The 115,343-nt window shown below is 40.9% G+C and carries 94 protein-coding genes and 1 pseudogene (1 of these 95 running past the window's edge); 51 read left to right on the top strand and 44 right to left on the bottom strand.

Annotation, left to right across the window (positions count from 1 at the left end):
- A protein-coding gene (locus QL229_RS03290) for a rhomboid family intramembrane serine protease (protein ID WP_138558847.1) crosses the window boundary here: on the top strand, positions 1–161 show its 3' portion. 430 nt of this gene lie to the left of the window's left edge; only the last 161 of its 591 coding nucleotides appear in the window; its start codon lies beyond the left edge, outside the window; its stop codon occupies positions 159–161.
- 11 nt (positions 162–172) lie between these two features.
- On the opposite strand, the gene QL229_RS03285 is transcribed toward QL229_RS03290, so the two are convergent.
- Positions 173–1,192: an endonuclease/exonuclease/phosphatase family protein gene (locus tag QL229_RS03285; RefSeq protein ID WP_138558846.1), complete on the bottom strand. Its 1,020-nt coding sequence runs from the start codon at positions 1,190–1,192 to the stop codon at positions 173–175.
- Complete coding sequence (locus QL229_RS03280; RefSeq protein WP_135925704.1) at positions 1,189–1,575, bottom strand: STAS/SEC14 domain-containing protein; 387 nt, start codon at positions 1,573–1,575, stop codon at positions 1,189–1,191. The genes QL229_RS03285 and QL229_RS03280 overlap by 4 nt, the downstream gene beginning before the upstream one ends.
- 147 nt (positions 1,576–1,722) lie before the next feature.
- Between QL229_RS03280 and yghU the strand changes: the two genes are divergently transcribed.
- Positions 1,723–2,562, top strand: a complete 840-nt coding sequence (gene yghU / locus QL229_RS03275) for a glutathione-dependent disulfide-bond oxidoreductase (RefSeq protein WP_135925705.1) — start codon at positions 1,723–1,725, stop codon at positions 2,560–2,562.
- Between the two features lie 35 nt (positions 2,563–2,597).
- Entirely contained in the window at positions 2,598–3,896 is a 1,299-nt protein-coding gene (locus QL229_RS03270; RefSeq protein ID WP_138558845.1) for an MFS transporter, read from the top strand.
- A 32-nt stretch (positions 3,897–3,928) separates the two neighbouring features.
- Here the strand turns inward: QL229_RS03270 and QL229_RS03265 are convergent, their stop codons facing one another.
- Entirely contained in the window at positions 3,929–5,851 is a 1,923-nt protein-coding gene (locus tag QL229_RS03265) for a S9 family peptidase (RefSeq protein ID WP_281546481.1), read from the bottom strand.
- Positions 5,852–6,039: 188 nt separating this feature from the next.
- On the opposite strand from QL229_RS03265, the gene QL229_RS03260 reads away from it, so the two are divergent.
- Positions 6,040–6,639 carry an NAD(P)H-dependent oxidoreductase gene (locus QL229_RS03260; RefSeq protein ID WP_135925708.1) on the top strand — a complete coding sequence of 200 codons (600 nt, stop codon included), beginning with the start codon at positions 6,040–6,042 and terminating at the stop codon, positions 6,637–6,639.
- Between the two features lie 43 nt (positions 6,640–6,682).
- Here the strand turns inward: QL229_RS03260 and QL229_RS03255 are convergent, their stop codons facing one another.
- Complete coding sequence (locus tag QL229_RS03255; protein ID WP_281546480.1) at positions 6,683–7,147, bottom strand: hypothetical protein; 465 nt, start codon at positions 7,145–7,147, stop codon at positions 6,683–6,685.
- The gene (locus QL229_RS03250) at positions 7,144–7,431 is read right to left on the bottom strand and encodes an EF-hand domain-containing protein (RefSeq protein ID WP_138558842.1); all 288 of its coding nucleotides are present in this window, start codon (positions 7,429–7,431) and stop codon (positions 7,144–7,146) included. The genes QL229_RS03255 and QL229_RS03250 overlap by 4 nt, the downstream gene beginning before the upstream one ends.
- Positions 7,432–7,600: 169 nt before the next feature.
- Here QL229_RS03250 and QL229_RS03245 point away from each other — a divergent pair, with 169 nt between their 5' ends.
- The 4 genes from QL229_RS03245 to QL229_RS03230 all read left to right on the top strand — a co-directional run bounded on the left by QL229_RS03245 (position 7,601) and on the right by QL229_RS03230 (position 10,678).
- Positions 7,601–9,097 carry a deoxyribodipyrimidine photo-lyase gene (locus QL229_RS03245; RefSeq protein ID WP_138558841.1) on the top strand — a complete coding sequence of 499 codons (1,497 nt, stop codon included), beginning with the start codon at positions 7,601–7,603 and terminating at the stop codon, positions 9,095–9,097.
- Positions 9,087–9,239, top strand: a complete 153-nt coding sequence (locus QL229_RS03240) for a DUF2256 domain-containing protein (protein WP_135925712.1) — start codon at positions 9,087–9,089, stop codon at positions 9,237–9,239. Before QL229_RS03245 ends, QL229_RS03240 begins: the two co-directional genes overlap by 11 nt.
- An 88-nt stretch (positions 9,240–9,327) precedes the next feature.
- Positions 9,328–9,756: an OsmC family protein gene (locus QL229_RS03235; protein WP_138558840.1), complete on the top strand. Its 429-nt coding sequence runs from the start codon at positions 9,328–9,330 to the stop codon at positions 9,754–9,756.
- 127 nt (positions 9,757–9,883) lie between these two features.
- A complete protein-coding gene (locus tag QL229_RS03230; protein WP_138558839.1) occupies positions 9,884–10,678 on the top strand; it encodes a putative porin in 795 nt (264 codons plus the stop codon).
- Between the two features lie 69 nt (positions 10,679–10,747).
- Here QL229_RS03230 and QL229_RS03225 read toward each other — a convergent pair whose 3' ends face one another.
- Positions 10,748–12,238: a dipeptidase gene (locus QL229_RS03225; protein ID WP_281546479.1), complete on the bottom strand. Its 1,491-nt coding sequence runs from the start codon at positions 12,236–12,238 to the stop codon at positions 10,748–10,750.
- 156 nt (positions 12,239–12,394) lie between these two features.
- Here QL229_RS03225 and QL229_RS03220 point away from each other — a divergent pair, with 156 nt between their 5' ends.
- On the top strand, positions 12,395–12,541 hold the full coding sequence (locus QL229_RS03220) for a DUF2986 domain-containing protein (protein WP_138558837.1): 147 nt from the start codon (positions 12,395–12,397) through the stop codon (positions 12,539–12,541).
- Between the two features lie 525 nt (positions 12,542–13,066).
- On the opposite strand, the gene QL229_RS03215 is transcribed toward QL229_RS03220, so the two are convergent.
- Positions 13,067–15,199: a TonB-dependent receptor gene (locus tag QL229_RS03215; RefSeq protein WP_138556582.1), complete on the bottom strand. Its 2,133-nt coding sequence runs from the start codon at positions 15,197–15,199 to the stop codon at positions 13,067–13,069.
- A gap of 104 nt (positions 15,200–15,303) precedes the next feature.
- Positions 15,304–16,155, bottom strand: a complete 852-nt coding sequence (locus tag QL229_RS03210; RefSeq protein WP_063527966.1) for a universal stress protein — start codon at positions 16,153–16,155, stop codon at positions 15,304–15,306.
- 267 nt (positions 16,156–16,422) lie between these two features.
- Between QL229_RS03210 and QL229_RS03205 the strand changes: the two genes are divergently transcribed.
- A complete protein-coding gene (locus tag QL229_RS03205) occupies positions 16,423–17,613 on the top strand; it encodes an MFS transporter (protein ID WP_138556583.1) in 1,191 nt (396 codons plus the stop codon).
- A 60-nt stretch (positions 17,614–17,673) separates the two neighbouring features.
- Here the strand turns inward: QL229_RS03205 and QL229_RS03200 are convergent, their stop codons facing one another.
- Both QL229_RS03200 and QL229_RS03195 read right to left on the bottom strand, forming a co-directional pair.
- The gene (locus tag QL229_RS03200; protein ID WP_138556584.1) at positions 17,674–17,865 is read right to left on the bottom strand and encodes a helix-turn-helix transcriptional regulator; all 192 of its coding nucleotides are present in this window, start codon (positions 17,863–17,865) and stop codon (positions 17,674–17,676) included.
- Positions 17,862–18,290 (bottom strand): hypothetical protein, encoded by a 429-nt coding sequence (locus tag QL229_RS03195; protein WP_171040375.1) that lies wholly within the window; start codon positions 18,288–18,290, stop codon positions 17,862–17,864. Before QL229_RS03195 ends, QL229_RS03200 begins: the two co-directional genes overlap by 4 nt.
- A gap of 238 nt (positions 18,291–18,528) precedes the next feature.
- Here QL229_RS03195 and QL229_RS03190 point away from each other — a divergent pair, with 238 nt between their 5' ends.
- From QL229_RS03190 to QL229_RS03170, 5 genes are all read left to right on the top strand, one after another.
- Entirely contained in the window at positions 18,529–21,777 is a 3,249-nt protein-coding gene (locus QL229_RS03190; protein WP_138556585.1) for a winged helix-turn-helix domain-containing protein, read from the top strand.
- Between the two features lie 23 nt (positions 21,778–21,800).
- Complete coding sequence (locus tag QL229_RS03185; protein ID WP_138556586.1) at positions 21,801–22,172, top strand: DP-EP family protein; 372 nt, start codon at positions 21,801–21,803, stop codon at positions 22,170–22,172.
- A gap of 156 nt (positions 22,173–22,328) precedes the next feature.
- Positions 22,329–23,312 carry a diguanylate cyclase gene (locus tag QL229_RS03180; RefSeq protein WP_138556587.1) on the top strand — a complete coding sequence of 328 codons (984 nt, stop codon included), beginning with the start codon at positions 22,329–22,331 and terminating at the stop codon, positions 23,310–23,312.
- Positions 23,313–23,446: 134 nt separating this feature from the next.
- A complete protein-coding gene (locus tag QL229_RS03175; protein WP_135925721.1) occupies positions 23,447–25,966 on the top strand; it encodes a TonB-dependent receptor in 2,520 nt (839 codons plus the stop codon).
- Positions 25,967–26,118: 152 nt separating this feature from the next.
- A complete protein-coding gene (locus QL229_RS03170; RefSeq protein ID WP_135925722.1) occupies positions 26,119–26,667 on the top strand; it encodes a hypothetical protein in 549 nt (182 codons plus the stop codon).
- Here QL229_RS03170 and QL229_RS03165 read toward each other — a convergent pair.
- From QL229_RS03165 to QL229_RS03145, 5 genes are all read right to left on the bottom strand, one after another.
- Entirely contained in the window at positions 26,664–27,164 is a 501-nt protein-coding gene (locus QL229_RS03165; protein ID WP_281546478.1) for a tetratricopeptide repeat protein, read from the bottom strand. The two genes, QL229_RS03170 and QL229_RS03165, sit on opposite strands and share 4 nt — an antisense overlap.
- A 4-nt stretch (positions 27,165–27,168) precedes the next feature.
- Complete coding sequence (locus QL229_RS03160) at positions 27,169–27,480, bottom strand: hypothetical protein (RefSeq protein ID WP_281546477.1); 312 nt, start codon at positions 27,478–27,480, stop codon at positions 27,169–27,171.
- Positions 27,481–27,688: 208 nt separating this feature from the next.
- Entirely contained in the window at positions 27,689–29,041 is a 1,353-nt protein-coding gene (locus QL229_RS03155; RefSeq protein WP_138556589.1) for a magnesium transporter, read from the bottom strand.
- Between the two features lie 155 nt (positions 29,042–29,196).
- Positions 29,197–30,195, bottom strand: coding sequence for an AraC family transcriptional regulator ligand-binding domain-containing protein (locus QL229_RS03150; protein WP_138556590.1), 999 nt, complete (start codon positions 30,193–30,195; stop codon positions 29,197–29,199).
- Positions 30,179–31,096, bottom strand: coding sequence for a sensor domain-containing diguanylate cyclase (locus QL229_RS03145; RefSeq protein WP_138556591.1), 918 nt, complete (start codon positions 31,094–31,096; stop codon positions 30,179–30,181). Before QL229_RS03145 ends, QL229_RS03150 begins: the two co-directional genes overlap by 17 nt.
- Before the next feature lie 284 nt (positions 31,097–31,380).
- Here QL229_RS03145 and QL229_RS03140 point away from each other — a divergent pair, with 284 nt between their 5' ends.
- Complete coding sequence (locus QL229_RS03140; RefSeq protein ID WP_281546476.1) at positions 31,381–33,681, top strand: TonB-dependent receptor; 2,301 nt, start codon at positions 31,381–31,383, stop codon at positions 33,679–33,681.
- 58 nt (positions 33,682–33,739) lie between these two features.
- Positions 33,740–35,680 carry a phytase gene (locus QL229_RS03135; RefSeq protein WP_281546475.1) on the top strand — a complete coding sequence of 647 codons (1,941 nt, stop codon included), beginning with the start codon at positions 33,740–33,742 and terminating at the stop codon, positions 35,678–35,680.
- A 58-nt stretch (positions 35,681–35,738) separates the two neighbouring features.
- Here QL229_RS03135 and QL229_RS03130 read toward each other — a convergent pair whose 3' ends face one another.
- The 3 genes from QL229_RS03130 to QL229_RS03120 all read right to left on the bottom strand — a co-directional run bounded on the left by QL229_RS03130 (position 35,739) and on the right by QL229_RS03120 (position 38,956).
- Positions 35,739–37,325, bottom strand: coding sequence for an L-lactate permease (locus tag QL229_RS03130; protein WP_281546474.1), 1,587 nt, complete (start codon positions 37,323–37,325; stop codon positions 35,739–35,741).
- A gap of 78 nt (positions 37,326–37,403) precedes the next feature.
- Positions 37,404–37,988, bottom strand: coding sequence for a VTT domain-containing protein (locus QL229_RS03125; protein WP_281546473.1), 585 nt, complete (start codon positions 37,986–37,988; stop codon positions 37,404–37,406).
- A 59-nt stretch (positions 37,989–38,047) separates the two neighbouring features.
- Positions 38,048–38,956 (bottom strand): GGDEF domain-containing protein, encoded by a 909-nt coding sequence (locus tag QL229_RS03120; protein WP_281546472.1) that lies wholly within the window; start codon positions 38,954–38,956, stop codon positions 38,048–38,050.
- A gap of 237 nt (positions 38,957–39,193) precedes the next feature.
- Between QL229_RS03120 and QL229_RS03115 the strand changes: the two genes are divergently transcribed.
- Together QL229_RS03115 and QL229_RS03110 are read left to right on the top strand one after the other, a co-directional pair.
- Complete coding sequence (locus QL229_RS03115; RefSeq protein ID WP_281546471.1) at positions 39,194–40,426, top strand: TMEM143 family protein; 1,233 nt, start codon at positions 39,194–39,196, stop codon at positions 40,424–40,426.
- 142 nt (positions 40,427–40,568) lie between these two features.
- Positions 40,569–42,608, top strand: a complete 2,040-nt coding sequence (locus QL229_RS03110; RefSeq protein ID WP_281546470.1) for a S9 family peptidase — start codon at positions 40,569–40,571, stop codon at positions 42,606–42,608.
- 33 nt (positions 42,609–42,641) lie between these two features.
- Here the strand turns inward: QL229_RS03110 and QL229_RS03105 are convergent, their stop codons facing one another.
- Positions 42,642–43,772, bottom strand: coding sequence for an ROK family transcriptional regulator (locus QL229_RS03105; RefSeq protein WP_281546469.1), 1,131 nt, complete (start codon positions 43,770–43,772; stop codon positions 42,642–42,644).
- A 154-nt stretch (positions 43,773–43,926) separates the two neighbouring features.
- On the opposite strand from QL229_RS03105, the gene fucP reads away from it, so the two are divergent.
- From fucP to QL229_RS03065, 8 genes are all read left to right on the top strand, one after another.
- Positions 43,927–45,216: an L-fucose:H+ symporter permease gene (fucP, locus tag QL229_RS03100; RefSeq protein WP_281546468.1), complete on the top strand. Its 1,290-nt coding sequence runs from the start codon at positions 43,927–43,929 to the stop codon at positions 45,214–45,216.
- Positions 45,217–45,296: 80 nt separating this feature from the next.
- Positions 45,297–45,647 carry a hypothetical protein gene (locus QL229_RS03095; protein ID WP_199526831.1) on the top strand — a complete coding sequence of 117 codons (351 nt, stop codon included), beginning with the start codon at positions 45,297–45,299 and terminating at the stop codon, positions 45,645–45,647.
- Positions 45,647–46,027, top strand: a complete 381-nt coding sequence (locus QL229_RS03090) for a hypothetical protein (protein WP_135925735.1) — start codon at positions 45,647–45,649, stop codon at positions 46,025–46,027. Before QL229_RS03095 ends, QL229_RS03090 begins: the two co-directional genes overlap by 1 nt.
- A gap of 84 nt (positions 46,028–46,111) precedes the next feature.
- A complete protein-coding gene (locus tag QL229_RS03085; protein WP_138556599.1) occupies positions 46,112–46,867 on the top strand; it encodes a transporter substrate-binding domain-containing protein in 756 nt (251 codons plus the stop codon).
- 3 nt (positions 46,868–46,870) lie between these two features.
- Positions 46,871–49,087, top strand: a complete 2,217-nt coding sequence (locus QL229_RS03080) for a tetratricopeptide repeat protein (protein ID WP_138556600.1) — start codon at positions 46,871–46,873, stop codon at positions 49,085–49,087.
- Positions 49,088–49,243: 156 nt separating this feature from the next.
- Entirely contained in the window at positions 49,244–51,127 is a 1,884-nt protein-coding gene (locus QL229_RS03075; protein WP_138556601.1) for an acetate--CoA ligase, read from the top strand.
- A gap of 113 nt (positions 51,128–51,240) precedes the next feature.
- A complete protein-coding gene (locus QL229_RS03070; RefSeq protein WP_171040376.1) occupies positions 51,241–52,908 on the top strand; it encodes an asparagine synthase-related protein in 1,668 nt (555 codons plus the stop codon).
- Between the two features lie 128 nt (positions 52,909–53,036).
- Positions 53,037–53,606: a DUF2799 domain-containing protein gene (locus tag QL229_RS03065; protein ID WP_281546467.1), complete on the top strand. Its 570-nt coding sequence runs from the start codon at positions 53,037–53,039 to the stop codon at positions 53,604–53,606.
- On the opposite strand, the gene QL229_RS03060 is transcribed toward QL229_RS03065, so the two are convergent.
- Together QL229_RS03060 and QL229_RS03055 are read right to left on the bottom strand one after the other, a co-directional pair.
- The gene (locus tag QL229_RS03060) at positions 53,592–55,274 is read right to left on the bottom strand and encodes a sensor domain-containing diguanylate cyclase (RefSeq protein WP_138556604.1); all 1,683 of its coding nucleotides are present in this window, start codon (positions 55,272–55,274) and stop codon (positions 53,592–53,594) included. The two genes, QL229_RS03065 and QL229_RS03060, sit on opposite strands and share 15 nt — an antisense overlap.
- A 110-nt stretch (positions 55,275–55,384) precedes the next feature.
- Positions 55,385–56,701 (bottom strand): DASH family cryptochrome, encoded by a 1,317-nt coding sequence (locus QL229_RS03055; protein ID WP_138556605.1) that lies wholly within the window; start codon positions 56,699–56,701, stop codon positions 55,385–55,387.
- Positions 56,702–56,937: 236 nt separating this feature from the next.
- Here QL229_RS03055 and QL229_RS03050 point away from each other — a divergent pair, with 236 nt between their 5' ends.
- Positions 56,938–58,575, top strand: a complete 1,638-nt coding sequence (locus tag QL229_RS03050; RefSeq protein ID WP_138556606.1) for a hypothetical protein — start codon at positions 56,938–56,940, stop codon at positions 58,573–58,575.
- On the opposite strand, the gene QL229_RS03045 is transcribed toward QL229_RS03050, so the two are convergent.
- Positions 58,572–59,045: a VOC family protein gene (locus tag QL229_RS03045; RefSeq protein WP_281546466.1), complete on the bottom strand. Its 474-nt coding sequence runs from the start codon at positions 59,043–59,045 to the stop codon at positions 58,572–58,574. The genes QL229_RS03050 and QL229_RS03045 overlap by 4 nt on opposite strands.
- Positions 59,046–59,113: 68 nt before the next feature.
- A complete protein-coding gene (locus QL229_RS03040) occupies positions 59,114–60,370 on the bottom strand; it encodes an MFS transporter (RefSeq protein WP_138556608.1) in 1,257 nt (418 codons plus the stop codon).
- A 250-nt stretch (positions 60,371–60,620) separates the two neighbouring features.
- On the opposite strand from QL229_RS03040, the gene QL229_RS03035 reads away from it, so the two are divergent.
- Both QL229_RS03035 and QL229_RS03030 read left to right on the top strand, forming a co-directional pair.
- The gene (locus QL229_RS03035) at positions 60,621–62,990 is read left to right on the top strand and encodes a TonB-dependent receptor (protein WP_138556609.1); all 2,370 of its coding nucleotides are present in this window, start codon (positions 60,621–60,623) and stop codon (positions 62,988–62,990) included.
- Positions 62,991–63,109: 119 nt separating this feature from the next.
- Positions 63,110–64,018, top strand: a complete 909-nt coding sequence (locus tag QL229_RS03030; protein WP_138556610.1) for an alpha/beta hydrolase — start codon at positions 63,110–63,112, stop codon at positions 64,016–64,018.
- Between the two features lie 76 nt (positions 64,019–64,094).
- On the opposite strand, the gene QL229_RS03025 is transcribed toward QL229_RS03030, so the two are convergent.
- Positions 64,095–65,462 carry an alkaline phosphatase PhoX gene (locus QL229_RS03025; RefSeq protein WP_138556611.1) on the bottom strand — a complete coding sequence of 456 codons (1,368 nt, stop codon included), beginning with the start codon at positions 65,460–65,462 and terminating at the stop codon, positions 64,095–64,097.
- Between the two features lie 310 nt (positions 65,463–65,772).
- The gene (locus QL229_RS03020) at positions 65,773–66,222 is read right to left on the bottom strand and encodes an Lrp/AsnC family transcriptional regulator (protein WP_138556612.1); all 450 of its coding nucleotides are present in this window, start codon (positions 66,220–66,222) and stop codon (positions 65,773–65,775) included.
- A 98-nt stretch (positions 66,223–66,320) separates the two neighbouring features.
- Here QL229_RS03020 and QL229_RS03015 point away from each other — a divergent pair, with 98 nt between their 5' ends.
- The 5 genes from QL229_RS03015 to dps all read left to right on the top strand — a co-directional run bounded on the left by QL229_RS03015 (position 66,321) and on the right by dps (position 70,542).
- Positions 66,321–66,911, top strand: a complete 591-nt coding sequence (locus QL229_RS03015) for a LysE family translocator (protein WP_138556613.1) — start codon at positions 66,321–66,323, stop codon at positions 66,909–66,911.
- 122 nt (positions 66,912–67,033) lie between these two features.
- Positions 67,034–68,170 carry a GGDEF domain-containing protein gene (locus tag QL229_RS03010; protein ID WP_138556614.1) on the top strand — a complete coding sequence of 379 codons (1,137 nt, stop codon included), beginning with the start codon at positions 67,034–67,036 and terminating at the stop codon, positions 68,168–68,170.
- A 119-nt stretch (positions 68,171–68,289) separates the two neighbouring features.
- Positions 68,290–69,300, top strand: coding sequence for a substrate-binding domain-containing protein (locus QL229_RS03005; protein WP_138556615.1), 1,011 nt, complete (start codon positions 68,290–68,292; stop codon positions 69,298–69,300).
- A gap of 79 nt (positions 69,301–69,379) precedes the next feature.
- Positions 69,380–69,799: a CBS domain-containing protein gene (locus QL229_RS03000; RefSeq protein ID WP_054551886.1), complete on the top strand. Its 420-nt coding sequence runs from the start codon at positions 69,380–69,382 to the stop codon at positions 69,797–69,799.
- 224 nt (positions 69,800–70,023) lie between these two features.
- Positions 70,024–70,542, top strand: a complete 519-nt coding sequence (gene dps, locus QL229_RS02995) for a DNA starvation/stationary phase protection protein Dps (RefSeq protein WP_135925754.1) — start codon at positions 70,024–70,026, stop codon at positions 70,540–70,542.
- A gap of 60 nt (positions 70,543–70,602) precedes the next feature.
- Here the strand turns inward: dps and corA are convergent, their stop codons facing one another.
- The 4 genes from corA to QL229_RS02975 all read right to left on the bottom strand — a co-directional run bounded on the left by corA (position 70,603) and on the right by QL229_RS02975 (position 73,795).
- Positions 70,603–71,559, bottom strand: a complete 957-nt coding sequence (corA, locus tag QL229_RS02990) for a magnesium/cobalt transporter CorA (protein ID WP_135925755.1) — start codon at positions 71,557–71,559, stop codon at positions 70,603–70,605.
- Between the two features lie 116 nt (positions 71,560–71,675).
- Positions 71,676–72,908 carry a serine hydrolase domain-containing protein gene (locus QL229_RS02985; RefSeq protein ID WP_281546465.1) on the bottom strand — a complete coding sequence of 411 codons (1,233 nt, stop codon included), beginning with the start codon at positions 72,906–72,908 and terminating at the stop codon, positions 71,676–71,678.
- A 28-nt stretch (positions 72,909–72,936) separates the two neighbouring features.
- Positions 72,937–73,551: a hypothetical protein gene (locus QL229_RS02980; RefSeq protein WP_138556617.1), complete on the bottom strand. Its 615-nt coding sequence runs from the start codon at positions 73,549–73,551 to the stop codon at positions 72,937–72,939.
- A gap of 31 nt (positions 73,552–73,582) precedes the next feature.
- Positions 73,583–73,795 carry a helix-turn-helix transcriptional regulator gene (locus QL229_RS02975; RefSeq protein ID WP_130050899.1) on the bottom strand — a complete coding sequence of 71 codons (213 nt, stop codon included), beginning with the start codon at positions 73,793–73,795 and terminating at the stop codon, positions 73,583–73,585.
- Positions 73,796–74,024: 229 nt separating this feature from the next.
- On the opposite strand from QL229_RS02975, the gene QL229_RS02970 reads away from it, so the two are divergent.
- Positions 74,025–74,675, top strand: a complete 651-nt coding sequence (locus QL229_RS02970) for a tellurite resistance TerB family protein (RefSeq protein ID WP_138556618.1) — start codon at positions 74,025–74,027, stop codon at positions 74,673–74,675.
- 45 nt (positions 74,676–74,720) lie between these two features.
- On the opposite strand, the gene QL229_RS02965 is transcribed toward QL229_RS02970, so the two are convergent.
- Positions 74,721–74,969 carry a hypothetical protein gene (locus tag QL229_RS02965; protein WP_135925759.1) on the bottom strand — a complete coding sequence of 83 codons (249 nt, stop codon included), beginning with the start codon at positions 74,967–74,969 and terminating at the stop codon, positions 74,721–74,723.
- Between the two features lie 159 nt (positions 74,970–75,128).
- Here QL229_RS02965 and QL229_RS02960 point away from each other — a divergent pair, with 159 nt between their 5' ends.
- The 3 genes from QL229_RS02960 to QL229_RS02950 all read left to right on the top strand — a co-directional run bounded on the left by QL229_RS02960 (position 75,129) and on the right by QL229_RS02950 (position 77,645).
- The gene (locus tag QL229_RS02960) at positions 75,129–75,575 is read left to right on the top strand and encodes a carboxymuconolactone decarboxylase family protein (protein WP_281546464.1); all 447 of its coding nucleotides are present in this window, start codon (positions 75,129–75,131) and stop codon (positions 75,573–75,575) included.
- A complete protein-coding gene (locus QL229_RS02955) occupies positions 75,568–76,338 on the top strand; it encodes an AraC family transcriptional regulator (RefSeq protein ID WP_138556620.1) in 771 nt (256 codons plus the stop codon). Before QL229_RS02960 ends, QL229_RS02955 begins: the two co-directional genes overlap by 8 nt.
- Before the next feature lie 158 nt (positions 76,339–76,496).
- Complete coding sequence (locus QL229_RS02950) at positions 76,497–77,645, top strand: hypothetical protein (protein ID WP_138556621.1); 1,149 nt, start codon at positions 76,497–76,499, stop codon at positions 77,643–77,645.
- A gap of 35 nt (positions 77,646–77,680) precedes the next feature.
- Here QL229_RS02950 and QL229_RS02945 read toward each other — a convergent pair whose 3' ends face one another.
- The gene (locus QL229_RS02945) at positions 77,681–79,285 is read right to left on the bottom strand and encodes a diguanylate cyclase (protein ID WP_138556622.1); all 1,605 of its coding nucleotides are present in this window, start codon (positions 79,283–79,285) and stop codon (positions 77,681–77,683) included.
- A gap of 188 nt (positions 79,286–79,473) precedes the next feature.
- Here QL229_RS02945 and QL229_RS02940 point away from each other — a divergent pair, with 188 nt between their 5' ends.
- Together QL229_RS02940 and QL229_RS02935 are read left to right on the top strand one after the other, a co-directional pair.
- Positions 79,474–80,013 (top strand): heme NO-binding domain-containing protein, encoded by a 540-nt coding sequence (locus tag QL229_RS02940; protein WP_138556623.1) that lies wholly within the window; start codon positions 79,474–79,476, stop codon positions 80,011–80,013.
- A 1-nt stretch (position 80,014) separates the two neighbouring features.
- Positions 80,015–81,742, top strand: a complete 1,728-nt coding sequence (locus tag QL229_RS02935; protein ID WP_138556624.1) for a response regulator — start codon at positions 80,015–80,017, stop codon at positions 81,740–81,742.
- Positions 81,743–81,745: 3 nt separating this feature from the next.
- Here the strand turns inward: QL229_RS02935 and QL229_RS02930 are convergent, their stop codons facing one another.
- The gene (locus QL229_RS02930; protein WP_249930180.1) at positions 81,746–82,882 is read right to left on the bottom strand and encodes a helix-turn-helix domain-containing protein; all 1,137 of its coding nucleotides are present in this window, start codon (positions 82,880–82,882) and stop codon (positions 81,746–81,748) included.
- A 227-nt stretch (positions 82,883–83,109) separates the two neighbouring features.
- On the opposite strand from QL229_RS02930, the gene QL229_RS02925 reads away from it, so the two are divergent.
- Positions 83,110–83,919 carry a DUF2306 domain-containing protein gene (locus QL229_RS02925; RefSeq protein ID WP_138556625.1) on the top strand — a complete coding sequence of 270 codons (810 nt, stop codon included), beginning with the start codon at positions 83,110–83,112 and terminating at the stop codon, positions 83,917–83,919.
- Between the two features lie 67 nt (positions 83,920–83,986).
- On the opposite strand, the gene QL229_RS02920 is transcribed toward QL229_RS02925, so the two are convergent.
- The 4 genes from QL229_RS02920 to QL229_RS02905 form a co-directional block, all read right to left on the bottom strand.
- Positions 83,987–84,988, bottom strand: a complete 1,002-nt coding sequence (locus QL229_RS02920; protein ID WP_138556626.1) for a family 43 glycosylhydrolase — start codon at positions 84,986–84,988, stop codon at positions 83,987–83,989.
- Between the two features lie 233 nt (positions 84,989–85,221).
- On the bottom strand, positions 85,222–86,718 hold the full coding sequence (locus QL229_RS02915) for a hypothetical protein (protein ID WP_281546463.1): 1,497 nt from the start codon (positions 86,716–86,718) through the stop codon (positions 85,222–85,224).
- 268 nt (positions 86,719–86,986) lie between these two features.
- Positions 86,987–88,762 (bottom strand): sodium:solute symporter family protein, encoded by a 1,776-nt coding sequence (locus tag QL229_RS02910; RefSeq protein WP_138556628.1) that lies wholly within the window; start codon positions 88,760–88,762, stop codon positions 86,987–86,989.
- An 18-nt stretch (positions 88,763–88,780) separates the two neighbouring features.
- Positions 88,781–89,923: a Gfo/Idh/MocA family oxidoreductase gene (locus QL229_RS02905; RefSeq protein ID WP_135925770.1), complete on the bottom strand. Its 1,143-nt coding sequence runs from the start codon at positions 89,921–89,923 to the stop codon at positions 88,781–88,783.
- A gap of 432 nt (positions 89,924–90,355) precedes the next feature.
- Between QL229_RS02905 and QL229_RS02900 the strand changes: the two genes are divergently transcribed.
- Complete coding sequence (locus QL229_RS02900) at positions 90,356–91,141, top strand: helix-turn-helix domain-containing protein (protein ID WP_135925771.1); 786 nt, start codon at positions 90,356–90,358, stop codon at positions 91,139–91,141.
- A 302-nt stretch (positions 91,142–91,443) separates the two neighbouring features.
- A complete protein-coding gene (locus tag QL229_RS02895) occupies positions 91,444–94,242 on the top strand; it encodes a TonB-dependent receptor (protein WP_168246743.1) in 2,799 nt (932 codons plus the stop codon).
- A gap of 155 nt (positions 94,243–94,397) precedes the next feature.
- Here QL229_RS02895 and QL229_RS02890 read toward each other — a convergent pair whose 3' ends face one another.
- The 3 genes from QL229_RS02890 to QL229_RS02880 all read right to left on the bottom strand — a co-directional run bounded on the left by QL229_RS02890 (position 94,398) and on the right by QL229_RS02880 (position 100,045).
- Positions 94,398–97,466, bottom strand: a complete 3,069-nt coding sequence (locus tag QL229_RS02890; RefSeq protein WP_138556629.1) for an Ig-like domain-containing protein — start codon at positions 97,464–97,466, stop codon at positions 94,398–94,400.
- 547 nt (positions 97,467–98,013) lie between these two features.
- Positions 98,014–99,168 carry an iron-containing alcohol dehydrogenase gene (locus QL229_RS02885; RefSeq protein WP_135925774.1) on the bottom strand — a complete coding sequence of 385 codons (1,155 nt, stop codon included), beginning with the start codon at positions 99,166–99,168 and terminating at the stop codon, positions 98,014–98,016.
- 43 nt (positions 99,169–99,211) lie between these two features.
- Positions 99,212–100,045: a type 1 glutamine amidotransferase domain-containing protein gene (locus QL229_RS02880; protein ID WP_135925775.1), complete on the bottom strand. Its 834-nt coding sequence runs from the start codon at positions 100,043–100,045 to the stop codon at positions 99,212–99,214.
- A gap of 106 nt (positions 100,046–100,151) precedes the next feature.
- Here QL229_RS02880 and QL229_RS02875 point away from each other — a divergent pair, with 106 nt between their 5' ends.
- Positions 100,152–101,051 carry a LysR family transcriptional regulator gene (locus tag QL229_RS02875; RefSeq protein ID WP_138556630.1) on the top strand — a complete coding sequence of 300 codons (900 nt, stop codon included), beginning with the start codon at positions 100,152–100,154 and terminating at the stop codon, positions 101,049–101,051.
- Here QL229_RS02875 and QL229_RS02870 read toward each other — a convergent pair.
- Entirely contained in the window at positions 101,032–101,568 is a 537-nt protein-coding gene (locus QL229_RS02870) for an isochorismatase family protein (RefSeq protein ID WP_138556631.1), read from the bottom strand. The genes QL229_RS02875 and QL229_RS02870 overlap by 20 nt on opposite strands.
- 119 nt (positions 101,569–101,687) lie before the next feature.
- On the opposite strand from QL229_RS02870, the gene QL229_RS02865 reads away from it, so the two are divergent.
- Positions 101,688–102,635, top strand: a complete 948-nt coding sequence (locus QL229_RS02865; protein WP_138556632.1) for a helix-turn-helix domain-containing protein — start codon at positions 101,688–101,690, stop codon at positions 102,633–102,635.
- 182 nt (positions 102,636–102,817) lie between these two features.
- Here QL229_RS02865 and QL229_RS02860 read toward each other — a convergent pair whose 3' ends face one another.
- Complete coding sequence (locus QL229_RS02860) at positions 102,818–105,322, bottom strand: S8 family serine peptidase (protein ID WP_138556633.1); 2,505 nt, start codon at positions 105,320–105,322, stop codon at positions 102,818–102,820.
- 670 nt (positions 105,323–105,992) lie between these two features.
- On the opposite strand from QL229_RS02860, the gene QL229_RS02855 reads away from it, so the two are divergent.
- From QL229_RS02855 to QL229_RS02840, 4 genes are read left to right on the top strand one after another with little or no spacing between them, the layout of a single operon-like run.
- Positions 105,993–107,501, top strand: coding sequence for a curlin (locus QL229_RS02855; protein WP_138556634.1), 1,509 nt, complete (start codon positions 105,993–105,995; stop codon positions 107,499–107,501).
- A gap of 40 nt (positions 107,502–107,541) precedes the next feature.
- Positions 107,542–107,934, top strand: a complete 393-nt coding sequence (locus tag QL229_RS02850) for a CsgE family curli-type amyloid fiber assembly protein (RefSeq protein WP_135925781.1) — start codon at positions 107,542–107,544, stop codon at positions 107,932–107,934.
- Positions 107,935–107,939: 5 nt separating this feature from the next.
- Positions 107,940–108,353, top strand: a complete 414-nt coding sequence (locus QL229_RS02845; protein WP_235382655.1) for a curli assembly protein CsgF — start codon at positions 107,940–107,942, stop codon at positions 108,351–108,353.
- Positions 108,353–109,132 (top strand): CsgG/HfaB family protein, encoded by a 780-nt coding sequence (locus tag QL229_RS02840; protein WP_138556635.1) that lies wholly within the window; start codon positions 108,353–108,355, stop codon positions 109,130–109,132. Before QL229_RS02845 ends, QL229_RS02840 begins: the two co-directional genes overlap by 1 nt.
- A gap of 13 nt (positions 109,133–109,145) precedes the next feature.
- Here the strand turns inward: QL229_RS02840 and QL229_RS02835 are convergent, their stop codons facing one another.
- Positions 109,146–109,823 carry a response regulator transcription factor gene (locus QL229_RS02835; protein WP_135925784.1) on the bottom strand — a complete coding sequence of 226 codons (678 nt, stop codon included), beginning with the start codon at positions 109,821–109,823 and terminating at the stop codon, positions 109,146–109,148.
- A 223-nt stretch (positions 109,824–110,046) separates the two neighbouring features.
- Here QL229_RS02835 and QL229_RS02830 point away from each other — a divergent pair, with 223 nt between their 5' ends.
- Complete coding sequence (locus tag QL229_RS02830; RefSeq protein ID WP_138556636.1) at positions 110,047–110,355, top strand: hypothetical protein; 309 nt, start codon at positions 110,047–110,049, stop codon at positions 110,353–110,355.
- Between the two features lie 58 nt (positions 110,356–110,413).
- Here the strand turns inward: QL229_RS02830 and QL229_RS02825 are convergent, their stop codons facing one another.
- Complete coding sequence (locus tag QL229_RS02825; RefSeq protein WP_138556637.1) at positions 110,414–112,522, bottom strand: TonB-dependent siderophore receptor; 2,109 nt, start codon at positions 112,520–112,522, stop codon at positions 110,414–110,416.
- 471 nt (positions 112,523–112,993) lie between these two features.
- Positions 112,994–114,533, bottom strand: a pseudogene (locus tag QL229_RS02820) (glutamate synthase-related protein).
- Positions 114,534–115,343: the final 810 nt, after the last annotated feature.

Genomic DNA, 115,343 nt, shown 5'->3' with positions numbered 1-115,343 from the left:
TCAGTATTGCGGTTGTTGTGCTATACAGCGGCCTAATTTGGGGTGTCTTTCCGCAGCGCATCCATATTTCATTCGAAAGCCATTTATTCGGCGCAATTAGCGGCGCATTCATCGGCTATATTATGGCAAAACGTGATAAACATAAGAATCTGAAGCTTTAAACTTAAAGCTTCTAGCTTCTCAGCTTCATTGTCACCATCACAACGCCATGGTCGGTGCTTTGATCATCATAGGCAAATTGCGGGTTGATCAAGTGCTGATCGTAGGTGTGATAATCCACCACTTCAAAAAAACTGCTCTGAAACCCGGCATCAAACTCTCGAGATAACAAAATATAATCAAACACTGAGCTGCTACTGCCAAAATAGTGGGTTGCTTCTCTATCATTTTCGATTACAACATGGCGCTGATACAGTTGCCAACTATCTTGTAGTTTAAACTCTGAACGAGATGGGCTATTTTGCCTATGACCGCTAAAGCGAAGATGATCAGCTATTAGGTGGTTAAGCACGCCATCGTGTAACTCATTATTAAAATCCCCCATTACAATCACCGGGTTATTGCTGTGCGCTCTGCGTTTAATGATTTCAACGAGTAACAATACGGCTTCACTGCCACGCTGTATGCTGGATGCCCAGCGCCCAAGAGCTTGTGATTTTAACTGCATAACTAAGTTTTGCTGTTCACTGTGGCTTTCATCATCCTGATGATGGAGCATGCTGCGCTTTGATTTAAAGTGCACCACATAGCAATCGACCTGCCCTAAGTGAGGTACTTCAAGTGTCGCGCGAATAATGCGGCGACTAAAGTTGAAATTAGCGCTTAAGCCCATGGCTAAAGCATCATCTTGCTCTGCCTCAACCTGACTTACATCGACAATTTTATAACGTGAGGCAATCGCGACAACTGGATCGCGATAAATAAAGTCATCAATAACAGTTGGCTCATCAACTACTGCAAAATAGGGGTAACCCTCTGCGTTAACTTGTTGTTTCAGTTCATTGATACTGAAGACTTCTTGAAAGCCAATAATGTCTGGCTGCTGATTTTTAAGGTAATCGGCCAACCAGCGCTGCTTTTTGGCCCATTGCTCAGCACTATAAATACGCTGAAAATCATAAAATGCGTCAGGTGGCGCTAAATAATTATATAAATTAAATGTTGCGACCTTTAATTGATTATAGTCTGTCACTTATGTCCTTGTTCATATAGCCATTCGCGAGCGATTGTTGCATCTTCAAAATACTTAACTTCGCCACTGGTAAACCAATTACCAACTTTACTAGCAACTTGTTGCCATTTTTTATTACCCAGTACCGCAATGCGACAAAACTCTTTGTTATGTTTTAAGCCAAATTTAAAATCATCCCACGCCGCTTGTAATTCCCATCCTTCAAGCTCTGTTATATCTACAAACACTCTCATTTTGACCCGAGGCACCGAAGCAAGTGCATTATCAACCAGTGGCGTTAAGGTCGAATAATCGTCGTGAGTCAATTTACCCACCACTTTTAAGGTAAGGTAAAAGGTAGTGCCTGTTCGCTCTAAACCAATAGCTAAGCCATGCTTTTTCATAACAGCCTCCTGAAAATTATTTAAACTTAACAAGTTAACAATATCGACATAATACTATTTTATAACTCTACTTCCCTTGCTTAGGTTGATCAACTAGGATGGTAATCTCGTAATAACATTCATTAAAGCACAATTTAGGGAGTTTCTATGAGTAATACCGACAGTTATACGCCACCTAAAGTGTGGCAATGGGATGCAGAAAACGGTGGTGAATGGGCTAAGACTAATCGCCCGGTCTCAGGTGCGACCCACGAACAAGACTTGCCCGTTGGTAAACACAACCTTCAACTCTACTCACTTGCAACACCGAATGGTCAAAAAGTCACCATTATGCTCGAAGAGCTATTAGAGCTAGGTATTGATGAAGCCGACTACGATGCATTTTTAATTAAGATCGGCGATGGTGATCAATTCTCTTCTGGGTTTGTTAGTGTAAATCCTAATTCAAAAATTCCAGCCTTAATGGATCACAGTACTACACCTGTTACTCGCGTGTTTGAGTCAGGGGCTATTTTACAGTACTTAGCAGAGAAGTTTGATGCACTGATCCCAAGCGATCATACTAGTAAAACAGAATGTCGCAATTGGCTGTTTTGGCAAATGGGTTCTGCCCCCTACTTAGGCGGTGGTTTTGGCCATTTTTATAGCTATGCACCTTATAAAATGCAGTATCCGATTGACCGCTTCACAATGGAAGTTAAACGTCAGTTAGACGTGTTAAACCGTCACCTAAGTGACCATGATTATATGGCGGGCAGTGAATACTCAATTGCCGACATTGCTATTTGGCCTTGGTATGGCAGCCTAGTGCTTGGCTATTTATATGATGCAGCTGAGTTTTTAGATGTCGAGTCATATAGTCATGTAATACGCTGGGCAAAACAAATCGAACGTCGCCCTGCCGTAAAACGTGGTCGCCGAGTAAACCGCACATGGGGTGATGAAGCTGAACAATTAGCTGAACGCCACTCTAAAGATGATTTTTAAGGGCTTAACGGCCCTTTTTCATAAATACTAACTATATGAAAAAACTCAGCAAAGAAGACATATACCAACGCCTTAGTAACACCGAAGATGCCCGTGCCTGCAAAGCAATTGATGAGGCGGCTTGTAAAGTCGTACCCGGCAATTTTATTACCTTATTAGTGAGCCAACTATTTAGTAAGTTTGCCGATGCCTTGTTAAACCCAAAGGTAACCCTACCTTGGCTGTTACAAAGCATTAATGTGCCGAGCAGTTTTATTGCTTGGCTTGTGCCTATTCGTGAATCAGGTTCTATGTTGCCACAGCTGGCGATAGCAAGTGCCATTCGTAAGCTGCCCGTCAGAAAGTGGGTGTGGGTAATTGGCGCGATTGTGCAGGCTTTGTGTATTGTGGGTATGTTGGTTTGTGCTTTAACGCTGCAAGGTACAAACGCTGGGTTTGCTATTATTGCTCTTTTGATTGTTTTTAGCCTAGCTCGCGGCTTTAACTCTATTGCTGCAAAAGATGTATTAGGTAAGGTTATTCCTAAACAACAGCGCGGAGGTATAAGTGGTCTTGCTGCCAGCTTTGCAGGATTTGCTACACTCACCTTCGGTCTTGGTTTGTGGTATCTACAAAGCCTTGGTTATGAGAATGGAGTGTATATTGCACTGATGCTAGCAGTGCTTATGTGGGTTTTCGCAGCGCTTAGTTACAGTCGTATTAAAGAATACAAAGGCGCAACAGAAGGCGCTGAAAACGGCTTGCTACATGCTCTTAAAAAACTAAAACTGCTTTACCAAGACAAGCAATTTGCACATTTTATAATTACTCGTGCATTGTTATTGTGCTCAGCCTTGAGCGCCCCTTTTTATATCGTACTTGCCAGTGAACAAGCTTTCGACTTTTCATTGCTTGCTACGTTTATGGCGCTATCAGGACTAGCAAACTTAGTATCCGCTCCTATTTGGGGTAGGCTCAGTGATTTGTCTAGTCGCCGCGTTTTAGTGCTTGCTGCGATACTCGTTACTTTTAATGGCTTTGCTGTTTATTTGATTGCTTACTTAAGCCCATCCACTCTCAATGAGTTTTGGTTATTACCACTGTGTTATTTTTTACTCACTGTAGCTCATCAAGGAGTACGCCTTGGCCGTAAAACCTATCTTGTTGATATGGCAGAAGGTAACAAGCGTACAGACTATGTCTCTGTTAGTAATACAGTGATCGGGGTTATCTTACTGTTACTTGGCAGCGTTGGCTTACTAAATGCGTACTTAAGCACCGCCGAGCTTATATTATTTTATAGCCTTTTAGGCTTGGTAGGCGCTATTAGTGCTTGGTTTTTACCAGAAACTTAATTCAAAAAGGCGACCGAAGTCGCCTTTTCTCTTTAGTTTTTCAAATTCTTATCGAAGAACTCTAAAAACGCTTTCAATGTTTTAATTCGATAAGGCTGATGCGACAAGTAGTGGTCACCATCTTCAAGCTCAATATAGGTAACGTCTTTGCCTTCGTCTTTAAGCTCATCTTCCATTTCTCGGCTATGATAAACAGGCACCACGTTATCATCAGAACCATGAACGAGTAACACTGGGCGATTAATTTGTTTTGCAAAATTAACTGGCGAGACCTTTTCTAATTTATCGCCATCAGTACCAAATTGCTTACGCACAATTTCTTTATTGGTGAAATATCGTGCCTTACTAACAATACGCTCAAGATCTGTGACACCAGCAAAGCTGGCCGCACATTTGAATGTTTCAGGGTGCTTAACCACCGCCATTAGTGCGGCATAACCACCATAACTTGCTCCACCAATACAGATTTTATCTTTATTAGCGATACCTTCACCAACAAGCCAATTCGCGGCATCTTGCAAGTCATCTTGCATTTCTTTACCAAAACCTTGTACAGCAGCCATTTCGAATTCATGACCATAACCACTTGAACCACGAAAGTTTGGTTGTAGCACTGCATAACCATTATAGGCAAGCAACGCAGTCCAGTAGTCAAAGTCTGCGTAATCTCTAGCCATTGGGCCGCCATGTGGGAACACAATGGTAGGCAATTTATCACCTTTTTTATAACCCACAGGTAAGGTTAAATACCCTTCAATAGTTAAACCATCACGGGCTTTATAACTGATTTTCTTTTTACCGCTGTAAACTGTCTCATCAATATCCGGAAATGCCGATACAAATACTGTTAACTCGTTCGTATCACGGTTACCTAACATATAGGTGCCGGGGATTTGCTCACCTGTAACCAAAACCACATATTGACGTTGATCTTTGCTGGTATCAATAATATCAATATCAAACTTATCTGCTGGCAGTACAGCGCGTAAGCCATTATAAAGATTGCTTAAATCTTCATCCCAGTAATGGATCCCCTCATCAAGCTGTGAGTGAGTAAACCCTGCGACTTCACCAGTTAAAGGTGAATAGAATATATGACCGTCGAAGTCAGAGTTATCATCGCTAAACACTAACTCTTTTTTCATGGTCGTTAGGTTCATTTTATAAAGCGCATCGTAGCCATCTTTAAGTGCTTTGTAATAAATAATATTAGGGTCTTTATCAAAGCCCAAAACACTTACTACATCAGGGCTAAATGCTTTATATTTGAATAATGTTTTACGTTTATCTCTATCTTCGTCATATAGAATATATTCAAATTCGTCTTCATCCATTTTAAGGGCAATACGTACATTGCCTTGGCGGTCAATAATCCAATCGGTAACTTTGTTGAATGAACGCTGCACTTTCTTTTTACGAAGTGTATATAAATCAAGTTCATACACACCTGGCGCATTAGCAAAATCAAAGTCACCTTGCACTAAGATTTTGTCTTTTTTACTCGGTAAAAAACTGATGACCTGATCGCCAAATTGCGGTTGCCGCTTGTCACGATTAAAGTCTGCTTCATTGGCTGGTCTAACTTTGCCTTTATCGTTAATGTTATAAGCATACATAAAAGTTGTTGAATATTTTGGGCCACCAAATTGACGTTGGATACGGCGTGCACCTATCAACAAAACTTCATCATTCGCCCACTCATACCAATCAAAGAAAATAGTGTGGTTATCTGAGCGGATCAGAGAGTTGACTTCTTCTGTTTTACGGTTATAAACCGTTAACACCAACTCTCCATTTACATTTCGAATAAACGATAGATGACTACCATTTGGTGAGAGCTTTACTTGACTAAAAGCCCGTAAAGAGGCGAATGATTCTACAGGGAGTTGCGTGTTTTCAGCAGCACGGGGCATTAAGCTTAGTACCGAAAATAGTGAAAGCAGTAAGTACTTCATCATAAAGTCCATTTCATTTTTTACTGTTCCTAAATAATAACATTAAAAGAAAATAAAAGACTATGTAAGAAATTTCACCTCTGACAATCATTCGTTTAAAACGAACAAAGTACTCGATTAAAAGCATTATTAATTTATTTTTTGCTAATTATAATGACTGCACAAATTCAGTTTTCTTAGGTGACATGATGAAAAAAGTACTTGTGTTAAATTCATCTTTAAATGGTGAACAAGGTAATTCAACCAAGCTTAGCCAACAATTTGTTGAGCAGCTTGCTAACAACCAACAAATTTCAGTAACAACTCGCGATTTAAGCGACAATGCCATTGCTCACTTAACGCAGACAGAAATGGCTGCCTGGATGACTGATGCAAACGAACGCAATGATGAACAAAAAGCACTTGCTGCAATATCTGATGATTTAATCGCTGAACTTAACGACAACGAGTTAATCGTTATTGGTATGCCAATGTATAACTTTGGTATTCCTTCGACATTTAAAGCTTGGATTGATCGTATTGCCCGTGCAGGTATTACCTTTAAGTACACTGAGCAAGGCCCTGTAGGTTTAGTTGAAGGCAAAAAAGTAGTGGTACTTGCAGCGCGTGGTGGTATCTATCAAGGCACCGACATGGATACACAAACTAAATACTTAAAAGATGTACTTGGTTTTGTGGGTATGACTGACGTTCACTTTATTTATGCTGAGGGCCTAGCGATGCCAGACGCAGAGCAAAGTCTAGAAGCAGCGAAAAACGAAATCAACACATTTGCTGCAGCACTATAATCAGCAAAGTATAAAAAAGCGGTCATCATGACCGCTTTGTGATTTACGCTGTGACCGATAACAGCGAATCACCTTCAGATAAAGCAAACTTTTCTTGCACAGAGGCTAGAATCGCTTCTTTATCTTCTTCTCCCAGTTGATCAGAATATTGCGCTAACAACTCATCTAAATAACTGACAACCTCTTCAGTATCAACCTGCTCTAGTGAGTTACCACTTGGCGGCGGTGGTGGACCAGGCGGGCGTTCACCTTCAGGACGACCTAATTCACCGACTTCAGCGGCATCAAAGCCAGCTTCAGCCATAATTGCTTCCATTTCTTGACCAAGTTGAATACCTGCGTCCATAAATGTTTGCATAATGGATTGTGCATCTTCTGCAGTTAAGTTTTCAGGATCAAACTGAGCTAAGGTTTCATTCATTAACTCTGTTTGTTCACTGGTTAACGGCTCTGCTTGCGGTCGTTGCATGGGCTGAAAATTCGCACTCGATGAAACACTGTTGATCATCGTTGATTTTCCTTACGTTTTGGTGGTTTATGTTTGTTGAACTCGTCTTCAGTTACTTCACCATTTTGATCAGCATCCATGTCATTAAAAATGGTTTGCAGCATATCTTCTGGCACAGGCTGCTCACTAAACTCAGTAAAATCAATCACCCCATTGCCATCAATGTCAATCGTCGGAAAGTCAGGTCGTGGAGGTGGACCGCCTTGATGGTCGCGAGCAAAGCAAGCGGGCGCTGTGGCTAACAATGAAATAGCTAAAACAGAAAGTGCAGATAAATGCTTCATAGCGAACCTCTTATGTCATTCAATTGACCGTAAGCATAATCTGAATGCCAACCAAAAGTGTGTGGGTAATATGCAACAAATGTGGAAACTTTGTGGATTGCGTTAGCAATTAATCGAAGTTGTAACTTGTTACGTATGAAAAGCAAAACAATTTTCCAACACAACGATTATGGCAAGCTCAAATAAGCAAAAAGTGAATCTTGTTTGGTTCAAACGTGACCTAAGACTTTCTGATCATCAACCACTTGCCAATGCGATTGCATCAGACCTGCCCTGCATACTGATTTATAACTTTGAGCCACTGTTGCTCGAAGACCCCCATTACAGCTTAAGGCACTGGCGTTTTGTTGCTCAGTCACTTAAAGACATCAACCAACAACTCGAAAAATACAACGCTGAAATCGCCATTTATAATCAACAGATAATTACATTGCTAGAAACACTCAATGACGAGTTTGAAATTGCTGGAGTTTATAGTCATGAAGAAATTGGGCTTTACAACACTTTCGAGCGAGATAAACAAGTAAAACTCTGGCTAAATAATAAAGCTATTCCATGGCATGAAACGCCATTAGGAGGAGTAAAACGAGCACGACCAAAACAGTTTGATTGGCAAACTCATTGGCACGAGGTGATGAACCAACCTCTCGTAAAACCAAATTGGCAAGCTTTTAAAGCCGTACTACCTAATAATTATCAAGCAGCAGAGTGTTTTGACGATTTTCTAAACCACGATCCTCAGTTTCAATATGGCGGCCCTCATGAAGCAAGAGCCTGTCTTAAAAGCTTTATAGAACAGCGAGCTAAAGGCTACCAAAGCGGTATTTCAAGCCCATCAAAAAGTAGAGATTCATGCTCAAGACTCTCTCCATATTTAGCATGGGGGAATTTAAGCCTAAGACAGGTTTATCAAACATTGAGATACTACCTACCAAAACAACCTAAAAGTTGGCGACGTTCATTGCATGCCTTTGAGTCACGATTACATTGGCATTGCCATTTTATGCAAAAGTTTGAAACTCAATGCAGCATGGAGTTTGCTCCGCAAAACACAGGCTACCAGCACTACCCTTATCGCGATGATGATCACCTTGATGAGCACCTAAATCGCTTTGAGCAAGGCCAAACAGGCATTCCTATTATTGATGCCTGTATGCGCTGCCTCAAAGCAACTGGTTACATTAATTTTAGAATGCGCGCTATGTTAGTCAGCTTTATGACCCACCATATGAACATTCACTGGCATCCTGTTAGTTTAATTTTATCGCGTTATTTTTTAGATTTTGAACCGGGAATTCATTACCCACAAATCCAAATGCAAGCATCGGTCACAGGAACCAACATCATTCGTTTATATAACCCAATAAAGCAATCTGAAGATAAAGATCCAGATGGCATATTTATTAAAACATGGTGTCCTGAGCTTAAAGAGCTGCCTGTAGAAGATATCCACCAGCCATGGCAACTGCCGCCAATGGAAGCTTTGTTTAATAACTTTAAACTAGGCGAAGACTACCCCGAGCCTATGGTCGATATAGAAAAGGCTGCCAAGCAAGCACGTGAGCGATTATGGTCATTCCGAGAACGTGATGATGTAAAACGCGGCACAAAAGCCGTACTGCGTAAGCATGTGATTAGCCTAAAAAGGCAACGTCATGGCACATAAAAAACTTAATTTACCCAGCAAAACCTGTCCCGTATGTGACAGGCCATTTGTGTGGCGTAAGAAGTGGCAACGAGACTGGCAGCATGTTAAATATTGCTCTGAGCGTTGCAAGCGCGAAGCGAAAAGAAATATTGGCGTTTAAGTTGCAACTATATCGTTAACTCACACTTTTCGGCACGAAACCCTGAAAGCTTTTCGTGGTCGCCGAAAAAATTACAAAGGAGATGACGATGACGATTAAAAAATCTGCACATACAAGTTGGTCTGGTGATATTAAATCTGGCAAAGGCTACATTTCTAGTGAAAGCGGTGCACTTGATAAACAGCCATTTGGCTTTAACACCCGCTTTGAAGGCAAACCGGGCACTAACCCCGAAGAACTTATTGCTGCTGCTCATAGCAGTTGTTTTAGCATGGCGCTATCGCTGGCACTAACCGAAGCAGACTTTGTGGCTGACGACATAACCACCAAAGCAACCATTAGCCTAGATGAGGTTGACGATGGCTTCGAAGTAAGCCATATCGCACTAGATGTTAGTGCGAAGATAAGTGATATTTCGACTGAAAAATTTGAGCAACTTTGTGAGCAAACCAAGCAAGGCTGCCCTATTTCAAAACTCATGAATGCTGAGATATCACTCACCACAAAGCTTAATTAATCCCGTTCGGCCAAGCACTGCTTGGCCTTTTCATATTCTAACAGGCCCACAACACTTTATTACAATGTAAATTCCTGCTTGTTGTATTATCTTTATGGAACAAAAACCAAATACAACAAGGATATGTATGTTTAAACAACTAGCCCCTATTGCACTTGCAACGCTCGCTTATTCAAGCTATTCAACAGCCGCAACAGAGCAACAGGTGAGTAAACAGTGGTTCAATAGTATCAATTACACTCACGTAGAACATGACAGATATAGCTTTAATGGCTACCAATTAGCAAGCCATTATTACTTTGAAGAGCAGCAGAGCTCAGGTGTGCTCGATGATTATGGCTACCTAGATACAGATTCAAACATCCTAGTCAATTACTCAGGAGGAGACTATTACAATGACATTGGTATATTTGGCGAGTATTTTTTAAATAACTGGTTTGCTGTAGCCGATATAAGTGATGTGAGGGATTTAGACAATTACACTCTAGGTATAGGCTACTTATTTGCCGATGCCTTAAAAGTTTCTGTAAATAGGGATGTGCGTGAATATGGTGATGATTATTTCCGCTTAAAAGCGCAGTATAACCTCCAAATCAACGATAAGGATTACCTTGGTTTTAGCGCAGAAACAGATGATGAACTCGACGTTTGGAATCTCTCGGCCAGATACTTTAATCACTTAAGCGGCAGCCATTACATTACCGTTGATGTTGGCCATCAAGACAGCGTTAATGATTCAGCAAGTAATGCCATGATCAGCTATTACTTTGGCGAACACTATGCCATAGGTGCAGGTTTGGATGATTCTGAACTCGTTTTACAAGGTAAGTACTTTATTAATGAAAAATATTATTTAACCGCTAATTACACTGAAAGCGGCTCAGCTGAACTCTACAACCTCAAGTTTGTTGCCCAATTCTAAACAGTAATGAGTCAACAGTTTTAAACAAAAACGCCACTTTAAAAGTGGCGTTTTTTTGATATACAGATACTACATATTACCTAGCTTCATCATCATTGCAGTGTACATTTTTAAGTTCAGCGCTAACTGCTCTTCGGTAATAAACTCATGTTCTGAGTGACCTGTGTACTTTTTACCTGGCATTGATGGACCAAATGAAACAGCATTATCAAATAGCTTCGCATTGGTGCCACCACCGATTGACACAAAGCCCGCGTCTTTATCGCCCGTAAAATGCTTAAAGATATCAAGTAAAGCTTGGGCGTGAGGTGCACCATCTAACAGCATTGGCGTACCAATTACCACTTTTGTGTCTTTTAACGTGACATTGTTAGAGGTTTGCCAAGCGCTAAGTGCTTCATTAATTTGCTGTTTGAGCACAGCTTTTTGTTTACCAACAGGACGGCGCATATTAACCGACAATTTAATATCGTTACCATCGCGGCTTAATAACGTTGGCGAAACAGTCATCGGCCCCATAAAATCATGCTTGTAAGCAATTTCACCGAATTGCGCGCCATATAAATCAAGGCCAATTAGCTGATTAATAAACTCAATTGCTTGACCATAGCTATTGTTCTCAAGGTCGATGCCTTTGAAGATTTCTGCAAGATACGCAATGGCATTTTCACCCGCTTCTGGCTCAGATGAATGTGCTGAAATCCCCTTCACTTGCACTAACAAGCCATTATCTTGCTCTGTCATCGCCACTTTTACGTTTTTAAGCTTAGCGACATTGTCGTGTAATTTAGCTACTGTCGCAGCATCGGCGTTATGCACAAGCACACTGGCATCTTCAGGGATTTGGCTAACAAAAGCACCGCCTTTTAAATTACTTACATATAAGCCTGTTTTTGCAGAGGTTGCTGAAAAAGTCGGCGCAATTAAGCTCCAGCCTTTTTCTGCAACAACCACAGGGTATGAAGCATCAATGGTGACAGCATATTTTGGTTGCTGATAGGTTTTCATAAACTCTTCGAGTGGTGCCCAGTCAGACTCTTCAGCAAGGTAAACCATTAATTCAATGCGGTTATTTAAAGTAATGCCGTTATCTTTAATCGCCTTCATTGCATGCAATGCTGTGGCAATAGCACCTTTATCGTCTTCTGTACCACGGGCAATTAGCTTTCCAGGTTCAGAGGTTTTATCCATTTTAAATGGGCTTTGCTGCCATTTACTGGCATCGGCTGGTTGCACATCACCATGGGTTACTATGGTTACTTTATCAGCTTGGTTACCCATGCCAATTAACACTGTGTAGCCTAAATCTTGATAATCAAAACCAAACTGCGCCGCTTTCATTTTTAAGAACGACTTAAAGCCAATGAAATCTGGGTTATCAGGAGTCGCTAAACCTTCTTTATTCACCGTTGGGTAAGAAACTAAATTCTCTAAGGTATGAATTTGCGCTTGTTGATATTGCTCTACCGCGTAGTTAGCCAGCTTTTCACTTTGCTCAGACACATCAGCCTGACTAGAGAAGGCAGTTAATAAGAATGCAGCAACTAATGAATGTTTCAAGATAAGCTCCAGAGTTTAAAAAGATTTTTAAAGGTACTCGTTAATTGTAACGATTCTGACTAGGACATGATATCTCTAATTTAAGTAAAATGTATCGCTTAAAAATAACAACAAGGTACAATAGCCATTCACCCTATTAATTCGTTTGTTAGACTCATGAACCGCAGAAAAAAGATCTTCACTAAACTTAAGCAAAAAGATAAGCGCGCCAATGCAAAATTGCATAAAAGCAATAAGCCGGCATACATCTCAAAGGCAGATCGCGAAAAATTAGCACAGCAAGAAGCTGAGCAGGAAAATTAAAATACCCAGCGGTAAGATTGTAGGCGCGATTTTATATCGCGCAACACACAAAGACATTTATTTGCACAAAGAGGATTAGAGGCGCTGCGCTCTAGAGAATACAATAAGTAATCTATTGTTTTACCTCATTGTCTTCTCATTCTTTTCTCTTTGTTAAAAGACAATTTGAACCACAGAGCACACCGAGGCGCTTCGCGCTACACAGAGAAAACAATATTTACAAAGAGATAATGGTTTCTCCTTCTCTTTCTCTGTGCTCTCTGTGACCTCTATGGTTAGAAAAAATCTTTAACTCACAAAGAGGATAAGAGACGCTTCGCTTTAGAGGAAAACAACAAGCAATCTATTATTTTCCCTCATTGTCTTCTCATTCTGTTCTCTTTGTGAAGATATTTCGGCACCAAAGTACCTCCTACGAGCTAGGCATTTGGTAAAGGCCTGTAAGCAGCACCATCTGATAGCAGATCGCTCTTTGTGCGTTGGGTTTCGCTCCGCTCTACCCAACCTACGAGCTGATAGCTTTCTCTAAAACCGATAACTTACGCTGGCATTATACGAGCGGCCTTGTCCGGCAAGTTGCTCAAAACCATTGCTCATATCTTTCTTGTAATTAGCAATACTTACACCACCAAGTGGCTGTTGGTAGTATTCATCAAGTAAGTTGGTAATTGCTAACTTAAAGGTTAAATTTTGCCACGTTTTCTGACTTGAGATAGCCAGTAACTGATAGCTGTCGGTTTGGTTTTCTAAACGGCGCTCATCAACATAGGTTTTACTATCAACCCACTGCCAGCTCAGTGCGTTTTGCCAGCCTTTGTATTCGTGCTCTAGGCTCAGTTCAGTGTGCAGTGGCATAATTTGATATAAGTCTTCATTGCTATCATCACGTTCGCCATGTGTACTGGTTAGTGAGCCTTTTAACTGCCACTTTCCTGCTTGCTTTGTGTTGTAAAGCTCTACCAAGCCCGCCAGTTTTGCACCGTAAAGTGTCGCATCTAGGTTCGTAAAAGTAAGAATATTGCGCTTGGTATGCGCCATGTCAGTGCGATTAAAGATCTTAGTCACTTCAGCATCAATATAATCATTTACTTGCGTATACCAAACATTTGCCGTTACTTGCCAGCTATCGTCTTTGGCAAGTTTGGTGTAGCTAGAACTCAATGTATGAGCTGTTTCGGCTTCTAAATCTGGGTTACCAATGTAACCATTACCATCGCCAAACCAACCAATCATAGTGGTTGCCATCGTACCTACACCCCAGCTATAACGCTCATATAAATTAGGTGCACGGTTTTTACGAGCTAAACCAAATTGCAGCTCATCGTTATTCGATAATTGATAGCGAGCAAGTAAGCTAATATCAACTAAGGTGTCGTCACGTTTACGGTCTAATTGGTTAAATTCCATCGCAGCTTGGGCGTCGGTTTTTGACATATCCATCATTGAGCCCATATTAGCCATGCCGCTCATGCCACCTTCGTTATAAGCCTGCACTTCGCCAGTATCTGTGGTGACTTGCTCAACACGAACACCTGCCGACACCCACCATGCTTGGTTTACTTGGCTTTGGTACTCAGCAAATGCCGCAAGACGGTCACGTTTGCCATCGTTAATGTTTACGTACTCATTTGGGCCCATCATCATTGACCCTGCAACCGCTGGCCACCAGTCATCAATTCGATAACCGTAATATTCTTGCCCTAGCATTAATGATGACTGTTTTGATAAATCAGTGCGCCAATGAACTTGATAACTGTAATCTTGTGCATCTGTATTCATTGGCATCATGCCGGTTTTCTCATTACTGAAAAAACCCATTTCGTGTTTTACATCATGCGCATTCACTTGCACCTGCAAATCACCATTTTCAAGCTCACGTTGATACTGAGCAACTAAGCCATAGCTGGTGTTATCGGTCATATCCATGTATTGATTAGGAAAGCCTTGGTAAGGAATTTTTTGATGCGTCAGTTTAACAACAAGCTGTTGTTTTTCATCACGAATAGCGCCCGTTAAGGCATGATTTTGCACTCGATATAAGGTATCAAGTACACGCTCACCATGCCCATCATCATAGCTGTTCGCATCTTCAAAGCTGCCTTGGTAAGACAAGCTAAACTGTTTGCTCGCAAGGCTGGCACCTAGCGCGTATGCTTGGCTATCGTTAACGCTTTTGTACTGGGCGGTAACATAGCCTGCGTGCCATTTCACTGAGTCTGAATCACTAAATTCAGGGGCAATCGTATTTACTCTAATAACACCGGCAATATTATCACCGCCACTGCTTACCGGTGATACACCAGCAACAACACTGTAAGAGGTAATTTGGTTTGCCGACACATAAGAGAGTGGCGGGTTCATCTGGTTAGCACACGCTGCTGTGACATCAGCACCATCGACTAAAACTTTAACTCTATCGCCCATCATGCCGTTCATCACCGGCAAGTTAGACACTCCTCCGGCCGCTGAAAAATCAACACCTAAATCTTTCAGTAACGCGTCTGCAGAGCCAACTAATTGATGGTTATTTTGGGCATGACCTTGTACTTCTATCACTTCAATAGAATCATCAGCAAAGGCCGAAATACTTAAAACACAGCTAAGTGCTACAGCAATATTAGAAAATAAAAAACCAGGGCGAGAAGATGGCGTGTTCATAACTGTTTTAAAATCAAAGCAAATAATTAATGACGCCGATTATAAAACTCATTAATTAGTCTGAACACGTGACATATTGTCGCACCCTGTCACAGGTAAATAACTTAGCGCAGCACCACTAAAGGAATACGGCTATCTTCAAGCATTTTTAAGGTCGTGCTGCCTAAAAAGAATTGCCGCCATTTAGAGTGACCAAATGCGCCCATCACCATTAAGTCAACGGCGTGGTCACTTTTATATCGCCACAGCGCTTGATAAACATCGCCATCGAGCATGCGCGCTCTCACATTAAAACCATTTTCAGCAAATCTTGCTGAGGCAGTGTCAAGTTTGTCTTGGCAGTGACCATCTTGTTTATCCACCATCACCAAATGGCAATCTAAGCCGGATAAAATGCCGCCATTGATAATTTGCGTAATCGCTTTGTCGGTACTTTCGCTGCCATCATAAGCTAGCATAAAATTTGTAGGCTCATGAAATTGCGGCGGCACAATCGCAACCGGGGTATGCACCTGACGGATCAGCGTTTCAATGTGCGAGCCCAGTACTTTAAAATCATCGTAGTGCCCTTTACCAGAGCGGCCTATAATCATCACACGGGCATTGTCTTCATGTTCAAGTAAAGCATCAACAAGACTCATTGAAAGCTGTTGTTGCTCAATCTCGGTTAGGCCTGCATGCTCGGCTTTTTTCATTGCTTCATCTAGCAATAATTGACCATGCTGCGACGCTACTTTGTTGCGCTCTTGTTCAAGTTTTGCCAATTGCTCTAACAATGAGGTTTGCGAGCCTAAACCTATAATTGCGGTTAAATCATCACTGCCTTGTGGCAAAGGTGGCTCTAGTGCATGCAAAAAATTAATCGGGTGGCTGGAGCGCTTAGAAATCCAAATCGCCGCTTCTGTCACCGCATCGGTCATGCATGAACCGTCGATACAGGCAAATATCTTTTTCATTGCGCTCTCCTTTAAACCAATTCAGTTAACCAAGTATAGTTGGCTTTTTCTCTGTATTTATTTTGAACAGCAAAGACTTAAGAAGTTCAGGTTATTTTCTTATAGCAAACAAATATAGAACGTTCCAAAAAGTACTGTATCAACCCCATTAATTTGTATTACAATAGCGCTGGGCACACACCTCTACTCCAGAACAAAGTATTTGTTACTGGCATTTTCAATTATCAAAAATCTATTTTGTTTTTAAATTTATTTTAAAGGAATTACATGACTAACGTAGCCAACTCCCAAGGCAACGCAAGCACGTTTACCATTCTGATAGTATTGGCTTTAGGCACATTCATTTTGGGCCTATCAGAATTTTCTATGATGCCAATGTTGCCCCTGATCAGCGAAACATTTTCGTCTACGCCAGCGCAAAGTGGTTATGCCATCAGTGCTTACGCGATTGGCGTAGTTGTCGGTGCCCCACTATTTATGATCACAACCGCCAACATGCGTAAGCGAAATGCACTGTTGATGTTTGTCAGTATGATGTTTTTATTCAATGGTTTAAGTGCTTTTGCAAACTCGCTTGAACAACTTATTTTATTTCGATTTTTAAGTGGCTTACCACACGGTGCCTACTTCGCCGCTGCTATTTTATTGGCTGCCGATATCGCCCCTGCCGATAAACGCGCAAGCTTTATGTCAAAAGTATTTATGGGTTTAACCATTGCCACTATTGTTGGTGTGCCCATGGTCACCCTAGTGGGGCAAAACTTTAGCTGGCGTTATTGTTTGGCAGGTACCGCTGTACTTGCGTTAGTTGCCTTAGTATTGATTGTGAAATACGTACCTAACGTAAAAAATACCGCGCCAACATCGATTCTCGATGAGTTAAGTGTATTAAAGAACAAGCTCGTATGGACTATTCTGGGTATCATCATTATTGGTTTTGGTGGCGTATTTTGTGTTTACACTTACATTGCCGACACTATTTTAGAAGTCACCCATACCCCTGCTTACACTATCTCTATTGCGATGATTATGTTTGGTATTGGCTGTACTTTAGGTAACTATGTATTAGGTAAAGCCGCCGACCACTCACCGCTGAAAACCACAGGCGCAGCGCTAATTGGTGCTGTAGTATTTGCAGCCAGTTATGTAAGCGCAAGCCATAATATTTGGCTGTTATACGCGGTGATTTTCTTTATTGGCTTTAGTGTTGGTTTAGGTACCGTGATCCAATCATTATTAATGGATGTGTCACCACAAGGGCATGCCATGATTGGTGCGCTAGTACAGTGTGCGTTTAATACAGCTAATGCGATAGGCCCTTGGCTTGGCGGCATGGCTATTGCTGAAGGAGCACTCCCTAGTCAAACAGGCTATGTTTCTGCGGCACTATTCTTAGGTGGTTTTTTAATGTGGTCGTTAAGTGCGATGCAGATGAAAAGACAAAGCTGTAAGCTTTAAGCTCTCAGCTGTCAGTCTGATCGCTGAAGGCTGAAGGCTGAAGGCTGAAGGCTATCAGACTTACTCATCCTGAAATATCTCTTCGATACTCAGGTTAAATAAACGCGCGGCTTTAAATGCTAATGGCAAACTTGGATCAAATTTACCTTTTTCGATAGCATTCACTGTTTGCCTTGATACATCGAGTAATTCGGCTAATTTTGCTTGGGTGTAGTTGTGCTTAGCACGAAGCACTTTCAAGCGGTTTTTCATTCCTCGCCCTCGTCGTTTAACTGCTTATTCATCATTAAAAGACTCACTAAATAGGTTAAGCCCATAAAGAGTACGAGGTGCGATATATCTTCTTTAAAGCTTATTAAGCCACTTGATTGCACAACCGAATAAGCTAAACCAAATACTAAGCTTGCACCCAAGGTAATCGCCATTGCATTAAAGTGCATACGCTGCTGCAGCTCATCCATTCCTTGAAGTTGTCGTTTGTTCGATAAAATCATCATAATGCCAACTACTACATTAAGTAAGATTGCCACAACACTAAAAACAGCCTGCTCTTGCCATAAAAAATGCGGCCCAAATGAGGCAATTGCTAAAGTAATCACCCATGCTGATGTCCATTTCGCGAGGTTTAGCGTGTTCTGCTTATTACGTTGTTTAAAGGTTAATCCTGTCTGATCCATTATTCTCACCTTAAAAGTAAAGTAAACTTGACTAAAGATTAACCTAGCAACACAAAAAGTCAAATAAACTTTACAAAAAGTTTTATATACATGACACCAATATGATTTTTTAATGTCAGAAAAGGCAAGGCGCTTGCTGTTAATCTCATAATATTGTATTAATCAAAGTATCCCGTAATCTAATATAAAATCGGTCCAATCGGACTGCGTTTCTAACAATAACAATGAAGATAACACTATGAATACGGCACTGTTTTTCGTTGGCGAATGGCAAGTTACCCCGGCCACTAATTCAATCAGGCGCGGTGAACAAACAAAGCATCTTGAACCAAAGGCGATGGATGTATTACTGCTGCTATGCGAAAAACAAGGTGAGCTACTAACGAGCGAAGAAATTATCAGCCATTGTTGGCCAAATGTGGCGCTGGGTGACAACCCCCTACATAAAGTGATCACCCAATTACGTAAAGCCTTTGACGATAAAGCAAGTGATCCGCATTACATAGAAACCATTCGTAAACGTGGTTATCGGGTTATTGCCGAAATCAACTTTCCACTCAACGAAGAACAAAAAGCCAGCCAAACCAGTTGGCAAGGTGATTCGCCCTTTGTTGGCTTAAGTGCGTTTGCACCAGAGCAAGCCGATGTATTTTTTGGTCGTAACAAACAAATTGCCACTTTGCTACAGCGAGTGTCGGCTCAAATTGAGTTTGGTCGCGCATTTTGCTTAATTTTGGGAGCCAGTGGTTCAGGTAAATCGTCATTAGTTAACGCAGGTGTATTGCCCGCTTTAATGTCGAGTAATGGCTACGATGGTATTAGAGTACACAGTTACTGCCAACTCGACTTTGCCGATGTCAGCAAAGAGCGCTTACTGCTTGATTTAGCCTCAACCTTGCTCGATTTAGAAATAAACGACGCACCTGTACTTAGCGATATAAGTGCCGATGCGTTGGCTGAATTGTTATTAAAAGACCCAGAACAGGTTATTTCCCGCTGTAAAGCAGCACTTGCAGCGCTAAATGCAGAGCGCAATACGCCCTATTTATTTTTATTTATCGACAGGCTCGAAGTGCTATTGTCATCGCCGCTATTTAGCGATGACGAGCGCAACCAGCTTTTAGCTCTTATTGAGCGCTTAGCAACAAGTGGCTGCATGATCATTTTTAGTGCCTGTCGTAATGACTTTTACCCGCAAGTAGTGAGTCAACCAAGTTTAATGGCAGGTAAAGCCAATGGCGCACATTTTGACTTATTAGCGCCAACTCGCTCTGAGCTTAAGCAAATGATCCGTTTGCCAGCACTTGCAGCAGGCTTAAGTTGGCAACATCACCCAGAGCATCACACACCGCTTGATGAACAACTTTGTAACGATACTGCCAATAACCCAGATGCATTGCCAATGCTGCAATACACCTTGCAGCAGCTTTATTTGCAGCGCAGCCCAGACAACGAATTATTGTTTTCTGAATACCAAGCGCTTGGTACCATCGAAGGAGCCATCGGCCAAAAAGCCGAACAGGTATTTTGCCAATTACCCAAAGACCAACAAACTGAACTTGCCGCAGTACTTTCTAAACTGATCACCTTAAACCCAGATGGCGAAACACTCACCAGCCGCGCTGCGCGTTGGAGCGAATTAACCTGCCCTGCTGCAACCAAGCTTGTTCAGGCTATGGTCGATAGCCGCTTGTTTGTGTCGCACCTTAAAAATGAGCAAGCCTGCTTTAGCCTTGCCCACGAAGCCCTGCTACGCCATTGGCAACGCGCCATAGATTGGGTGCAAGAACACCAACAAAGCTTAGCAATTCAAAGTCGTGTGCAACTAGCCACCGAGCGCTGGCTGCTTGAACATAAACACAGCGACTTTTTACTAGCGCAAGGCAAACCGCTGCAAGAAGCACAAAGCCTAGTTAAAAACCCTATGTTTAGCTTATCGAGCGACGAAGAAGCGTTAATTAAGGCTTCTAACAATAAAGCCAAACGTAAAAAACGCGTGTTACAAATAACGGCGGCTGCACTTGTGTGCTTAACCTTTATTGCCACATTTATGAGCGTGCGCAGCTATCACGCCGAACAAATAGCAAAACAAAAACGCCAAGAAGCGGAGAGTTTATTGGGTTTTATGGTCGGTGAATTTGCCGACAAACTCAGAAGCGTTAAGCGCATGGATTTATTGGATGGTATTAGCAACAAAGCCCTTGAGTATTTTACCAACCAAGACGAAGAAACAGCGTCACTGTTTGACTTTAGCGATAAACAAGCCGAGTTTAATAACCGTTTTCAATACGCTCAAACCTTAGAGGCCATGGGCGAAGTCGCTTACTCTCGCGGCAAAACCGACGAGGCCTTCACTGCCTTTGAAAATGCACGAACGCGCCTAGAATCATTACTAAAAATTCAACCCAACAACCTAGATGTTTTAATGCTCGCAGGGGCCAATGCTTTTTGGCTTGGTAATTTAACTTATGAGCAAAGTAATTATTTAGCGACTGAGCCAATGTTCAAACGTTACTTGGCTTACAGCGAAATGATGTATCAGCTTGCCCCTAATGACTTTAATTCAATTATGGAGCTATCTTACTCACACAATTCACTTGGCTCGCTGTATTTAAAACAGTTTAATTACGCACTTGCAAAACAAAGCTTTACTGAGTCTTTAAAACTTAAAAACCAAGCCCTTGAGCTTAAACCTAATAACAAAAATTTATTACGCGATAAAACAGACACCATTAGCTGGATTGCAAGCACAGAAGAAAGGCTAGGAAATTTAAGCGAGGCATTGACCATGCTTGAGCAGGCTATTAATCAATTAGATTCTGTCCTAAAAATAAGACCTGATGATGCCAGTCTTCTTAGCGACATTTTTAATATTTATATGCAACAAAGCTATCTTTTAAGTTACTTTCCAGATAAACAAGATGCTTATAGAAAAGTAGAAAAAGCATTGTTTGCAATAAACAAAGCACGTTTACAAGATCCTGAAAATGAAAATTTCAAACGCAAATATTACAGGGCTCTTTCATTTCAATTAATGCTATCCGAAGAAAGTAAAAAAAATATCGATGAAATAGTTAACTACACTGATAGCAATGGCTTTGAAAAATCTCAAATTATTGAAATCCAATTAAATATCATAAATTACTTAATAAACGTAAAAAACTTCTCCCAAGCAAAGAGCCTCTTACTAAAACTTGAGAATAATACTGACTATAAGGAAAGAGAAAGTAATAAAGAAAAAATAGAAAGTAACATTGATTTTATAAAAGTAAGTTTAATAAAAGCAAAACTATCAAAAGATAAACTAGTTAAAAGTTCTATTTGCCGAGGTATCATTAATTCAATAAATGAAAAACACTACCGCAGTAAAAGCATAAGAATAACTCACCCCCTTATACAAGCTTACACATGTTTGAATAAGGAAAGTGAAGTCAACACAATTAAAAGTAAACTAATAGAGTTAGGTATTACTAACTTTGATCTATAAAAAACAACTAGAAGGTAATAACAATGAGCGAAAGTCAAACTTACAACTTTACAGTGAATGTTACACTTAACACTGAAAATGAAGCTGTATTCACATACTTCCAAGACGGTCAGCAAGTTTCTGGTGGCGGTACTGTCAATGAAAGAAACAGCCTAGGTATTTATACACTTGATGACGCAACTGTTGATGCTGGCTTTCAATTTACAGGTGCTAAATTTGCAAACCTTGAAGGTGATTGCGAGCAAGACTTTAGCTTTAAAGTCACTAATGATGGTCAAACAATTGAAATAGCGGATACTGATGAAAATAGCGGCACTGCGTGTATGATTTTCATCGTTGAGTGCAATGGCACAAGCTATGAAAGTGCCGATCCGCAAGTAAAAAATGAAGACTAAAACTAAAAAAACTTCATAAAAAGCTCCTTTCAAGGAGCTTTTTTACATTTAAAAACAAACAATTAAAACCAGAAGATTACCAGAAGGTTAATTTGCACTTTTTTAAGTAACTTTATAGACACCAAAATCGTTTGCATCGGCAAAAAGGAAACGAACGTGTCTACTAACAACAAAAATGAACAACCAAGCACTGCTAAATCAGAAGCTAAAAACGCACTTGCGCAGTCTATCAATTCAGAGCAACTTGCACTAATTGCCCAAATGTTTCAGAACATTCCTGAAGGGGTGTTTATCATTAATGGTCAAGGCACGTTTGAATTTGCAAACCCGATGGCGGCACAACTTTTAGGTGACAACCAAGAAGCCTTAATCGGTCAAAACCTGTTACATTACCTACACGACACCGACCGTGATAAATACATGTATACCCTACTCAGTTGGTTAGATCATAAAGACTCGCCGATAAGCCTTGGTCCAAACGAAGTTAAAATAAACCGCGCCGATAGTAAAACCCTTGAAGCGGATTTATGTATTTCAAGCTTGCCAAAAAACATTGCCGTTGCAGATAATTTATTTATTTGTGTATTACATGATTTATCATCGCACAAAGAGCAATATAATCGCTTAGTTAAACAGGCCACCACTGACCATTTAACCGGCCTTGCAAATAGATTAACCCTTGAGGAATCATTAAAAGAGCATTGGCAAGAAAGCGTACAAACCAACCAAGCTATTAGCACTATATTAATCGACATTGATTATTTTAAATTATTTAATGACCGATTTGGTCATGTTAAAGGCGATAAGTGCTTACAAAAAGTAGCGAGTATAATTGCAGAATCACTCCCCTCTCATGACTGTTTGGCAGCCCGTTATGGTGGTGAAGAATTTGCGGTTATATTACCAAGGTGTCAAAAAGATACGGCAGCAGTTATTGCAAAGCATATTCAAATAAAAATAAACAATATGTCATTTACTGAAATTGGCTTACCGAGTGACTTTAGAATAAGTGTAAGTCAAGGAATTGCTTGCGAGTTTAATAATCAATACCGTACTTCTGAGGCACTAATTTGTGCTGCAGATACTGCTTTATACCGAGCAAAAACAGAGGGCAGAAATAAAATAAGCATAAGCGCATAAAAGGTTATTTTAGTGTAGAACTATGAGCTAAATAGCTTGTTTAGATAATCATATAGTATACTTTTATGTTATTTGTTTGTTCCTTTTTTATTGATAAACTGCAACGTGAAATCAACGTCACAAGGGATCCAACAATGACACTTTTTAAAAAAGTACCTTTGCAACTCGCTATTGCAAGTACGCTAGCTACATCAGTGACTGCAATCGCTGCTGAGCAAACAACAGAAAACACTGCTCAAGATGTTGAAGTTATTTCTGTAACAGGTACTCGCCGAAGCCTTCGTAGTATTTCTGAAAGTACTGTACCTGTCGATTTATTAACAAGTCGCGATCTAACAAGCACTGGCCAACTTGATATGAGCCAAGTACTTGCCTCTCAGTTACCTAGCTTTAACTACCCTAGTGCCACCATTGCTGATGGAACTGACCATGCAAAACCGGCTGTTTTACGTGGCCTTGCTCCTGACCACACATTAGTACTTATCAATGGTAAACGCCGCCATGCGGGTGCACTATTAAATTTAAACGGTACAGTAGGCCGTGGTTCAACAGCTGTTGATTTAAATAATATTCCTACTTCAGCAATTAAACGCGTAGAAGTACTTCGTGATGGTGCTGCTGCTCAATACGGCTCTGACGCGATTGCTGGTGTGATCAATATTGTATTAAAAGACGCCGATGAAGGCGGCAGCGTGAGCTTCACATATGGTGAATACGATACACAAATGGCAGGGTCTCCTCAGTTACTAAACACCACAACTGATAGCGAAGGCAACCTAAGTTTTGAGACTGGTGGCGACCGTGAAGTAAATGATGGTATTTCACGCACAGCAAGCGCTAACGCGGGTTTTGCGCTGGGTGATAATGGCTTTATTAACCTGTCTATTGAGTCACGAAATAACGAGCCAACGAATCGCTCTGGTTTTGACCAACGCGAACAGTACAGCCGTGACGCAAATGGCAATTTAGACCCTCGTGAATTCGACTTTGACCGCTATAACCACCGTTTTGGTAAAGCAAGCATTGAAGATTTCGCGCTTTTTTATAACCTAGGTTATGAGTTTGATAACTCGTTATCACTTTACTCTTTTGCAAGTTACTCAAACCGTGAAGGTAACTCGGGTGGCTTTTATCGTCGTGCCAAAGACTCTCGTAACTTAACTGAAGTGTATCCTGACGGCTTCTTACCGCAAATAGATACTGATGTAGATGACTACTCATTTGCAATTGGCCTTAATGGCGAAACCAATGACTGGGCGTGGGATGTAAGCAGCAATTATGGTCGCAATGACTTTGGTATTGGCGTAAGCAACAGTTTAAATACCTCTATGGGTGTTAGCAGCCCAACAGAGTTTGATGATGGCTCACTCGTATATGAGCAATACCTAGTCAATATGGATGCCAGCAGCACGCTAGATTTAGGTTTACCTGATGATGTGTTTGTGACGATTGGTGCTGAATACCGCCACGAAAACTATCAAATCAAAGCGGGGGAAACGGCCTCTTACCTAACCGTATTAGATGACGAAGGTAACCCTGTTGCTGCCGGTGGCGCACAAGTATTACCGGGTTTCTCACCTGAAAGTGCAACTGATAAAAGCCGCCATAACATTGCAATATTTGCTGAGTTTGATACTTATCTAACAACAGATTGGAACCTTGTTTTAGCAGGTCGTTTTGAAGATTACAGCGATTTTGGTAGCACCTTTACCTCTAAACTAGCTTCGCGTTACAGCATTAATGAGTCACTGTCGTTACGTGGTGCAATTAGCACAGGTTTTAGAGCGCCATCACTTGCCCAAACTTCATATAAGTCGGTAAGTACTTTATTTGAGAATGGTGTGCCAAGTGAAGTAGGTTTATTCCCTGTAGATGAACCTGCAGCGCAAGCACTAGGGGCTCGTGATTTAGATGCTGAAGAGTCAGTTAATATGACGGCAGGTTTCATCTTTACTCAAGGCGGTTTTAGCTTAACGCTTGATGCGTATCGCATTGAAATTGATGACCGTATCGTATTATCTGAAAACTTAAGCGGCCCAGAAGTTGAAGCGATTTTAGCCGAAGCTGGCGAAGTTAATACACAACGCGTTCGCTACTTCACTAATGCCATTGATTCACGTACACAAGGTGTTGATATTGTTGCTACTTACTCATTAGGTTTAGAAAGCTATGGTGATTTACGCTTAAGTGCTGCGGTTAACTTTAACGACACTGAAGTAACACACGTTAAAGAAAATCCACCGGAATTAGAGGCGTTAGGTGACAGCTACGAGTATTTTTCTCGTCGAGAAGTAACTCGTTTTGAAAAAGGTACACCAGCGGATAAATGGAACCTGTCTGCAACGTGGGATTATGAAAACTTCCAAACCACATTACGAGCAACTCGTTATGGTGAAGTTATTGATACCTCAAATAGTGCTGAAAACGATGAAGTACTTGATGCAAAATGGATTGCTGACTTAGAAGTGGCTTATCGCCCTGATGAGCAGTGGAAGTTTGCATTAGGTGCCAATAACCTATTCGATCAGTACCCTCAAGATACTGTAAGCAATATTGGTTATAGCGATTTTAACCACATATTCCCTTATAGTGGCTTTGCGCCATACAGCTTAGATGGCCGTTTTATTTACGGTAACATCACTTATAGCTTCTAAATTAATGTGTGCAGGTTTAGGCTAGCACACAGCTAACTTTTTAAAATTAGGCGCTTTTTTAAATAATATTTAAAAAAGCGCCTATGCCATAAACTTTATTCACACTTGCTGCGACTAACTAATTAACATTACCTATTAGGAAAGACAGCATCATGAATTTACGAAATTTTACCACAAGAGCACTCCTCATCACTGCAAGTGCTGCATGCATCAGTTTAGCAAACGCAGATAATGCAGTTTCTCAGGGCGATTATCGCGTTATTACTTTTAAAGACTGTAAAAAGGTAAGCGAAAGTACCCTCAATAACGAACAGATTGCTGCATACCTAGAGCTTGAACGTGAACAAGTAAAACTAGAAGCGCTAGAACAACCAATTAGTGACATAGAACAACAAGTTACTGACTATTCTGAGCAAATAGAAGCGATCACCGAAGAAGCAGTTATTGAAGACGAGAACCACCTACGAATTAATAAAAGCTTATTAAAAGAGCAAGATAAACTGGCTAAAGAACTCAATAAACTTATGGCTGCTCATGATGCCGATTTTAAAGCGTTAGAACAGCAAGCAAAATTAATTGAACATGCCGCTAAACAATTTGATAAAACTATGAAACCGTTGATGGAACAAGGTGAGTCAACTCACCTACAAATTTTAGCGCCGGGTGAAGACGAAAAACCGGGCTGTTTTTACAATATTTAAAGTACGTTTTCTAGCTGTGCATAAAGCTTCGCGTGTGTTTTACGAATGTCACCTTTATGCACTTGCTTAAACCACTTTAAAGCTTGTTCTGGCTTGCCTGCCTGCCAATTGATTTCAGCCAAGCGTAGCTTATAAATAGCAAGAACAAAACGATCAGACTCTACATCAATATACTTAAGTGATTGAACATACAATTTATCTGCTTCGTCGTACTGAGCAAGTATTTGATACGTTCTCGCTAAATTGCCTAATGCTACAGAGATTTTACGCTTATGGTTTGTTTTTAAAATCCAATCTACAGCAACCCGACGACTTGCGAGTGCTCCATCTACATCACCCAGTGAATGGAAAACATTGGCTTTATTTGAAGCAAGTTCAAAATGAAAAATAGGATCTTTGCTCTTTCCAAAGCGACGTTCAGCCCTATCTAATATGTGCAATGCTGTTTCTTTGTTGCCAAACACGTATTGCAAATTGGCCAATTCAACCATGCGCATTGGGTTACCGAATGAATCGAAAATAAACTTGAACTTGAAAAACAACCGGAAGGTCTTTGCCATTTATAAATGGCTCGGTGCTATCTTTAAGGGCGAGATATTCCATTTTGTCGTAAAAGTAATCAAACTGATACGACTTAATTTCATACCAGCGTGCCAAACCAGGCTCTGCTACCGCTAGCTGTTGATTAATATAATCTAAGCATAGAGCCTGAGGTTGTTGGCTACAGAATATCTCATGGTCACTAAAGTTCTCTGATGCTAAAGCATTAAAGCTGCAGAAACTAAATAACAAAAAGGTTAAACTTTTCTTCATCTACTAACTTCTAAGTGACAATACACACAGAAAAATAACAAAATATCCTGCTATATTACAGCACTTTTTAGTTAAATTTATAGTTAATATTAATAATTTAGATTCTTCACACAGTGAATTTAAGCATTTTTATACACTTAATAAGTTTGAAATTGCATGACTAACAAAAAAGCAGGCTAAGCACCGAGTTAACCTGCTTTAAAATTATTTAGAGTAGCAACAAACTACCTAAGCCAAGAAAGGTGACAAAACCCACAATGTCGGTGACTGTGGTAAGAATCACAGAGCCTGAAAGAGCAGGATCGATTTTGAGCTTATCCAAAATAGATGGGACCACGACTCCCGATAACGAGGCAGCCACTAAATTAAGTAAGATAGCGATAGTAATGGTTAAACTTAACATGCCATCGTTGAACCAGAAATAAGTTAGCACGCCAATCACAAAGGCCCAAACACAGCCATTTAATGCCCCTACTCTTAGCTCTTTTTTCAACAGCGCTCTGCGGTTAGAGTCGGTCACCTGACCGAGTGCTAAACCGCGCACAATAACCGTTAACGTTTGACTACCTGCAATACCGCCCATAGAAGCGACAACCGGCATAAGTACCGCTAGTGCAACCACTTGCTCGATAGTTGCACCAAACAAACCGATAAACCAAGAGGCTAAAAATGCCGTTGCTAGGTTAATACCAAGCCATATACCGCGGTTTTTTGCCGATTTGGTCACGCTCGAGAACAGATCCTCGTCTTCACGTAGACCACCCGCTTTTGCAGCGGCTTCGTCTGTTACTTCTTGGCGTAATTCATAGGCTGATGACACCGACAAACGGCCTAATAGTTTGTTGTCGGCGTTAACCACTGGCATCGCCATTTTTTCGCTATGAATAACCACTTCGGCCGCTTCGTATAAGTCGTCATCAGCGTGTAAAGCCGACACATCAAGGTTCGCGTAATCCAGCAGGCTGTCGTTATCATTGGCTTTAAATAACGAATTAATTGCCACTTCACCAATAAGTGTGCCTTTACGACTCACCAAATAAATCACTTCAGTGTACTGTGGTAAGCCTTTTTGAAAAATTTTACGCGCGCCAGCTACAGTGAGTTTTTCTGACACTTTTAGCGCATCAAAATCGAGCCAGTGACCTAGCTGCTCAGGGTTATATTGCTGTGCAAGGTCGTATTGCTTCGTTTGAACTTCATCAAGTTGTCTGCGTGCATAATCAACAAAGCGTTCGGGAATAATTTCTTCAAGTTCAAGTAGCTCTTCAACGCTAACTTCGTCAAGTAACTTAAAGCCCTCAGCTTCATCTAAACTCTGTAACAACCAGCGACAACTATCACCACCTAAGTTAATGAAAATTTCATGCTGGGTATCTTCATCAAGTAATTGCCAAATTTCTAAACGTTGTTCTTTAGGTAATGCTTCAAACAATAACGATAAATGCTCAGTAGAAAGCTTTTCTTTAGCATCAGCAAGTAACTTATTTTTACGTGTTGTAGTGTCACACTGAAGCAAGTCATCAATTAACTGGGGAAGTTGGTCAACAGGATACTCAATCATTTGAGACCTCGGTTAATTACATCAATAACAGTAGTCTAACGCAGCTTAATTAAAATAACTGCCCGTAATTGATATATTTTTATCTTCATCCAATCAGTCATATAGATGAGCTTAAGGGCTTTTTTCAATTATCACTCAGTAAAACTAAGTGAGTATTACCCCTTCAATTGACTAGGCGTAAGCCCGGTCCAGCGTTTAAATGCTCGTCTGAAATTAGCAATATCATAAAATGATAAGCGCATGGCGACTTGCTCATTGCATTGCTCGCGTATGGCAAGCAGGTAAATAGCTTTGCGCTTACTTTGCTCATCGTACAAGCTAGAAAAACGCACGCTATGAGCTTTTAGTTTGCGCTTGAAGGTTGCAGGGCTCATAGCAAATTGACTGGCTACCTGCTCTAAATTTAACGCCGGATGTTGATAAATTAATCGGCTTACGGCTTCCACAAAAGTGCTGTTTGCAGTATTTAATGCCGCTAGTTGCGAGTTAATTTGTGAAAACCTAAAACTACTAAACGTGGGGTTAGTGAGCCTGAGCGCGTGTTTATTCAATACCCAACGAGTTATAGGCTTTTCAAAAGCGACTTTGAGGCCCAAATACTGCTCGTATTCTTGGCTATGTCTGGCGCGTTTATAGGCAAACTCAAACTGACAAGGGACTCGCTCACCCGCCACTTTTTTAAGAACTTGGTAAAACGCAGCGCTGTAAATTTCCATAACATATTGGCTTATTTCATCATCCAAGCCCACAGCATTTTGCAGCACAATGTAATACTGCTCGTTATGCACATAACTATAACTAAATAACAAAGGTGCCAGTTGCATGCGCAAATTGTGTAACTGCTTTAAAGCTTGGCCGATATGCGCTGCATGTAACACGCCTTGGGCGGCAACAGAGGTATCGTTTGCTAGTTGGCTGCCTAATAAAAAGCCACTGTCGGCAGATTTCATCAACTGCTTAAACTGCGTCAATAAGCGCACTTGCTGCGAAATACTAAACTGATGCTGCACACTCATTAAGTCTTGCTCAAATACTCCTGTGCCTCTGAGTAACTTATGCAGTGCAATGCCGCGACTTAAGGCCAGCTCCACCAGCGTGGTAATTAGCCCTTGTGCGGTGAGGTATTTGTCATCTTGGTTAAGATACGGCTTCACAATGGCTGACTCTTTGTTGTTTTTGTTGTTGTAACTTAGCGTGTAAACGCGAGCTTAAACTTTGTGGTGTATCGCCTTGCATACTGCCCACTAAGGCCGCTGTTACATCTTGAAACTTAGCATGTTTTTCGCCTTCGACCTTAAATGCACAATGGCTCAGCGCCGAGGTAATTTGCGCCAGCAGCTCTTTTGCTTGTACTGCGCTGGTATTTGGCATTAGCACCATAAAACAGTCTCCCGCATAGCGGCACACTACATCGCTAAGGCGGCAATTCATCAATAAAAGCTCGCTTACTTCACGTAGTAAGCGGTCGCCTTCGATAAAGCCAAATTCAGCGTTAAAATCAGCGAAACCACGAATATCAATGGCGGCCAGTTGCAGAGGCTGTGGCTCACTTAATTGCTCTTTTAGCACTGCTTGTAAGTAATCAGCCTTATAAAGCCCTGTTATTGAGCACACTAATTCATGCTCACGATGCTGGGCTTCACGACGTTTTAATTGCCTATTAAGCACGTATTGCTCTTGGTGCCATTGATAAAGCCCAAGGCTTGTAAAAATCATGCCTATCGGCGCAGGTAACGATTCAATCCAAGTAAGCCACGTATTGGTTGGTTGATGTAACCACTCATCAAATAAATCAAGGGAAGCTGAAAACATAAAAAGCCCAAGCCCAAGCACTAAAAAGCTGGTGACTTTGCCGGGCGGCCTCGAAATAAGCAGCGCAGCTATCCAAGTAAGGGTCATTAGCACAATGCCCCCCTCACCTAAAATATCTAACCATGCGATATCGGCAAGAGGCTTTAATTCTCCTGCTTGTGCGCTTAGCAAAAACGCAATTACAAACAGAGCAATAACTGCATTGGTTAAAAGTCGATGATGAGTAAAAGGATTATATCGCATTCTCAGTACCTAACAATAATTCACGCTGCCATGCTAACTCGTTAGCGTTTAAAGCAGCAGGGTCATATTAGCTCAATGATGTGACAGCAAAACGACAGTCAAACCTTGTTAAACCCCTTAAGCACTGTATTTACCTTAACAAGATGGGGTTATTGCAGCTCAAAAGTACTTTTAAAATCCGCTAATCACTTGTTTTTACAGGCTGTTAGCGATTTTCTGTCACATTTGCGTCATTTAAGCTGCGTACTTTGCTCATCAAACCAAGGACAACCAGGAGCAAACCCATGAAACAATTTAAAACGAAGGCGTTAGTAAGCGCCCTCGCCTTATGCCAATTTGCCGCTTACGCACAAGACGAACAAAACAGCGATGAGAAAAAAGTAAAAGTCTCTGAAGAGCTTGTTGTCTATGGCGAAATCGGTTATCGCAACCGCTCACAAGAGCTGGCACCGACGCTTGAATACTCACAAGAATACTTTCAACGTTTTGAACCACTTACTGCCGGTGATGCATTAAAACGCGTACCAAGTGTGACGTTTTTATCAGATGTTTTAGAGTCTGATGGCGCGCGTATGCGTGGCTTAAGCCCGGCTTACACAAAGGTCCTTATTAACGGTGAAGAAGTACCTGGTGCAGGTGCTGACCGCTCATTCTTTGTTGACCGTATTCCTGCTGAGCTAATTGAGCGTGTAGAAATTATTCGTGCTTCAAGTGCAAACCGCTCTGCCGATGCCATTGCCGGTACGCTAAACATTGTATTGCGTGACGGTTACAGCCTAGATGGTGGTTACCTTCGTGCGGGTGGCCTGCGTTATGACGATGGCGAATTAAAAGAAAGCTTTGCAGGTGTTTACGGCACTGAGTTTGCTGGCGGCCGTTTACTACTAGGTGCGAACTTGCAAGGTCGTTATAACCCAAAACAAAAATCAAGCCTACGCTATGGCGACAGCCCAGAGAATAACGCTAATTACAAAACCGAAGAATTCGATAACCGCGAAGATCAATCAGATATTCGCGACGGTGACGATACCTCGCTAAATGCCAGCTACGAAATTGCTTTTGATGATGGCAGTAAGTTTGATATCAGCGCGATTTGGGTTGATACCGACCGTACTGAAGATGAGCGTTCATTTGAATATGACGACCCAACAGCAATTAATAACTCAATTGTTGAAGGGGGTAATCTTGAAACCGACAACGCCAATGTGTCTTTCATCGACCAAACCAACTACAACATCAACTCGGGTTATGAGTTACCCCTTTTTGGTGGCACCAGTAAATTCAAACTTGGTTTTGCAAGCTTTGAAGAGTCTGTTTACGAGCAAGAAGTAGAAATCGATACCTCTGAACTACCTATGGTGTTTGAGGAAGAAGAAGAAACCGTAGACCTTGATGACAAAGAATGGTCATTACAATGGCAACATAGCTTGTTTGCAGGCGAGAACAAAACGATTCAATTTGGTGCCTTTGTACAAGGCAAAGAGCGCGATACTGCGGTTTATCAAGCCGAAGATGAAAGCGAACAAAGCTTTACAAGCTGGGATCAATTCAGCCAAACACCAATGTCACTGGCAGGCTTTAACAACGAGTTTGAAGCAGCCGCTGGTGGCGTAAATAAACTCGAAGAAGACCGCCTAGATGTATTTGCATTAGTTAAGCACGAAGACCAAGACTTCTCGTGGGAGTTAGGTGTGCGCTACGAAACAACTGACTCAACCATTACAGACAAAGCAGAAGGTGTGAGCGCTAAAAACGATTATGACTTCTTCTTACCATCGGCACATTTACGTTACAACGTCTCTGAAAATGGCCGTGTTAGTGCCTCGGTTGCACGTAGCTTACGTCGCCCTGATTTTGATTACATCACCCCAGCTCTACTTGAAAAAGAATTAGGCGATAACGACTTTTTAGGTAACCCAGACCTACAACCAGAATCATCGTGGGGTATGGACTTAGGTTATGAGTATCGCTTAGGTAAAAGCGGCGTTGTGGGTATTAATGTGTTCTACCGCGATGTGACTGACCTTATCGAAATAGCTAATACAGGCCAACAAGGCTCAGAAGGTGACGGTACTTACATTTTGCAACCGCGCAACACAGGCGATGGCAACGTAAAAGGTATCGAGCTTGATTTATCAACGCCGCTAAGCGCCATTAGCATGCCAAACACCGGGGTATTCTTTAACTACTCATGGCTTGATTCAGAAGTAGATGACACTTTCGGTAGCCGTAAATTCAACGACCAATCTGACTATGTGTTTAACGTTGGTTTTATTCAAGACCTACCTGATTTAGGCGCTTCGTTCGGTGCAACTTACCGTAAACAAGGTGATGCTTATGGCCGTATCGTGGGTGAAGAAGTGACCACACACTACGGTGCTGACCTTGAAGTATTCGTAGAAAAACGCTGGCAAGACGTCACGCTTCGTTTAGTGGGCTCAAACCTACTTGATGCAAGCAAAGACGAAACGTTTAACAAGTTCGACACGGTTGATGACCAAATCAACCGCGATTTTGACGAGTATGAACTGGAGTCTGAAGAAGCAGGCCCTGTTATTCAGTTAATGCTGCGCTACGCGTTTTAATACACAAAAGAGTTATTAAGGCAGCGCATTGCTGCCTTGTTGTATATTTGGGGATCCCATGAATTTTAAAAAACCACTTAATCTTGTTGCCAGTGCAGTGATGCTGAGCACCCTAGCAGCGTGTAGCCAAACAACGGCAACCGAGGCGCCAAGTAAAAACCAATTAACAGCCTTTGGCACAACTGAAAATATGCAAGGCTCACAAGCAGCAGCCCTTGCTGATGACGCTTGGCTATTAAGCTCACAAAGCCAAGGCCTTCAGCTTATTGATGCCACAGGTAAACAGCACGCATTACAAAAAGGTAATTTCGAGGCGCTATCTGTAAAAGCAATCAACAAAAACAGTTACCTTGTTGCTAGCATCGACAACGAAGCCGACCAAGCGGTGATTTTTAGCTTACAAAAAGCGCCTAAATGGCAGCTGACTGAAATTAGCCGTATCAGCCCACCAAAAGCAAAACCTGAAGCGGTGTGTTTATTTGCTAACCCGACCACTCAAGCTGTGTCGGCGTTTGTGGCAGATGCTCGTGGTCTTATTCGCGAAACACTGGTGTTTGATATGGCAAACAAGCGCGCATTAAACCTTGAATTACGCGAGTTTGCTGGCGTAAGTGAAACATCAGGCTGTGCGGTTGATGATAACAGTAAAACCCTTTACCTAAGCGAAGGCGAAGTGGGCATATGGCAAATTAACGCCGACGCTGAATCGCGCGCCGATAAAAAGCCCCTTGCTATGATGTCGCCATTTGGCAGCTTAGCGCCTGAAGTTGGCGGCTTAAGCACAACAGAAGATGGTAGCTTATGGTTTACCACTTCTGATGATAACCAATTACATCGCTACGAAAAGAGTACTAAACGTTTTAGCAGCTGGCAATTTGCTGGTGAGCTGGCAATTGAATCTGCCGCAGTGAGCTTTAACAATAATCAAGCTGATATCGTGCTGTACGATGATGAATCAGGTCATTATGTAAAAGGTCAAATCGATGGGCTAATTAAAGCACAAGCTAAGCAACAAAATAGTGCTAAAACAGCGGCTGTTACTTATATCAATGCACAAGCGCAAACCGATGCAGTGCGTGCTTTTGGTGATGCCGCCGATGACCCTGCCATTTGGGTAAATCCAAAAAATGCAGCAAAAAGCCTGATCCTAGGTACCGATAAACGCCGTGGTTTAATGGTGTATGACCTTGCAGGCAAAGAGCTACAAGCGCTAGAAACAGGCCGTTTAAATAATGTTGATGTGCGCCAACATGCCAGTATCAACAACGCAACGAATACCTGGATTACAGGTAGTAACCGAACTCATAACACCATCAGTGTTTACACCGTTGATACAAGCAATCAGGTGCAACATCTTGCTGAGTTGCCAACAACCCTAAACGAAATTTACGGTATGTGTATGTACTCATCAAACACAGGCAACTATGTGTTTATGAATGACAAATCAGGCCTATTTCAGCAATACAAACTAACTGGCAATAATGAGAGCGTATCAGCACAATTAGTGCGCGAATTTAGTGTACCGAGCCAACCTGAAGGTTGCAGTGCAGATGATAAAACCGCACAGCTATTTTTAGGTGAAGAAGATGAAGGTATTTGGTTTATTGGCGCTGAGCCAACAGCAGGAAATAAACCTGTAATGTTACAAACCGTGAACGATATGCTGGTTGATGATGTAGAAGGCATGGAAATCTATCACGCGAAAGATGCCCGTTATTTAGTGGTTTCTAGCCAAGGTGATTACAGCTATGTGCTTTATAAAATTATCGATGGCAATACCCCTAGCCTAGAGTTTGCGGGTAAATTTGCAATCAGCAATAACCTAGAGTTAGCAATAGATGGCGTTTCAGAAACCGATGGCCTAACGGTAACACCGGCTGCGCTACCGGGCTACCCTGAAGGGGTGCTAATTGTGCAAGATGGTTACAACCGTATGCCGCAAGCACCGCAAAACTTTAAGATTATTGACTGGCGCGAAGTAAAAAAAGCTATTCAATAAATTACTCCGTAAGGGTGCTCGGTTTATCTGGGCACCTTTTTTATCTGCACATGTTTAATCAGTAAAATAGGTAACTAAAGCCCCCCACTATTGCACCGTAAATTAGCATCGGCAAAAAGGTTTTCTTAAGCACAGGCCCTTCTTGATTATTCACTCCAACAATACTGGCTACAGCAATAATATTGCTAATGCAGATCATATTACCCATCGCGGCTCCTGTTGATTGCAACGCAAGCACTAAGGTTTCTGATAAGCCCACTTGCTCAGCAATGCCATATTGAATACCGCCAAAGGTAAGATTAGACACCGTTGCCGAGCCTGAAAAGAAAGTGCCGAGTGCCCCCAAGTACGAGGCAAATAACACCCAGTGCTCACCGCTTAAATCAGCAAAGGTACTCGCCATATAAAATATGGGCGCATTATGGCCGCCTTGCATTAAAACATTCACCATCACCAGCGCACCGATTAAAGCAATACATGGCATAGCAATACGGCCTAAGGTGTCGGAGCACATTTTCTTTACTTGTGGCTTACTCATTTTAAGTAACGGCACACAGATCAACACCACCAATACAAACGGGATCAGTGCTGGAACAAACAAGGTTTTATACGACCATCCCACCGACGTGCCAAATATCTCATGTAAAGATAAGATCAGCGCTTTACTTAATTCAAATTGCGCAAAGCCCAAATTGACACTCAGCCAGAGCGTTTCGTCGTTAAGCAGTGCTTTAATGCCCAGCTGATGAATACGGGTTATGACCAGCACAACAATCAAGAGTAATAGCGGGAATAACGCTACAAACAGCGTTTTAGGTGTGAACTCAACCTTGTTTTTCGTGCTTTGTGCATTTACAGCTGAGTTATCTAAACCCACTCCCTTATCCGCCAAAAAGATAGTGACTAATAGCCCCACTGCACCACCAATCAGTGATGGAAATTCATAGTTCCACTGGGCAAACAACCAATAAGGTAAGACACATGAAAACACACTTAAATAAATGAATACGCTATTTTGACGCACCTTTTTTAGTGGTAAAACAAGACACAGCGCAATCATAGGAATAACCAAAGCAGCAATAACATGGCAAAGTGCCGTCCATTTTGAGATAGCCAGCACTTGCCCATCATCTAACTGTAGCGCCGAAAAACCAAACCATGTTGGTGTGCCTACTGCACCAAAAGAAACGGGAATTGAGTTTAAGATAAGAGTGAAAACAATCACTTTAAAAGGCGAGAAACCAAGCCCGACTAAAATAGGCGCAGCAATAGCCGCTGGCGTACCAAACCCGGATGCGCCTTCGAGCATAAATGCAAATGCCCAACCTATGATCATCAATTGCGCAACCTGATTACTACTTATTGATTCGAGCCAGTGTTTAATCGTGGTTTCGGCCCCTGATATTGCCAACATGCGGTTAAGTAAAATAGCTCCAGCAATAATCGAAATAGGCGTCATAACAGACAACACACCAGCAAACACATTGGCAAGCAACAGCCTTAAATCAGCTTGAAAGTAAAACAGCTGCAGTAAAGCAGCGAGTAGCGCTGTTATGGGTAAGGCAATATAAGAAGCGATGGGGCTGCGTTTTACCATCATCCAAATCAATAGCAAAATAGGCAGTGCAGCCACTAGGGTATTCATTGGTCATCCTGTTGTTTTTAAGCGCTTTCCTTAATTAAAAGTATAGACAGGATAACCATAATCAGTATTTTTTATTTGTTAAATGAGTGTGCTAAGCCACCAAATTAACAGTACTAACACAGAAATAGCGACTAAGGCTTTAGTTTTGTGCTTTTGAATAATTCGCTCAGCCTGATTACCCGCGTAATAAACAACTGCAGCAAGGGCAAAGTAACGGATTGAGCGCGCAATGACCGTAGCCAGTAAAAAGAGAAAAATTGAATACTTAGTTGCCCCAGCGGCCAGCATGGCAATTTGAAATGGAATAGGCACAATACCGAGCGTCAATACAAACCAAAAGCCTTGTGCTTGCATGTTTTGTTTAACTTGCTCGAATTGCTCAGGATTTGAGAAGGTATTAATTACCCAATCGCCTACTACGTCAAATAGGTAATAACCAAGGGCATAACCAAAAGTAGCACCAATAATACAGCCAATGGTCGCCATTAATGCGATTAACCACAGCTTTTCACGGCGAGCTTGCATTAACGGAACAAGCACAGCTTCAAGCGGTATAGGCACTATGGTTGACTCTAAAAATGATGCCACCGTAATCGATTTAAGCATATGTTTAGAGTCGATAAACTGCCGTGTTTTTTGCTTTAACTTTTTAGCAATTGCCATTATTCATCCTTAATCGTTTTGCTCGGCTTTAGGGTACAACAAAAACCCTTAACCGTCCCTTACGGTTTATGAATATAACGGCTACGGCCTTGGTTTTTAGCCTGATATAGTGCCTGATCAGCTCGTTTCATTGCATTACTAAATGTTTCTGTGGCGCGTTTTATAGCTGAACCTACACTCACACTGAGTGTTTTACTCGGCGTAACCATCACGTTACTGGCCAAGCACAATAGTTGCTGACATGTCTGACTCAATATTTCTTGATCTTCAGTCGGAACAAATAAAGCAAACTCTTCACCACCTATACGGGCAAATAAAATATGCGGGTCTAATGCCTTATGGCATTGCGATACAAAATCAATCAACACCTGATCGCCTACATCATGACCATGTTCATCATTGATCGCTTTAAAGTGATCAATATCTACAATTACAATACTATGCGGTGTATCTTGATTTTGCAGTACATAGTGGTAGAAATAACGGCGATTATAGGCTTTGGTAAGCACATCTGTTTTTAGCTCTTCTTCAAGTTGCTCGCGGGTTTTAGCTAAGTCTGACAAAGCTAAAAATAAACCAAAACCAGTAACCAACATACCAATTGTTCGAGCAATATCCTCGATATAAATTCCCACCCAAATAGGCTGAAACACAAGCTCATCTAGAAAGTCGAAGGTCAGCCCGACACTCCATAGAAAAATACCGATACTTAAAAATAAATAGCTTCTTTGTGCTACTACCGATGTTTGCACAAAAGCAAATATACATATGAGGATCAATAGATTAATAGCATCTGTTAATACGCCATTGAGATAAATATCATTTTCTAATCGATTAAAATGGTAAAGATATGTCACCACAATCATCAACAATGAAATAATGAACACGCTTATAAAAAGCTGCTTTATAACTAGAGGTACTGAGTTTAACTCAGCTTTAACTTCGATTGGTGGAGGTTGTATACTCATAACAGATCACGACAACTTACTGCAATTGGCTCAACATTAGCAAAGCGTGTTTAAAAGTGCATGACAAAGCGACCGTGAATTTTAAAAACCAGCATTTTGGCTGGAGTAATTAACCTAAAACAATCCCTTTTAACCAGCAAAAAAGTCTAACGTCATGCTATTTGTTTGTAACAGTCGCATTCTCGAGATTAATTTTTTATCATCTGAGCGAATTCTGTTTAAATAAATATTAACATAATGATTAACGCACGCTTTATTCCTTTTCGTAAACACGACATCATCAACCTTTGCCAAGCCTATTTAGGTGAGTCGCAATCAAGTTCGTTTATGGAGTTTGCTACACTTTTGCAAAGCGTGACCCATTATCAATATCACGGGTTGCTGGAGTCATTAAAAAACAACTATGCGCCATTTGACCCAAATAGCGACACCCGCACGCTGAAACCTATTACCGATGCTGAGCGTGCCAACTATCAATCAGCTTTTGCTAAAGATTTTGCCACGGTACTCAATGCCGCCAATTTTGAAACCATTACCAATCAAGACTTGCAAGATGCATTGAATGAAGAGTCTTTATTTAAAGTCCGTTTGGCTGTTGAGTTTAACGACTTTGCAGAAGTGGTCTTTTATCGTCGCGGCGAATCGCAAAAAACCGAGACGCTACGCAGTTTTTGGGGACTGCGCAAAAAACAAATTCAGTTCACCAACTATGACCGCGTTGCCATATTCATTCGCTTTAAAGACGAGCAGTACTTTTTAGAAAAAGGCAAAATGCCGGTAGGATTCGAGCCCAATTCAACCATCGTCAAATTATTCCAGAATGTCCCCAAAGCCGATTTAGAAATGCTGTTTCCGAATAGCGAAGTAAAAATGCGCCCGATTGATAAACTGATTATTGGCTCATCTGCCCTGATTGGTGGTGCTGTGGTGTTGGTAACAAAATTAGGCGCGTCAATTTTACTGCTTATTGCCTTGATTGCTTTTTGGGGCGGTTGGCGCAGCGAAGAAGTGCATATGAGTCAGCAGCACTTTATTACCTTTGCAATCGGCATGGGTGTGTTTGGCAGCTTTATATTTAAAGAGTGGAGCAAGTTTAAAAATCGTAAAATTCGCTTTATGAAAGCACTGGCCGACAACTTGTATTTTAAAAATCTCGATAACAACGCAGGTGTTTTTCATACCCTCGTTGATGCAGCTGAAGAAGAAGATGTAAAAGAAGCGCTGCTTGCCTACACCTTTTTATTAAAGAGCAAATCTGAGATGACGGCAGAGCAATTAGATAAGCAAATTGAGCAATGGTTTAACGAGCAACATAATTGCCAGCTCGACTTTGAAATTGATGATGCTTTAGACAAACTCGTCAAGCTTGAACTGGTTAATCAAAACAATGATCTTTATTCGGCGGTTGATTTAGCCAATGCCAAACAACGCTTAGATAGTCGTTGGGATGACTATTTTAAGTTTGCCTAAGCCTTTAAAATCAGGTACTAGCGAAGCACATATAGACTTTGAGTCAATTCAACTGGGGTAAATGCAACTTTATCTCAATGTGCTTGCGCACAGCATGGTCTGCTTTTAGGATAAAATTTTACGGCTAAAAAAAGACCATTCCATGCAATTAAAAAAATCAATTTTTATTGGAGCCAGCTTGCTGTGCGCAGCAACAACAGCTCAGGTATATGCTAACGACAAATTTGTTTCTGAAGATATTTTTCAACTTGAATACGCAGGCGACCCACAAATAAGCCCAGACGGTAAAAAAATTGTTTATGTGCGTAGCGGCTACGACATCATGAAAGATGGCAACAAACGTAGCTTTTGGCTTTACGATTTAAAGTCTGGTCAACACACGCCGCTGTTTTCTGATGAACATAACTACAGCCAACCAACTTGGTCTCCAGATAGCCAAAAAATTGCTTTTACCAGCAATTCAAGCGGCTCAAATCAACTTCACGTTTATTGGTTAGCGCAAGACAAACAAGCGCTTTTAACGCAACTTCCAAAATCAGTACGTAACTTAACTTGGTCCAATGACTCAGAGCAAATTGCCTTCACTATGAGCATTCCGGAAGGTAAATCTGCGTTCGCTAAATCAGTAAAGCTGCCAAAAAAACCAAAAGGCGCCGAGTGGTCAAAACCAGTTAAAGTAATTGAAAAAGCGCGTTATCAAGCTGATGGTGCAGGCTTTTTAGAACCTTCATATCGTCACGTTTTTGTTATTCCGGTTTCGGGTGGCACACCACGCCAATTAACATCGGGTGATTATCAGCACTATGGTCCACTTGCTTGGGATCCAAGTAACACAAAACTGGCTTTTTCTGCTGATCGCAATGATGACTGGGAATACCGCACTACTGAGTCAGACCTTTATGAAATTAACGTAAAATCAGGTGAGCTTACACAGCTAACAGATTTACCGGGCCGAGAAAGTAACCCGCGTTATGCTAAAGACGGTGATGAGCTTGCCTTTGTTGCTCGTGACAACGTCCCTGTGCCTTATATTAACTCAACGCTGTCATTACTTGATTTAGATGATAAATCAATCAAGCATATTACTGAAAAATTAGACCGTTCAGTGGCTGATTATAAGTGGTCAGGCGATGGCGACTTTGTTATTCAGTACGATGATTTTGGTAAGCGTAAGCTCGCTAAAGTAACCAGCCGCGGTAAGGTAACTGATTTAACTGATACGCTATCGGGCACTTCAATTGGTCGCCCGTATGTTAGCGGTAGTTTTAGCATGGCCAACAATGGCGCCATTGCTTATACAAAAGGCAACGAGTATCGCCCAGCTGATTTAGGCTACCTATACAAAGGTAAAACTAAAACGCTTACTTCATTAAACGAAGATATATTAGGCCATAAAAAGCTAGGTAAAGTACACGAGCTGAATGTTAAGTCGCAGTTTGACGGCCAAGCCATTCAAGGTTGGTACATCACGCCACCTGACTTTGATGAGAGCAAGCAATATCCATTAATGGTTGAAATTCACGGCGGTCCACATCTAGCCTATGGCCCAAGCTTTACTGCTGAATTACAACGTTATGCCGCTGAAGGTTATGTGGTTGTATATGTAAATTACCGTGGTTCAACAAGTTACGGTAAAGACTTTGCATTGCTGTTAGATGGTAAATACAGCTCTGAAGAAGACTTTGCTGACCATAACTCAGCGGTTGATGCCATGATAGCAAAAGGGTTTATCGACAAAGATAACCTATTTATTGCTGGTGGTTCAGCAGGTGGTATTGCAACAGCTTATGCTGTAGGTTTAACAAACCGCTTCAACGCGGCTGCAATTACCAAACCAGTGATTAACTGGTTAAGTAAAACACTGACTGCCGACAGCTACATTGGTCAAATTCGCAACCAGTTCCCGGGCATGCCATGGGATAATGTTGAACACTACTGGAAACGTTCGCCGCTTTCATTAGTGGGTAACGTAACCACGCCATCATTGATCATGACAGGTGAAGAAGACCGCCGTACGCCGATTTCAGAATCAGAGCAATTCTATCAAGCATTAAAACTGCAAAAGGTAGATACCGTGCTTATTCGTGTGCCGGGCTCACCACATGGTATTGCGGGTCGTCCATCGCGTATGATTTCGAAAATTGAATACACGCTTGCGTGGTTCAAACAATATCAGAAGTAATAAATTAACCAGGAGTGAGCTGCTCACTCCTGTTTAAAAATAATGATGACTAAGCGCAAGTTGGGCAGAGCCTATTGACTGCGCTTTTTCTCCGCACACACCTAAACTCACTTCACAGCTACGTAGTCCACGACTATCTAAGCGTGCAAATGCTGCAATTGATAAGTGCTTGAGCTGTTCAAGCGCTTTACTCGGTAACGGCGAATCAATAATCACAGCTTGCATATCTAATAAACTTAAACTGTTATGCATGGCAATACTGATAGCCTCTGCGGCTTTTTCAAGCCAAGGCTGAACTAGCCCTTTATGCACTGCAAACTGACAGTCTGTTAGCTCATACACAGAAATGCCAAGTTGCGCATTATTAAACTCGCTTTGCAATGACAGTAACGAACATTGGCTAAGTAACTGTTCGCGTTCAGCGTTTAGCATGGATCCTATTGCACCGGCATTACCACTTTTGCCTTCGAGAAGCTGATGGTTAATCACCACAGCGCCACCTAAAAAAGCCCCTAAATAGACATATAAAAAATCGCTATAGTTATTAGGATTTCCGAGGCTTAACTCTGCACAGCAGGCTGCGTTATTGTCGTTACTAATATAAACAGGTAACTGAAACTGACTTTCTAAGTAGCCTTTCAAATCAAAGTTTTGCCATTGGCTAAGGGGATTTTTTGCTGAGTCTGAAGTTGCCTGCCATTGCCAAATATCAAACGGCATAGCGACCCCAAGCCCGCAAACATGTGAGCGCAGCTCAGGTTCTAATTGGCTGATTAATTTAGGAATATGTGTTTCTAAAAATACTTTAAGCTCATCAACCGATGCCTCATTCACCTCCAAAGATACAGACGCTCTTTGCGTGCTTTGTAAATCAACGAGTATCAGATCGAAGCGTCGTCGTCCGATTTTTAAACCAAAACTAAACGCGCCATCAGGGTTAAGCCTAAAAGGCACACTTGGCTGCCCTACTCGGCCTTTAACAGGTGCATCACGAAGCAATAGCTTATCTTCTTCGAGCTTATTGATATTCACTGTTGCCGCCTGAGCAGACAAAGCTAACGCCTTCGCTATTTGTGCCTTAGGTATGCTTTGCTGCTGCCTAATTAAACTTAAAATTGCGCGCTCGTTATTGCTTCTTGGTGCTCGCGATAAACTGCTCTTCATAACATCCTTCTTGATACAAGCTGATAAGCGGCCTATTAGACCTGTTTGGCGTACTATCTACCAGTCAAAATAATAAATCAACTAGGTTGATTTATTATTTGTAGTCGTGAATACTGTCGGCCACAACAATATGAACACATTAATCTGGTGAACTATGCAAACACAGTCCGCTATTGTATCGCGCCAAATGCTATGGCCTTTTATTCTGCTTACAATTTGCTTTGCTGCTTGGGGCACTGCAGCCAATATGACAGACCCATTAGTGAAAGTTTTTAGCAAAACATTTTCGATGAGTGCCTTGCAATCAGCATTGGTGCAGTTTAGTTATTATGGCGCTTATTTTTGCCTAGCTTTACCGGCGGCCATGATCAATAGACGGTTTAATTATAAAACGGGGCTGTTAGTAGGTTTAGCCATGGCCGCCTGTGGTGCCTTATTGTTTTACCCTGCTAGCCAAACCATGCTCTATAGTCACTTTTTATTGGCCTTGTTTATACTTGCAGGTGGTTTATCTATTTTAGAGACCTCTGCAAATCCCTATGTCATGCAGTTAGGATGCGAGCAAACAGCAACCCGCAGACTTAACCTGGCACAAGCTTTCAACCCCGTTGGGACTAATATTGGTGTGTTTTTGGCGGCGACGTTGATCTTACCAAACTTAAATCAAGCCGATAGTGCAAGCCGTGCTTTGATGAATGAGGCACAATTAAAAGCCGTTGTTAGTGCTGAACTCGATGCTGTGATGGTGCCGTATGTGGGCATGGCCTGTTGTTTAATCTTGCTATGGCTATGTATCTTCTTTAGCCGCTCTCCTGCAACAGAAACAAAAGTAGCAGCGCAGCCATGCAAACTTAAAAAGACCTTTCAACATTTGTATCAAAACAAGCATTATCGATTTGGTGTGCTGGCACAATTTTTTAATGTTGGCGCTCAAACCTGTGTATGGACCTACACCATTGGCTACACCATGGAAGCACTTAACACCACAGAGGTGACTGGTGGCCAAGTATTACAATATTCGATGTTGGTATTTTTAGTATCTCGCTTCATTATGACATGGCTCATGCGCTTTATAAGCGGCGCTAAATTACTGCGTTTTATGGCTTTAGTTGCAGCTGTACTTTGTTTTATTGTTGCAACGCAAGTTAACTTAATGGGCGTAGTCGCACTTGTTGCTATTTCGAGCTGTCTATCTTTGATGTTCCCAACCATTTACGGCACAGCACTTGAAGGTCTGGGTGAAGATGCAAAAGTGGGTGCAGCAGGCTTAGTAATGGCAATTTTAGGGGGCGCATTTTTACCGCTGATCCAAGCCGCAACCATAGATGCCTTTAACACTGCGGTTTCGTTTGTTGTACCACTTGTTTGCTTTTTAATTGTTGCTTTGTATGGTCACCACACCAAAGTAGCAGCAATACCCGCCAAAGCGCAGTTGCAGGACTAAACGCATCAATGAGATAATGCACCTCGTTTACCTACTTAAGCGAGGTGTATCGTCAATTAATGGCACATATTACATTTTTCATGGTCAAGTTTTTGGCCTTTTCTGTTGGCTGTTTTGCCTGCTTTTTACTTCATGACCAAGCTAATGTTGCCCTTGTTTTATCTGCCGCAGTTACTGGGTTAGTTGGCACATTCATTCCTTTTCCTGCTCGTTTTGGTAATCACCCATATGCAGCCATATACGCTGGCAGCTTTGCTGGCATGTGCTCATCAAGTTTAATCAACAGCTACTGGGAACTGAGCTTTATCTCTTTAATTGGTGCCAGCCTTTACGTATTAACTATGAATCTATTTGCAGGTTTTGGTGGTCGTCTTGGTAGCGTTGCTTTTGCCAGTGTAGCGCTTTATATGCTGGCAAAAGGGGTCTTTTAATGGATTTATTTATTGCTATTACCGCTTTATTAGGAGCCTACTCAACGTACTTTTTAGCGCATCATAATCGCTTTGATGGCATCCGTGCATCAGCGGCTACCAGCATTATTGCATTTAGTGTCTTGAGCCTTTTATCTGTTGATGTGGAGCTCTACAGCGTGGCTTTCTTTGGCGGGACTTTCATTGGCATGAGCGCACCAAAGCGCTTTGGTATCTTCACGTTAGCCATTTCTTCGTTACTATTTGCAATGTTGTTTGAATACTTAGTGCCACGTTTGCATGGCTACGGCGGCGCACTTGGCGTAAGCGCATTTTTATCTGTATGTGTTTGTCATATAGGTATTTTACTGGGTGCTCCTCGCAGTAAAAAAAGTAACTAAATCTTACGCAGCAGCTAAAAACCTATACCTTTTCACTAATATTAATTAATATGTTAATAACTTGTTTAAGGATAAAGGGTCTTTATGCTGCTCCGCTCATTTCTGATTGCTACCCTGCTTTGTTTCATCAGTTGTGCGACGGCTGCGAAAACACTGACCTTTCTTGCCGAAGATTTACCACCGTACCATTTTAAAAATCAGCAAGGCGAAGCAGACGGTGCGCTTGTTGAAGTAGTAAAAACAGCTCTGGCACGCGCAAACATCTCCGGCGAATTCAGAATTATGCCAATGGCACGGGCTTTTTATGAGCTTGAAAACAATCCAAACATGTTAATGATTTCGTTACTAAAAAATCCAGCTCGTGAAAGCCGGTTTAAGTGGTTAGCACAAACCTATTTTTCAGATGCTTATTTAGTGGATCTATCGAGTAAAAGCCACAAAATATTTAGCTTAAAGCAAGCCCAGCAGTACCGTGTAGCGACTATTCGAGGCTATTCAAGTGAACATTATTTGAAGCAAGCGGGATTTAATGAAGATAAAAACTTGGTGCTAGTCAGTCATTACCATCAACTTTGGCAATTGCTTGAAAAAGAGCGCATCGACTTTGTGCTTACCAACACTCTAACCTTGCAAAACGAACTGGCATTATCTGGGGTTGACCCTAGTGACATTCATAAAAGCCTGCACTTAGACGACTTTCCCTCAGGCCTTTACCTCGCTGCAAACCTTAATATAGATAAACAACTCGCTATACAATTAACTGATGCAGTTAAAGCTTTGAAGCAAAGCGGTCAATACCAAGCAATTTTACAAAAATGGCAGTTGCCTTTACCCAAATAAAAAATGAAAAACACTCCATTATTTTATAAAAGCTTAGCTTTGGCTTGCGCCCTTAGCTGCCTACCGTTAAGCGCCTTTGCAATAACTCCTGAACAGGCTCAAGAAAAACTAAACGAAGCACAATTGCTACGTAACAGTGATCCAAGCCAAGCAACGGATATATTTGAGCAGTTAACTAACGATACAACCCTCATCAATCAGCCACAGATCATTCAAGAAGCGCTCGAATCGTTGGCGTTTATGAATGTAAGCAATGGCGATTATGACCAAGCACTGAGCTATGCAGAGCAACTACTAGATTACGGACAAACACAAAATAATCAGGCTGTAACGGTACGAGCAATGCTTATTCAGGGTTACGCACAAGGTAGAAAAAGTAACTTTCTAACAGCAGAGCAGCACTACCGAGATGCATTATCCATTGCCAAACAGATACAAGATTCTATGCTGATAGCCCAGTCTTATGAGCGATTAGCAGCTATTTTACGCTGGCAAGATAAATACATAGCTGCTCTAAGCGAAGCACAAAAAGCAGTCAATATTTTACGCGAGTTCGATGACGAAAAATCATATGCATCTGCGCTACAAAACTTAGGAATAATCGAAGCCATTATTGGCGATCACAATGCGGCGCTTGCTAATTTAACTTTATCATTTTCTTTGCATCAAAAACTTGATGATAAAAAAGGCATTGCAGATGCGCTTTATGAAATTGGCGAAGTTTATCGACGTATGGGTGACAATGCTCAGTCGTTAAAGCACTTTAAAATGTCTCACGTGTTGGATTTAGAAATTGGCTCTAAAGTCGATATTGGTAATAGTGCCATGAAAGTTGGCTATGCTGCACTTAAACAAGGTGAACTTGCTACAGCCACCGATTACGCTGAGAAGTCGATTAGCTATTATCAACAATCATCTTCAAACACAGGGCTATGTCGCTCGTATAATTTAATGGCGTTAATTGCTTTAAAACAAGGCAACATTAGTGAAGCGCAAGCATATATTGATCGCGCTTTAGCAATCGCTACTGACTATAATTTTCGATCACACTTAGTGTCTTTAGGGATCACTCAAACACGCATCTATCAAGCCCTTGATGATCATTCAAAAGCTATTAAAACCGCAGAGCAAGCTTTAAAACAGGCTGACGAACTGCATGATGTTGAAGATCAAATCAGCTTAAATAAACTACTCACTGACTCTTACCTTGCATTACAACTGTATAAACAAGCATTTGAATCGCAAAGTCGCTATCAAACCCTTGAAGATAATACCGGTAAAAATCAGCACGACTTAACCGTGGCCGCAATGCAAAGCCAAGTGGCTTTTATGCGAAATCAGCAAGAAATCAATCAATTGAGTGCTGATAAGCAAATTCAAGCCGCCCAACTAAGCGAAAGTGAATGGCAATTTAAAGCGTGGTTATTGGGCTTAAGCTGCGTGATTTTACTGATATCAGGCTTTGGCTACCGCTCATTTAAAAAGCGTAAACTTGCCAGCGAACGAGCACAGCTACTCCAAGAAGTTGTTGATAAAAAGAACCGCTTACTAGCCGATGTATCTCATGAAATTCGCACGCCACTCACAGCACTACAATTGCAAGTTGAAGCATTGCAATACAATATCGCCAAAGACGTTGATGCCTCTTACGATGCAATTAATCGAAAACTTACCGATATAAATATACTGATCCGTGATATCCATCAACTAGCACAAGCAGATTCTGATAGCCTGTACCTTAACTTAAAACCCTATTTACTTGCTGATGTATTATCCGTTTGGCAACAAGACTTTGCTGCTTTTGTACAAAGCAAAGGCTTTGAATTTACCAGTAACATTCGCGTTGCTGCTGATATCAAGGTGACATGGGATATCGATAAAATTAAGCAAGTACTGACTAACCTTTTATCAAACAGTACTTTTTATACTGATAAACCCGGCAAAATTAAATTTGTAGCGACAGCCTCAGAGCAGAGCATTTCTTTTAGCATTGAAGATACCCCACCCGGCGTTACCGACAATCAGTTAGTTGAAATATTCGAACGCTTATACCGTGTTGATAAGTCGCGCAGCCGTCAAACGGGGGGCTCAGGCCTTGGACTGGCGATTTGTAAAAGCCTGATTGAAACACACAAAGGCACTATAAAAGCTGAGCACAGTGAGTTAGGTGGCGTTAAGATCCTCATTTGCTTACCGCTTATTAGTGAACAACAGGTTTAGTATCACAACTCCCTGAAATCGCCCCTAAACCGGGCGGTTTCATTACATCTAGCCCAATTAATGCCGACCAAGGTCGCATATTATTTAATCAAAAACCGCCCTATATTTTTTAGTACGTTGTACAAATCTCTCACTAAAAAGTATAGGAGCCTCACAATGGCGGGCGAATATCAACAACAATATCAACAGTTCCAGCGCGATCCCGGTCAGTTCTGGCTTGAGCAAAGTAAACGAATTCCTTGGTTTAAAGAGCCAAGTGCTCCTTATCAATATGACGATAATGATTTTTACCATTGGTTTGCCGATGGTCAGCTAAACACTTGTTACCTAGCCCTCGACCAACATGTCGAAGCAGGCTTTGGCGACCAAACTGCACTGATTTACGACTCCCCTGTTACCAATACCAAACAACAATACACTTATGGGGAGTTACAAACTCAGGTAGCTAAATTTGCAGGTCTCATGCAATCCCTTGGCGTAAGCAAAGGTGACCGCGTAGTCATTTATATGCCAATGATCCCACAAGCGGTTATTGGTATGCTGGCGTGTGCGCGCCTCGGTGCCATTCACTCCGTTGTATTTGGTGGTTTTGCACCGCACGAACTCGCGGTGCGTATTGATGATGCAAAGCCTAAGCTTGTGCTTACTGCGTCTTGCGGGGTCGAAATCAATCATGTAATTGAATATAAGCCACTGCTTGATGAAGCACTCGACAACGCCAAGCATGCTGTTGAACACTGTATTGTATTTCAGCGTGAACAAGCCATCGCCGAGATGCAAGATGGCCGAGACATCGATTGGCAATCAGCCTCTGAGGCAGCAAGTGCAGTCGCTGCAGTACCTGTTGCAGGTGACGACCCGCTTTATATTCTTTACACATCAGGCACTACAGGAACTCCTAAAGGGGTGGTTCGAGAAAACGGGGGGCACGCAGTTGCAATGCATTACAGCATGGAAACCGTGTATGGCATGAAACCCGGTGAGGTATTTTGGGCAGCTTCTGATATTGGCTGGGTAGTTGGTCACTCGTACATTGTATATGCGCCGCTCATTTATCGCTGTGCCACCGTACTTTATGAAGGCAAACCAATTAGAACCCCTGATGCCAGTGCGTTTTGGCGTGTTGTCGAAGATTATAAAGTCACTGCTTTATTTAGTGCTCCAACTGCGTTTCGCGCAATTAAAAAAGAAGACCCTAACGCTGAGGGCTTTAAACAACACAACACCTCAAGTTTAAAGCGTTTATTTTTGGCCGGCGAGCGCCTCGATCCACCCACCTATGAGTGGCTAAAAGACAAAACGGGCTTGCCCGTACTCGACCACTGGTGGCAAACAGAAACAGGTTGGGCAATTGCGTGTAACCCAATTGGTATTGAACAACTTGCCACTAAACCGGGCAGCTCTACGGTACCAACACCGGGCTTTGATGTACAAATTCTTGATATGAACGGTGAGCAGTGCGCAGCAAACGAAAGTGGCGCTGTGGTTATTAAACTGCCTTTACCTCCTGGCTGTTTACCTACAATTTGGCAAAACAATGAACGCTTTCAAGCGGGCTACTTAAGCGAGTACCCGGGTTATTACCTTTCTGGTGATGGCGGCTATATTGATGACGATGGGTATCTATTTATTATGGGTCGTACCGACGATGTAATTAACGTTGCGGGTCATCGCTTATCAACCGGTGAGATGGAAGAAATTGTAGCAGCCCACCCTGCTGTTGCTGAATGCGCAGTATTTGGTGTTAACGATGCACTCAAAGGGCAACTACCCATGGCAATGATTGTGCTCAAAGATGATTACCTTGGCGATAGCAAAGAAGTCGAGCAACAATTAGTTCACTCGGTAAGAAATCAAATTGGCGCCATTGCCTGCTTAAAAAACATTTTGCATGTTGAGCGCCTCCCAAAAACCCGCTCAGGGAAAATACTCAGAAAGAACTTACGCCAATTGGTCGATGGTGAAGAACTACAAATTCCATCTACCATTGATGATGCCAGTATATTTGATGAGATCAACCAACAACTTAACAATCGCTGATCTGCGTTTGTAATTTTGTAATGTTACCCAAAGGCCTTGTTTAAGGCCTTTATTCGTTTTGGCCTATGGCTTGCAATTTTACTAGTAAGTTAGCAAACGAAAAGGTGGTTAACATGGCTGTTATCGCAGGTTATATCCAATTCAATGAATTAGGCAAAACAGAATTTCATTATATTAATCAACTAGCTGATGTATTTAATCGCTATAAAAAAGCAGATGTTCAGCGCTTTGATTGTGATAATGGAGCTATTTTTCAATATGATTTTGATGCATACCAACAAGCGAGTTGGTTGCAAACTGAGTCGCAAATTGCAACGCTGATTGGTCATCCCTTACTCAGTAGCTCTCGTAGTGATGATTTAAAGGCCATGGCAAATACAAGCTCGCTCAACACCTGCTTGCAGCAATGTGAAGGAGTATTTAGCTTTTGCCAGTTTAATAGCCAATTAGGCAGCTTAGTCCTTGCCACAGACCCACTTGGCTTAAAACCATTTTACACCTTAAAAACGGCGCAAGGCTTACTGTTTTCAACCAACTTGGGGATATTTAAACAGCTCAGTATTGAGCTTGAAAGCGATGCCGATGCACTCACAGAGCTTGCGGTACTTGGCTACCCGCTTTTAGATCACACGCCTTATAAAAACATTAAATGCTCATACCCAGGCGAAATATTACGTTTTGATGCCAGCCACGGCGTGGTAAAACAACGTTACTTTGATTGGGTTGCCCTTGCCAAACAAAACTTTGAGGTGACCGACGCAATTGAAGGCGTTACTCAGGCTTTTCGCAGTGTTGTCACAAAAGCGATGCACACCGATAGAAAAGTGCTCAGCACCCTGTCGGGCGGCTTAGATTCACGATTAATTAACTGCGAGCTATTACGCCAAGGGGTTCAGCTAAAGTCGTTTAATTTTTCGCAATCAGATAGCCAAGATCTCTACTGCGCAAAACAATATGCTTCGCAAAATGCCCTTAAACTTGAAGTAGTGCAAGTACGCGACACGCAAAAGCTCTCTGTTGAACAGCGCCTTGGCAAATACTGGCGCAAAGCACATCACAATGAATATAAAACCGTTTCAAGACCACAAATTAGTTGGTCTGGTAATGGCGGCAGTGTTGGCTTAGGTGCGGTGTTTTATGGCGACGCTATTTATGCTGCGGCAAAAGAAAACAATCTTGATAAACTCATTCAAGCTTATTTAGATCAGCAGTACGCTTATTTGCCAAAGTCAGTGGTACATAATGCGTCTATGCTGCAACAAAAACTAATTGATAACCTAAAACTTAGTTTTAAACCCTTGGCTGAATTGCCACTCGAAAAAGCATTTCAATTGTTTTTGCTACTCAATGATCAACACCATCATTTGAGCATTCCAAACGAGCAAGTATGCGAGTTTAAAATGGAGTTCTTTCATCCGTTTTATTCGTGGAAAGTACTGCAATATCCTTTAGCAGTCTCTGTTGAATATGTACGTAAACACCGTTTTTATCAGCGCTGGCTGAAAACCAGTTATCCGCGTGCCATGCTTGCACCATGGCAAGCCTATCCGGGCCATATGCCCTGCCCAATCAAAGTAAACTACCAGTCGCAGTGGCAATTTAACAATAACAACCTGATGCGTTTTGGTGAGCTGTTTAAGCTATGGTACGAGATCATGCGCTTTGACCGTCATCAGCTTATAAAACGCAGTCACTTTACCGCGTTATGTATATTGCAATTAGTACATTTAAAAAATGCACAGCCAAATATTCGCATCGCCCAGCGGTTCTGTCAGTGGTGATGGATACTAATCGGCAATAATACTTAATCATGTGAGGGCATTGTTATGAAATACAAAAACAACTTTCTAAAAAATAATATTTCAGGCTAGAATCAAGTAAATTATTAATAGTTCAAGCTGAAATTTCAATGAGAAAATGGATCCTTGCCCTGCTTCCTTTAACCGTATTAGCAGGCTGTACCTCGGTAAGTAAAGATGAATGTTTACAAGCCAATTGGCATGGTATTGGTTATAAGCATGGTGCAGATGGCACTGAGTATCGTGATGGCATAGATGCCTTATCACAATGCAGCGAATATGGCGTAAGTGCCAATATTGCTGAATATAAAGTGGGATATGATCAGGGTCTGGCGGTCTATTGTGAGCCCAAAAATGGCTTTACCCTTGGCATGCAAGGCGCATCTTACAATGGCGTTTGTAACAGCACTGCTTTTCGTAAAGCATGGCAAGAAGGCAATGATAGGTACGAAGTACAGCAAAGACTGATATACATTGATGAGCGAATTGACGACATTGACCGCCGCTTAAAAGATATTCGCGCAGAGCTTAATAGCAATCAGCTTGATAATGGCCAGCAAAAAGAGCTTTATCGAGAACGCAAAGATTTAGAAAACGAACGCAAAGATTTACGCAAAGAGCGCGCCTTACTACCGCTTTTAAATAAACTACCTAGCGTCGAAATATCAACCGACTGGTAACGATTTGTTCTTTAGCTTCATTTTATACATTTGCTCGTCAGCTGAGGCGAGCAACTGTTTGGCATTTTTACCATCCTCTGGAAACATCGCAATACCAAAACTTGCACTAACGGGTAACAATGTTGCGTAACGCTTGGCAACTGCTTCAACCGCTTTTTGACAGCGCTCGGCAATATCCTGACAAACAAAGCGTTTTGCTAAGGTCGGTAGTAGAATAACAAATTCGTCCCCGCCAATACGCGCCAACACATCATTATCTCTTAACTGTAATGAAAGTTGCTCACTGATATCTAACAGTAAATTATCGCCCTTTTCATGGCCAAAAGTATCATTAACAAGTTTGAAGTTATCGAGGTCTATATAGATTAACGAAAAGTGATTATGCTCGACGGGCGCTTGCATTGAAAATGCATTCAATTGAATATCTAAGCCGCGTCGGTTTAGTAATTTAGTTAATGGGTCTTGATTGACTAATTCACTTAATAATTGTCTGTTTGCCACCTCTTGGGAAATATCATCAAATGCGCCAATGTAATGACTTACATTGCCGCTGTCATCATATAAAGCATCAATCGATAATAACTCAGGAAAGACCTCGCCTGATTTACGTTTATTCCACACTTCTCCTTGCCAAGAGCCATCAGCAAGTAATGTCTGCCACATAGATTTGAAAAACTCACAAGGATGACGGCTAGAAGATAAAATGGCAGGGTTTTTTCCTAAAACTTCAGATTTTTTAAAACCCGTTATCTGTTCGAAAGCAGGGTTTACATCAACAATTTTAGGTTCTGAGGTGGTGATTATGATGCCTCTACTGGTTGTCGAAAAAACAGCTGTGAGTAGTTTTATTTGCTCGTTATTTTTAATTTCTTCGCTAACATCTTCTAAGTACCCATTCCACTCAACACTTCCATCTTTATGTGCTACAGGTGAAGACTTGCCTTCAACCCATATTAATCCCTTGGTTGGATGATTAACCCGAAAAACCTCATGCCAATCGTCTAAACTAACGCGTGACCGCACAACACTTTTGTAAATACGTTCATAATCATCTGGATGAACTGTGTCTGTTAAGATACTGGCTGATTGTTTTATTTCTTCAGGTGTACACCCATAAATATCAACCACCTTAGTTGTTGCAAAAGGAAATGATGCATGGCCTTGCTCATCAATTACAAATTGATAAACAAACCCGGGAAGATTGTCAGTAAAGGTTTGTAGCTTAGCGTGCAAAAACTCTATTTCACGTTCTTTGAGCCATTGTTCTGTAATATCAATGTGAACCCCTAGCATCCATTCAGGATTACCTGCTTCATCCCAGCTTTGCACCTTACCTTTATCAAGCACCTTTACCCAGTGCCCTTTTTTATGCTTCATACGAACATCACAAATATAACGCTCAGACTCACCACGAAAGTGAGCATTAAGAAGCTTTTCTGAATTTTCTAAATCATCTGGGTGGGCTAAATTCATCCATGTTTCTATCGATACAGGCTTTAATTCGTCTAAGGTGAAGCCAACGATTTTAGCCCACTTATCATTAAAAATTGTTTCGCCGGTTTGTATATTCCAAAGCCAAATGCCTGCATCACTGCCATCAAGAATTAATTGAGCCACATCTAAACCTAGCTTAGATTTGACCGTCTCATAGCCTTCACTAAATATCATAGTTTTCCTTGCTCGCTAACCCAATGGCATCAATCAAGCCTCTATATTTATATTAGTTAACAAACAATAAAACCTCTAACAGAGTAGGCAAGTATATTGATCTACAACAGCTAAGTGGCTATTGGCCAATCAGCTGCATCGACAACATCAATAAGCTCAGAGACGGTAACATCACCTTGCCATTTGCGAATGAAACGAGCCAAAGGATCATACAGCGCTGTTTGCTTATTAATATGAAAGTGCCGCCCTCCTCTGGGGTCAACACCGACACCCGCAATGTATTGCCAGTTCCCCCAATTAGCTGCTACATCATAATCAATGAGCTGTTGCTCGAAATAAGCCGCACCATAGCGCCAATCAAGCTCAAGTTCGTTGACCAAACAACTTGCCGCAATTTGGCGCGAACGGTTAGAAATATAGCCTGTCGCATTAAGCTCATGCATTATTGCGTTCACCAAAGCAAACGGCGTGCGGCCTTGGCACCACGACTCAAAACGCTGACTATTAAAGGTAGTCAGAGGCGCGCTTTGCTTTTGTCCTTTAAAATGGAATAGTTTTACACCAGCCTGTACCGCATGCCACTTAAAGTATTCGCGCCACAGTAATTCGAACTTTATCCAATAACTAGACTCATTCGCCCCGTTTTTAAGCTCATATACTTCAACCTCTCTGTACAGCTGTTTTGCGCTAATTGTGCCACCAGCGAGCCATACACTGAACTTGGTACTGTTACTAAAACCATCTAACTCGTTACGCGTTTCTTTATAACTGCTTGGCGCTTTAGACGAAAAGTAAGCATTGCAATGCTGCTGAGCTGCAATTAAACCACCTTTAAAACTGCCTGAGTGAGCAGGAACATCATCTATAGCTTGCTCAGGACATAGCTGAACTGGGTGAGGCAAAAGGCTTACCGCTGGCAAAGGCGCTGCTATAAAGGCTGGCTCAGCTTCTACCTTTTTACGAAAAGCAGTAAAGTTTTTTGGCAGGTTATCAAGTTGAAAAGGCAAATCACTTGCCTTGAACAAGGTATCTTGCTGATAGGTTTTCACCGTCACATGTGGGCATAATACTTTGATTTTATTGAGCTGCTTTTGCTCATAAACACCAACCTGCTCAGTACAAACCAATGTTTCAATTTCATATTTTTGCAATCGCTGACTAATTACTTGCTCAGGCTCACCAGTGATCACATGCAGTGTTTGCCCAAGCTTCTCAACTGCTTGTGCAAATGCCGCGAGACTCTCACGTAAAAAGTTGAATTTATGCGTACCAAACGATTTCGACTGATAGTTAGTTTGCCGAAACCAGCGTGGTTCAATCACAAACACTAAATCAAGCTCGCCATCAAAATCAGCTAACTCAGATAGAATTTCATTGTCGACTAGGCGTAAATCATTTTGCAGCCAATATAAAACACGCTTTTTCATTACTTACTCTATTAGAAACCTTAAGAAATCATACGTAAGCCAGCTATTTCACGATTAATTTCGCCTTAGTTGATTATCATATCCCTTATTAATCATAACCTTACAATCTTCAATGAAGTTTAAGTTTTAGTTAAGTTTTTCTTAAGTTAGCGATTTTATGCTGAGAACTGTAAAGAATTTAAAGGTTGATAAAGCAAATCGCCGCGTCTCCTTGGTATTTAGTAGGCATAACAAAGATGAATAAAATAACCTCCGTTTTATTATTTTCATGCACTGCTACAGGGACAGTTTATGCAAAAGAACCTTTAAGCTTAGATGTTGTTTGTGAAGTAAAAAGCAAACCTACAACTGAGTTGAGTGAAGATAAAGACATCTTCGTTGATAAACTCAACATTGATACACACACGATTTTTGACGCCAATGATCCTGAAACGACTGCACTGCATCGCTTTATCAATTGGTTACATATTGATACCAAGAAAAACGTAATCAGCGAACAGATAACCTTTAAAGAAGGCGACCAAGTCAGTGAGCGTCAGCTACAAGAAGCAGAGCGCATCCTACGCGGCAAAAAATACTTAAGAGATGCCAAAATTAGCTATACAAACGACTGCCTTGAAGATGAGCCACGCGTGGTGCAAATCGATACCTGGGATACCTGGAGTTTATTGCCAACCATTAATTTTGGCCGTAGTAGCGGCAATAATAAATACAGCTTAGGTTTTAAAGAAGAAAACTTTTTAGGCTACGGTATTCGCGCATCATTAAAGTATAAATCAGATCATGAACGCTCAGGCTACCACTCAGTGCTGCAAATGCCAGTGCCTTGGCAGCCCCATGCAACCCTCACTTTACAAGCTGATGATTACGATGACGGGCAAGTCTTTTTAGTGGATTATCATCAGCCTTTTTATCAACGCAGCAGTGACGCACTAATGCGCTACTTTGCTAAATCACAAAAGCAAAAAAGTTATATCTATCAAAATGGCATGACTCGTTCAGAGTTTTTTACTGATGAATTAATCGCCCAGTTTGCTTACGGCGGAATTTTATCGCAAGACAGCCAGCAAACCTTCCACTGGCTTGCTGGGATTGATTACCAAGATGTCAGCTACCGCCCTTTTCAAACAAAGCCTTTACTTGCAGGCCTTAACGATTACACCATTGCAGCGCCTTGGGTCGGATTACATTGGATAGAGGACAATTACGCCGTATTGCACGATATTGACCTAATAAACCACAACGAAGACGTTAATCTCGGCTGGGAGCTAAATTCAAAGTTTGCCATCGATACCGTAAATTTTGGCCAAGGCTTTTTATATGATACTAACCTTACCAAAGCATGGTTTAACAATAACGCCTTGTATCGATTTGCCGCTGGACTCAAAGGCAATGTAGGAACTGAGCTTGATGATCGCTTAGCTATCTATTCAAAAGCACAAATGAACTATCGCTGGTCAGACTCATTTGCTTTTTATGCGCATGTAAATGGTCATTGGCAAAATCATGAATTTGCTGATAAACCGCTGGCTGTTGGCGGTGAAGAAGGCATGCGTGGTTTTCCAGAAAGTTACCAACATGGTACTTCAAGCGTACAAGCAACGGCTGAGCTAAGAATGTACCCTAATATTAATTTCTATCAGTTCGTAGATGTAGGCTTTGTTGGCTTTGTTGATGTTGGGCAGGCATTTGGCAGCACTAAAACTGCGAATATTTCAGATTCAATGCTAACCAGTGCGGGTGTGGGTATTCGCCTATATTCATCGCGCTCAAGTAACGACAATGTGATCCATATCGACTTTAGTACGCCACTTGGCAGTTACCAAGAGGTGGATTCATGGCAAATAGGAATGTCGGTTGAAACAACTTTTTAAGCATCCTGCTCTTTACTCATAAGCTCGCTCATACGCTGCATAAGTTCTTGCTCACTGAGGTCTTCTTTGTGTGTGCCTATAGTCCATATATGGCCAAAAGGGTCTTCTAGAGTCCCTGATCTGTCGCCATAAAATTGATCATGCACGGGGCGCAGTTCTTTCGCGCCAAGCGACAAGGCTTTAGCAAAAACAGCATCGACATCTTCAACATACAGCATAATGGTCACTGGTGTGCCACCAAGTTGTTGCGGCGATTTAAACTGCACATCTTGGCAATTATCAGAAAGCATAATATGAGAATCGGCAATTTTTATTTCAGCATGCGCCACTCCACCATCAGGCAGAGGCATTTGCATTACAAGTTCAGCAGCAAAAGCTTGTTTGTAGAACTCTATCGCCTTAGTGGCACCTTCAATAACCAAATACGGGGTTACCGCATGGAAACCTTTTGGGATTGCAGAAACAGCCATGTTACACCTCAACGTTAAATGTGTGAGTTATAAAGGTAGCAGCTGTTGTGCAATTTCACGTTATAAATTTACTTTGATAATGAGTTTGCAAAATCTGGTCTGGGTAGCTTTTCGAGTATGGCGTATAAGTAAATCACCACAAGGCAAAGCCCTCCCGCGACAAAAAACAAGGTTGGGCCATCGTAATAATCTAAAATTAAACCACCACCGAGTGGTGCTAAAGCAAATCCTAAATCATAAAACGAAGCCGCACCAAAGTACGCACCACGAAGATGAGATGGCGCGAGCCTATCGAGGTGCACGTTCATCGTCGGAAATAAAATGGTTTCGGCCAAACTCATCACCACTATTGCACCAATCCAGCCCCAAAATAAATCGATCGGATTAAGTGCTAGCCAAAACTGCGACACCATTAATAGCACTAAACCAATTTGAATTCGCACCGTTAAGTTAAATCGTGCCATCATTTTTAACAGCAAAAATTGGCTTGAAATGATCACTAACGCATTGGTAAATATCAGCGCAGAAATCAATGCAAGTAGGTCGGGTGCCTCTGCACGAGTGAGGTATTGTATGAGTGAACTATCCATTTGCGCATAAATAAACATGCACAAAATATTGGCTAAAATTAAACATTGCAGCAGTTTATCGGCAAATAAAATACGTAAGATTTGCTTGCCCTGTACAGCTGGCTTTTTCTCTTCGGGCTCGTCAATTGCGGCAGTATTTTTTGCAGCTTTATCACTAAAATTAAAGCCCCAAACAAGTAGCACCAATAAAATAGCAAATGCTGCTGCGGTAATATAAAAGCTCGACTGCTCACCTGTTAAACCTAGCCATACTCCAGCTAATGGCCCCACCGCACAGCCCACATTTACAATAAAATACAGCGACTGCATGGCCAGCTCGCGAGTTTGTGCATCATCAATAATATCGCCAATCGCCGCACTGGTTAATGGTCGCCAAAGTGCGGTTGCTATCGAGCATAAGGTCATCACAATCACATACCCTGCTACCGTTTCTACCTCAGCTAACAACGAGAAAGAAATGATATACAGCACGCCAGTAATGTACATCAGCGTATGCCGGCCCACTTTATCTGATAGGCTGCTACCAATAAAACTGGTGAACACCGAAATCACGGCAGCACTGGTAAGTACCAAACCGACTTCTGTCGCCGATAACGCAAACTTTTCGTACAAGATCACCGCAAGAAATGGCCACACCATGTAATAACTGCCACGGGTAATAAACGAGCCAAATAAGAAGATCCACATAAGCACAGGAAATTGCTTAAAGCGCGCTAAAGAGATATCTGAATTCATTACTAAAATTTTAATTGTGATGGTTAAAACAATATACCTCAATAACCTCTGCTAAGAGTATTTAATCTACAGCTCATTTGTAACACCGCATTAATTAGCTAAGAACCAAAACAACTCAACTAAAAATATTATTTAATGAGTTAAAACCCAAAAACCTAAATGCGAATAACTATTGATTGTATTTTTAATTTCTGTACTATACGCACCGTTCCTCAAAAGGAAAATCAACATAAAGAACTGGAAACCTACAATGAAATCAATAAAACCAAGCTTACTGGCACTTGCCATAGCAACACATTTTTCAGCCTTTGCTGATGACGCTAAGCCTAAACAAGATATGGAACGTTTAGTGATTACTGCAACAGGCTTTGAGCAAAAAGTTACCGAAGCACCTGCAAGTATTTCAATTATCACCAATGAAGATATTAAGTCTCATTCCTTCACCTCAGTGCTTGATGCTGTTCAGTATTTAGAAGGTATCGACATTGGTACAACTCGTGATAAAACCGGCCAAGGCAGTGTGAGTATGCGTGGTTTAACAGGTGAATACACCCTGTTACTCATTGATGGTAAACGCCAAAATAACCACGGCGATATTTATCCAAACAATTTTGGTGGCAACGCGTTTAACCACGTACCACCAGTTGATGCCATTGAGCGTGTTGAAGTTATTCGCGGCCCTGCATCAACGCTTTATGGTGCAGATGCACTGGGTGGTGTAATCAATATCATCACTAAAAAGCACACTGATAGCTGGAGCGGTGCTGTTTCATTTAGTCGTTCATTACAACAAAACGATGATTTTGGTGATGACATCACCACTGACTTTAGTGTGATGGGCCCGCTTATCAAAGACGTTTTAAGTTTAGGTGTACGCGGCAGTGTTTACGAGCAACAAGCATCATCGCCAACATTTGAACCAGCAACCGATCCAAATGGTGTTGTACATATTCGTTCATTAGGCTTTGGGAGTGGTGGTCGTACCGTTGATAACACCAACGAGCAGTATGGCTTTACGTTAACTTATACCCCGTTTGAGTCTCATCATTTACGTTTTGATTATGATAACTCAAGCCAAGTTTACGACAACACGCCAAGCTACGACATTGAATCAGGCACCATTACTTACCCACTTGGCACTAAAGATAATATTGAATCAATTTGGCAAGACCGCCGCGGCCAAGTAAACCCGCGTGCAGGTTATGCAGCAGACCAAGAGTTTGATCGTGAATGGTGGTCATTCAGCTACGATGGCGAGCTTGATTGGGCAACGGTGAAGGCCTCGGTTTCTTATGTTGATACGCAAAATAATGGCCGTACTTTACCGCTAAGTGTAAGCGAGCGATTGAAGCTGCAAGCGATGTACGATGGTACTGGCGAATACGAAGGAATGGACGAACAAGCACGTAAAGACTTAGCTGAAGAAACTTTCCTACCACGCCCTGCTCGCCCACTAGAAAGCAGCCAATATACCTATGACTTACGCTTTGATATTCCTATCACCGGCAGCTTTGGTAGCCATAATCTAGCAATTGGTGGTCAGTTAATTGATGGCGAGTTAAAAGACGGTGTATTTGGTCTTGAAAGTGACCAAGCAGGTAAAGTACAAGAGCAAAACATGTACTCAATCTTTGCCGAAGATAACTGGATGGCAACCGACAACTTTACCTTTACATTAGGTGCTCGTTACGATGACCATGATGTATTTGGCAGCCAAGTATCACCTCGTGTTTACGGTGTATATAACCTCTCTGACACTTGGACCTTAAAAGGTGGTGTTAGTACAGGTTATAAAACACCACAAACCACTGATCTTTATGACGGTATTACCGGATTTGGTGGTCAGGGCACAAGCCCATTTGCGGGTAACCCAGATTTAGAACCAGAAACCAGTGTGAACTCAGAAATTGCACTTTACTGGACTTCGCTTGATGGCGATCACAACATTAATGTGACTTACTACAACACCAAGTTTGAAGATAAAATTGCCCGCGGCGACACTATTTTAAGCTGTGAACAAACTAACGATGTGCGCCCTTGTGTGAACTTAGGTCAGTACGATCAGCTTGGCTACGATAGCTACAGCCAAAAGATCAATATTGACGAAGTAGACCTTCAAGGTGTTGAAATTGCTGGTCAATACACAATCACTAAAACAGTGTCTGTTAACGGTAACTACACCTGGACTGATAGCGAACAAAAGAGTGGCCCAGAACAAGGTCAGCCATTAACGAACTCCGCTGAGCACATGGCAAACCTTACCTTAAACTGGGAAGCGACTGACTTTATAAACCTATATCTACAAGGTGTATATCGTTCAGACCGTTACCGCGGCTGGGATAACGTGCACGACAAAGCGCTGTACTACAAAAACTACAACCTACTTAATTTAGGTGCGCAGTTCTATGTAAATGAGTACGTGCAAATCAATGCTCGTGTAAACAACCTATTAGACGAAGATTTCACCTCATATAGCACTAGCTATACCGACCTAAATGGCGATGGTGAGTATGAATACCTAACAGGTCGCGGTGTAGTTAGCGAAGTCACATTCACAGACGACTACAACGTTAAAGATAAAGGCCGTAACTTCTGGATTGGCGTGACCGCTTACTTCTAAGAAAACTCCCTGACAATAGACAGCATGTAGCCATATGCTGTCTATTCTTCTTTCTGTCACTAAACTGCCAACTTCACACTCTAAGCTGATGATACCTGCGTAAGCTTATTTGTCAGTCTATGGAACATATCCTTACAGCCAGTGGTATCAGTATTAGTTATCAAGATGAAGGCGATAAAAATGCGCCGGTGATCATTTTAATTATTGGCTTAGGTGCTCAATTTACCGTTTGGCCAGAGTCGCTTTATTTTGGCTTGGTCGAAAAAGGCTTTAGGGTTATTCGTTTTGATAATCGTGATGCAGGGCTATCTTCATCGTTAGATGAGTTAGGCAAGCCGAGTCTTGTAAAGCATTGGCTTAGCCGCCGATTTCCCATTCGCGCAAAGCTGCCCTATTCGCTCGATGACATGGCTCGCGATGTAAAAGAATTAATGAATGCACTGGATATCAAAAAAGCACACTTAGTGGGGGCTTCGATGGGTGGCATGATTGCGCAAATTGCCGCGGCAAAGTATAAAAAACGTGTACTGAGCTTAACTTCAATTATGTCGAGCAGCTCGCCGTTATCGTTTTCGGGTTCAAACATTAACCTGTTGGTAAAGCTCGCTAAAATACGCCCCCGTAGCAGTAATAAAGAAGCTGCGATTGATTACAATGTTCGGCTAAACCAACTCATTGGCAGCCCGGCCTACCCACAAGATGAACACGCTTTATATGCCAATGCTGAGCGCTATATTGAGCGTGCCCACACGAATCAAACTGGCTTTAAACGTCAGCTTGCAGCCATTGCCGCAACGCCCTATCGCGAACAACTTTTAAAGAAGATCAAAGCCCCAACGTTAGTGATCCACGGCAGTGCTGATCCTGTTATGCCACTGTCTGCGGGCATCAATACCGCTCTGTTAATAAAGCGCAGTAAGTTAAAAGTTGTGCCCGGAATGGGCCATGATTTTCCACCCGCTTTAATGAAAAAAATGACTAAGTGGATTGCCAAGCATGCTAATAAAGTGAACTGTAAGAATAAATAGAATTCATGGCTATGCGGACCAACTATATTAACAGCTTCCAGTAAATTGAGGCACTCATAAAAGAGTGCCTACAGAATTAAACACTAAAATGATGCCATGGTCCTGTTATAGCTAGTGTTTTAGAAGGTGAGTAAACATTTACAAACAAGGTGCTTCCATCCGGTGAAAAACAGGCACCTGCCAGCTCGGTTTGCGCAACCAAACGGGCAAAATTATAAACTTGGCCTTGAGGTGTAACACCACGAAGATGGTTATCAACCACATCGGTGTATTGGTCTTCACAGACAATTAAATGCCCATTAGGTGACACGGTTAAGTTATCGCCAAAGTTGTAGAGGGTTTTACTGGTACTTTCTACAAACAACGAGATTTTACCGGGTTGCTGTGCTTCTTTATCGGTGCCTTCAAATTCTGATGGTTGATATTTCATAACCTGACCAAGTTGTTTTTTACCACCATTGGTACAGCAAAAATAAAGCTCTTTATCACCCCAATGAATACCTTCACCGCGAGCAAACAGTGCAGCGCCTTGCTTGTATCCACGTAGCCGTAAGTCGTCTTTTGGGCTTTCTGGGTTATCTAGATTTACCCACTCAACCTCAAGCTCTTGATGTAGCCTCATGGCTTTATTGTTCCAGTTACGGCTATCGAATTGTGGCTTACCTTTTACCACCATAGCCTGTAGTTGCCCGCCTTTATGCAGCTTGCCATACTCTTTTGGAATAAAACGATAAAAGACGCTATCACCCTTGTCTTCAGTTAAATAAACAATGCCTGTGCGCGGATCAACGGCAGCCGCTTCGTGGTTAAATCGACCCATGGCTTTTAATGGCTCAGGTTTAATTAAGCCTTTGCTATTTGCGGGTACTTCAAAAATATAACCATGGTCTTGGTTAAATCCATCGGCTTTAGTATCGGTGGTTTCTTCGCACGTAAGCCAAGTGCCCCATGGCGTGATACCGCCAGAACAGTTACGAATAGTGCCGACCAATGACAAGTACTCTTGCTCTTTTTGATGGGTTTTTAAGTTATAAACGATATGACTTGTGCCACCGGGTAACGCCACCCCGTCACTGTTAGTATCAAAAGCCAGGGGCGTTTTATGGTTAGCAATACTTGCTTCAGCTTTCGTTAAATCTTTTGGTTTTAGCTCATGGTTTCGCACTAATGCAACACGGTCATTACCAAGTGCAAGGCAGCCCATGCCATCGGCTTTATCAGGTACAGTAAAGCCATCAGACATTTTCTCACCTAGGCTTGAAACTACTTGATAACTAAAGCCCTCAGGTAAATCGAGCAATTTATCTGGATCGGGAATTAACGGGCCAAAGCCGACAGCCGTTGTTTTTAAATCACCTAATGACACCTTTCCTATGGCACTTTTTGATAATCCTAAAAAGGCTAACGTGCCCGCCCCTACTAAAAAATCTCGACGTGAAACCATACTAACTCCAAGCTAAACCCAAGTTTATCATACAAATAAAATGGCATTATAAAGCAAAGAAACGATAAAAAGTTACATTATCACAATCTTCACGAAATTGTCATAAAGCTTGATTTTAGTGATTGAACCCGTGCAGCATTAAAAAATATTGATTTAGAGTTTGCGTAAAACGTGCTTTATAGACGGCGCTTGCATTTAACACACGTTTTGATGCAAATTCAGTAACTGAGGCATGGCTATGTTTCTGCTTACTGCTGCCTATGTGTTTTTATAAATCAGTAATAACAACTAAAAAGCTTAAACTCTGTCGTTATGCACGTTCATCTTTAGGTGATTCCATTACTACATGCGTTGTAATGGTGCGTACTTGTGGGATAGAGCCGAGCACATCAGCATGAAACGCTTTATAAGACTTAAGATCTGCCGTCTCGACTCTCAGCAAATATTCAAACGAGCCAGTTACATTGTGGCACTCTTTTACTTCATCAATAAACTCAAGGGCTTGCTCGAATGCTCGCTGAGATACTGTTGAGTGCTCATTTAAGCCAACCCCAACATAAGCGATAAATCCTAGGCCCACAGCCTGATTATTAATAACCGCCCGATACCCCGCAATAACCCCAAGTTTTTCTAATTCTTGCACTCTACGAAGACATGCCGATGGCGATAAACCCACTTTATCTGCCAGCTCCGCATTGGCAATTCGACCATTGCGTTTAAGCTCATGCAATATTCTGTCGTTAATTTTATCTTTTTTCATTTTATGTTGTGAACTTTGAATACATATAACAACATTAAGCGCAAAAATTGCGCTTAATTCAACTTATAATTGCATAAAATTAAAGTGGAGAGATAGCAATGAGTTTTGAAATTTTAACAGCCCTGGCGTTATTTGCCTTGGTGTCATCAATTACTCCTGGACCGAATAACTTAATGTTGATGAGCTCAGGTGCCAACTTTGGCTTTAAAAGAACCACACCACACTTACTTGGCGTGACGCTTGGCTTTATGTTGATGCTGGTTCTAGTGGGCCTTGGCATCATGCAACTATTTGATTTATTTCCACCAAGCTACTTGATATTAAAAGTGTTTTGTATTGCTTACTTACTCTATCTGGCGTTTAAAATTGCCACAAGTAGCGCTCAACAAAAAGCCAATAGTGAAAGTAAGCCGTTTACCTTTATTCAGGCTGCACTTTTTCAATGGGTGAACCCAAAAGCATGGGCAATGGCATTAAGCGCAGTAAGCTTGTATGCCCCAGACAAAAACCTCACCTCTGTGTTAATAGTAAGCCTCGTATTTGGTTTAATTAATCTGCCATGCGTCAGCTCGTGGACTCTACTTGGCGAAAAGCTTCAACACTGGCTTGCCAGCTCAAAGCGCTTAAAAGCATTTAACTACTTAATGGCAATACTATTAATCGCTTCAGTGATGTTTAGTTTGTTTTAAATGAGCAAGATTTGCTAGGAAGTATTACGTACATAGCCTTTGGCAGTCGTATTTTAAGATTTTAAGATGAGAAATTTACCCTGTGCTAAGATTTATTTATCTAGATCTTTTCAGTGCGATTCATGGCTAGTAACGTAGAGAATTACTTTTACCACGGCTTTTTCGTCTTCTTACTTATTACGGTAGTAACCTGCTCCATTATAGCTACGCGCCTGATGCGCAGTAGTTTTAATAACCGCTCAATTTACCTATTTAATCTATTCTTTTACCTCGGTGTAATTGGCTTTGCATGGCTTTGGATCCAAGATCTATTCAACCTTGCGCCGAGCTTTCGCTCTGGTGTGGTGATTTATATGATCTCCATGACATTGCTGCAATTATCTATTTATAACCACGACGAACCTTGTCGATTTAATAAGATAATTATTGCTCATGGGGCTATTTTTTCTGTATTTGCCATCCTTACTCAAAATATTAACCAACTGGCCTTAGTCGAAGCTTGTTATACATTAAGCGTGCTACCTGCACTGATTTACTACACAACAAAGCGTGCTGTATGTGAGAAAAATATAGGCAATACTGTGTTGTCGATGGCGCAATGTATCTTACTGTTAGTGCCCATTTCACAACTGAGTATCATTACCCATGAGCACAACTTAGCAACCCTTTATTCACTTACTGTAATTGCCCATGCAACCGTATTTGTTATGACAGGTCTTGGACTCATCACGACACTATTAGTTGACGAAAAGAAACGTTATTTGGAGCTGTCTTTAAAGGATCCGCTTACCGGACTTTATAACCGCCGCGGACTGCAATTTATTATCGAACAACAGCAATTATTCAGCCCGAACCAAACTTCTAGCCTTTATGCCTGCGTTGTTGATATTGATTACTTCAAGCAAATTAATGATAGATACGGTCACGATGGCGGTGATCTAGTACTCGAAGTGTTCTCTGATTTAATGAAACACCATTTAAAAAAAGAAGACTTATGTTGCCGCCTTGGTGGTGAAGAATTCTTACTGCTATTCTTTGCAGCCGACATCAGCTCAGCAAGACAATTTTTAGACAGTCTTCGTGAAACCATTGAAGCCAGTCAAATAGCTTTTCAAGAGCATCGTATATCGGTTACCGCTAGTTTTGGATTAACTAACTGGCAAGTAAATGACAGCTTTGAAAGCTTAGTGAACCGCGCAGACAAAGCGGTTTATAAAGCGAAAAATAATGGCCGTAATCGAGTCGAAATCAACACCTAAAACCAGAATAAAGAACCAAATATACTAAATAGGCAAATGCTTTTGTATTAATCTTGTAAATTCAAACTCTACCACTATAATTAGTGCGTGCTTATACTTAAATTGCAATATGTAGTGCTATGTCTTTAAAATTATTATTAAATTTTAAATTAAACTGGTTGTTTATTTGTGCCAGCTTATGGCTTTTTGCCCTGCCGATTCAGGCTAAATATGTTGTTGCTGTTGTGGGTAAAACCAAAAACGATAGCTTCTATCAGCAAGCCTTTAAAGGGTGTGAGCAATTTGCAAAACAGCATCTCGATTTTGAATGTATTTACGATGGCCCTAAAGACTTTCAAGATATCCGCACGCAAGTATTAGTGATCACCGACCTCGTGCGCAGAAACAACATAAGTGGTTTATTAATCGCTACTACAGACTCTAATTACCTCGTTGAACGCGCTTTAAAAAAGCTTAAAGACAATAATATTCCTGTAATTACCTTTGACTCTGATTTGCTCGAAGATGATCAGCAGTATCGTTTAGCCTATGTGGGTACTAATAATTTTGATTATGGTGTGGCTTTAGGGAACGAACTAAAAAAATTCACTGACAAAGAAATTAACCAAGTCTGTATTCAATCCGGACATTCCACAACACCTAATTTAAACAAACGCATTGAAGGTGTTCGTTATGCGTTATCAGGGCAAAAAGATAAACGCTTAACTGGTGAAAATGGCTGGAGCGAGTTTGACCGCTGCCCTTTATATAGTTTAGGAAAACGTGAAGTATCACTGGGTCAGCTCGACAAACTACTTAATATTGAAAACCCACCACTATTTTTAGCTGTAGCAGGTTTTGCCCAATTTAATCCTAACTACGCAAAAGTGATTGCTAAACAGAAACAACGTATTGCCAGTAAAGAGGTGGTCATTGTTTCTGCCGATACAGAACAAATGCAATTAGAAGTATTAAAACAAGGATTATCATCGGCTAATATTGGTCAAAATCCATTTGAAATGGGACGCCTGTCTGCCGAATTGATGTATCAATACCTAACAAAAGGTGAGCGACCAGCCAAGTCTCACTACTATCTAGACTTTCATTATTGTCAGCAAAGTAATGCAGGTACATGCACAGTTAATCACTAAAACTTTGATCTCACTAAAGTGCAATTAACTCGATAAGCGCTAGACTTACTACAGCTTGATTAATTGTAAGGATTTAGACATGACACACCTAGTTAGTGATTTAATGACGCCAGACCCATTCGCCATTAGCGCGCAAAATACCCTGCATGATGCTCATAATCTAATGAAAGAGAAAAATGTCCGCCATATTCCAGTGATCAATGAGCACGGTGGTTTAGTTGGCATGTTAACGCAAAAAATCATGATTGCTCAGGTAATGAATATCATGGCGAATTACAGCGCCAGCGCCCTTGAACGCAAAGAAAAGCAAACTAAAGTGGTTGATATTATGGCCACTGATTTTACCAGTATCTCGCCAGAGCAGCCGCTACACGAAGTTGCTAAGTTTTTTGTTGAAAATCGTCATGGCTGCATGCCTGTGGTTGATAAAGATAACAACTTAGTGGGAATTCTAACCTCATCTGACTTTGTTCGTTTAGCGGCGGCATTACTTTCTTAAGTCGTAAATTTGTATCTGCACACTGAATTTTTTACAGAAGGTGTGCAGAGTTTTCATACTCATACCTCATCACAACCACTCCACCTTAAAATAAAACAAAATTAACCCTTTAAATTCAATTTGTTACTAAAATACCATTTTAGGCACAACGTTTGCTTCTACCTAATCAAGCGCGCTTTTAAACTAAAAGCGAAAGGAAATTTATAGATAATCTCGGAGGAGTAATGAGTAATTCATCATCAAAAATCGCAGAATTTACAGCACCCGGTGTTAAAGACCAAGCTGCAGCTGACACGATTGCAATTTTAGACCAGCGTATGGTCGCTTTAATCGATTTACACCTCACTTTAAAACACATTCACTGGAATGTTGTTGGTCCTAACTTCATTGGTGTACACGAAATGCTAGACCCACAAGTAAGCGCAGTGCAAGAGATGACTGATACGATTGCAGAGCGAATTGCAACCATGGGCGGCGTACCTGTTGGCACACCGCAATCAATTGTTGATCGTCGCACTTGGCAAGACTACTCAATTGGCAAAGGCTTAGTCACTGACCATCTAACAGCGCTTGATAAAGTGTATAACGGCGTTAATAAAGATCACCGTGCAGCTATCGAAAAGCTTGCTGAGTTAGACCCAGTTTCTGAAGATATGATCACCGGCCAACTGGCTGATCTAGAACAATTCCAATGGTTTGTTCGTGCGCATATCGAATCGTCTACTGGCGAATTGAAAGGCTAAAACCGCAAAGTCTATCCGAAGACCCCTTGCCCAGCATTTGCTGGGCTTTTTTATGCTTTGCTACAGCCAACCTTTATGTTTAAAGAACAAATAAGGTGCAAAGCCAGACAGCAACATGATGCCAATTGCAAACGGGTAACCCCATGCCCATTGCAGTTCAGGCATGCTGTTAAAATTCATTCCATAGATACTGGCGACAACGGTCGGCGGTAAAAACACCACTGAGGCAATTGAGAAGGTTTTAATAATTTGGTTTTGTTCGATATTAATAAAACCCTGAGTCGAGTCCATTAAGAAATTCACCTTATCAAACAAAAATGTACAGTGAGACATAAGGGTATCAATATCGAGTACAATTTCACGTAGTGACTCGCGGTCTTCAGTTGGTGCACCTAAATGACGCAGTAAAAACGAAATATTTCGGCGCGTATCCATCAAACATAATCGCACCTTACCGTTGTTATCTTCAAGGCGCGAGATCCGGCTGACGGCTTCTTCTAAATCTGAGTCGTCCTCTTCAAGTACATAGGCACTGAGTTTTTCTAACTGGTGATGCATATCTTCAAGCATATCAGCGTGGTTTTCGACTTTTTGGTCAAACAGAGTCACTAAAAGTTGCTTTGGATTATCACACGCCACTTGCCCTTTACGAGCGCGAAGTCGTAATAAACGAAAATCGGCTAATTCATCATCGCGGATTGTCAGCAAACAGTTGTCTTTTAACAAACAAGCCACGGTCACCGTATTAAAGCGTCCTTCATTTGGTGACATAAAAAGCGCATGCACATGTAGGCCTTCGTGGTCGATAAAACAACGGGAAGATGCCTCGATTTCTTCGACATCATCAGCGCCGGGTAAGGTGATATTAAGGGTGCTTGCCAGCGCTTGTCGCTCTTCTTCAGTCGGATTTATGGTGTCAATCCAGTGGGCATTTTTAATAGAAGTAACAAGAGGCGTATCTGCAGCTGGCTCAGTTTCTGTGATCACACCTTGGTCTATAGAAAAAAATCGTAACATTTGCCCTACCCTGATAAATCAATTTAAAACAAATACTATAGCTGTTCACGTTAATGAACAATGACAATGCAACGAATTAAAAGGTAAAGTAGAAAATAATTAAGACCTTACATCATTTACTTATTTCGTTTTTTGAAACGCACAATAATCATACCTATGAAGATGACGCCAAGGCCTATTAAGCAAGGTACAAAAGCGCTTTGCAGGGCAATATCAAACGCTAAAAAGTCAGGGTATCCGGTTTGCCAAAGCGTCCATTCATAACCGAGTTTTGATGCAATATGTTCACCGCCGCTGCTAAGTACGATGATTGCATCATTGTTATCGGGGTTAATGCGAAGCGTGCTATTTATTGCCGGCTCATTTGCGCCATCATGACCAAAGACAAAATCTCCCGATGCTGTTGGTGCATAAAGCATGGTACCAAGCCCCCAAATTGGTGCGCCTAAGCTAATTGCCAAAGGCGCTCGCATAGTGCTAATCATTTGTGAGCTTAACTGTCCTTTTTGAGGTGATGTTAATGCGTTAACTAAGGCTATTAAATCATGGCTACTTGCTAATAAACCTGTTGCCGCTGCCGATGCGTATTGAAAATGCCCAGCAGCTTGCCCACTTTTATCATATGCAGGTGCGATGTTGTCCAACTCAGTTAGTACATTGTAACTGGCATCAGTCATATTAACTGGCTTAAAGACGTTATCAGCCATCCAAGTTGCAAAGCGTTGATTGGTTTTCTCTTCTACCAGCAGCTCTAGCATCAAATAGCCGCCCCCAGAATACTGAAGATCGCCCACAGGCTTGGTGACTTTAATTTCGCGCACACCTGTTGATGATAGCGGCTTGTTTAGCGACTCAAGCAAGCTTGGTACGGTTTCATTTAGCTCAATATCAGCAAAGCCTAAACCATCACCAAGCCCCGCAGTATGCGATAACAGATGTGCAATGCTAACTGTTTGATTATCAAACTCTGATTCAGGTAACTGCCAACCCGTCAGTTGCTCATTAATCGCGTGATCTAAACGAATTTGCTGTTGCTCTGCCAGACTCATCACGCCATAGGCAGTAATAAATTTACTGAGCGATGCTACGGGGAACAGAGTATTTGCGGTTATTTCATCTTTGCTTTTTGAGTAATCTTGAAAAACCACTTGGCCATTTTCAATCAAAACATAAGCGATGTTTGCGTGTTTGTTGGCAATCAGCGCCTGACTGTTGGCAATAAATTGCTCAGTGTTGCCCGTTTCGGCGATGGGTTTTAAAAACCAACCACTAACACCACCATACACACAGGTTGCAGCCCAAACAGATGACAAAAATAGTGTTAACAAAATTGTTTTAAACCAGCTCATACTCTATCCCTTGTATTACAAAGCGACCTTAAACTACTTCGATTTGTTCAGGTTTTTTGATAAAGAACACCATTAAAATTAATAATGCTGCTGGGAATAAGAACACATTCAAATAAGCAAAAATAACCGTTAGCTGTAAGATGCACATCAGTAACAGTAGAATAGAAAACACCGTTAGCAACGACGACATTCCATGGCGTTTTGTTAGTAATAACGCGGCGGTGATCAAACCCACTAGCGCATACAAGCCTAAACTCCCAGCCGAGACCACCATGGCAATAATTGAAATACTTTCAACCGCATCGCTCGATGCTTTATCGCCAGCAACGGCAAGATAAACATCGCATAACACAGTGGCATGAAAAGCCAATACCAGCACCGCAAGCACACATAGCAGTATGCGAACGCCTTCAACATCAAACATATCTTTTAGTGCCTTGCGTAAACTCAGGTACACATAGATTTCAAGTGCACCAATGAGTACAAACACAAGGTCTGAAAAGTTTAAGCTTTGCAAATCGAGCTTAAGCGCTTCGCCTAAGCCATCAAGTGTTTCGCCAAATACTGAAATCCAGTACATAGGAAAAATTATGGCAAGTAACCCCGCTGCTATGCCGGGTAGTAAATAGTCACGGTTGAGCATATGCCCTCCAAAATCCTGTTGCGTTGTAAAGTTATTCGCTATCGCGTTCGTACACCAAAATATCGCCGGGTTGGCAATTAAGCTCTTCACAAATAGCTTCAAGGGTACTAAAGCGGATCGCTTTCACTTTTCCGTTTTTTAGTAATGATAAATTGGTCATAGAAATACCAATGCGCTGAGATAGCTCCTTCAGCTGCATTTTGTTCTTTGCCAATTCTATATCTAGGTTGATTCGTATTTTCATAGCCTAAAAAGTACGCAATGGATTTATGATTGTCAAACTTTATTTTACGATTATCATAAAATAAAGAATGAAAAACATAATTAACACGTTTTATTTAACTCCGTTTTAAGACTAAAAACCCAGTTAAATCAGCAGTAGGTTCATTCATTGTTGTTTTTTGTAACACTTCTCACATTTTCTTTTCGGCGCGAATCACCTAACCTGAGAAAACACATGCAAGGAGAGAACAATGAAAGACTTACAAAAATTAGTGGGTAATTTAAATAAATCAGGTGCGCTGAGTGGTTTTTTAGGAGGTGTTGCTGGCGGCGGACTAACGAGCTTAATGGGCGGAAAAAGTAAAAAGAGCAGTAAAAAAGCTGTAAAATATGGTGCGCTTGCTGCTGTTGGTGGCCTTGCTTGGAAAGCCTATAAACAATACTCAGAACAAAAAGCGGCTCCAGTTCAGCAAACGAGTTCACGTGGTTTTGATTTTACCCCCGCTACGCTGCCTGAGCAGTCATTTACTGATGCAATCGACGATAATCACAGTGATGGGCAATTATTACTCATGCGTGCCATGATTGCTGCCGCCTATGCTGATGGCCACATTGATGAAACGGAAAGACAAAAAATTTTCGCACAAGTAGAAACAATGCAATTGTCTGTGCAAGAAAAGGCCATGCTGTTCGATGAGCTAAGAAAACCAATGCAACTATCAGAATTAGTTGCCGCTGTGCCAAACGCACAAATGGGTATTGAAGTCTATGCAGCCAGTGCCAGCGCAATTGATTTAAGCCAAGCAATCTCTAAACACTACTTAGATACGCTGGCTAATCAATTATGTATTCCTAGAGAATTGGTAATGAGCATTCATAGAGAACTTGCCGAGTACCAATAAAAATGGGGCCTACTAGCCCCGTTTTTAGTATTAAGCCTTTGCTAATTAGTGCGGTTTTTTAGTGCCGTAACGCACCATATCTTTACCGTTTTCATACACATCATTGCTTACGTAACGGCCAAGTAAAAGCTGATGTTTATCATCAAGTACCGCGATAAATGGGCGGCCATCACTATTGTTGGTTGCAAGGGCTACACCGGTTACATTCTCAAGTCCTAAACCGCCATTTTCAACTAGGCGTAAAAACGTTTCTAATTCGTCTAATGTTTCAATTACATCGTTATCGTTAATCATCTCAAATACTCAGTGATTGCTAATGGGCGTAGCATAGCAGGATTAAAAATAAGGTGCGAACCAGTGCGTAAATTTGCCACCATAAATGTCGATTTTTTGCAATATTTCGCCTATCGCCATCGTTACACTTATTGCTCTTCAAACAGCTTAGGAACCACCATGAACCGAGCCAATTATTTTGCTTTACAACCTCAATTAACAAAACATCTAATTGATCAAGAACAGTTAATTAAACAAGCAGCCGAGGCAACTTTCGGCTTAACGACTTGGGAACTAGTGAAATTAAGAGTATCGCAGCTAAATCAATGCGCGTATTGCATTGCTATGCATACCAAACAAGCCAGAGAGTACGGTGTAACTAACAACCGTATTATTGCTTTAAGTGCTTGGCAAGACATGCCAATTTACTCTCAGCACGAGCGACTAGCCTTAGAATTGTGTGAAAAATTGACACAAGCACACATCATTGATGATACTTTCTACCAGACCCTAGAAAATCAATTTACTGAGCCAGGCTTGGTTGCACTCACCATTGCTATTAACGCGATTAATAGTTGGAATCGTGTTGTGAAGATATTTAAGCCTACTGTGGAGTTTAATGAATAACCATTTAACGCTAGAACTAAAAACCCCAGAGGGCAATCTTGGCGAGAGTATACAGGCTATATGGTATGCCAAAGCGCACTTAGCAGGTGAACAATGGCTGGCTTGTGATGGTGCAGCTGGGGTTATTTTTCCCGTTACAGGTGAAGTTTTATTGGATGATGAATCTCTTGCGCATCCCTATGCTTTTCAACAAACCTCAACTCATGCTTCTAAGCTCAGCTTTTCTAAAGGTGCTCAATTTTGTGGTATTCGCTTTAATCCAACCGTATTGCCAGAGCTAAAAAGAAACGACCATCCGCTGATTGCTACGCCTTCACTGTGCGCCATAGCTGAAGGCCTGCAAGATAACGCCAGCTTAGCAGCGTTTGTTGCGCTTATTAGTCGCCACTTTACTAATAATAAAAACATTAACCGAAGTAACAAACACTCAAAACACTTAATCCGTAACCTTATTGAGTTAACACCACTTGAAACCGCTTATCAACTTGCCCCTCTCAGTCAACGCCAGCTTGAAAGGCAAGTAAAGGATCAATGCGGTGTCACCCCTAAGTATTTTGAGCGAATATACCGGGTAAAACTTGCTAAACAAGCGATTAAAGATAACCCCGAAATGAGCTTTGCAGATATTGCACTAGAATGTGGCTTTGCCGATCAGCCTCATTTAATCAAAGAATTCAAAGCAATAATGCACATTACCCCGGCAAAATACCGCAAGATATTAAAAGACTCTCAAACAAAACAAACAAAGCTCATTTTGCGTTAATCCCTATATAACGAAGACAGCTAGAAAAGTGCCGCTCAGCTATTTCATTTTCTGTGCTGGACAGACTTGATACTGAGCGATTTTATTTGCGCTCGGCTTTTATCCATAGGATAGTTAACGCAAGCCTACTAAACGTGCTGTAACTAAATAGGATAATCATGAAAAAAGTTTTACTTGCCACCGGCTTAATCGCCTCGTCATTTACTGCATTTGCAGCCAATTTAACCGTTGAAGAACTGCGTATTGAAAAAGCCAGCAAAGCAATGCCAAAGGTGTTGAGTGCTTTTTCTGATGAAGTGAATCAATTTGAAAAACAGTGGCAAGCTGCCGCCAGTTATCAGCAAGCAAGTGATCTTATTGATGATTACGCTAAACAATTATGGCGCGATGCCAAAGCACGTATAATTAAAACCAACAGCTTCGACGACCGAGAGCTGTATTGGGCTCGTTTACTTTCAAGCAAGATTATTCGTACCAGCAAACCCCAGTTTGCAATGACCGACAGCGAACAAACCGCGTTATTAACAATGCTCGAAAATGGCAGCCGTGGCCGCACCGACCTTGATTACAGTAAAAAAACCGACAAACGCATTTTAATTACCGGTTTTGATCCATTCTTACTTGATCGAAATATTAATCAAAGTAACCCGTCAGGTGTTGCGGCATTATTACTTGATGGCCAAGTTATTAATTACAATGGCATTAGCGCTGAGATCAATACTGTGATGGTACCAGTACGCTACGAAGATTTTGACCAAGGTATCATCGAGTCATTACTTGCGCCGTATTACGCACTTAATAATGTTGATATGATTGCCACTATCAGTATGGGCGGTAAAGACTTTGATCTTGAACGCTTTCCTGGTAAACGCCGCAGTGTAACGGCACCCGATAACGCCAATATTGTTTATGGCGGTACAGCGACTGCACCAAAAATTTCAAGCCTGAATGATCGCCCTCTTCCGGGCAATGAGTTTGTGACTTTTAGCTTACCAGTTAAGCAAATGCAACAAGCCAAAGGGCCATTCCCAATCAACGACAATCATAAAGTTGTGACTCTAGAAAAAGCATTTGAGCCAAAATCACTTAAAGAGTTAGAAGGTGCGATTGCGGTTAAAGGTGGCGGTGGCGGCTACTTATCTAATGAGATTTCGTACCGCAGTATTCGTCTTCGTGATGAGCTTAATTCAGACATTCCAACGGGGCATATTCACACCCCACGTATTCAACAATTTGAACCAGAAACAGAAGCTAAAATTGTTAAGCAAATTAAAGCCATGCTAGAGCACAGCTTAGTTGCAATTTAAAGCGTGAAGCTCAGCTATAAAGCAATAGCTGAGCTTCACCCTGCAACACAGCAGTTGCGGCTTTGCTTTTTCGCTTTATAAAGCGCGTCATCCGCTATTTTAAACAAGCTATCTGAATCAAACGCCTCATTAGCAGCCTTACTGGCAACACCTATCGATAAAGTAACATAGCTTAAGTCTGTGCGACCTTGGTGAGTAATGTGAGCTGACGCAACAGCAGTTCGTAGCGTTTCAGCCACTTTGAGTGCCTGATGCTTATCGGTATTGCTAAGCACAATTACAAATTCTTCGCCGCCATACCGGGCAACAAAATGGTTGTCTGGATTGGTATTATCTTTAAGTATATTGGCGACTTCACATAGCGCTTTATCACCCTGTTCATGGCCATAATAGTCGTTATAGAGTTTGAAGTGATCAACATCAGCTACGATAAATGATACTGCGGTCTCTTCACATTGCGGATCATTAGCAAGTTCTTCTAAATGCTTATCCAATGCTCGACGATTTGCCAGTAAAGTCATTGCATCTGTATTACTGATTTGCTCAAGTTTTGCATGGCGTGCAAACAGTTCAGCGCGCTGTGTTTCAATTAATGAGAACAGTTCATTAATACCTTGTCCTAACTGGTGTAATTCATTGTCACCATGGTAATTAGCACGGATACTAAAATCGTTGTTACTGATTGCCGAATATACCGACACTTTCACTTTACTAAGGGGGCGTAAAACTTGCTGATTAATGTAAAGATAAAACAATATAAACACAGAACCAGATATCATTAACCCGGTTAGCAAAGAACTATCAAATAAATTTTTATCATAGGTATGTTCTCTGGTAGGAATTGACAATACAAACAGAAGGTTAGAATATTTATCTTCAACACCAATATAGAGTTGATCATTGTAAGTGATCGGCTGAAAATCTGTATTTTTTTTGCCAAAAACTGTGGTTAAGTAATCAGAGTAACGTTGTGCTTCCTCACCTTCGTAATAGCCAATATCCTCGGCAAGCCCGGGCGTTAAAGTCTCAATAAATGCTTCATCAATAAAACTCCACAACATTAAAGAGCCGGTCGGTTCGCCCAATCCATCTGACTTAGTAACATTATAAGACACAGTTAATGCAGGCTTGTTATCAATTTGTATAAAGTGAACTTTAGAAATTAATGGCTCTGATTGACTATTCAAATCACTCGGTAAAACAATCAAATCATTATCTATGAGTAGTTTTGGTGTCTCAAGAATGACTGGAGAATAGGCTTGGTACTCATTGTCAAAGCTTCCTCCTGCAATAATTACAGCTTCAGTATCGTACAAATACCAACCATTAACGTCTAATCGTTGAAGCGCATCTGCAATAATATAATCATTGTTGAACCAGTCTGCATTGCGCTCTTTGGCTGCATTATACATGACGTCCCAAGCCGAGCTGTCGAACACCATTTTCGATAAAGCATCTATTTCTTGTTGTAGTTGTGATTGAACTCGTTGAATATCAATTTTGTCGTTTTGCTTAGCCATTGCCTCGAAAGAGGGCAAAATCCAAAAATGCCTAATAATGGTCTGCGCACCTAAAATAGCAAAGCAAGCAAAGGTAAAAGCAAGAAGTAAACGTTTTTTCAGTCTCGTTCCTATAACCATAAAGCAGTACACCAACCACAAAAGAACAACTTAAGTACTACCAGTATAATCCCCTTTTGCCTGTTTGCTTGTTAGTCAGCTAATAATCTGTCAATAAAGGATAAAGTACGATGCCCCTTACTCGTATGAAATTGTAAATCTAATTTTTACATCTAAACTCTTATTATGAGGAATCGTTAGATTTACGCATGAAAGGTATTATTTTTACTGAATTTATAGATATGGTTGAACATGAGTTCTCATATGAACTAGTGGATAAAATAATCACAGAAAACTCACTGTTCACTGATGGTGCTTATACGAGTGTGGGCAACTATGATAATAAAGAATTGATCATGCTAGTCACTTCACTAAGTAAACATATTGATAAGCCTGTTGATGAGCTTGTACATGCCTATGGTAAGTACCTGTTAGGTCGCTTCTTTGTATTATTCCCACATTTTTTCAAAAACGTCAGTAACACCTTTGACTTCCTTGATACTATTGACCGTCACGTTCATATCGAAGTCAAGAAGCTATACAGTGATGCAGAGCTTCCAAGCTTTTGGACACAACGTATTAGTGATACACAAATGCAAATGTTCTATCGCTCATATAACCCTTTTGCTTATTTAGCTGAGGGGTTAATCGAAGGAGCATGCGAACATTTTAATGAAACATTGACCGTTAAAAGTGAGATTGAACCTGATTATCAATCGGCCATTTTTACCCTAACAAAAGTAATCTAGCGTGGATGAGAACCTTTTTAAACGTCGATTAGAGCGAGAGCGCCGAGCTAGAAAAGAGGCTGAAGCGCTTCTTGAGCAGAAGTCATTAGAGTTATATGAAGCGAATATGACTCTAAAAAAAGCAGCCGAAACACTAGAGCAAGAGGTTGCCCAGCGCACTGATGACTTAAACAAAGCCAAAATAGCCGCTGATACTGCAAATAATGCAAAATCAATGTTTCTAGCTAATATGAGCCACGAAATTCGCACTCCGATGAATGCTATATTAGGCATGGCTTACCTTGCCTTAGATACTGAGTTAACTGACAAACAATATGATTACATTGAGAAAATTCAATTATCAGCTAAGTCTTTACTAGGGATCATTAACGATATTTTAGACTTTTCAAAAGTCGAAGCGAATAAATTAGAATTAGAAAGTAATGATTTCAATATTAATGACCTTTTATCCACTTTGGCTAACTTAGCCAGTAGCTTGATTGAAAAACATAACATTGAGGTCATATTTGATATTGATGATAATATTCCCGAATACCTCATTGGCGATACGTTAAGGTTAAATCAGGTACTGTTAAACCTACTTAGTAATGCAATTAAATTTTCAAATAATAAAAATGTTAAGTTAACACTCTTATGTGTATCGCAAACTGATGAGAATATTCAAATTCAATTTAAAGTCACTGATCAAGGGATTGGTATGACTGAGGAGCAGGTCAAGACGATATTTAAGCCATTTTCTCAAGCTGATATTTCAACAACAAGAAAATTTGGAGGTACAGGCCTTGGCTTAGTGATCAGTAAAAAAATAGTTGAATTAATGGGTGGCAATATTCACGTTGATAGCCAGCTAAATGCTGGCAGCTGCTTTAGCTTCACCGCATCTTTTGGTAAGTCGGCTGTAAAAAGTAACTATAATACAAACGATTACAAAAACAAAAGTGCGCTAATAATTGAACAAGACCATATAAAAGAAAGGCACCTTTTTAAATTACTCGAAAAGTTGGGCATAAAAGTTGATAGTATTTCTTATCATGATGACAAACTATTAAACATAGATCCCAGCCAAGACTATGACTTTATTTTCCTTGATTGGCATATTTTTAATGATGAACACAGCTCCCTTCTCAATAACCTAAAAAAACAGCTTACTATCAATATTAAGAAAATAATTATTCTTGCCTCATTTGAAAATCAAAAAGTAAAAAGTAGCTTAACTAAGCTTGATAAAAATATTGATGAAATTTTATTAAAACCAATTATCAAAGCTAACTTATGTAAATCACTGGATCACGTCTTAGGTATTGAGAAAAAGAAAACAAACAAAATTGATACCAGCTGTTTTAAAAAACTCGCTGGTTCAAGAATTTTATTAGTTGAAGACAATCCGCTTAACCAACAAATTGCATCACAAATATTGCGCTCAAATGGCTTTATTGTTGATATTGCCGAAGATGGTATTGCGGCCATTGAAGCTGTCGAAAAAGACACATTCGACTGTATTTTGATGGACTGCCAAATGCCAAGAATGGATGGTTATACCGCAGCGAATAAAATTAAAGAGCAGCCAAAGTTTGCCCATATCCCTATTATTGCCATGACCGCCAACACCATGGAAGCCGACCTCACCAAAGCCAAAGAGTCAGGGATGCAAGGTTATATAGCCAAGCCTATAGAAGTACAAACTATGTTTGAGGTCATTGCAGAGCATTTAACTCAAAAACCACTGTGAACGCTAATCAGTAAGCTCCACGACTTGTTGTTCAACTAATGAGTTGTTCTGCTTACGAAACTCATTAGGGTTTACCCCAACAATGCTTTTAAAAACACGGTTAAAGGTAGCAAGCGAAGAAAAACCACTTTCCAATGCAATACTGAGAATACTCCAATGACTTGCTTCATCTTTTAGTAATAGCGTTTGTGCGTACTGAACTCGGTACTGATTTATAAATAAATTAAAATTAGTGGCTTTAAAATGATGGCGAATAGCGCGGCTAATCTTGTACTCAGGTACTGCTAATACTTGTGCAAAATCAGAGATTTTTAAATTACTTTGTAAGTAAAGCTGCTTGTTGATCAGTGCTTCTATACCCGTGATAATCTCAGGCTCTACCTCTTTATTTTCAGACAACTCAGTTTGTTTGTGAGCTGTGCTTGCATCTTCAGAGTTCACTACTTCAGTATCAACAGATTCAGGCACGCTACTATGAGCACGTTTTTGCAAAAACATCACTAACTGCATCGCAAGTACAATCAATAACGCAGATGAGGTAATTATAAGCGGCTCAAAGCGTTGAAATTCGCTTTCACTAAATAAAAACTTAGGCAAAATGCTGGCATTAAATACCGCTAAAAAGTAGCAACTAGCAAAAATTTTTGCCTGCAACTTTTGTGTGTCGGTTTTACCTTTGTAACCTCGTAATGCTTCCCAAAAAGACAGCACCAGAATACTGGAAGATAGCAGCACTGTTATTTCGGCCATACCTTGCTTTAACCGCCACATAAACTGGCTATCAGGGAAAACCTGCACATCAATACTTACTAAATAATGCCAAGTTTGGTTGAACATAATTAACCCCGCAATCGCGCCTGCCACTGCAATATGTACGGTAGAAATAGGTTTGTGCTCACGAAATAAAGTACGTGAAATCAGCCAAGACATATTACAGGTAGCACAGGTAAATAAGCCAATTAAATAGCTGTAAACACTTATACTTGGTGCACTGATTTTTTGCACACCAACCATGCAAAGCGAGCCACAAAATACAGCAAACAGATAATGAATGAGCTGCTTATCCTTTTTCATGCCATTTAGCAGCATTAGCCCCATACAGACAAAAACGAGCACGTAATAAGGGGAAGTATTTTGCATAACTCGGCATACCTTAAATTGGGTGTTTGATGAATTATTTACCAATCAGACAAGTTTACTGTCTCAAAATCAACATAGCAAAAAGAGTTTGTTAGTGAATGTGTCAATCCCTGTTTTAGTAGTCATAAATAAATACAGTTTTTCATTGCTCAAATTTCGAATTTGAGAAGAAATCTTGCTCTAGCCCTTTATATTTGCGGTATTAGAAAAATGTAATGGAATTGGTTATGTCTAACAGAAATAGCAAAGTCACGCCTTTGAAGGCGCTCGAATACAGTAAAAAACTTTGGTTTATTAGCCTGCTAATGGCACAAATTTGCTTTGTGGTTTACCTCATTCTTGGTTATGGAATGACAGGATTAACAACAGGCCTATCAGGTTGGAACCGACTAAATAACACCGCCTATGTTGCCAATGATGCTACCGGGAATTTAATGTATGCAGTGCATGTATTATTTGCAGTCGTGATGATCCTTGGTGGAAGCTTACAGATCATTGAAAAATTGCGAGCAAAATACAGAACATTTCATCGTTATAATGGCCGTGTCTTTGTTGTTTTAGCTTGCTGTATTTCATTTGCGGGCATGTACTTAATGATAGTAAGGGGCACCGTTGGTAATACCTTGATGCATGCACTGACGATGTTTGGCGGCTTTGTGGTTATTGTATCAAGTATATTCGCGGTTAAAACTGCGCGGGCTCGTGACTTCAACGCGCATAAAACTTGGGCGATACGCTTATACCTTGCAGCTAATGGTGTGTTGTTTTTTAGATTAATGATATTTGCATGGTTTTTAGTATTTGGCACCTTAGGCGTTGATACCGCGACCTTCACAGGGCCAGCAGTGATTGCCGTAAGCCTTTGCTCTTATTTAGTTCCTCTTTTAATCGCTGAGCTTGTCCGCTATGCAGAGCAAACTCCCCATACATCTATCACTCTCGCTACTGCATCTTTGATGGCGTTAATATCTGTCGTATTTTTAATCGGCTTATTTGGGGTGACGCTGGCAAACTGGTACCCTGCCATCACCGCTTAACCAAGCTTTAAAGCTAAAAAGCCACCTATATAGGTGGCTTAATACTTTTAATCTGCATTACAGTAAATTAATACAATTCAAATAACGGGCGGCCGTTTTCGTCGAACTTAACTTCCATAACACGAGCGTGGCGGTTTGGATCGTAAAGCGGATCTTTTACAATCTCTTCAAGTGGACGCGTATCTGTTTTTGGCACCACACTTGGCTCACCTACTGCGTGCTCATAGTCACGTGCATGGTAAACACACAGTGGTGTTTCTCCATCTTCAGCAACAGTAAAACAGTTATGACCAGGGCCGAAAATTTTCTTTTCAACACTTGTTTCAAGCACTGGCATACGTGTTTTAGTCCAAGAATTACGATCAAGCAAGTCACTGTTTTCGTCAGCTTCCATATAGCCCATGCAGTAACATGCACCAGTTGCGCTTGCAGAGAAAGCAATGAAGATTTTCCCGTTATTTTTAAGCACTGCGGGGCCTTCGTTTACCCAAAAGTCGACACGTTCCCAATCATAATCAGGGGTTGTTAGCATAAACTGTGCGGTTTTTAGCTTAATTGGCGATTCCATTTCAGCTAAATAAAGATTTGATGCCGCAAATTGGCCTCCGGTTTTCTCTGCCCAGCAAAAGTAACGCTTACCGTTATTTTCAAAAATGGTGGCATCTAAAGAAAAATCAGTGAACGACTTTTCATCGCCGTCAGCTGCTTGCATCATGCCAAGCTCAACCCATTCGTCATTTAATGGATCTTGACCCTTACACTCAAGTACATACGGGCGTAGTGCCCAGATATCTTGTTCTTCGCTGGCTGCAAAATAGATATACCACTTACCATCGAGGTAATGAATTTCAGGTGCCCAAATATGTCGGCTCATTGGGCCGCTGTCGTGTTTAAACCAAATATCAAAGGTCTCAGCGTCTTTTAAGCCCTCTAAAGTCGCAGACTTACGAAGTTCAATGCGATCATAAGTGGGTACAGAACCGGTAAAATAATAAAAGCCGTCGCTGTGCTTATGCACAAACGGGTCGGCACGTTGCTCTACTAGCGGGCTATTAGTGTGTAATGTCATATTGAAACCTGATCATTGATTTTTATTTGTATTATTTTATTACTTTTGTAAGAACCACAAATATAGCATTATTTTTAGCAAACGGTAAAAGGAAATGTAAGGTGCAGCAGATTTTTAGAGGTAAACTCAATATAGACAAGAAAAAGCAAGCTTAAAAACGCACAATTTGGACGACTCTAAGCTTGCTCTAGAATAAAAAGGGGGACATCACTCCACCCTTGATTTAGGTATCGCTATTGCGATTTGGCTTTATATTCTTCAGGTTTTTTCGATAACACAACATCAACGGGCATAACATCACCCGAAACTTTCTTAACGGTTAAAGTATGTGGCCCCGCTGCCAAGTCATGCTTTTCAAAAACAATGCTTTGTACTTGTCGATAATTGTTACCGTCAAAAATTGAATACGTCCCTTGTGATTGACCATCCAAGATCACTTCTACGTCACCTTGGTTTACAGCTTTTGAAGTAGCAAAGACAATACTCGAGCCAGTAAACTGGTAACTAAAATAAGCTCCATTTACTTCGGTTATGTGCATATCTTGCTTATACTCTCCAGTATTCGTTTGGCTTACAGATTGCCAGTTCCCATTCTCACTGTATTGGATACGTGGATCATCATCGTTGACTAATTCAAGGCCTGAGTAAGTTGTATCTTGCGTTGTACCCACTGTATTACCGACTGTTTGGATCTGCACCAAGCGGTCAACTAACCAAGTGCCATTTGGATTAATCACAACATCTAAAGTGGTAACCCCCCCGACTTGCGAAATAGCTTTCACCCGCTCGGCGACTTCTTCATTGCTGTATTTTAGGCTTCGTTTTACTTGACCCCAACCATCAAAAAGTGGGTCTTCCAGTGATGTATATGTAAAGCCATGCCACTGCACTTTAGTGCCAAGTGCTGTTGTCACTTCGCCTGATTCAGGAATGGGCGGAAGCTCATTATGCTCACCTTGGGTGTAGTTACTTTGTGGGTCATTTGGAATGAAGCTATAGTCAAATCCATCACTAATAGTGATAACAGCATTAGGATTACCACTTCGCACTGACTCAGCTAACTTATCAGCAACTGGGTAAGCATTGTTTGCAGCTAATTCTTGCTCTGACTCATCAGCTTGGTACCAACCATCAAACCACCAACCAGCAATATTATCGCCCCATTTTTTTGCTCGCTCACTAATAAACCCTTTTAAAAACCAATCTGGATAAGGCGCTTTCACTTTTGTGCCCGTCCATCTATCTCCTAAATGAGAAGGTAGATATGCAATTAGCTTGATGCCTTTTGCTTTAAGTGCAAGCGCCAAATCCAAAACAAGGTCTCGTGATGGGGTGTAATCAGCTTGATTCGAGTTAAGTTGAGTTTTACAACCTGGAGCAACCTCAACCTTTGGACAAGCAGGTGAATGTAAATCGTATATCTCACTGGTTGTAGACAAATAACCGCGATTCTGGGTCAAGGTAAAAATCACATACCTGTAACCTAGTTTTTCTGCCTTTTGTGCATAAGCGTCAACATCAAATCCATTTACATAGTTATTCCATTCATCATAATCGGTAATTTGATACCAAGCGTTATCTAGCGTCCCACCTGCCAGATAATGATGGCTAATGCCCCACTTGGCATCTTGCATCCACCTTACCTCTTTAGGTAACTCTGATGAGCAAGCGCTCAATGAAGCAAAAGCTAGAGCAATGCTTGGAACGATTTTGAGGAGTTTATTATTCATTATTTCTAAACCACTGATGATTAAAGGCTATAATATGAGTCTACACAACCGCTTTTAATTAACAAATAAATTACAAAGTTACACATCACTATTCTCTCTATGTTTTATCTGTAAGACATTAAAAATAATTACGTTTCAGATATAAAATGGCTATAAATAAACAGTATGCTGAAGTGTTTAAAATCTATTTTTTAAACAAAAAAAAGCCATGCAAATGCTCTTTACAAGAGCACTGCATGGCTTGCGACACAACTAAAAAACTCTTTTGTTATACTTCTTGCCTTAATGAAGCTATTACTTTTGGCATCTTAATTTTTACCACCCAACCAGATGCAATTATGAATATTAAGTAATAACCAAAGGTAGACCAATCTTCAAACAGGGCGTTACCTATGCCAAGCAGTAGGGAATAAATAAAGATAATACTCGCGACACAGGCAATAGCATTATCTTTAATTCCAGCTGCTATTGGCTCTATACCTGTGATGTCTCTTACTTTTTTCCATCCTCTACCGTGAATCTTAAGGCGGCTATAAAATTCAATTGTTTTCGGGCTGGGTGTTTTGCTCGTTGTAACCAATGTCACAATTAAGCTAATAACCAAAGTTGCGCATGTGGTTATCAGCATACGAACAGCAAACCATTTAGCATCGCCTTCATCAGGTAAAATATACATCATTGCATTACCTACAATTACTGCAGATAAAAGTGCACTTATTTCTGACCAAACGTTAATGCGCCACCAATACCAACGAGCTATTAATACAACTGAAATCGGAATAATGATAACGGTAATATACTCATAGGCTCCCAAAATACTCTCCAGCTGAGTCGTGACTATTAGAGCAAACAGAGTGAGTGCTAGCATGCTGATGCGTGCAACTTTTATATAATGCGCTTTTTCACGTCCTTTCACTAAATAAGGCTCGTAAACATCGTTGACCAAGTATGACGACCCCCAGTTTAGCTGCGTATCTAAAGTACTCATGAAGGCAGCAAGTAACGACGCCACCATAATGCCTTTTAAACCTACAGGTAAAAACTCATCAATCATCATAGGATAAGATTGTTCGGCATCGGCGATCGCTGGGAAATACACTAATGACGCCACACCTACAATGATCCACGGCCAACTTCTCAATACTAAGTGACAAAACGCAAACCAGTACAAGCTCAGCATGGCATCTTTTTCGCTTCGCGCAGCTAATGTTCGCTGAAGGAAAAAGCCAAACCCTGGGGCATAGTTTAACCAGCCTATGCAAACCAAAATTAAGAAAGTGGCTGTTTTTAGATCCCACTCAAAATCAGGGATCATTTTTAACGTATCACTATTAAAGCCAGGTGACGCTTCAACTGCAGCTACGATACCTCCATGATCTTGCAAATCAACATAAACGATAACAGCTAAAACCATCGAACCAATTATAGCGAGCGCAAATTGAATTAGGTCGGTGTACACAACACCATATAAACCCGACATAGCGGTATAAACAACAGCAGCAACCGCTAATACAATAAGAATTAATGTCGTCGCAGTAATGTCGCCAAATAAAGGAATTGCAAATAAGGGCTCTGGTGAGAGCCCTAAAATTACCACTATAATTTTTGACATTGCTAACGTAACCGAAGCAATAATGATGCAGTTTACAAATACACCATCAAATATCGCTTTGAATATACGCAAAAAATCTGTGGCTAAGCTCTTATCATAACGCTGTGAGATTAATTCAATCTCTGTCAGTGCTTTAGAGCGACGCCACAAATTAGCAAAGAAAAATACAGAGATAATTACCCCGATTACGCTAACCCACCAGATCCAGTTTGCGTAGATGCCCTGCTCACGCACGGCCCCTGCCACAAACAAGGGGGTGTCTGAGGAAAACGTCGTTGCCACCATGGATGTGCCAGCTATGTACCAAGGTAATGATCGACCTGCAACAAAAAAATCAGCCGTACTTTCACTGGCCTTTTTTGTAAAGAGCATCCCTATAACAACGGCTGCTACTACATAAAACGCAACTATTAACCAATCAATTAAGACCATGTGAATCTCCCAATGCTTTTAATTTTTATTTAGGTAGCTATCAAATTTTTTCCATGTTTCAGTCATGTCTATAATTGTGCCGGTTTGGCGAGCTTCATCTAGCTTGATAGCCGTTAAGCCAGCCTGTAAAGCATCAACAATTGAAACTGGTAACGGTGTTCCATTTTCAAAGTAAGCAATCCAATCGGCAGCCATTTCCTCTTCAGCACCGTAGTGCATAGAAACTGAATCATCATGTATGTATGACTTATCGATAAGAGCGCCTGAGGTAATACAGTCATGTACTTTAAAGTAATTTCGTACAAAATCCCCTTCAGCCATACCAATCGTGCCAAACACACTGAAATGACGATAATCATTCGGTACGTTCAAATTTGTATGAAAACTTAAATTTATGCCGTTTTCATACTCAATAAGCGCTGTTTGGTGATCCACCAACTCCGAGTCGTTATCAAACACTTCATCAATACCATTCCAACGTGACTTACGTTGATGATAAACAGGGTGTTTACCAAGGTGTTTGTTTTCTGGCGTAAATGTTTTACGACCACCAAAACTAACAAGTTTTTTTGGACGGCTCTTCACAAGACCTTGGTAAAGATCAAGATCATGACAACATTTCTCAAGTAAGAAGCCCCCAGACAAACCATGGTGTCTACGCCAATCACGCATAAAAAATGCACCATGTTCTGGTGGAATATGCTCAGATGCTTCAATACTTGTAATGTCACCCAATAGCTTTGAAGAAACAGCTGCAATTAAATCTTTGTATAAAGGAGCATAGCGTAAAACCATGCCTACCAGAATTTTATCGAACGCATTATGCTTAGCGATAAGTTCAAGTACGTCATAGGTTTGCTGCTCTGACATGACAATTGGCTTTTCTGCAAAAATCAGTAAACCTGCTTCAATTCCTAATCTAAGATGCTCTAAATGCATATGATTGGGTGATCCAATCATCAACATATCTAACTGCTCATTAGCTAACATATCCGCAAGATCATCATAAGATCGCATTGAAATACCATGGGACTCCATGTACTCAACTTTTACAGATTCCGGATCAGCAAAAGCGACCAAATTAAAGTTTGGGATTAGCTCATGCATAACTTTGGCGACATAACTCAAACGGTCACCTAAACCACAAATACCTACTTTCACAATTTTATTCCTAGCAACTGATGCACTGTTACTTACGTTAGTAACGGACGACTTACTAGGTCAATCACTTGTGACTTTGACATGAATGAGATTTTTTTAATGAAACTAAACGCAAGCAGGGTTTCAAATACAAAACATTCACATTTAAAACATGAAATTTACAAAGCAGACTGTTAACTATTGCCTAGCTATGTTTTGGTTCAATGGAGGCTAAACGTTGTTTAAAAAACGTTTGATGAATAATTTATAGGCAGCTTAACGCTATAATTTTTATATAAAAATAAGAATTGGTTTATTGACCAAAACGAAATAGATGAGATATACACATACTTTTACCGCTTTTTTCAGCGATATAAAAGTGCATAAGTTAACAAAAAGTCTACACTTATGTATGACCACCAACCTCTTTTTATAAGTAATTAGACGTACCCAATGACTGAGAAAGATACCAAGTATAAAGCACCTGCTCTTGAGAAAGGCATGGCCATTATAGAATTACTGGCAAAAACTCCTGAAGGCCTTAACCTTACGCAAATTTCTGATTCATTAGGGAAATCTAAAGCTGAAATATTTCGTATGGTCGCAGTACTAAATGATTTACATTATCTTGAGTTTTTTCAGCAAGAACGTGTTTACAGACTGTCCCTAAAACTATATCGACTAACCCACCGGTACGCCCCAGTCCACCATTTAAACAACGTTGCATTTCCGATCATTCAAACGCTTTGTAGCGAAATTCAACAATCTTGTCATTTAGTCGTGTACTCCGATGGCGGCGGTTTAATACTTTCGCACCAAGATTATGACACCAACAGTAACTGCTTAACCTTACCAGTCGGAGGGCGAGGCCCGCTCACTGATAATTGTGCTGGTCATGTGTTACTTGCTTTTGCATCTTATGATAATCGCGAGCGCATGCTTAAGGCATATCAAGAGAATCACCCCGAGGTTTCACTTGATTTGATGGCACTGCGAAATATTTGGTTAAGGGTAAAAGAGCAAGGCCATGAAGCTATGCCCAGCCCTGTTTTGACAGGCGTATACGATATCGGTGTGCCTATATTTGATTACTACCATAATGCAGTGGCCGTGTTATTAACATCGATACTTATGTATCGTGATGAATCTCGTAATGCTAATTTTGATGAGGTAATTAGAAAACTTAAAGACACGTCATTGTTAATCTCAAAGAAAATGGGCTTTAACGACGAGAATTGACGGATGCACAACTAATTATGCACTTACCTCACCTCCCCACTTTTAAATACTTATTTGTCTTTTGGTACGTGCTGTTTTTCTGGTGAAAAAGCGTTTTTCAGGAATATTCAGAAAACGTCTTGTTAACAGGTTTGCAACCAACTTGTTTCATTTATAAAACATTAATCTTGGCAAAATTTTAACTAAGAAATCTAAACAACGTAATCACTAAAGCGCGTTGACGGAATTTTAGTCTTTATATATCACTGAATGGACATTTGAACATTCACGATAACAATACGCTTAGAGCGATGGGGGTCAATATGATGAAATTCACCAGAAGCCAAATAGCCTTATCTGTAGCGCTCTCTCTAATGGGAAGCACAGTAGCGGCGGAGGAGAATACTCAAGCACAGGATGCTAAAAATGATGATATCGAAGTAATTGCAGTCAGCGGCGTAAGATTGAGCTTGAAAGAAGCCATCGCGACAAAACGCGGGTCGGACAAAATTCTTGATTCAATTGCTGCTGAGGATATGGGTAAATTTCCCGATGAAAACGTCGCGCAGTCGTTGCAACGTGTTCCGGGTATTTCGATAGACCGTCCTCGTGGTAGCCCAAATGGTGGCACGAATGGTAGTACAGATGGTCGCCTTGGTGGTCAATATGTACAAATCCGTGGCTTACCAGTTGACTTTACACAGGTAACACTAAACGGTCGTTCATTATCGTCTGGCCGTAGTATTGGCCGTCAATTCTCTCTTGATGTACTTCCTTCTGAGTTAATTGGACAACTGGACGTGTATAAAACCGTTTCAGCAGACCAACTTGAAGGCGGTATTGGTGGTAACGCAGATATTAAAACGCGTAAACCGCTTGATGCTGATGAAGTAGGCTTTTCGGGTGCTTGGTCAGCCGAAGGTGTTTACAGTGAACTTGCAGATTCAACAGATCCTCGCTTGTCAGGTATCGTGAACTGGAAATCTGATGATGAAAAGTTTGGTGTACTTGTAGGTGTTACCTATTCAGAACGTCAAACGCGTGAAGATGAATACTTCTCTTGGGGTAATGTAAACTTTGGCCCAGGTACAGGAGACGGTGTTGAAATTCGCCCTGATCTTGCCACAGTTCCAGGTGGTACTAACGATGGTAGTATCGATTACCCTAACTCTCTATACCCAATTGAGCCACTAACTCAATACTATGGTGATGAGAGAACTCGTACAGGTTTAAATGCAGTTATTGAATTTCAGCCAAGCGATGAGTTGAACATTACATTCGATGGTTTATATGCAACATTCGATGTTGATGAGACAGCACTGCAACTGCCTGCTCGTTTCCAATTCCGTGGCCCACAAGATCCAAGTCAATGGGTAGCTGCCGATATTAATGATCCTAACGGTCGTGGTGTAGGTGGTATTTTCCCATTCTTAGTTACTGAAGCTGTTGTTGAAAACGATAATCTTGTTTATGCCGTTGCACCACAAACACAATTCCGAAGTGTATCAGAATTAACTAAACTTGAATCAGATACTCTAGCACTTGGTACACACGTGAACTGGGCACCAAATGAAGATTGGGTACTTGATTTTGATATCGGCTATTCAAAAGGCGAGCAAACACGTGATCTGAAGAGCGTACTACTACAAGCCTTTGCAGACGTAGTATATGACGCACGTAATCCAGATAATGGTATTCCTGATCTATATGTTACAGGCACTGATCTGAATGATCCTGACAACTACCGTGTTGCATTTGGTAATTCAAATGCCCGTGATGTAAAAGATACGTCTTTATCATTCGCTTTTGATGCCAAATACTTCTTAGACAATGACTATTTCACAAGTCTTGAAGCTGGTGTACGTTACACACAACGTGCAAAAGAGATCAAAGCATATGTAGGTAATAGCTTTACTGGTGCAAATGGTGTTCCTGCGGTACTACCAACATCTGCAATCAACTTACTTGACTTCCCTGTTGACGATTTCTTAGGTGAAGCGCCAGATGCAAATGTAATACGTAGCTTTGTTATTGGTGACCCAACTGATTTCCACAACAAGTATGGTGTTGAAAGACAGTTTGATAGCATCAGCTCATTCAAAGTTGAAGAAGACATTGCCGCGGCTTACATCAAAGCAAACATGGCCTTTGACGTTGCAGACATTCCAGTAAAAGGTAATGTTGGTGTACGTGCAGTCAAAACTGATGTAGAAGCAACGGGTGCACTACCTGTAGAAATCATCATCCGCAGTGCCGGTGACTACGATGTTGTTGGTGAAACAAGCTCAACGAGCAGTAATTACACAAATGTCTTACCTAGTTTAAGCTTAAATGCTGAATTAACTGACGAAGTGTACTTACGCTTTGGTGCAAGTAAAACTGTAACACGCCCAACGCTTTCACAGCTTTCACCGCGTTTTACATTTAGTACTACAACTTTAACAGGTTCTGCTGGTAACCCGGCCCTTGAACCGTTTGAATCTGATTCATTCGATTTATCACTTGAGTGGTACTTCAACGACACAGGTCTTCTAAGTGGTGCATTATTCCAAAAAGAGATCGATGGTTTCGTATTTAATTCAAGTGCGCCAGAAACAATCGCTGGAATTGATTGGGCATCTGTAGACCGTCCACGAAATGCGGCTTCTGCAACTATCTCTGGTGCTGAGTTAAGTTTCCAAACAACGTTTGATTTCTTACCTGCTCCATTTGATGGTTTAGGCATGTTAGCAAACTACACTTATACAGACAGTGACACTAACTTTGGTGATGGCTTTGAAGGTCAAACATTCAGCTACACAGGTCTATCTAAGAATGTATATAACTTAGTTGGTTACTATGAAAAAGGTCCAGCATCAGTTCGTTTATCTTACAACTATCGTGAGAAATACTTACTTGAGCCATCATTTGGTTTCTTCGCAGGCCCTCGTCATGTAAACGACTACCAACAGCTTGATTTAAGCTCGTCATATAAAATCAATGACAATTACTCATTGACATTCAATGTGACAAACTTAACCAATGAGCGCTTCGATCGTTACTTTAATAACGATGAGTCAATCATTGCGACAACCAACTTTACAGGTCGCCAATACTACGTAGGTATTCGCGGTACCTTCTAACTCATTATGTTGTTGTAGGTGATATACCTAAGCCAAAGCCTCCTAACGGAGGCTTTTTTTGTGAACTATTTATCTTTCGTGATGCCGATATTTAACAGCAGACATAAAAATGCTGCACCAAGTAAATTGATACAGCATAAATAAACTACTTTTACTTATAGCTTAAGTTTACGTCTAAACGCGACCATGGCTAACAGCAAAGATATTAAGTAGTACACGCTACCACCAGAACCTGAATCAGAACTTGAGTTGTCAGCTTTGCCAACTACGTTAATCACGACAGTTTTAGCCTCTGAAGAAGCAAATCTGTCTTTTGCTCGGTAACTAAAGTTAACAGCATAAGTCGACTCACCCGCAGGCTCGTAGACAAACAAGCCAGTGTCCTTATCAAAACTAAGCTCGCCAGAACTTGGGCTTGTTACTAGCTCAAATTCTAACTCATCACTATCTTCATCATTGCCAATAAAACGACCATTAACTACCGTTGAGTAATAAGTTTCATAACTTAAATCTGTAGCTGTTGGTGTGGTATTTGTTAATTCAACAACAACATTGGCAAGTGCCGTCTCTTCAAGGGAATCTTGCGCGGTAAAAGTAATTGAAACAGGCTGTAAAGATTCACCACTCGGCGTGTATTTAATTTCACCCATGTTTTGATCAAGTAACTCAATATGACCATGTTGAGGCTCATTTTTTACAGTGAAAATAAGTTGCTCATCATCTGCATCAGAGGCTGGCAAATTAAGTATCAAGGGTGTATTCCAGTGTGTTTTAATCGTAGAGTTTTCAACGACCGGCGCCTGATTTGTTAAAGTAGCTGTGAACTTTGCGAGCTCAGAACGTGAACGACCTTTTACTGTATAAAACGCTAATTCATCAACACCTACAGTGCCGTTAGGCGTATATGTGAACTGCCCTGTTTTGCGGTCAATAAACGTTAATTGGCCAAGGCTAGGGCTATTTTCAAACACTACAAAATCAATATCACTCAAATTAAGATTAACGTCGATTGCTGCAAGCACATGAGATGTTACCTCGCTATCTTGCGGTGTAGCTAAAGGTGCTGCGGCTTCATTCGAGAACACCTCTATAGATTTTCCTGAAAGCAGTGAATAGTCCACACCTTTGTATGTTGCACTCACAATAGAACTGCGTTGATTTGCACGCGCTACTTCATAAAGCAGTTCATCATTAATTAAGTCGTACTCTCCAAACTTATCTTCACAACTAAATAAGATGAAGCCTGCGCGTGTAGATACTATATTGTTTAATGAATTGTCACATAGTTGCGCAACTTCTGACATTTCTCCTGATTCTTTGAACGAGAATAAAAGGCCATACTGGTTGGCAACATAAAGCGCTTTTTTACCATCAACAACAACACCCTCTAGCGACTTAAAACTGTCGTTTAAAGAGTAATTAGTGACACTATTATCAGTGTAATTATATTTAACTAATTGGTTAGCTGTTAAAGCAAATAATTCTTTACTGCTTTGCTGTGTATCTATGCCTGCGACTATGCCAGAAACCCCACCCCAAAAGTTCTGTAAGCGAGGTGATTGCTTAAGTAGCTCACCCGTTTGCCCATTAAAAACTCGTATATAAGAGCCTTCACTGCCGGTGTGTGATGCGCCGTTACCTACAATCAGCTCTAATAGACCATCGTTATTGATGTCATGGGCTTCAATCGTTGAAATTTGGTCGCCACTTTGAAAAGGAACTGTATACAGTAAGTTTCCATTTTCTGGTGAAAATACTTGTATATTTCCAGTGTAAGTTTCTGAGCCAGCAACAATTAAATAGTTTTTGCCATCATTGAATAAATCAGCAGTAATCACATACTGGTAGTCATTCCAGCCATCGGTCAAAGCAATGCTAGGTAACACCTGCTCTTTTGTTTCTATATCAATAACTTGAAGCTTATTTGTGCCATTCTCAGAAAAAATAACATCAATTCCACCTTTACCGTCAATATCAGCAAGTCCTAGCAAAAATTGTGAATAGACAGTGATCGTTTGCGACCATTGCATAGACTTATCTTCAACGGTATGAATATAAAACCCGTCATCACCTGAAGATGTGTAACCCGCTCCCCATGCAATATCTGTTTTGCCGTCAAGATTAAAATCATCCACCAAAATACTTGAAACACTGTGTTCAGGGTTATTGATTTGCCAAAACTCCTCGCCAGAACTTAAAGTCAAAGCATGAATTTGCCCCCACTGACCATCGCCATATACTAGCTCTTGGGCACCGTCATTATTGATATCTGCAACTATAATTTTTGAAATATCTAAATCACTATTGGCTGTCCACACAATACTGTCTGTATTTGGACTGATTAACTCAATTGAATACCAGCCTTGGCCATTAATGACTTCATCTAAGCCATCTTGGTTTGTATCAACACTTTGTAAATGGATACCTGTTAGTTGGCTGTTCAGTGTTTTTATATAATCTATTGTATTTTCAGAGATACGATACAACTTGCCATCTTCAAGCATTAATTCGTGAACATTTTGCTCGGTAAACGAACCAACAACAAATTTGTTACCGTAATACTCAAGCTCTGAAATAACAGAAAGGTCTGACTGGTCTAGTATTAAAATCTGGCTATTGGCAATAGCAATAAGCTCGTCCTGACCATCGTTATTAATATCTCTTGCCGTAACTGATTGGCTAGAAACTACATTCTTAGTACTTTCGACTTTCATTGTTAGTAAGTTAATTTTTACTATCTGACTGCTCGTCATAAGTATTAAATAATATGTATCATCGGCAATGCTTTTTACCAATGTACTATCAGTAATGTAATCCTGAGAATCGAAACCTTCAACGACTGAATATTGATTATCTTTATACTCAATAATATTAAAATCGTTTTGTTGCACCGAAATAATTTGCTTATTACCGTTACCGAACAAGTCAACAGCATAAAGACCATTGAGACCTGTTGAATTACTTAATGAAAAACGGCGAAACACCGAGGTAAGCTCTATGTTTTCTAATTCTGATGTAGTTGTTGTCGCTAAGGTTTTACTCAACGAAGTAGTCGGCGCTATATTTTGCTGTGCGCGACTTGTAAAATAAGATTCGTCATAATTAATTGGTTGCGAATTTGAATAAGTCGCATCGCCAAATTGATTATATTCAGGTGTGCTTTTAGTCGCACTGATAGCTTGCGTGCTAAGTAAAAGCATCGCTAGACATGTTAGTTTGGTCATTTCCCTATCCTTAAGGTAGTGCTTTAGCTCTCGATTAAACAATAGCCGGAGGTGAGTTCACTTTAGATGTTGGTATTAAGTTCTATTTTTAATTTAAAAACCGTGCATTTTCCCTTATCAGAAACACACGGTCAAGGTAATTGTATCCTTCATGTTAAAAATGCTAAAAAATACAACATAATTCTTGCTTCACTTAGCGAACGTATTCACTCATCAACCAATATAACACCCCGTTATTTTCGCTCCTTGTCTCGTACTTTTACATTGAAATTAATAACCTCACGGTCAACCCTTTGTTATGTTCCCCGCACCATCAAACACACAGATAGCATTATTAAAAACTGCCACAGCAAGCTGCTTTAGGTAGTACTGAAGTTAAAGGCACTGCTTCTGTGAATATGCAGTTTTTAGGAGCAAAGACTCAATGCGCTCTGGCATCTAGACTATTTTGCCATTGCCCACTTTGCTTATTGCTTGGGCTTTAGACATTAAAAAAGGCGTAACAGTTAATCACTATTACGCCCCTTCATATTAAGTTTTAACTAACTCAAAGTGCTAATGCTAAGATTGATTTCACCTTTTCTAAATCAATATCACCATGCTCACCTAATTTCGTTAGCTCGTTTTTCTCTAAATTAGCAACAACGGCCTCAATAGCTTGCTCGTCAAGGTCATAATCAGCTAGACGTGTTTTCACCGTCATGGCCTCAAAGAAGTCCTGTACAGCTTTAATCGTTTTATCGATTTGCTCAGCTTCGTCGCTATAATTTAGTCCGAACACTCTTTCACCAAGCTGCTGAATTTTAATTGATTTCTGTTCTTTTTGAACATGCATTAAGGCAGGTAGAACAATCGCCAACGTTTGTGCATGATCAAGGTTATAAAGTGCCGTTAACTCATGGCCAATCATATGTGTAGACCAATCTTGCGGTACACCTTGGCCAATTAAACCATTCAGTGCCATCGTAGCCGACCACATCACATTAGCTCTAACATCGTAATTTTGTGGCTCGCTTAGCGCCTTTGGCCCTTCGCTAATCAAGGTTTGCAAAATACCTTCTGCAAAACGGTCTTGTAATGGTGCATTAACAGGGTACGTTAAGTATTGCTCAATAACGTGAACAAACGCATCCACCACACCATTACTTACCTGACGTGCAGGCAACGAAAACGTGTATTCAGGATCAAGTACAGCAAAAACAGGTTGTACTGTTGGTGACGAAAAAGCGCGCTTTTGTGACGTCTCTTTTTTAGTTACCACTGAGTTACCATTACTCTCAGAGCCTGTTGCTGGTAAGGTTAATACCGCACCGATTGGTAAAGGATTGCTAAACTCTGCCCCTTTAACAAGGATATCCCACGGCTCCCCAGCATAGTTATAGGCTGCAGCAACAAACTTAGCGCCATCAATAACACTGCCACCACCAACAGCTAAAATAAAGTTAACATGGTGCTCTTTTGCCGTTGTAACCGCTTGCATCAGTGTTTCGTAAGTTGGGTTTGGCTCAACGCCACCAAACTCTATAACGTCAACATCGGCTAGTGCACTCATAGCTTGGTCGTATACGCCGTTTTTCTTTATTGAGCCACCACCGTAGAGTAACAACACCTTTGCATCGGTTGGTAAGCGTGATGAAATTTCGCTAATTTGACCTTTACCAAATAAAATTTCTGTTTGATTTTTATAAATAAAGTTTAGCATCGATTTGCCTCCTAAATTTTTGATAGGTAATACTTTTACAAATTTACTTTGCTAACATTTTTAATAGTTTTTCAGCTAACAACGTATCTGAAAATGGGTTTTGCCCCGTAATGAGTTCGCGGTCAACAACCACGTTAGGCTGCCACTCGCTGGCAAATGCCATATTTCCACCAGCGTTTTCCATTGCCATAGCCGGATAGAACTTAAGCTTTTTACCTTCTAAACTGCTTTCAAACACTCGCTCTTCTGGATCAGAAAATATTGTCATTTTATAGCCATCATAAATCCAATTGCTTGCTGACGCCGTCTGCCCAGTTTGGATTGCACTGTAATACGCCTTCGGCTCAGTTTGTGCCGATAATAAGGTAATTGGGCCGTGGCAAATTGCCGCCGTAGGTTTACCGTGTTGATTAAAGTGGCGCAAAATTTCACCGACTTCAGGATTATTTGCTAAATCAATCAACGGAGCATGACCACCAGGGATAAACACTGCATCATATTGGCTCAAACCGCCTGCCAAAATCTCACTCAAACTAGCGGTATCATTAATATTGGGTAACGATGCAATAAATTTTTGGATCTCTCTCATTTTTTGCTCATCACCAGCAAAGTAATCTACGCTGATTGATTTTTTATCAACCTGCGGAGCATTCCCCTTTGGCGTTGCTAACACAAGCTCATAGCCCGCATCTGCGAGAGCTTTTGCAGGTACACCAAACTCGTTAAGGTAATAACCTGTCTCAATGCTGTGCCCACCAGCAAGTTCCATGGTTGTCTCGCTTGATAAAATGACTAATACCTCGCCTTCACTTGCCACAGCAAATAATGACATAGTCGAAGCTGCTACGAATGTTAAACACTGCAAAACCTTGTTCATGATTTATCCTCTTATTTGAATGCATCTAGAATAGGCTGTTTGCGCGCTTGTGTGAATTCGGATAAATTAAGAGAAGCAATCAGAAAATTTATGGCTCGCCTATTTTATGTCTTACCTCACACAGCTAAAAACCTTTGTGGAAGTTTATCGCTGCAAAAATATAACAAAAGCAGCAGCTAACCTCGGTTTGTCGCAACCTTCGGTTTCGGCCCATATTCAAGCCATGGAGTCAGTCGTTGGTAAAGCGTTGTTTGAACGCAAAGCTCGCGGAGTTACTCCGACCGCCGCTGCGCACGATTTAGCACTGCAAGTGTCTGGTCACATTGATATTTTAGAGCAAAAAATTATGTCAATCCGCGCCCGCTCAAGTGCCGTCTATGGCACTGTAAATATCGCAGGGCCTGCCGAATATATTAGTAGTGTGTCAGGGCCACAAATCGCCAACTTATTGCAATCTGGCAATGTAAACCTTGTTCTGCATATTGGTAATAAGGTGAGTATTTTTGATGCCTTGCAATCTGGTGCAGCAGATATCGCTATTGCCGCCTCCGAACCCGATCCTTCACTTTTTGACAGCTTAGTGCTTGATAGAGAAAAGCTTATTTTAGTAATGAACCGCCTTCACGGAAGAGAAGTTAAAGATAGCACCATCACCGCAGACCTTCTCTCAAGCTACAATGTTGTCGCTTATGATGAAGAGCTGCCTCTAATTAGGCAATACTTTGAGTCTGTGTTCAACGCAAAATGCCACTCAAACGTGATAGCTATTTGCCCTGACATTCGTGCAATTAGCAATATTATTCGCTCAGGTATTGGCTACTCTGTGTTGCCTGATTATCTATGCCGCGATCAGATAAAAGCTGGAGAGCTTGTACAACTGGGCCCTGTAGGCCCAGAAAACATAATTTACTTAGTATGGAACAAAGGCGCGTTAAAGCATCCTCGCATTGCATTTGCCAAAGATGTTATTTCAGCCTTTGCGAATATTAATTACTTTGCAAACTAAGCAAAGCTTGATTTGACTCTAATAGCTTTACTCGCGGGGCAAGGGCATTTAAAGCGATTAAGTGAAGCATTTCAGTAACGGTTGTACACGCATCCGTTAAGACTTCCACGTCGTATTCTTTTGCTTGCTCAGATATTGCCGTATGAGTCACACAGTTTTGAGTCATCATACCTGCGATCAAAAGTTTTTTAATACCGTGCTGCTTTAAAATATCATCGAGATTTGTTTGATAAAAACTATCTGCATAGTGTTTTACAACCACAGGGGCTTCTGGTGCTGCTTTTAAAATATCAGGATGAATATTGACCCCTATCGTATCTTGGTTAAAAAAAGGAGCCAAGCCTTGTCGTGATTCAGCAACATGTTGAATATGGATAGGTAAAATGCCACATTCTGTTGCTTGTTTTATTACCTCAACAAGCTGATCTTTTACTTGTTTAGCCTGCCATAGAGGAAATGCGCCACCTGCAAAATAATCATTCTGTAAATCGATAATCAATAAAGCTGTATTTGTCATTGTGAGAACCTTTTAGAGTTGTGTTGTGGCACAGTTTGCTTAATTTTTAACGCAGCAAACAGTGACCCAAACACCATTTATCGATAATATTGGGCCAAAGTATCTGATAAGGCTTTACCTTGAACGTTGCAGTATTAGCATTTCCAAATATCAGCCCATTTCATCTTGCAGTACCATGCATGGTGTTTGGTGAGGGTGCTCGCTCGGCAGGCATCAAAGAATTTAACTTAGCAGTGTGCAGCGAAAGTAAAGCTGTAATGCCTTCAAGCTCGGGGTTTGATATTCAAGCGCGTCATTCAATTTCAAAGTTTGATCAGGCAGATATTATAATTATTCCGTCTTGGCCATTCCCTGAAACAATTCCCTCTAAAGAATTAACAACCAGCTTGCTAACCGCGCATCAGCGTGGCGCTATTATTGTAGGACTTTGCTTAGGAGCTTATGCGTTAGCGCACATTGGGCTTTTAGATAATATTGAAGCAACCACCCATTGGGCCTATAGCAATGACTTCAAAGCACGTTTTCCTAAAGTGAAGCTTAACAATCAAGTGCTTTACCTTAAACATAACCAGCTTTATACATCGGCAGGAACCGCAGCAGCCATTGATTGCTGTTTACACTTAGTACGTCAGTACTTAGGTAGTAAGCACAGCAATGCCATAGCAAGGGTAATGGTAACAGCTCCCTATCGAACAGGCGGGCAATCGCAGTTCGTCGCTTTACCAGTACCAAACAATGTTGCAGACGAGCGCTTAGCGTCATTACTTGAACAAATACAAAAAAATCTGTGTGCCACACACACAATAGATGAACTTGCAAAACAAATGCATATGAGCCGACGAACCTTCACCCGCCATTTTCAGTCTCTTACAGGGCAAAGCCTAGGACAATGGCTTTTGAATCAGCGTTTAAACTATGCACAGCAATTACTAGAAGCAACCGATTTATCATTAGAGCACTTGTCAGAAAAATGTGGTTTTGGCTCTGCTGTTACTTTAAGGCATCACTTTCGCAAGCAATTTGGCTTATCACCTAGAGATTGGCGTAATGCATTTCGCCAAGCTTGATAGAAGATAACTTATTTAATTATTAATGATTTTGACTACACTAAAAGGGGATTTAAAAGCGCTCAAATGTATTCAAACGATTACCTACATATGGTAAATAAACTTAGCTCTATAAACATATAAAACCGCGCAAAAATGCGCGGTTTTATACTTATGTGCACCAACACAACCGCTAACAGACACTAATCAAATGTAACAGTTACTTCATTTGAGCATACATCTGCTGATTGACAAACCTGATAAGAGTACGAGCTTTCTGTTGCTCTACGTTCAAAATCTAGGTATTTGCCGGTATTTTCTGTAGTACTGATCAGCTCGCCATTACGATAAATGTTAACGCTATCGGCACTACTTCCTTCCCAACCAAGCTGCACACGCATGTAGCCAAGGCGTGTTTTATTAGCGCGCACTAATTCAAGTTCAATTACATCAGAGCTCACTGACAGTTGTTGGGTTACAGTATCGGTATATCCTTCACTATCGGTCACTGTTAAGGCTACAGAGTAAGTTCCTGATTCTGCATAAGTATAAGTTGGGCTAGCATCAGAGCTTGTTGCGCCCTCACCAAAGTCCCACATCCAACTGACAATATCACCATTTACATCTGTACTCGCATCTGAAAACTGAACATTTAAGCCATCTGCAGTAAATGTAAATCCAGCTTGTGGTGGTTGAGGAGAGACTTCTCCAATCCCAGTTAAGTTTAATGACCAAGCATTGAGAGTACCTGTATCAGAGCTGGCATTATCAGACACAAAGAGAGTCCAGTCACCTGTGGCAACTTCACCATTGAAAGCCGCCGAATTATAAGTTTCATTGATGTCATCAGCACTACCACCCGACCTATTATGTAAGGTTACCATCGTACCTGATGGAGATGTTAAGGTAACAATTAAATCGCCAATCCAAGTATGTGTTATATCTACAAAGGTATTTGTATCAAAAACGGTGATGTCATCATTAATGGTAATAGTAGATGTAATACCCTGTGAGTTAGTATCAGGAATTGCCATCGGGGTGTCATTTTGATAGCTAAACTCGGTTAAACCTTGCGGCAATACATATAATCCGACAACTTCTTGTTGCTCCAAATCACCCGATACAGCGTTTATAGCTACACTGTAATCTCCCCAAGTGGTTTGTTCAGTTGTAGGAACGGTTAAAGTAACAGACTCGCCGGGCTGAGCTGTATTTGATGATAACACAGCACCGCTAATAGGGCTGTCTACCGATAATTCAACCACACCTTGCCATTGTGCAATGGAGCCAATACTCAACTCGTAGCTTGCATTCTCACCTGCTACAATTTCTTGATTCCGTGGTGCAACAGACAATCTAAAACTAGGCTCAGGGTCTGCATCGAGTAGTGCCTGATGAACATTTAAACGGGTGCCAGCAACTGTCAACCCAGCTAAATTTGCATTAGCATCACCGCTACTCATTAGTAACTGTTTTAATTCTAGCGCTGTTAAATTAGGATTAATTGATAGCACGAGTGCTGCAGCCCCTGCAACATGTGGTGTAGCCATTGAAGTACCAGAATAAGAAGCATAACCGCCCCCAGGTACTGTTGATAAAATTGCACTACCTGGCGCTCCCATATCAACGCTTGTTAAGCCCCACTGCGAGTCCCAGGCCATTTCATCTGTATGCGTTGTATTTGCCACTGCCAAAATTGAATCATGTTCATAACTAGATGGGTAATGAGGGTTTACATCATTGTCGACGCCATCGTTACCTGCCGCTGCGACAAATAAAATATCTGCATTTTCACTGGCTGTAATAGAATCAGCTAATGCTTGGCTGTAGCCGCCTCCTCCCCAACTATTATTCGTTACCCTAATATTATGACCGGCATTTTTAAGGGCTACAAAATAGTCAACACACTCAATTGCATCTGACGTAGAACCCGTTCCCGCTGAGCTCAAAAACTTACAACCTGCGATAGATACTTCATGATTTACACCCACAACTCCTTGGGTATTATTACCAGAAGCACCTAACGTACCTGATACATGCGATCCGTGCCCCTGATCATCCATAGGATCACCATTTCCTGTAATCGCATTTATGCCATAAACATCATCAATGTAGCCATTACCATCATTATCGATACCATCCCCAGCTATCTCGCCAGGGTTTACCCACATATTTGCTTGTAAGTCAGGATGATTATAATCTACACCAGTATCAATAACCCCAACGATTATCTCACTTGAACCTGTGGTTATGTCCCATGCTTCAACTGCATCGATATCAGCATCAGCAACTCCCCCTGTTTGCCCAGTATTATTCATCCCCCAAAGTTCAGCAAAACGAGTGTCATCAGGAATACCTAATACCCGTAACTGATAATCAGGCTCTGCATATTCTACTGCTGGATGTTTAGATAAGGCTTCTAATGCAACTTTTTGGTTTACTTCTGAAAGCTTAAAGTTTGCTAACCGACCACCCAAAATGTGTTTGTAACGGTCATCGATACCATCTGAATTTAAGTCTCTTATTTTTGCTTTAACTAAAGAGCGTGCTTGTGCTCGAACTGCTGCAGACGTTCCTTTTTTAAATACTACCAATATGCTATTTTCATCCACACTTTTTGCCGGTTTATTAGGCTGAGTGCTTGCATGTGCGCCAACCGTAAGGAGTGGAATAATAGCCAGTGTTAAAGCTGATAATTTTGTTTTCATAGTGCTATTCCATAAACAGACGCTGTGAAAACACAGCGTAGAGTATTTCTTCTCTGAAACACCGATACACAATCTTGTGGCAACAAAACCTTTTTAGTGACTGTTTAAAAAATACGCAAACCTAAACAAAGAGAACTTAAAATTTTCATTCTTTTTTGTGATCTAAAATGAAATTAAATCTAGAGTTTCAAGCTTTTTTGTTAGCTTTAACCTGCCGAAACTCATGCCATCTTTCTCATTCTTTTTTTGTACGAGATCCAATTTTCATAAAGGTCCCAAGCAAAAGTAAGCCTAAGCAATTGACTTAAATAGATTAAAAAAATCACAAAAACATTCCATTTATCACTTCGTAAAGTAAACATAAAGTTAATACTCTCGGTTGCGAAATTATCTTCTTTCATTCGCTACAAGCGAAACGACGTTTTGAAGTAGCCATTTTCACAGCCGTTTTTGGGCTTCTCTGTATTCGATATACAAACAAAGGTTCTTTTTTCTATACGAATGATGCCATACGCAATCACGGAAGTTTTGGTGTTTCACCACCAAGTAAATAGCACAAACATTTTGGATTCGCGCACACCTGTTAAGTAGCAAAATTACAAGCCGGCAACCTTGTAAAAACGCTTTGTGTATCGCGGCTAAAAATATTTTATTGATTAAGGAGATTAGCGTGAAACTATCTAAATCGATTTTAACCTGCGCAATAGCAATGGCTTTATCTTCTGCTGCGTATGCTCAAAATACAGATAAACCAAGTTCAACATCTGCGTTGACAAATGTAGAGCGTGTTACTGCACAAGGTAACCTGCTCGTCATTTCTCAAACGTCTATCCAAGGCTTAGGAAATGCAGCAAGTACATTACAACAAGGTAATTCAAATCAAGTTGAGATAATTACCACAGGTGATGGCAATGAGACCGATGCCGTTCAAATGGGCAATGGGAATCTTATTCTTGTAACAACTTACGGTGATAACAACCAACAGTCTTATACGCAAGATGGTGAGCAAAATGGATCTCTAACTGAAGTAATAGGTGATAGCAACCAGCTTTCAGTAGTTCAAAATGGTGCAAGTTTTTTTGGTATTACAAATGAAGTAATCAATATCATAAATGGTGATGGAAATGACATTACTGTAACACAAGATGGCGATGGAAATTGGTTTTATAACTACAACATGCAAGGCAGTGCTAATGAAGTAACTGCTGAGCAGTATGGTATTTGGCATGAAGCAAAACTATATGCCATCTATGGTGATGAAAATACCATAGAAATAGAACAAGACGGTTTTTGGAACCAGCTCACTGTTAACAACATCACTGGCAACATGAATGAACTTACCAGTGAGCAAATTGGCTCTTACAATGAAATTAGTATCACTGAACTCTATGGTGATGAAAATGAAATCAGTATTGAACAAAATGGTGATGAAAACCAAGTAAGCATTGATTCAATCAACGGCAATGAAAACAATATTGAAGTTGAGCAAAGAGGAAATAACAACGAATTCAATTCAGGTGTGTTCACAGGTAATGATAACGAAGTTGATAGTATTCAATATGGTGATGACAACATAGCAACCGCGGAGTTAATTGGTGACGAAAATGACATGTTGTCTGTTCAAAATGGCAATAACAATACCACTTACTTTGGGGTTATCGGCAATAATAACGAATTTATATCACTTCAAGTAGGAAGCGATAATATTGCTCATGCCGTTAACTTTAATGGTTCAAATAATGACATTGAAATGGTGCAAACAGGGGATCTAAATACCGCAATAATTGAGTCATCTTATCCAAATACCAGCATTGCTAGTAATGCGAATGAAATTGTTATATCACAAGATGGCTATGCTAACGAAGCTACCCTTAGCTTGAGCTCTATTATGGAAAGCTCGAATAACCAAGTTGATTTAGCTCAAAATGGAGAGCTTAACGCAATTGATCTTATGATTGAGGGTCTTGGTAATAGTATTGATATTGCGCAAGAAGGTAACTTTAACTTAGTTGCAGGTATTAGTGAGGGTGCTTTTATTGTTTCAGGAGACGAAAACTCTGTTTCAATCAGCCAAGTAGGTGAAGGTAACCTAGTTGAAGGGTCTATCATGGGAAGTGGTAACGTTATATCAGTTACTCAGATTGGTGACTTCAATTCAGCAACTGTCATTCAACAGTAATAGAGTATAAGGAGGGGCCCTCCCCTCCTTAGATGCGATTATGAAAAATATCAACTACTTAACTTTAACCATTATTTTGCTTTTTTCAGTATTCCAACGCTGTGATGCTAATGAAGTAGAAATTGACGGTTTAGTGCTTGATCGTAGCATCAGTCGCTTTGGTCATCAGTTTTACTATGGCTTTTCGCAATTGTGGCTAGACCTACCTAACAGCTCTGATACTCATGTTGTAATTAAAGAAACGGTACTTCCTCGCGCCGGAACTCGACTTGAAGTTTTACTTAATAACGAACTAATTTATGTCACTTTTATGGGACGTAGAGGCGGCCCTCTAAAAGAGAGAGTAGAAAGCGCAATGTTTGCGGCAATGGATGCAATTGCGCGTGCACGCTTTAAACAAACATCTCCAGATTTAGCACCCAGTGGATGGTAATAACAATGAAAAAAATAATTTTCGCGACCTTATTTTTAACCTCCCCATTAATGCTCGCTACTGAGCTAGTTTACAAGCCCATTAATCCATCGTTTGGCGGTAATCCATTAAACGCAAACATGCTTTTATCTAAGGCTCAGGCTCAAAATAAACACAAAGCACCTATTGATGAGAAAAGCTACGCAGAAAATTTTCAGGATTCTTTAGAGCGAACTTATCTAAACAGAATGGTCCGTGAAATCACTGATATCGCTTTTGGTGATGATGTTGAAGAGAGTATCTTTAACCAAGACTCTACCTTTGTTAGTGGTGACTATGAGATTCAAATAATCACCAGTTCATCTGATGCTATCACGGTGCAAATCACCAACTTAATTGATGGCACTATCACAATTATTGAAGTGCCGAGGTTCGGATAATGATACGCATACTAACATTACTACTCTCTTTAGTATTTTTGGCTGCTTGCTCAACATTCAAAGCAACACTGCCTCCGGCACAACAAATTGCTACAGAAATAACACTAACAGACACCTTTGCTGAACTAAAAGCATTGCCAAAACCAAAAGGAGCCATTCCTGTTTCTGTTTATTCATTTCGAGATCAAACAGGTCAGTATAAACCTCAAGAAAATGTAAGCTCCTTCTCAACGGCTGTCACCCAAGGCGCTAACTCTATTCTTATGCAAGCGTTACATGAAACTGACTGGTTTATTCCTGTTGAACGTGAAGGACTACAAAATCTACTCACCGAACGTAAAATTATTCGCGCAGCTATGACCGACAACGAAAATGTAACACCTGAATTACCACCACTAACAACTGCAAAAATAATTTTAGAGGGAGGTATTATCAGTTACGACACGAATATCAAAACAGGTGGCTTAGGCGCTGAGTATTTTGGAATTGGTGCATCAGAAATTTATCGTGAAGATATTATTTCTATTTACATGCGTGCAGTTGATGTGCGAACTGGTCAAGTGCTGCTGTCAGTGGCTACAAGCAAGAAAGTTCTCTCTAAAGAAATGCGAGCAGGGTTTTTCCGCTACATCAGTTACAAGCGCTTACTTGAGGCTGAAGCAGGATACAGTGATAACGAGCCTATGCATATTTGCGTCTCTCAAGCTATTGAAAAAGCATTAACTTTGCTCATAAATAAAGGAATAAACAAGGGTATTTGGTCACCTCAGATTATTTAGTAACAACTCTTGCTCACCTAGTTACAATGGATGCAGCGGGCATAAAGCGCTGCGCCCAATTTGCCAATTCAATACGATTACGTGACTTCGTTTTGCGAAATGCGCTGTAGATATGTGTTTTAACTGTGTGGCAACTAATATTCAAGGTGTTTGCAATATCCTCATTTTTTGCTCCCTTTGCCAGCAAAGAGATCACTGACTTTTCGCGAGCAGTTAACACATTTAAACTTACCAAATCGGTCTGCGGTGTTTTTACAAAATTGGGCACTTGCTGAACGAGTTCTGATAAAGTTTTAGACATTGTTTTTCGACAAAACCAAAGCTCACCAGACAAAATCCGTCTCACTCCTTTAAAGGTATTTTCAGGCTCATCATTTTTATAAATAATGCCTTTTATATTTGCCAATAATGCTGTTTGTTCGTGTACTTTAGTCGGCGTGGCATTGTATAAAGCAACATGATTACTTTTCGCCAAATCGATAATTTCTTCGTTTAACAATTCTGAACAACTGCTATAAGCCGCATCAACTAAAAATAATGCAAAATTAGCACGACTGTCGATAGCAGGTAATCGGCTATCAACCTTAACCTTTGGGGTGACAGTCTCTAACACTTTAAGTAACAACAAAAAATCATCGTTGTATAAATCTGTGTGATATTTAGTAAGTACAAATAAAGATTTACTGATCATTACTTCATCCTTTGAAGTACCCATAAGAGGGATAAAAATAGTGTACCTATTTTTCTTAATTGAGCAAGAATCTCTGAGAGAAAACAAGATTTTCAATAACATTACATTAACTTTAAAAAGTTTTAATAAGAAAAATAAACTAGTCGCAAATCAAAACTTTTAGCAATGAGTGAGCTTATGTATACTTTCAGCTTCTGAAAAATGACCTTACAAAGGGTTAATAATGAAAAAGCTTTCTAAAGTACAATTAAAACAACAAGCCCTTGTATTAAATGTTGCCGATGCTCTTGAAGAGCAAGGCCGCGCTGAGCTTGAAGGCATGTTGCAATGCTGGTTCGATGTGGAATACCACTTATTTCCAGGCTCATTGCTTTTATGTTTTCAATTTGAAAATCAACAAACTCTTGATGCTGCCACACCAGAATTATTAAAGTGGCAAAAGCGCCTGAGTGGCGCAATGCTGAAAAAGGGCGTGATTTTAAAAGACATGCGCAGGCATTTAGTATTAACCCTAAAAGGGCCAGACGATTAAGCAGCAACTGCTGCAATAATCGTAGGCCTAAGCTCTGGTGTAAATAACTGACGTTTAGTTAAAATTTATAATTTAAGCTCAACTTGTAATTTACAGGTTCCCCTGGCTGAGTCCAAATAGCAGAGTACGAATTAGAATAATATTTTTTATCCAGCAAATTATTTACATTAAATTGCAAGCTTAAGTCATTAGTCACATTGTATTTTGCAAACATATTTACCAAAGTGTAAGAAGGTAAGTAATAGGTAGGATCAATGGTTTCTCCAAGCCTCTCGCCAACATATTGTACAGCAAGCCCAACAGTTGCATCTAAATCTATTAGGTCGTTTAGCTCTCTCTTAATTTGAGCATTTGCACTGTGTTTAGGGATATTAAGTAACGGACTGCCTTTTGGCAGCTTTACCCACCAATCTGGGTTGACTGTATCGTTTGCTGTTTTAGCGTCTGTGTAAGTATAAGCAAAATCAAATAATACATTGCTTGTAATGTTGCCATGTAAATCTAGCTCAATGCCATCACTTGTTACTTCACCTAGCGCAGTAGATACACCAGCTTGTAGGTCTGTAGTTAGCATATTGCTCTTTTCGGCACTAAATACTGTAAAACTTCCACTTACACTATCGGTAGTAAACTTAATACCCGCTTCGAAAGATGTTGTTTCTTCAGGCTCAAATGCATCTCCTTTACTATCGTAACCGCTGTTAGGTCTGAAGCCTTCAGAGTAACTTGTGTAGTATTGGAGGCTGTCTGAGTAGACATAAACTAGACCGACACGCGGGCTAAATGTGCTTTGATCACTTTTAGACTGTTGCTGATTAATATGATTATCTATTTGTTGATCAAACCAATCAAAACGACCACCTACTTGAACTTTCCACTGCTCAGTTAGGTCTAGTTGATCTTGAATATACACTCCATAACTATGTTGTACTTCAGTACTGTTGAATAAAAGAGACCCTTCAGGCGCTGCTTTTCCATACACTGGATTATACATGTTAATTGCGTAACGGGTGTCTTCAAGTGTTGGACGATATCGATACCACAGTTTATCAAAATCGAACTTGCTGGCATCTGCTCCGATTAATAAGTGATGTGTCAAACCTGCAAGCTCAACACTACCGCTAAGTTCTATTCGCGCTGAAAGGTACTCAGTTTGAAAGTCGCGCTGATTATGCTGCCTACTTAATGTTTCGCCATCTTTGAAATAAATTTGTCTACTTGGAGCAAGTTCGGCATCACTCGACTCACTTAAAAATTTTGAGTCACTGTAACTAAAACCATTCAAAAGAGACCACTGTCCAATTTGCTTCTCAAACGTAAGTTGATGAGAAATAGCGTCAACTTCTGTAGGTTTATCACTTGGTTCACCTAAAAAAGTGTCAATTGGTAACGCATCTATTTTTCCCTCAATGGCGACAATGCCACGATCGAAGGTTGTACTTTGATCTACATACTCAAGCTCATAATTCAACTTTGATGTATCTGAAATTAACCATAAAATTGAAGGCGTAACGACCGTTTTGCTTGACTCATGATGATCTCGAAAACTTTCACCCTCTTCAACAGCACCATTAACTCTAAAAGCAACATTGTCTGAAACAGCATTGGTGTAGTCAGCCTCTGCGCGGTAATTCTGCCAACTCCCTGCTGTTACTTTTATATAACCCTGCTTTGCAAACTGTGGTTTTTTAGTGATTATATTAATTGTTCCCCCTGGCTCAGAACGACCATAAAGCGCAGAGCCAGGTCCTTTCATCACTTCTACGTATTCGATATTACTTGTATCACGTGTACCACTGAAGCTTCTGCCAGATGAGTAGCCGTTAATTAAGAAACCTGATGGAATACTCTCATCGCCAACTAACCCGCGTATTGCAAAGCTTTCCCACAAACCACCAAAATCATTTTGCTCAGCAATACTTGGAGTTAGATCAAAAATATCGGTCAAAGTGTTCACTGCCGCATCATCGAGGTTTTCAGCAGAAATAAATTCAACACTCTGTGGTTGCTCACTCATAGGAACATCACCACGAAACGCTTGCCTAACACCTGAAACTGATATTTTTTCTATGTTCGGTGATGCTGTTTTGGCATAAACAGCTGGAGTCAAAATTGTGCTAATAGCAATTGAAAGTACAGAACAGTGGAATCGGTTAATTATAGTCATTTTATCTCTTGGGTATAAATACAGCTTAATCGGTTAAGTCTTTAAAGGCGATAAGTAATGGTAACAATTATCATTTATATTATAATAACTAAATGTAACCCAAAGTGCTACCTTAATTAAAGCTGAAATGTCTTTGTACGATTAGTGAGAAAACATACAGGTTAGAAGAGATACTCTAAGTCGATTAAACAGGTGTTTTAAGAAAAGTTACTAACGCATTTTTCTATGCTTTGAATGTGTTAACTTTGATTGTTCAAAATTTGGAGGCAATACATTTTTCTTGTGAGATAAGTTATAGCCCATGGTGATAAACCTAACCAGAAACAAACTTTTATTAATAATCACTAAAAACCAAAGAATGCACCGAGGCACATAGCAACAGATTGTTTACCATAATTAATCTGTACGCTATATGTACTCGGTGATTGAAGTAATTAAAGTGAAATAACTTTTACGATTAAGCGTTACAGTTTACACACTGCCAACGCCCGCGTACTTAACACCAGATAACAACGCCATATCTTTGTGCCACGTTGCTAGGTCATTAGCATTAAACTTAGCTAAAGAGTCATGCCCACATGCCCTAGCCATTACCGACATTAACTCAGTTGAGGCTTCAAAAAAGTTCTTTAATTGATTTGCCGACTTTTCAATATTTAAGCGCTGACGTAAGTCTTGCTTTTGTGTGGCAATCCCTGCTGGGCAGTTATTGGTATTACACATACGCGCAGCAACACAGCCGATTGCTTGCATTGCACTATTTGAAATCGCCACCCCATCAGCACCAAGAGCGAGCGCTTTTACAAAATCAATGGGTAAACGTAAACCACCTGTAATGATCAACGTAACATCACTTGCACCTTGTTCGTCTAAGTACTTTCTTGCTCTGGCAAGTGCAGGAATAGTCGGTACACTAATATGATCCCTAAAGATCTCAGGAGCTGCACCAGTACCACCACCACGACCATCAAGAATGATGTAATCGGCACTCGCATCGAGCGCAAATTGAATATCTTCCTCAATATGATTAGCACTTAATTTAAACCCGATTGGGATACCGCCAGTTACCTCGCGAACTCTATCAGCAAATTTTTTGAAATCAGCCGCACTGTGTAAGTCTTTAAATGTTGGGGGTGAAATCGCCGAAGTACCCGCTTCAATCCCTCTAACCTCAGAGATTTTGCCAACATTCTTATTGCCCGGTAAATGCCCCCCCCGTGCCTGTTTTTGCGCCTTGTCCGCCCTTAAAATGAAAGGCCTGCACGTTTTTTAATTTATCTTCGCTATAACCAAAACCCGCGCTTGCTAACTCATAAAAATAGCGTGAATTGGCTTGCTGCTCTTCAGGAAGCATACCGCCTTCACCCGAGCAAATACCCGTTCCGGCAAGCTCTGCTCCTTTTGCTAACGATACTTTAGCTTCTTCTGATAAAGCACCAAAACTCATATCTGAAACAAACAGCGGAATAGCCAGCTTTAATGGCTTTTTCGCTCGCGGACCAATCACAAGTTCGGTATTAACGGCTACATCTTCCATTAACGGTTGCGTTGCCATTTGTGCCACCATTAGTTGTAAATCATCCCATTTAGGTAATTGATATCGCGGCACACCCATCGACACCATAGGGCCATGATGACCAAGCTTTGATAACCCTTCACGTGCCAGTTGATGAATAAGCTCAACGGTGGGCTCCTCTTTGGTTGCAGTAGCTACAGGCGAATCAGAGGCTTGAATTTGTACGCCCGGCCCTTCTTGACCAACTTGGCTTTGATCAAATTGCTTGTGACTACCATCACAAAATGGCGCATTAGCGGTGTGCTTACATTGGCATAAATAGGCATCGCCCGACTCTTCTGCTGTAAATGCTTTGGGTTTGAAATCGGTTCCGGCATGTGAGCCATCACAAAATGGCTGGTTTTTAGACCGCCCACAGGCACAAAAATAGTATTCTTGCCCCTGCTCTAAGGTGACTTTTTTCGGCGAAACGGCTGCAATTATGGGTTTACTCATTATTATTCCCTCACGGTTGCTACATTACATTGCTATGTTCAAGTTACTGGGATTGAGGTAAGTATTAATTTAAGGCTTACTTGCTTTACAAAGGGTAGTTCAGCTCAGTTAAATAACGAGCTTTTAAGCGCCTTGGAGTTTACTTAACTATCGATAACCGACTATATAACCGCAACAAGCAGCCAAGATATCAGCCATTTCATATTTTAAGGTAAGAGGTAAATCGGTTTATGAGCCGCAGTGTGGGTAATTTTCACATAGAGGATAAGAGGCGCTGCGCTTTAGAGGGATTATTAAAAACAAATTTGGTGGTTTTGTGGATTAATCATTCTCTTCTCTTTGTGCATCAAAAATAAATTGAACCACAGAGTTCACCGAGGCGCTTCGCGCTACACGGAGAAAAACAGCATTTAAAAATAATAGTCACGAAGAGGATAAGAGGCGCTGCGCTTTAGAGGGATTATTAAAAACAAATTTGGTGGTTTTGTGGGTTACTCATTCTCTTCTCTCTGTGCAAAAACAAATTGAACCACAGAGTTCACCGAGCCGCTTCACGCTACACAGAGAAAAACAGCATTTAAAAATAATAGTCACAAAGAGGATAAGAGGCGCTGCGCTTTAGAGGAAAGAACTAAATACTCTTTTGGTTTATCTCATTCACTTCTCATTCTCTTCTCTCTGTGCAAAAAAACAAATTGAACCACAGAGATGTATGGACTCCCCTCCCACAGGAGGGTAACGTAATAAGCGACAAAACTTTTACAAAAGGAATCCATACATGGTGAATCTTAACGTTATTGCGATTGATTT

The organism is Pseudoalteromonas sp. PAR1 (assembly GCF_947311895.1).
Classification (GTDB): domain Bacteria; phylum Pseudomonadota; class Gammaproteobacteria; order Enterobacterales; family Alteromonadaceae; genus Pseudoalteromonas; species Pseudoalteromonas lipolytica_C.
The sequence above is the reverse complement of the archived record's forward strand: the minus strand, read 5'-3'. Positions and strand labels throughout refer to the sequence as shown.

Excerpts from the sequence above, each read along its gene's own strand:
- QL229_RS03280 (WP_135925704.1), bottom strand. The coding sequence starts at position 1,575 with ATGAAAAAGCATGGCTTAGCTATTGGTTTAGAGCGAACAGGCACTACC.
- yghU (WP_135925705.1), top strand. The coding sequence starts at position 1,723 with ATGAGTAATACCGACAGTTATACGCCACCTAAAGTGTGGCAATGGGAT.
- QL229_RS03270 (WP_138558845.1), top strand. The coding sequence starts at position 2,598 with ATGAAAAAACTCAGCAAAGAAGACATATACCAACGCCTTAGTAACACC.
- QL229_RS03265 (WP_281546481.1), bottom strand. The coding sequence starts at position 5,851 with ATGAAGTACTTACTGCTTTCACTATTTTCGGTACTAAGCTTAATGCCC.
- QL229_RS03260 (WP_135925708.1), top strand. The coding sequence starts at position 6,040 with ATGAAAAAAGTACTTGTGTTAAATTCATCTTTAAATGGTGAACAAGGT.
- QL229_RS03255 (WP_281546480.1), bottom strand. The coding sequence starts at position 7,147 with ATGATCAACAGTGTTTCATCGAGTGCGAATTTTCAGCCCATGCAACGA.
- QL229_RS03250 (WP_138558842.1), bottom strand. The coding sequence starts at position 7,431 with ATGAAGCATTTATCTGCACTTTCTGTTTTAGCTATTTCATTGTTAGCC.
- QL229_RS03245 (WP_138558841.1), top strand. The coding sequence starts at position 7,601 with ATGGCAAGCTCAAATAAGCAAAAAGTGAATCTTGTTTGGTTCAAACGT.
- QL229_RS03240 (WP_135925712.1), top strand. The coding sequence starts at position 9,087 with ATGGCACATAAAAAACTTAATTTACCCAGCAAAACCTGTCCCGTATGT.
- QL229_RS03235 (WP_138558840.1), top strand. The coding sequence starts at position 9,328 with ATGACGATTAAAAAATCTGCACATACAAGTTGGTCTGGTGATATTAAA.
- QL229_RS03230 (WP_138558839.1), top strand. The coding sequence starts at position 9,884 with ATGTTTAAACAACTAGCCCCTATTGCACTTGCAACGCTCGCTTATTCA.
- QL229_RS03220 (WP_138558837.1), top strand. The coding sequence starts at position 12,395 with ATGAACCGCAGAAAAAAGATCTTCACTAAACTTAAGCAAAAAGATAAG.
- QL229_RS03215 (WP_138556582.1), bottom strand. The coding sequence starts at position 15,199 with ATGAACACGCCATCTTCTCGCCCTGGTTTTTTATTTTCTAATATTGCT.
- QL229_RS03210 (WP_063527966.1), bottom strand. The coding sequence starts at position 16,155 with ATGAAAAAGATATTTGCCTGTATCGACGGTTCATGCATGACCGATGCG.
- QL229_RS03205 (WP_138556583.1), top strand. The coding sequence starts at position 16,423 with ATGACTAACGTAGCCAACTCCCAAGGCAACGCAAGCACGTTTACCATT.
- QL229_RS03200 (WP_138556584.1), bottom strand. The coding sequence starts at position 17,865 with ATGAAAAACCGCTTGAAAGTGCTTCGTGCTAAGCACAACTACACCCAA.
- QL229_RS03195 (WP_171040375.1), bottom strand. The coding sequence starts at position 18,290 with ATGGATCAGACAGGATTAACCTTTAAACAACGTAATAAGCAGAACACG.
- QL229_RS03190 (WP_138556585.1), top strand. The coding sequence starts at position 18,529 with ATGAATACGGCACTGTTTTTCGTTGGCGAATGGCAAGTTACCCCGGCC.
- QL229_RS03185 (WP_138556586.1), top strand. The coding sequence starts at position 21,801 with ATGAGCGAAAGTCAAACTTACAACTTTACAGTGAATGTTACACTTAAC.
- QL229_RS03175 (WP_135925721.1), top strand. The coding sequence starts at position 23,447 with ATGACACTTTTTAAAAAAGTACCTTTGCAACTCGCTATTGCAAGTACG.
- QL229_RS03170 (WP_135925722.1), top strand. The coding sequence starts at position 26,119 with ATGAATTTACGAAATTTTACCACAAGAGCACTCCTCATCACTGCAAGT.
- QL229_RS03165 (WP_281546478.1), bottom strand. The coding sequence starts at position 27,164 with ATGCGCATGGTTGAATTGGCCAATTTGCAATACGTGTTTGGCAACAAA.
- QL229_RS03160 (WP_281546477.1), bottom strand. The coding sequence starts at position 27,480 with ATGAAGAAAAGTTTAACCTTTTTGTTATTTAGTTTCTGCAGCTTTAAT.
- QL229_RS03155 (WP_138556589.1), bottom strand. The coding sequence starts at position 29,041 with ATGATTGAGTATCCTGTTGACCAACTTCCCCAGTTAATTGATGACTTG.
- QL229_RS03145 (WP_138556591.1), bottom strand. The coding sequence starts at position 31,096 with ATGCGATATAATCCTTTTACTCATCATCGACTTTTAACCAATGCAGTT.
- QL229_RS03140 (WP_281546476.1), top strand. The coding sequence starts at position 31,381 with ATGAAACAATTTAAAACGAAGGCGTTAGTAAGCGCCCTCGCCTTATGC.
- QL229_RS03135 (WP_281546475.1), top strand. The coding sequence starts at position 33,740 with ATGAATTTTAAAAAACCACTTAATCTTGTTGCCAGTGCAGTGATGCTG.
- QL229_RS03130 (WP_281546474.1), bottom strand. The coding sequence starts at position 37,325 with ATGAATACCCTAGTGGCTGCACTGCCTATTTTGCTATTGATTTGGATG.
- QL229_RS03125 (WP_281546473.1), bottom strand. The coding sequence starts at position 37,988 with ATGGCAATTGCTAAAAAGTTAAAGCAAAAAACACGGCAGTTTATCGAC.
- QL229_RS03120 (WP_281546472.1), bottom strand. The coding sequence starts at position 38,956 with ATGAGTATACAACCTCCACCAATCGAAGTTAAAGCTGAGTTAAACTCA.
- QL229_RS03115 (WP_281546471.1), top strand. The coding sequence starts at position 39,194 with ATGATTAACGCACGCTTTATTCCTTTTCGTAAACACGACATCATCAAC.
- QL229_RS03110 (WP_281546470.1), top strand. The coding sequence starts at position 40,569 with ATGCAATTAAAAAAATCAATTTTTATTGGAGCCAGCTTGCTGTGCGCA.
- QL229_RS03105 (WP_281546469.1), bottom strand. The coding sequence starts at position 43,772 with ATGAAGAGCAGTTTATCGCGAGCACCAAGAAGCAATAACGAGCGCGCA.
- fucP (WP_281546468.1), top strand. The coding sequence starts at position 43,927 with ATGCAAACACAGTCCGCTATTGTATCGCGCCAAATGCTATGGCCTTTT.
- QL229_RS03095 (WP_199526831.1), top strand. The coding sequence starts at position 45,297 with ATGGTCAAGTTTTTGGCCTTTTCTGTTGGCTGTTTTGCCTGCTTTTTA.
- QL229_RS03090 (WP_135925735.1), top strand. The coding sequence starts at position 45,647 with ATGGATTTATTTATTGCTATTACCGCTTTATTAGGAGCCTACTCAACG.
- QL229_RS03085 (WP_138556599.1), top strand. The coding sequence starts at position 46,112 with ATGCTGCTCCGCTCATTTCTGATTGCTACCCTGCTTTGTTTCATCAGT.
- QL229_RS03080 (WP_138556600.1), top strand. The coding sequence starts at position 46,871 with ATGAAAAACACTCCATTATTTTATAAAAGCTTAGCTTTGGCTTGCGCC.
- QL229_RS03075 (WP_138556601.1), top strand. The coding sequence starts at position 49,244 with ATGGCGGGCGAATATCAACAACAATATCAACAGTTCCAGCGCGATCCC.
- QL229_RS03070 (WP_171040376.1), top strand. The coding sequence starts at position 51,241 with ATGGCTGTTATCGCAGGTTATATCCAATTCAATGAATTAGGCAAAACA.
- QL229_RS03065 (WP_281546467.1), top strand. The coding sequence starts at position 53,037 with ATGAGAAAATGGATCCTTGCCCTGCTTCCTTTAACCGTATTAGCAGGC.
- QL229_RS03060 (WP_138556604.1), bottom strand. The coding sequence starts at position 55,274 with ATGATATTTAGTGAAGGCTATGAGACGGTCAAATCTAAGCTAGGTTTA.
- QL229_RS03055 (WP_138556605.1), bottom strand. The coding sequence starts at position 56,701 with ATGAAAAAGCGTGTTTTATATTGGCTGCAAAATGATTTACGCCTAGTC.
- QL229_RS03050 (WP_138556606.1), top strand. The coding sequence starts at position 56,938 with ATGAATAAAATAACCTCCGTTTTATTATTTTCATGCACTGCTACAGGG.
- QL229_RS03045 (WP_281546466.1), bottom strand. The coding sequence starts at position 59,045 with ATGGCTGTTTCTGCAATCCCAAAAGGTTTCCATGCGGTAACCCCGTAT.
- QL229_RS03040 (WP_138556608.1), bottom strand. The coding sequence starts at position 60,370 with ATGAATTCAGATATCTCTTTAGCGCGCTTTAAGCAATTTCCTGTGCTT.
- QL229_RS03035 (WP_138556609.1), top strand. The coding sequence starts at position 60,621 with ATGAAATCAATAAAACCAAGCTTACTGGCACTTGCCATAGCAACACAT.
- QL229_RS03030 (WP_138556610.1), top strand. The coding sequence starts at position 63,110 with ATGGAACATATCCTTACAGCCAGTGGTATCAGTATTAGTTATCAAGAT.
- QL229_RS03025 (WP_138556611.1), bottom strand. The coding sequence starts at position 65,462 with ATGGTTTCACGTCGAGATTTTTTAGTAGGGGCGGGCACGTTAGCCTTT.
- QL229_RS03020 (WP_138556612.1), bottom strand. The coding sequence starts at position 66,222 with ATGAAAAAAGATAAAATTAACGACAGAATATTGCATGAGCTTAAACGC.
- QL229_RS03015 (WP_138556613.1), top strand. The coding sequence starts at position 66,321 with ATGAGTTTTGAAATTTTAACAGCCCTGGCGTTATTTGCCTTGGTGTCA.
- QL229_RS03010 (WP_138556614.1), top strand. The coding sequence starts at position 67,034 with ATGGCTAGTAACGTAGAGAATTACTTTTACCACGGCTTTTTCGTCTTC.
- QL229_RS03005 (WP_138556615.1), top strand. The coding sequence starts at position 68,290 with ATGTCTTTAAAATTATTATTAAATTTTAAATTAAACTGGTTGTTTATT.
- QL229_RS03000 (WP_054551886.1), top strand. The coding sequence starts at position 69,380 with ATGACACACCTAGTTAGTGATTTAATGACGCCAGACCCATTCGCCATT.
- dps (WP_135925754.1), top strand. The coding sequence starts at position 70,024 with ATGAGTAATTCATCATCAAAAATCGCAGAATTTACAGCACCCGGTGTT.
- corA (WP_135925755.1), bottom strand. The coding sequence starts at position 71,559 with ATGTTACGATTTTTTTCTATAGACCAAGGTGTGATCACAGAAACTGAG.
- QL229_RS02985 (WP_281546465.1), bottom strand. The coding sequence starts at position 72,908 with ATGAGCTGGTTTAAAACAATTTTGTTAACACTATTTTTGTCATCTGTT.
- QL229_RS02980 (WP_138556617.1), bottom strand. The coding sequence starts at position 73,551 with ATGCTCAACCGTGACTATTTACTACCCGGCATAGCAGCGGGGTTACTT.
- QL229_RS02975 (WP_130050899.1), bottom strand. The coding sequence starts at position 73,795 with ATGAAAATACGAATCAACCTAGATATAGAATTGGCAAAGAACAAAATG.
- QL229_RS02970 (WP_138556618.1), top strand. The coding sequence starts at position 74,025 with ATGAAAGACTTACAAAAATTAGTGGGTAATTTAAATAAATCAGGTGCG.
- QL229_RS02965 (WP_135925759.1), bottom strand. The coding sequence starts at position 74,969 with ATGATTAACGATAACGATGTAATTGAAACATTAGACGAATTAGAAACG.
- QL229_RS02960 (WP_281546464.1), top strand. The coding sequence starts at position 75,129 with ATGAACCGAGCCAATTATTTTGCTTTACAACCTCAATTAACAAAACAT.
- QL229_RS02955 (WP_138556620.1), top strand. The coding sequence starts at position 75,568 with ATGAATAACCATTTAACGCTAGAACTAAAAACCCCAGAGGGCAATCTT.
- QL229_RS02950 (WP_138556621.1), top strand. The coding sequence starts at position 76,497 with ATGAAAAAAGTTTTACTTGCCACCGGCTTAATCGCCTCGTCATTTACT.
- QL229_RS02945 (WP_138556622.1), bottom strand. The coding sequence starts at position 79,285 with ATGGTTATAGGAACGAGACTGAAAAAACGTTTACTTCTTGCTTTTACC.
- QL229_RS02940 (WP_138556623.1), top strand. The coding sequence starts at position 79,474 with ATGAAAGGTATTATTTTTACTGAATTTATAGATATGGTTGAACATGAG.
- QL229_RS02930 (WP_249930180.1), bottom strand. The coding sequence starts at position 82,882 with ATGCAAAATACTTCCCCTTATTACGTGCTCGTTTTTGTCTGTATGGGG.
- QL229_RS02925 (WP_138556625.1), top strand. The coding sequence starts at position 83,110 with ATGTCTAACAGAAATAGCAAAGTCACGCCTTTGAAGGCGCTCGAATAC.
- QL229_RS02920 (WP_138556626.1), bottom strand. The coding sequence starts at position 84,988 with ATGACATTACACACTAATAGCCCGCTAGTAGAGCAACGTGCCGACCCG.
- QL229_RS02915 (WP_281546463.1), bottom strand. The coding sequence starts at position 86,718 with ATGAATAATAAACTCCTCAAAATCGTTCCAAGCATTGCTCTAGCTTTT.
- QL229_RS02910 (WP_138556628.1), bottom strand. The coding sequence starts at position 88,762 with ATGGTCTTAATTGATTGGTTAATAGTTGCGTTTTATGTAGTAGCAGCC.
- QL229_RS02900 (WP_135925771.1), top strand. The coding sequence starts at position 90,356 with ATGACTGAGAAAGATACCAAGTATAAAGCACCTGCTCTTGAGAAAGGC.
- QL229_RS02895 (WP_168246743.1), top strand. The coding sequence starts at position 91,444 with ATGATGAAATTCACCAGAAGCCAAATAGCCTTATCTGTAGCGCTCTCT.
- QL229_RS02890 (WP_138556629.1), bottom strand. The coding sequence starts at position 97,466 with ATGACCAAACTAACATGTCTAGCGATGCTTTTACTTAGCACGCAAGCT.
- QL229_RS02885 (WP_135925774.1), bottom strand. The coding sequence starts at position 99,168 with ATGCTAAACTTTATTTATAAAAATCAAACAGAAATTTTATTTGGTAAA.
- QL229_RS02880 (WP_135925775.1), bottom strand. The coding sequence starts at position 100,045 with ATGAACAAGGTTTTGCAGTGTTTAACATTCGTAGCAGCTTCGACTATG.
- QL229_RS02875 (WP_138556630.1), top strand. The coding sequence starts at position 100,152 with ATGTCTTACCTCACACAGCTAAAAACCTTTGTGGAAGTTTATCGCTGC.
- QL229_RS02870 (WP_138556631.1), bottom strand. The coding sequence starts at position 101,568 with ATGACAAATACAGCTTTATTGATTATCGATTTACAGAATGATTATTTT.
- QL229_RS02860 (WP_138556633.1), bottom strand. The coding sequence starts at position 105,322 with ATGAAAACAAAATTATCAGCTTTAACACTGGCTATTATTCCACTCCTT.
- QL229_RS02850 (WP_135925781.1), top strand. The coding sequence starts at position 107,542 with ATGAAAAATATCAACTACTTAACTTTAACCATTATTTTGCTTTTTTCA.
- QL229_RS02845 (WP_235382655.1), top strand. The coding sequence starts at position 107,940 with ATGAAAAAAATAATTTTCGCGACCTTATTTTTAACCTCCCCATTAATG.
- QL229_RS02840 (WP_138556635.1), top strand. The coding sequence starts at position 108,353 with ATGATACGCATACTAACATTACTACTCTCTTTAGTATTTTTGGCTGCT.
- QL229_RS02835 (WP_135925784.1), bottom strand. The coding sequence starts at position 109,823 with ATGATCAGTAAATCTTTATTTGTACTTACTAAATATCACACAGATTTA.
- QL229_RS02830 (WP_138556636.1), top strand. The coding sequence starts at position 110,047 with ATGAAAAAGCTTTCTAAAGTACAATTAAAACAACAAGCCCTTGTATTA.
- QL229_RS02825 (WP_138556637.1), bottom strand. The coding sequence starts at position 112,522 with ATGACTATAATTAACCGATTCCACTGTTCTGTACTTTCAATTGCTATT.